Here is a 114,198-nt window from a genome sequence, read left to right on the forward strand (position 1 = left end):
GTGTGGGGGATCGACTCGTTCGACCAGTGGGGCGTCGAACTCGGCAAGACCCAGGCCACCGCCCTGCAGACGGTGCTCGCCGGCGACGAGATCCCCGAGACCGGCGACGCGTCCACCGATCACCTGATCGAGGTCTACCGCACCCTGCGCAACGGAGGGAGGTAGGACATGCCCGCGCTGAAGTTGCTCTATCTGCCGCCTCCCGTTACCGAGGAATGGGATTGGCAGATGGACGCGGCTTGTCGCGACGCAGACGGATCGTTGTTCTTCCACCCGGACAACGAGCGGGGCGACGCGAGGGAGAACCGGATGGCTTCGGCCAAGAAGGTCTGCGCTCGTTGTCCGGTGCGGGAGAAGTGCCTGCAGTACGCCCTCGATTCCGGTGAACGCTACGGGATCTGGGGTGGGCTCACAGAGGACGAACGCACCCGGGTGAGGAAGGCCCGCCGGCGCCGCACGAGCCGGTGACGTCCGCTCGCCCTCACCCGCCGGAGACGACTTTCCCGATGACCCGCGCGGCCTCCCGGAAGGCCGCCGGATTCGGTCCTGCGTAGTTGAGCCGGAGGTACTGACCGGTGGGCTCCGCCGGGAACCACTCGTCACCTGCCGCGACGAGCACCCCGGCGGCCTCGCACTCGTGCGCGACGGCCTCGGCGTCGACGTCGTCCGGGAGCCTGCCCCACAGGTTGAGCCCACCGGACGGTAGCCCGTCGACAGCCACATCCGGTGCGAGCTCACGAAGTTCGCTCACGAGAAGGTTGCGGCGCGATTCGAGCTCGCGCCGCACCGCCCGCAGATGGGTCTGCCATGCCGGCTGGGTGACGACGTCGAGCGCGACCGTCTGGAGAACGCCGCTCACATAGACGGATTCGGCCTGCACGTCGGCGAGGATGCGTTCGCGAGCCGGTCCACGCGCGACGATCGCCGCGACCCGCACCGACGGCGCGACACTCTTGGTCAGGGAGCGGACATAGACGACGTGGCCCGAATCGTCGCGGGCGAACAGCGGAACGGACGAGGCCGAGATCCCGAAGTCGTGGGCCCAGTCGTCCTCGATGACGAACGCTCCCGCATCGCGCACGACGTCGAGGACCCGCTCGCCGGTCGACGACGGCCATTGCGCCCCGGTGGGATTCGCGAAGTTCGGTTGTGCGTAGAAGGCGCGGGCCCGGGTCCGATCGAAGGCGCGGGCCAATTCGTCGGGATCGGGCCCGTTGGGTCCGCTGGAAACCGGTACGAGCTGCACGCCGGCCTTCGTGGCCGCGAGGATTGCACCCCAATAGGTCGGTGACTCCACGATGAGGGGATTACCGGCGCCGACGAGTGCGCGGAAGATCGACCCGAGCCCGCTCTGACTGCCGGGGGTGATGATCACGTCGCCCGCGGACGGCGGGGCCGTGCGCGCGTTCGTCGCTTCCGACAGCTCCGCGGCGAACCACTCCTGCAGTTCGGGAAGTCCTGCAGCAGGTGTCCGTCCTACGGCGGCATCGCTGCGGGCTGCGCGTGAATATGCTCCGCGGACAAGGCGTTCGGGAAGCAGCGTGCGGTCGGGATAGCCGGAGTGGAGCGAGACCACATCGTTGGACACGGTGCGCAGGGCGGCGGAGGCGCGAGGCAACGAGGGAGCCGTTCCGAGCGCTTCCGTCTGCCAGCTGTGATCGATCGTGTTCGACGTGCGGATCCGGCGGACGAAGGTTCCCACACCGGTGCGACTCTCCACGAGACCCCGGGTCTGGAGTGTCTTCAATGCTTTCTGCACCGTGACGGGGCTGACGCCGTACTGCGCGACGAGCGATCTCGTCGACGGCAACCGGGCGCCGGGTGCTGCGGTGGCGATCCACCGGGTCAGTTCCGCGACGAGCTGGGAACTGCTACTGTTCGACATGAGATTGAAGAGTAGCGCTATCGTGTCCGGCAGGCCAGTGCTATCGTCCGATCCTCGCGGGCTCGCCTGGGGTCTGCTCGGCGTCGCAGGCTTCTCCCTGACCGTGCCGCTCACCCGCATCGCCGTCGAGAACGGGGCGATGTCACCGCTGTTCGTCGCCGCCGGCCGCGCGGTCGTCGCGGCGGTTCTCGCCGCTCTGGCGCTCGCGCTCACGGGGCAACGACTCCCGAACACGCATCAGTGGCGCAGGATCGCCGTCGTCACAGGTGGGGTGGTGATCGGATTCCCCATGCTCACCTCGTACGCCCTGACCATGGCACCGGCGAACCACAGCGCGATCGTCATCGCGATCCTTCCGGCTGCGACCGCGGTGGTCGCGGTGTTGCGGGCCCACGAACGGCCGCCCACCCCGTTCTGGGTCGCGGCGGGTGCGGGGACGGTCGCCGTCATGGCCTTCGCGGGCCTGCGTGGCGGAGGTGCCGCGGGATTCGGTCGAGCCGATCTGCTGTTGCTCGGCGCGGTGGTCGCCGCCGCCGTCGGTTACGCAGAAGGCGGGCTGCTGGCGCGGGAGATCGGTGCGTGGCAGACGATCTCGTGGGCACTGGTGCTGGGGTCACCGTTGATGGTGACACTCACCCTGGTCTCGCTCGCCGACGGACCGCCGCAGGGTGGGGTGACGCACTGGGCGTCGTTCGCGTACCTCGGCATCGTCAGCATGTTCCTCGGGTTCTTCGCGTGGTACCGAGGTCTGGCCATCGGGCCGATGGCTCGGGTCGGGCAGGTGCAACTGACCCAGCCGATCATGACGGTCGGCTGGGCCGCCTGGCTGCTGGGAGAACCATTGACATGGGCAGTGTTTGCGGGCGGTGCCGTCGTCGTGCTGTGCGCCGGCACCGCCGTCCGCGTCCGTCGGAATTGAACGTCGGTCCTTGTCGAGGAAGAAGTCCCCAGCGCGGGTTGTCGCCGACGACGGGTTCCGTGTTTTCGCTCGGAGCCACGATCTCCTCCGTAGCCTGGACGTACCACGGGCGCGGTGGGGTGACGATGAAACAGGCAGTCCTTGTGATGGTGTTGCTGCTGGTCGCGGCCTGTTCGAACGCGGGAGAGCAGGAACAGCGGACGAACGTCCCGGCGGTCGAAGCGGACTGCGATGCCGCCGACCACCGCTTCGTCTCGTCCGTCGGCGCCGATGGCCGCCATTTCGAGGATCAATACGGTGATCCCGTCCTCGTCCGCGGCGACTCGCCGTGGTCGGGGATGGCCGACTGGTCGCCCGAGCAGGCCGAGTTGTATTTCACCGACCGCGAGATCAACGGGTTCAATGCCTCGATCATGTCGGCGATCGTCGTGCCGGTGAACGGCGGCCCGAGCTACGAAGGCGCCACCTTCGACGGCATCGAACCGTTCGTCGACGGCGACATCACGCAGTGGAACGAGGTGTACTGGTCGCGTGTCGACGACTACCTCCGGATCGCGTGCCGCCACGGGAACACGGTATTCCTGTATCCGATGGACGGGTGGAACCTCACCCACGTCTTTGCGTCGACCACGCCGGAACAGGCCTTCGAGTACGGACGGCGGTTCGCGCAGCGGTACGCGGAATTCCCGAACATCGTCTGGATGACCGGCGGGGACTACTCACCGGAGGCGGAGGATCTCGCGGCCGGTGCCGAGTCGGATCTCGTGCTGCACGCGATGCTCGACGGGATCCGTGATGCCGGCTCCGACGCACCGTTCACGATCCAACTGGGGTGGGACAAGCTGCTGTCCACGGATCACCCGTTCTGGGAACCGGTCGTGGACTGGAACTTCGTCTACACCTACGCGCCCACCTATCAGGCCGTCCTGCAGGCCTACGAGCGTGCCGACGGAACCCGCGACCCGCGACCCGCACTGTTCTCGGAGGGCAACTACGAAGGTGAGAACAACCAGGAGGACACGGCACCGACCATCGACGAGACACTCCGACGTCAGGCGTTGTGGGCACTGACCTCCGGTTCGCCCGGCGAGTTCCGGGGTTCCGACGACTGGGAGTTCCCGGACGGGTGGGAAACCCGTCTGGATACTCCCGCTGTCGCACAGCTGCGAGCGATACGTGAACTGTGGCAGTCGTGGCCGTGGTGGGAGCTCGTGCCGGATATCGACGAACCGCTCGTCGTCGCCGGTCGCGGCACCCCGTGGACGAGTGACGAGATGATCGACGTTCTCGACGACGAGTACGTCACCGCTGCCCGGACACCCGACGGTTCACTCGCCGTCGTCTACCTTCCGACGCAGCGCACGATCCGGCTCGATCCTGCGTTGGTACCGGAGGAGGCGACCCTCGAGTGGGTCGACCCCGCCGACGCGACCGGGCCTCGGCAGCCGGCGACTTCCGACGAGAACGGCGACATCCCTATACCGGGGCCGAACACGGATGGAGACGGGGATTGGCTTCTCGTGATCACCGAGCGAGAGGGATGAACTTTGCTGTTCGAGAATGCTGCTCTCGTCAGCGGGCGGCGAATCCCTGCGAGCAGAAACTCCATACCTCGTCGGCCGAGATGAGAAGGGTCGTGGTGTCGTCGCCACCGCTCGACTGGGCAATGGACATCACGGTCTGCATTGTCATGGCGGCCATTCGCTTCGCGTTCGTTCCCTCGCGAAGGCTGCCCTCGGCATCGACCTTCTCCATCAGCTCCGTGAACAGCGTGAGCATCGGTGCGTGTGCGACCTTCACCTCGGCAGGATGGGTGAGCACCAGCTGCGGCGCGAGGTCGGTGAACAGGGGGCGCGGGGCCGCCGGATCGGGTCGGGACGACTCGAACAGCAGTTCCACTGCGACGCGCAGCTGATCGAGAGGATCCTTCTCGTCGGCGGCAGCGGCACGGATCTGATCGGCAGAGCGGCTCAGAGCATCCTCGAAGAGTGCCAGCAACAGCTCGTGCTTACCGTCGAATTGTAGGTAGAAGCTGCGAAGCGACTGCTTCGACCGGTCGACAACTTCCTGAACCGTGAAGTCGGTGCTGCCCTTTTCCGCGATGATCGCCTGTGCGGCGTCGAGAAAGCGCTGAACGCGCTGCTCGGCGCGCAGCTTCGCGGTCCGGATGGAACGCTCCACCGCGCGCTGCTTCCAGGCCGGCTCTTCGCTGGCGCCCGTCACTGCCCGGATCGCCCTGTGTCGCGTGGAGTGGACATGGGGACACTGTACCGGAGGGTAGGGAGGCAACGCGGGGCCGTCCTTCCGCTTTCCGCCCCGACTCGAGACTGTTGCTATCAGAAAAAGAAACCTTGTTCTCATCCCGATACGGCTGATTCGGGGCCGGAAAGAGGCAAGTCGGAATGCGCACCCGGGACGGAATCCGCTGCCGTTCTCGCCATCCGCTGCGGCAATTCGCTGGTTGTCAGGATGGCCGTGAGACATCCTGACAACCAACGCGGGGATCGGAGCGCACCCGGCCCCCGTAGACGGGTCATTCCCCGCAAGAGGCTCGGGAGGTGGATTCTCTGCTGGAGAATGGAAGGCCGGACGCCGGACCCGTCGAAGAACGGCGCGCTCTGATCTCAGTCGAGCCGGATCGCCCTTTCGGGGCAACCCCCTGCGGCCTCCCGCACGGAGTCCTGGTGTTCGGCCGGGACCTCGGACATCAGGGTGACGGCGTATCCGCCGTCGCTCAGGTCGAAGACCTCCGGGCAGGCCGCGAGGCAGACGCCGTGTCCGCGGCAGGCGTCGTCGTCGACGACGACCTTCACTTCGACTCACCTTCCGCCGGCGTGTACTCGAGGTGCAGGGCGAGCAGGCCGCGCAGGATGAAGGTCGGCAGGTAACCGAACTTCCGGTCGTCCTCGGGGCCGTGCACTTTCTCGGAGATCCGGATCTCGCTGGTGCGCTCGAGCAGGCGCGCGATGCCCACGCGTCCTTCGGTTCGGGCGAGCGGGGCGCCAGGACACGAGTGCACGCCGCGACCGAACGCGATGTGGGTGCGTGCGTTGCGGCGATCGATGTCGAACTCGTTCGGGTCGGAGAACTGGCGCGGGTCGCGGTTGGCGGCGCCGTTGACCAGCATCATGATCGTGCCGGCCGAGACGTCGACCCCGCCGACGGTGGTGGGGGTCTTCGCGAGCCGGAAGTCGCCCTTGATCGGGCTCTCGAAACGCAGCGTCTCCTCGATGAAGTTCGGGATGCGATCGGGCTCGCTGCGCAGGGTCTTCTGGAGTTCGGGCTGCTCGGCGATGATCCGCAACGCGGAACTCAGCAGACGCACGGTGGTCTCCTGGCCGGCGGAGAACACGTTCGCGGCGATACGCAGGACGTCGTCGACGGGCGGCAGGGTGCCGTCGGGGAAGGTTGCGGTGGCGAGGCCCGTCAGCACGTCGTCGGTGGGGTTCGCGCGGCGGTCCTCGATGTACTGGCCGAACTTCTTGTACAGGAACTCGAGTGGGTTGAGCTTCAGCGTCTCACCCTCGGTGCTGCCGAGCGAGAAGCCTTTCTCCACTTGGATCTTCAGGCCCTCGATGAATTCTTGATGGTCACTCTCCGGCACGCCCAGCAGGTCGGCGATGACGAGCATCGCGAACGGAGCGGCGAAGCCGGTGATGTAGTCGCCCTCGCCTCGGGCGAGCAGATCGTCGAGGAGGCGGTCGGCGATGCGCTCGATGAAGGCCTCGTTCTCCTTGAGTCGCTTGGGCGTGATGAGCCGCATCAGCAGGCCGCGATGGTCGGTGTGCTGCGGGGGATCCATGGTGGGGAGCTGGTCGTTCATCGGCAGCGAGGGGCGGTGCTCCTCGATGAAGTCGGTGATGTCGTCGCTCTCGGGGCAGGCCGGAAGGCCGGAGAACGGACCGGTCACCGAGATACACGACGAAAAGGTCTGCTCGTCGCTCAGGACCTGGATCGCCTCTTCGTAGCCGGTGACCATCATGACGTTGTGGTGGGGTTCGCGCGTGACCGGGCATCCCTCGCGCAGGGCGTCGTAGTAGGGGTACGGGTCCTCGACGAGTTCCGGATCGGTGAAGAAGTTCTTCGTCTCGATGTCGGTCATGGTTCCTCCCGGGGCAGGCGGTGGCTGTGATGGAGTTCGGCTTCGCCACGCGGCGTCGCGCGCTCGAGTCCGTATCTCGACCGCACATCCAACCACGGGTTCGAAAGTTGGGCGCGAGAGGATCTTTCGTGCATTTCGGACTTGTGATGGATAACGTGACGACGATCGATGTGCTGTGTTCGATCTTGAAATATGTGTAACCGCAGAAGCGACAACATGCCCGTACTCGAGCCTCGGAAAGTTCGGGTACGGGCACGGGATGTGTTCGTCGTCGGAATGTCCGATGGGTGACTTCACGCCGACGATGGGTCGGTGGAGTCGACGGGAGGAAGAGCGACGCGACGACCTTTGCATCACGTTGTATCCGCGGATTAGCACCTCGCTGTCGCCGGCGATGATCACTTCCACACCGTCGCAGGGTTTTCCGACGGTCGTGGCGATCTGTTCGATGCGCACTGGGAAGCGGCCGACAAGGTGCTCTCGCGGCAAGCAGGCGCGCGGAAAATAGGGCGCAGGGGAAATCGGGACGGGTAGTTGTCACTGCAGCGCCGACCGTTTGCGCGCCTTGAAGACAGTTGCATGCCGTCCGAAGGCGTGCTTCTGTCCGCGGACCGTGCAAGCCTGCTCGTTCCGGGGTTGCGGTGATCTCCCTCTGCGGGTCCGGACGGACGTTTGGATGTGCTCCCGACGGGAAGCCTTCACAAGTCCTGCCCCTCCGACGCCGGGAGCACCTGTGCCTGCAACGACCGCGACCGTTTCGCCCACCGACGCCGCTCGGCTCCTCGGGCAGGTGGCCGTGCCGTTCGTGGCGGTGGGACCGATCGCTCGTCGGCGTTGGGCGATGAAGCTGCTCGAGAAGAACCAATCCGATGCCGGCGTGGTCCGCCTGGTCGCCGATCTACGGAAGCGGCACGGTGACGGACCGGTGGTCGTGCCGATCCCCGGCCGCACCCTCGCGATCGTCCTGACGCCCGAGGATGTGGACCGGATCCTGCGCACCGACACGGCATCGTTCACTGCGGCCAACAAGGAGAAGGTGGCCGCACTCAGCCCGTTCCAGCCCAACGGTGTGCTCATCTCCCGAGGGAACATCCGCGCCCAGCGACGCGCGTTCAACGAGTCGGTCCTCGAACCGGAACACGCCCTGCACCGTCTCGCGGCCGAATGGGTTCCCGTGATCGAGCAGGAGGCGCAGGATCTGCTCGAGCATGCGAGGTCGCGCGGTGAACTCGACGCTCCTGATTTCGTGAAGACCTGGTGGCGCCTCGTTCGGCGACTCGCGTTCGGCGACGCCGCCCGCGACGACGAGAGCATCACCGACCAGTTGTGGACGCTGCGCTCGAACGGGAACTGGTCGTTCGCGCATCCGCTCCGGCACCGCCTGCGCGATCGGTTCACCCAGAACCTGCACCGTCATGTCACGGCGGCTCCGTCCCAGAGTCTGGCCGGGGTGGTCCGGGACCTCGCAGCGCCGGCGTCCGTCGACCCGATCGGGCAGATGCCGCACTGGTTGTTCGCGTTCGACGCCGCAGGCATGGTCAGCGCCCGAACCCTGGCGGTGTTGTCGACCCATTCCGAGCAGCGTCTGCGCGTCGAGTCGGAATTGTCAGGAACCGAAGCCGGGACACCGCAGGTCTACGAGTACCTGCGGGCCTGCGTGCTGGACACGACCCGGCTGTGGCCGACCACTCCGGTGATCCTCCGGGACTCCGTGGAAGAGACCACGTGGAGCGACGGTGCGGGTGGTACCTCCACGATTCCCGCCGGTACGGGCTTCGTGATCCTGTCCTCGGCCTTCCACCGCTCCGACGACCTGCCGTTCGCCGACACCTTCGAACCCGAGATCTGGCTCGACGGCCGCGCCGAGCGCTATCCCGCGCTCGTGCCGTTCAGCGCCGGACCGACGGTGTGCCCCGGGCGCAGCATCGTGCTGTTCGCGGCGAGCACCTTCCTTGCGACTCTGCTCCGGTTCGCCGAGTTCACCGTGGTGTCGGATATGAAGCCGGATCCGGCGCGTCCGCTGCCCGCGACGTTCGACAATTTCGGTCTGCGTTTCGCGGTGCGGTAGGGCTCTCTCGGCTGGGGCCGCAATACCGCCTCGATACCCCCTCGGAGATCGTTTCCCCGTTATCCGATGGCGTGACGTCACTCACGGTTCACCCCGGTTTTGCGACCAACGCGTGAGGTCGATGGTGTCGATGTGAATCGAGTAGGGCAAATCGGGCGCTTTTTGTCCGATACCGGTCGGTTTGGAGTCAAGGCGACACGCTGAGTTCGTCAAAGGTCGAAGTACTCTGTGATGGAATCGTGACCCTTTCGTTACCGAGGGCCTGTCCCAGAGGAAACTGCTGTGATCCGAAATCCTGAATCCACCCACACCCGAGAAGCTACCGATCTGCGACGGCGCGCAACCCGCGCCGGCAGGTGGATGGCAGTCGCGGTCCTCGCGAGCGCCGTCACCGTCGGCGGAACGACGGTCGCGAACGCCGCAGGCGACCGGGTCCGCGTCGAGTCCGCCACCGCATGGACGGGCGCCGGGGAGAACCTCTCGACCGCACCGCAGGTGCTGAAGGTCGCCGGTGTCGACGCATCGCACTACACCGAGAAGCTGAACCGCGCCGCCGAGAGGGAAGCACAGCGTGTCGCCGAGGCGATCGCTGCCCAGGAGGCAGCACAGCGTGCCGAGGCCGAGCGGATCGCCCGCGAGGCCGCCGAGCAGGCCGCTCGTGAGGAGGCCGCGCGTCGCCCCGCGCTCGCCTTCCCCGCTGCAGGAACGCTGACCTCGGGCTACGGTCCGCGCTGGGGGACCAACCACAACGGTATCGACGTCGCCAACTCGATCGGCACGCCCATCCTCTCCGTCACCGACGGCGTCGTGATCGAATCCGGTCCGGCCTCGGGCTTCGGCCTGTGGGTGCGCATCGCGCAGGACGACGGCACGACCGGTGTCTACGGCCACATCGATCAGTCCTTCGTCTCGGTCGGCCAGCACGTCCGCGCCGGTGAGCAGATCGCCACGATGGGCAACCGCGGCCAGTCCACCGGCCCGCACCTGCACTACGAGGTGTGGCAGCCGGGCGGCGCCAAGGTCGACCCCATCCCGTGGTTCCACGCGCGCGGCGTTCCGGTGCCGAGCTCGCACCTCGGCTGATCCGGTAGGCGACAGCCCGAGCACGGCCCCCGAAACGAACGCCCCCGAAACGACCACTGCCCCGACGCTGTCCGCGTCGGGGCAGTGTCGTGCGTGGAGTTACCAGATGCGCACGCGCTCCGAAGGATCGAGATACAGCCTGTCGCCCTCGTCGACGCCGAACGCGTCGTAGAAAGCGTCGATGTTGCGGATCACGCCGTTGCAGCGGAACTCCGGCGGCGAGTGCGGGTCGACGGCGAGGCGTCGTGACGCCTCTTCGTCGCGAACCTTCGTACGCCACACCTGCGCCCATCCGAAGAACACGCGCTGCAGGCCGGTCAGGCCGTCGATGACCGGCGCGGGCTTGCCGTCGAGCGCGATCTCGTAGGCCTTCAACGCGATCGACAGGCCACCGAGATCACCGATGTTCTCGCCGATCGTGAAGCTGCCGTTGACACGCTGTCCGGGAAGGGCCTTCGGCTCGAACTCGTCGTACTGCGCGATGAGGGCCGCGGTGCGCTTACCGAACTCCTCGCGGTCCGAATCGGTCCACCAGTTCTCCAGATTGCCGTCGCCGTCGTACTTCGCGCCCTGATCGTCGAATCCGTGGCCGATCTCGTGCCCGATGACCGCGCCGATACCGCCGTAGTTCGCGGCGTCGTCGGCATGCAGGTCGAAGAACGGGGGCTGGAGAATCGCGGCGGGGAAGACGATCTCGTTCATCCCCGGGTTGTAGTAGGCGTTGACCGTCTGCGGGGTCATGAACCACTCGCCGCGATCGACCGGACCACCGAGCTTGCCGAGATCGCGGTCGTATTCCGCGGCGTACCCGCTGCGGTAGTTGCCCACCACGTCGTCCGGGGTGATCGTCACAGCGGAGTAGTCGCGCCAGGTGTCGGGATAGCCGACCTTGGGGGTGAACTTCTCGAGCTTGCGCAGCGCGGCCTCGCGCGTGGCCGGGCTCATCCATTCGAGGTCGGTGATGGACTGCCGGTACGCCTCGGTGAGATTGTCGACGAGCACCTGCATGCGCGTCTTCGCCTCGGCGGGGAAGTGCCGTTCGACGTAGAGCTTGCCGACGGCCTCGCCGAGCAGGTCCTGCACGAGCGACACGCCGCGCTTCCAGCGGTCGCGGATCTCCTGCGTACCGGTGAGCGTGCGGCCGTAGAACGCGAAGTTCTCGTCGACGAACGCCTCGGACAGGTACGGAGCCCGCGCGCGCAGCACCCGCCACACCGCCCAGGCCTTCCAGTCGTCGAGGTCCTCGTCGGCCCACAACGTCGCGAACGTCTCGAGGAAGCTCGGCTGACGAACGACGATCTCGGCCCACTGTTCGGTGGTCGCGCCGGTCGCGGTGATCCATCCCGTCCAGTCGAACTGCGGAAGATCGGTGCGCAGCGAGTCGAGGGTGAGCAGGTTGTAACTCAGGTCGGCGTCGCGACGCTTGACGACGTCCCAGTGCCCAGCGGCCAGCCTCGTCTCGAGCGCGACCACCTTCGCCGCGTCGTAGGGCAGGTCGGCGAGGGCGAACATCCGGCCGATGTGGGCGGTGTACTGGTCACGGATCTCGGCGTAGCGGTCCTCGCGGTAGTACGACTCGTCGGGCAGCCCGAGCCCGCCCTGCGAAACGTGCATCAGGTACCGCTCGGAGTTCTTCGAATCGGTGTCGACGTAGTGTGCGAGCGCACCCGTCACGCCGGCGCGCTGCAACCCGCCCAGTACTGCCGCGAGCGCGGCGCGGTCGGCAGCGCCGGAGACCGCCCGGAGTTCCCCGCGGATCGGATCGAGACCGGCTGCCTCGATCGTCGCGGTGTCCATGAACGAGGTGTACAGGTCGCCGATCTTCTGGGCGTCGGTGCCCGGCTCGGCGCCGGACGCCGCGGCCTCTTCGATGATGGTCCGCACGTCGACCTCGGCCTTGTCGGCGAGCGTGCGGAAGGCTCCGTCGAGCGCGCGGTCGGCGGGGATCTCGTGTTCGGCGAGCCATCGGCCGTTCACGTGTTCGAAGAGGTCGTCCTGGGGGCGGACCCGTTCGTCGACGTGTCCGAGATCGATGCCGGAGCGAATCTCCGAGTTCTGCGCGAGGGTCATGCTCCCATCCTTACACCGGAAGGACAGGTCGTGCAGTCACCCTGCGGACCGGACCGCCGCGGAAGTGGGAGAACACCCTCGGGAGCGTTTACATACTCCTACCATCGCCCTCATGACCGAAGGTTCCACGACGGAGCCGCCCGTGGCGACCCCGTCCACACAGATGCTGGTCGATCCGCGCTTCATGCCTGTCGCGGATCTCTTCTTCCGGATGTTCTACAAGCCGAGCCAGGGCGGCGGCGCTCTCGCCTGCTACCTGCACGGCGAACCCGTCCTCGACATCTGGGCGGGCTGGGCCGCGCGCGACAAGCGGTGGACCCGCGACACTGTGGTGCTGTCGTTCTCCACCGGCAAGGGGGTGGCCAGCACGGTGGTGCACCGCCTCGCCGAGCGTGGCCTGCTCGACTACGACGCAGCCGTGGCCGAGTACTGGCCGGAGTTCGCCGCGGCCGGCAAGGAGACGATCACCCTGCGACAGCTCATGTCGCATCGCGCCGGACTGCACAGGTCCCGCGGTCTCGTGCCCGGCAGGGAAGGACTGCTCGATTCAGAGGCGGTGGCCGCCGCGCTCGCCGCCTCCCCACCCGATCCACGACGTTTCCACGGGCCGGGTTATCACGCCGTCACCTACGGCAACCTCGTCGCCGAGATCGCATCGCGCGTGACCGGGGTGTCCTTCCAGGAACTCGTGCGCACCGAGATCGCCGAGCCGCTCGGCACGGACGAGTTCTGGTACCACGTGCCCGAGGACCAACGGCACCGCATCGCCCGGGTGTTCCCCAAGGTCAACTTCCTGCCGGCACCGTGGACGACGGCGTCGGTGGTGCTGTCGCACGCGCCGGGCGTGCGGGGTCTAGCCGAGGCAGGCATGGCGGAGGGCTTCGACGAGTTGATGCGCAGTCCGTCCGCGCACGACGCCGTCATGCCGGGATGGAACGGTGTGTTCACCGCTCGGGCCCTGGCCCGCATGTACGCGGCGATCGCGAACGGCGGAGCGATCGACGGTGCCCGCCTGTTGAAGGAGGACACCGTCGGCCAGTTGCTCGAAGTGCAGACCCGGCAACGCGACTACGTCCTCGGCATCCGGCCCAACTGGCGGCTGGGTTACCACCCCGGATGGGTCGCCCTGAGGCAGCAGCCGCTGCGGTCGGTTGGCCACTACGGCTTCGGCGGCTCGGGAGCGTTCGCCGACCCGGAGACCGGACTGTCGGTCGCGTTCGTCACCAACCGCATGGGCAACACCTTCACCACGATCTCCGACGGCCGGTTCCCGAGGCTCGGCGCCGCGGCGGTGACGGCCGCGCGCAGAGCAGCGTGATCAGACGTCGACACCCACGTTGACCGCGGCGAGGACCCGGTCACCCTCACGTGCGGTGACCGTCGTCCCCGTCGGGTCGGGGATCGAGTCGGTGTCGTTGCGAGTGTCGCGGCCGCTGTGCTCGGTGTACGGCTCGACCGTCCTCGTTCATGATCTCTCCTCCGTGCGTCCTCGTTCCGACCATCGTGCGTCCGGACGCTCGAGGCACGGTGCGAGAGAGCTGGGAGATTCCTGCGAATCCGTTACGCGCGGGGGAACAGCTGGACGTTGGCGTGTGCGCGCACGTAGACGGTGCCGTCGGCGGCGCACAGCGTCGTCTCGAAGGACGCGAGTCGCCGTCCGGCCCGCACCGCTTCGGATCGCAGTTCGATGACCGGCCCGGGGACGGCGGGCGAGCGGAGGTAGTCGAGGCCGATCTCCAGCACGCGATAGTCCTGATCGATGCCGGTCAGCGTCTGTGCGGCCAGGCCGGTGACGGCCTCCGCCATCGACACGAGCACACCGCCCTGCACCGAACCGATCACGTTGGCCATCCACTCGCGCGGCGACAGCCGGGCCTGCACGACGCCGCGCTCGGCGGCTGTCACCTCGAGTCCGAGCAGCCCGGCGAGCGGTCCGCGCGGAAGAGTCCCGGTGGAGATGCCCGTGACGATGTCGAGGCCGGGCAGTTCGGCCAGGATCGCCACATCGGACCACGGTTCCGGCTCGTCCCGCTCCGGCACGGCCTCCGACGCCTCGGCGCCGAGTTCCATCGGCGTGCGCCCGACGACGATGGAGCGGCCGACCAGGTGCGCGACGAGAGCACCCTGCTCGTCGCGCACGTCGGTGCCCGACACGGCGGTGGACTCGTCGAAGAACAGGCTGCTGCCGTGACCGACGAGGGCCCCCGAGGCGGGGAAGGGGTGGGCGAGCGTCGCCGTCACGTGCGACAGCACGCTCTGCGGTCGCTCACCGGTCTCCGCGAATCGCGCGATACCGGCGGGTGCGCCCGCGGCGACGTCGGTGAAGACGCCGATGGAGGCGAGCGTGGTCTGCCCGCGGTGGTCGAACAGGTGCGATCCGACGGACTGGGTGACCGAGACCGACGCGTCGTCGGCGACCTCGATGCCGACGCCCATGAAACGACCCGGACGATCGACGGTGAACTGTGCGGTCTCGATTGCCATTCCTTGCTTCTACCAGGAACAGCGCAATAAAGAGCAATCGGGGAGTGGTTCGTCCCGGTCCGCGATCACCGGTCGACCCCGCTCTGCGGTCACCCCTCGGCTCAGCTCCGTGACTGTCGGTCGCTTCAGCTCCGTGACTGTCGGTCGCTTCAGCCCCGTGGCGTCTCCGGACCGCGACGACCCTCGAGTTCCCGGATCCGCTTCGACGCCTCCTCGAGCCGCTTCTTCCGTTCGGCGGCCTCCGACTTCTTGAGCTCTTCGTAGACCTTCTCGTCGTCGTCGCTGTACTTCAGGATCAACCGCGGAACGCTGAGCGTGACGATCAGCGACGGCCACACGATCCACGCGTAGCTCCAGTCGAGAGCGATCTGCAGGACGAGGAAGGTCACGAGCGTGACGCCGATGATGATCCAGTCCAGCGTCTCGACCATGCTGCCCCGTTCGCGGAGCGAGGCCAGTTCGTCCTCCGGGGACTGGGGTGCCGTCGCAGAGGAGCTGTCGTGGCTGACCGCCGGTGCGGAGGAGTCGTGGGTCATCCGGATGTGACCGTCGACCTGTTCGAGGGGAACACCGCCGGGTAGCCCCCGGAAGGAGGGGAGCAACGCCGAAAACGTTCGCGCCGAAGATATCTCTCCGGATCGTTCGTAGAACTCGGCGCTGTCGAGCCGGCCCGCGGCGTAGTGTTCGCCGAGTGCGTTCAACGCGTGCATGCGTTCGGCGTCGCTGAGCAGCAGGTCGTCGTGATCGGAAGTGCCGGTCATTGTTTTTCCCGCGCTTTCGGAGTCGGTTGTCGAATCCTGGTGCATCCCCGATCCTAGAGCTGATGGTCGGGCATGTCCCGGGCGAGGATGGCCGCCTGGATCCGCGATTGCAGCCCGAGTTTGTGGAGCACCCGGGCGACGTGTGTCTTCGCCGTGTTCTCACCGATGCCGAGGCGGGTGGCGATCTGGCGGTTGGACAATCCCTCGCCCAGGCACGCGAAGACCTCCTGTTCGCGTGCGGTGAGGGCGTCGATATCCGGACCGTCCGGAACATCCTCCCGCCGAGTCGATTTCGAGACGAACGCGTCGATGACGGTTCGCGTGATCTGCGGTGAGAGCACGGACTCCCCGGAGTGCACCGCCCGGATCGCGTCGAGCATGGCATCCGCGGAGGCGGTCTTGAGGAGGTATCCGGCCGCTCCGGCCCGAAGACTCTCGAAGACGTACTCGTCGATCTCGAAACTCGTCAGCACCAGCACCTGGGCACTCGTCTCCTCGGTGATGGTGCGGGTCGCGGCGATCCCGTCGACGTGCGGCATGCGGATGTCCATGAGGACGACATCCGGGGCGAGGGCGCGCGTCTGCGACACCGCGACGGCACCGTCGGCGGCTTCGCCCACCACCTCGATGTCCTCGCTCGTGTGGAGCAGGAGCCGCAGGCCCGCGCGGATGGCGCTGTGGTCGTCGGCGAGCAACACCCTGATCGTCACGTCGTACTCCTGTTCGCGATCGGCAGTTGCACGTATGTCCTCCATTCGTTCCCGTCGCGACCGGAGCGGGCGTGCCCGCCCACCGCGGCGGCGCGTTCGGCGATGTTGCGCAGGCCGTGCCCGGCGCCGCGGGCCGGTGACGGGTCCGGGGTGTCCGGGTCGCCGATCGGGTTCACCACCTCGATCCCGAGGCGGCCGTCGGCGTCGTCGAAACGAAGGGTCACCGGCCGTCCGGGTGCATGCTTGACCGCGTTCGTCAGGGTCTCCTGGACGATGCGGTAGGCCGTGAGATCGACCTCCGCGTCGAGGTCTGCGGGTGGACGACCGTCGATCCGGACGGAGGTGCCGGCGGCGCGTGCGGAGGCGGTGAGCGGTTCGAGGTCGGCGAGGCGACCCGCGGTGGTGATCTCGTCGGTGTCGTCGCTGCGCAGCAGACGCACCATCGACTGCATCTCCTGCAGGGCGGCCACGCTGCCGGAGCGCACGGACTCGAGCACGGTCAGCGCTCGGTCGGGATCGGAATCGCGGAGGCGGAGCGCGGCCTCGCTCTGGATCGCGATCGACGACAGGTGCCCAGCCACGACATCGTGCAGGTCGCGGGCCAGACGCTGCCGCTCGGTGGTGATGGCGGCGCGACGGTCCAGTTCCGCGACCCGCGAGAGAGCCTCGGCGCGTGCCCGTTCGATCTCGGCGGCGTCCCGATGTGTGCGGACGGATCGGGCCCACCAGATCGGGACGACGATCACGAGCGCGGCGATCGACACGGCCCATACGGCGATGCGCAGTTCTCCGAAGTACACACCGAGCGCGACGGCGCCGACGACGATCGGGACCAACGGGGCGCGTTCGAGGAAGCGGCTGGTGCGCGCCGAGCCGAAGAGCGTTGCGGCGTACAGCAGGTCGCCGTATGCGATCCAGACCGGCAGCGAAGGGCCGACGACGAGGTCGACCAGTACCGGAACCGTGCCCAGCAGGAGTGCGAGAAGCGGTCGCGTGCGGCGCATCGTCATCGGTGCACACACGCACGCGAGCAGAACCAGCCACACCCACAGCGGCTGCGGCGGCCGGTCCTCGACGAGCACACCGAGATCCAGGGCGTACAACAGCGAGCCACCCGCGAAGTACGCGAGGGCGACGAGCAGGGAGTTGTAGCGCGGGTTCACGAATCCCACTCGAATCTCGGATTCACGGTTGTCCACGGCAACGATTCGACCACAACCGGGGGAGGATCAGGGTCGGCGTCACCCGAAGTGATGAGGCATTTGCCGCCCATCGGGCGACGCGCGCGGGGGGATGTGCGCGCGATTCTGAGGTCATGTTCAGCCACATCGCCGCTTTCATCGTCGGGTGCGAGATCGCGTTCTGGGTCGTGCTCGCGGCCGGCCTCGTGTGCCGGTATCTGCTCCGGCTCCGGAGGACGGGCACGGTGCTGCTCGCCCTGATCCCGCTGATCGACGTCGTTCTGCTCGCGGCCGTCGCGGTGGATCTGCACAACGGGGCGGAGGTCGGCTGGGTCCACCGCGCCGCGGGTATCTATCTCGGTGCGAGTGTCGCCTTCGGGCCGAGCGTCGTCCGGTGGGCCGACCGGCGGTTCGCCTATCACCTCGCGGGTGGTCCGAAACCGGAACGCGCTCCGAAGGAGGGCCCGGAGGCCTTCCGCAAGGAATGTGTGGACTTCGGGCGATGGCTGCTCGCGGCCGGGATCAGTGCGGCAGCCGTGCTCGGGCTCGGGTCGACCGTCGCGAACGGCGAACAGGCCTCGGCGCTGTACGGAATCTTCCCCACCCTCGCCACGATCACGGTGATCTGGCTGATCACGGGCCCGGTCTGGGTGCTCGGCAAGCAGTGACGACCACACCGCGCCGAGAAATCTCGGGGTGCGCGATGAGTTCTCACGGGGCGGCCGGTCTGTATCGGTGACACCCGCACCGCGTCCCGCACAGGACGGGCCGACCACAGGAGAAACCATGTCGCGCATGCTGTTCGTCAATCTCGCCGTCGAGAACATCACCGCCACCCGCGCATTCTTCGACACGCTCGGATTCACGTTCGACGAGTCGTTCTGCGACGAGAACGCCGCCTGCCTGAAGATCAACGACCAGACCTACGTGATGCTGCTCGAGAAGCAGATGTTCCGGATGTTCACCAACGACGACATCTGCGACACCACGAAGGCCCGTGAGGTGCTGATGTGCGTGTCGGCCGACAGTCGCGACGGTGTCGACGCGCTCGTCGACGGCGCGATCGCGGCCGGTGGCAGCGAATGGGTGACGACCGGCGCGCAGAAGGCGCAGGAGGAGATGGGGGACTACGCGTACCAGCGGGCGTTCCGCGACCTCGACAACCACGTCTGGGAGGTCATGTGGATGGACATGGCCGCCGCTCAGCAGGCCGATGCTACGGAAGCTGCGCCTGCCGAGGCGTGACCTTCGACGTCAGCGGGCTGCCGGGTCCTCCGGCAGCCCGAACCTGGCGAACAACCCGGCGGTGTCGTCGGAGAAGAAGACGGTGGCGTGCGCGACCCTACCGTCGACGATGTCGAGCACCTGCAGTTGGAAAGGGTGGTGGCGGTCGTCCTCCCCTCGCATGTACAGCCCGAATGCCGGCTGGCCGTTGGCCACGGTGGGAAGCAGCACCTGGTCGCCGGGGCCCTTCGCGGGGCACTGGTGCTTGATGAGGGTGACGATCGCGTCGGGGCCCTGGTACCAGCCCTCGAAGGGCGGCATCTCCCAGACGGCGTCCTGGGTGAGCATCTCGACGAGCGAATCGATGTCGTACTTCTCGAAGCCGTCGACCCAGCGCTGCAGCAACGCCTTGGTCTCGGCGCTGTCGGGTTCGGCGAGGTCGTCGTCGCGGACCTGGGCGTCCTTCAGCTGCGCACGTGCCCGTTGCAGAAGGCTGTTGACCGCCGCCGTCGACGTGTCGAGCGCGGCTGCGACCTCGGTGGCGCGCCACTGCAGGACCTCGCGGAGCAGCAGGACCGCGCGCTGACGAGCGGAGAGATGCTGCAGGGCCGCGACGAAGGCGAGGCGGACGGAATCGCGGGAGGCAGCGATGGTGGCGGGATCCGACGGATCGTCGGTGGCGTACCCCACGGGGAACGGCTCGAGCCACGGCACCTCGGGGCGGGTGACCAGATCGTCGGTGGGATCGGAGCTGGGCGCGCCGAGCCCGGTGGGCAACGGCCGGCGACTGCGGCCTTCGAGCGCCGTCAGGCACACGTTGGTGGCGATCCGGTGCAGCCACGTGCGCAGTGAGGAGCGGCCGCCGAAGTTCTCGTAACCGCGCCAGGCGCGCAGGTAGGTCTCCTGGACCAGGTCTTCCGCATCGTGCAGCGACCCGCTCATGCGATAACAGTGGGCGAGCAATTCGCGACGGAACGGCTCGGCGAGTTCCATGAAATCGGTCGACGTCGATGTCGAACCGGCAGATTCTTCGAGCAGTTGTTCGGTCATGAGCGCGATACCCCCGGCTGGTCGGACCCGAATCCGCTACCCGTCAGAGAGTAGTCGGGGGCACCGACAGAAGACAGATGATCGCCGGGTCTCGATCGGGGGGCCGGATACAGGTACCGTGCACGAAGTCGCGCCGAGGTGAGCGCGTGGTGGACGGAGTGGGGACAGGTCGTGCACGAGTACACGCTGCGCGAAGGCGTATCCGGAGCGCGGGGTCACAGCAGGCCCGAGCGCAACGGGCCCGTCGGCCCCTTCGCCGACGTCCTTCCACCCGGGGCACTGGACGTCGAGCGGCCTCCGCTCGACCGGTTCGGGCCGGCCGAGCTCGGACGGGCCGTGGTCGTCGCCGCCGTCCTGATCGCCTTCGTGGTGTGGGCGGTGTTGCGGTGGACCGTCCGGCCCCGGCAGCACAGCGTCGTCGAAGCGGCCGCGCACGGCACCGTCGACGCCTTCGAACATCTCGGGCCGACCTTCGTGAAGCTGGGCCAGCTCATCGCGTCGTCACCCGGACTGTTCCCCGCGGCCCTCGCCGACGCGTGCCTGCGCATGCTCGACGACGTGCCGACCTTCCCTTCCGAGCAGGCCCGCGCGGTGATCGAGGAGGATCTCGGACACCGCATCGACGAGATGTTCGAGTCGTTCGACGATGTGCCGCTCGCCGCGGCGTCCGTGGCCCAGGTGCACGGGTGCGTGCTGCGCGACGGCCGACGGGCCGTGGTGAAGGTGCAGCGACCGGGGATCGCGCACCGCATGCTCGTCGATCTGCGCGCCGCCTACATGGGCGCGAAGCTGCTGCAGCTCTTCGAGTTCTTCCGTATCGCGAACACTCCGGGGATCATCCGCGATCTCTACAACGCGACGATGACCGAGCTCAACGCGGCGGTCGAAGCGGATCGTCAGGATCGTTTCCGCCGCAACATCTCCGCGTTCGGCGACAACGTCTACGTCACGGTGCCCGAGGTGTACTGGCAGTGGTGCGGTCCGCGGGTGATCTGCATGGAGCGCCTGCAGGGCAAGCCCGTCGACCGGGTGGTGCCGGGCCAGGACGATCTCGACACCTCCCTGCTCGTGCGCCGCGGAGTGAAGGTGTGGATGGAGGCGGTGCTCTGTCACGGCCCGTTCCACGGCGACGTGCACGCGGGCAATCTCTGGCTGCTCGACGACGGACGTGTCGCGCTGCTCGACTTCGGCATCGTCGGCGAACTGCCCGAGAAGTGGCGCGCGCTGCTGCGGGCGTTGTTCCGCGCGGCCCTGCTCGACGGGGACTTCACGGCGGTCGCGCAGAGTGTGCGGGCGCTCGGTGTCGCCGCCGACCTCGACGTCGACGACGCGGCGGTCGGCCGGCAGGTTGCCGAGATCTTCGGTCCGCTGCTCGGTCAGGACGTGGGGGAGTTGCGGCTCAGCGAACTGATCGGTGCGCTCGTCTCGCTCGGCCGCAAGTGGAACACGTCGACGCCCGAGGAGCTCGTGTTGTTCGGGAAGCAGCTCGGATATTTCGAGCGCTACGCGACCGCGCTGGCGCCGGGCTGGGTGCTCGGCCGCGATCCCTTCGTCTTCCGGAACATCTTCCCGGACGAGGTAGCCATAAGAATCGCCGAGTCGAACGTGAGCCTGCCCGACTGAGCCACGAGCCCGTTCGGTCTTTACAGGATCCGACCGGCCCCGTAATTTGAACGATCGTTCGACCAAATTATGGTGCGAGCCACACACTGGCTACCGGAAGGACCGCGACCGCAATGGCAACTTCGCAGGACGTCGTACTGAGCACGCGCGACGGAAACGTCGTGACCTGGACGATCAACCTTCCGGAGGCGCGCAACCCGATCTCGGGTGACGACGTCATCGATCGCCTCGTCGAGCTCGCCGAGGAGGCAAACCGCGACATCGACACCCGCGTCGTCATTCTCACCGGCGCCGGATCGGCCTTCTCCGCCGGCGGCAACGTCAAGGACATGGACGAACGTCGCGGCATGTTCGGCGGCAGCCCCCACGCCCTGCGCGAGGGCTACCGTTACGGCATCCAGCGCCTGCCCCGCGCCATCTACCACTGCGAGGTCCCGATCATCGCCGCGGTCAACGGACCGGCCGTAGGCGCCGGCTGCGACCTCGCGATGATGTGCGACATGCGGATCGCCTCGTCGAAGGCGTTCTTCGCGGAGAGCTTCGTCAAGCTCGGCATCATCCCCGGCGACGGCGGCGCCTGGCTGCTTCCGCGCGCGGTCGGTGCGGCGCGCGCCGCCGAGATGGCCTTCACCGGCGACCGCGTCGACGCCGCGACGGCATTCGACTGGGGCATGGTCTCGCAGGTCGTCGAACCCGAGCAGCTCCTCGACGCCGCGAATGCGCTCGCCGCCCGCGTCGCCGTCAACCCCCCGAGCGCACTGCGCATGACGAAGAAGTTGCTGCGCGAGGGTCAGCGCGTCGATCTCGACACGCTCCTCGAACTGTCGGCCTCCTTCCAGGCGCTCTCGCACCACACCGAGGACCACCGTGAAGCCCTCTCGGCGTTCCTCGAACGACGCACCGGCGACTTCACCGGCAACTGACCTTCTCCTCTCCTTGCCCCCACACCCCGGAGGACAAGCCATGCAGCGGACGATCTTCACCGAAGAACACGAGCAGTTCCGGAAGATGGTGCGCGACTTCATCGAACGTGAGGTCGCGCCGCATCGCGAGGAATGGGACGAGATGGGTCGCCCGCCCCGCGAATTCTTCCGCCGGCTGGGCGAACTCGGCATCCTGGGGATCCAGGTCCCCGAGGAGTTCGGCGGAGGGGGCGAGTCCGGCTTCAAGTTCAACACGATCGTCTTCGAAGAGGTTGCGCGCGCCGGAGTCTCGTTCGGCTCCTACACCGTGCACGCCTGCCTGATCCTGCCCTACCTGCTCGAGTACGCGACCGAGGAGCAGAAGCAGCGCTGGCTGCCCGGCTTCGCCGACGGCTCGATCATGACCGCGATCGCGATGACCGAGCCCGGCACCGGCTCCGACCTCGCCAACATCGCGACCTCGGCGAAGCTGTCCGAGGACGGCAAGCACTACATCATCAACGGCGCGAAGACCTTCATCACCGGCGGCGTCACCGCCGACCTCATCCTCACGGTCTGCCGTACGAGTCCGTTCGATCCTGAGAACCGCCGCGGCGGCCTGTCGATCATCGCGGTGCCCACCGACACCGAGGGCTTCGCGGTAGGCCGCAAGCTCGACAAGATCGGCCTGCACCAGCAGGACACCGCCGAGCTCTCGTACACCGACGTGAAGGTGCCGGTCGAGAACCTCCTCGGTGAGGAAGGCGCGGGCTTCGGCTACCTCACTCACAACCTGCCGCAGGAGCGTCTGAGCATCGCTCTGAACCAGGTCGGCTTCGCCGAGGCCGCCATCGCCCACGCGATCGCATACACCAAGGAACGCAAGGTCTTCGGCAAGCCCGTCGCCTCGTTCCAGAACACCAAGTTCGTGCTCGCCGAGTGCTCGGCCGAGACCCAGGCCGCGCGTGTCTACGTCGACCACTGCCTCGAACTGCTCGACCGCAAGGAACTGACGGTCGCCGATGCGGCCCGCGCGAAGCTGTTCTGCACCGAGGTCTCCGGTCGCGTCATCGACAAGTGCCTGCAACTGCACGGCGGCTACGGCTACATCACCGAGTATCCGATCGCCCGGCTGTACGCCGACACCCGCGTGACCCGGATCTACGGTGGCACCAGCGAGGTCATGAAGACGATCATCTCCAAGGATCTGGGGCTGTAGGCATGTACCCGGGCCGTTACGCCGCCGTCGCCCCGGATCGGCCCGCCGTGCACGAGGCCGCGACCGGCCGGACGCTCACCTATCGGGAGCTCGAGGGCGCGTCCGTCCGGTTCGCGCACTGGCTGCGCGCACACGACGTCGGGAAGGGCGACCACATCGCGGTCGTCACCGTCAACGACGCCACTGCGTTCGAACTATACTGGGGGGCAGTTCGTTCGGGCGTCTACGTCACCTTCGTCAACACGCATCTCGCTCCCGTCGAGGCGGCCTACCTCGTCGACGACTGCGACGCGAAGGTGCTCGTCGTCTCGGCGCCGCTCGCCGATCTCGCCGAGGCGATCGTGCCGCTCACCCCGAAGGTGACGCACCGTGTCGCCTTCGGAGGGCAGGTGCCCGGACATCTCGTGTACGAGGAGGAGGTGGCGGGTCTTCCCGTCACCCCGATGCCGGACCAACCCCGCGGCAGCGACATGCTGTACTCCTCCGGCACCACCGGGCGCCCCAAAGGCATCAAGCCCGCTCTCTCCGGTGCTCAGGTCGGTGACGAGCCCGGTCCTCTGCTGCTGAAGCAGGTGCGCCGCTTCGGTTTCGACGAGAACACCGTCTACCTGTCGCCGGCACCGATCTACCACGCCGCGCCCTTGCGGTACGGCGTGTCGACGCAGGCGCTCGGTGGCACGGTCGTGCTCATGGAGCGGTTCGTCGACGAACTGCCGCGCACGCCGACGGGCAAGATGGTCAAGGGCAGGCTCGGCGAGCTGATCGCGCAGTACGCCGATACCGGAGCGTTGTCGTGAGAGTGCTGTCGCCGAAGCAGCGCGTCTTCATCGAGGCGGGCCGGAAAGAGTTCGTGCGCAACGGATACGGCTCGTCGTCGATCCGGACCATCGCGCAGGAGGCAGGCGTGAGCCTGTCCGCCCTGTACTACCACTACAAGAACAAACAGGATCTGCTGCTGGCGATCCTGCTCGACGGCGTCGACACCTACGACGCGGTCTGTGACGCCGAACTCGCCCGCGTCGGCGACGATCCGGTCGAGCAGATCCGCGCGTTCGTCAAGGGGAACGTCATCTTCCGCACGCAGTTCCCCGAGCAGGGACGCATGATCGCGACGGAGGTGCGCAATCTCGAACCCGAGGGTGCGCTGCTGTACGAGGAAGGCCGGCGCGCCGGCCGAAGGCGGATCCGCGACATCATCGATCGCGGTGTCGCACAAGGTGTCTTCACCACGAAGTATCCCGACGACTGCCGCCGATCGATTCTGGCGATGGTCTCGGCTATCGCCAACTGGTACGACCCCGCGGGTCCGGACGGCCCGGACGAGATCGCAGAACGCTACGCGGACCTGTCGCTGGCGCTGCTGTGTCCCACCATCACCGGTGGAGAAGGAGATCAACGATGAGTGCACGACTCGTACCGAGGGCGGGTACCCCCGACCCGGCACTGACGGAACTCCGTGCCGAGGTACGGGCGTTCCTGAAACAACAGATCGACGCGGGCGTGTTCACCCCAGGCATCGACACCTGGCTGACGCGATGGAACCCCGAGTTCACGCGCGCACTCGCCGCTCGCGGTTGGGTCGGCATGACGATCCCCGTCGAGTACGGCGGACACGGACGAACCTTCATGGAGCGCTTCGTCGTCACCGAGGAGCTGCTCGCGGTGGGCGCGCCGGTCGCCGCCCAGTGGGTCGCCGACCGCCAGGCCGCACCGTCGCTACTGAAGTACGGCACCGAAGAGCAGAAGCAGCGGTTCCTGCCGGGCATCGCGGCCGGTGAGATCTGCTGGGCCATCGGAATGTCCGAGCCCGACTCCGGATCCGACCTCGCGAGCGTCAAGACGAAGGCCACGCAGGTGGACGGTGGGTGGCGGATCTCCGGCACCAAGTTGTGGACGTCCGGGGCCCACCACGCCGACGCCTTCTTCGGCCTCGCGCGGTCCGCCCCGCTCGATCCCGCGCACCGCCACGACGGGCTGAGCCAGTTCATCGTGCTGCTCGACTCCCCGGGCGTGACCATCCGCCCGATCCTGTCGATGTCCGGCGACCACCACTTCAACGAGGTGCTGCTCGACGACGTCTTCGTCCCGGACGACCTGGTGCTCGGACAGATCGGCGCCGGCTGGGAACAGGTGACGAGCGAGCTCGGTTACGAGCGCAGCGGTCCCGAACGTTTCCTGTCGACCTTCGGGGTGCTCGAATCCCTCGTACACGGTGTGGCCGACGGCAGCGTCGAAGCGGACACCCGCATCGGAGCGACCATCGGGCGCATCGCGGGTCTGCACCGCATGTCCACCGCGGTCTCCGAGTCCCTCGAACGTGGCGAGAACGCCGAACTCGCGGCGTCGGTAGTGAAGGTGCTCGGCACGAAGACCGAAGGGGACCTGGCGGATCTCGCCGACGAGGTCGCGGGATACACCGCGGCCGACGCACATCTGGCCGAGCTCGTCCGGGCAGGAGTCATGCAACGACCGGGCTTCACACTGCGCGGCGGCACGAGCGAGATCCTCCGCGGGGTCATCGCACGAGGATTGGGGATGAGATGAGCGGGCAGGACGCACTGCAGTCGACGGAACTGCGCGACTTCGCACAGATGCTGTCCGAGGTGTTCACCTCGGGCGACGACCACCGCATCGGTGACGTCGTCGAACTCGATCGTGCCCTGTGGAGCACCCTCACCGAGCTCGGCCTCGATCGGCTCACCGGTTCGGAGGACAGTGGTGGAAGCGGCGCGGGATGGCTCGAAGCCGCCCTGCTGCTCGAAGCTGCCGGCAGTGCTGCTGCTGCCGTGCCGGTGGCCGAGAACGATCTGCTCGCGGGTTGGCTCCTCGAGCAGGCAGGCCTCGAGGCGGTGCCGGCCGTGCGTACCGCCGCGGTGCTCGACGCCGACGGCCGCGCACGCCACGTGCCGTGGGCCCGGTTCGCGGACTCGATCGTCGTGTTGTGGGAGTCACCGCAGGGATGGCAGGTCGCCGAGGTCGCTCGCGGCGATGTCGAGATCGTCGAGGCCGTGAACTTGGCGGCGGAGCCCCGCGACCACGTGTGCGTCGACCTGTCGGCACTGTCGGGACGTGACGTTCCGGCGGGCACCGCCGACGAGTTCCGCTACCGGGGCGCGCTCGTCCGTGCGCTGGCCACCGCGGGTGCGATGGATCGGGTTCTCGAGCTCGTCGTCGATCACACCACTGCCCGCGTGCAGTTCGGTCGTCCGCTGGCCAAGTTCCAGGCGGTGCAGGCGCTCGTCGCCGACATCGCCACCGAGGCCTCGCTCGTGCACGCCGCCGCGGATGGTGCGGTCGATGCCGTTCTCGCCGGTGGTTTCGATGACGCGTCGACCCGCTTCGCGATCGCGGCGGCCGCGTCGTGTGCCGGACATGCGGCGTCGGTCGTCGCCCGCAACGCGCATCAGGCGCTCGGTGCGATCGGCTTCACGATGGAACACGAGCTGCATCGGCACGCCAACCGGATCCTGTCGTGGCGCAGCGAATTCGGCACGGTCGCGTCGTGGGATTCCGAACTGCTCGCCGCGGCCGGTGAAGCCGGGGACGTGTGGGCGTTGATCACGGGTGGCCCGGCACGCTGACGAGCACGAGACATGTCGGTGCATGCTTCAACGCGGTCTTATCGATGTCGTTCGCAAGGGCGAGGACTGCACACCACGCGTCCCGGGATCTTCGAACCAGTAGCAGTGACAGTTCACGCCACCGGGGATCTCCCCGGCATCTCCGCAGCGTGGGACGGGGGCGAACCACTGCTGGTACCGGCCGGATTCGGATCGGATTTCGCCCGCGCAGCACCGACCGGTCGACGCAGAGCAAGGGTGACCGTCACGGCTTGCCAGAAGAGAATGCCGACCAGAATCGACAGGGCGAACGCCAACCAGGGATGGTCCTCTCGCAGCGGCAGATACACCTGGAAGTGCGTCAGGTAGATGTAGAGCGACGCGCTCGCCAGCACCCCTGCGATCCGGCTCAGCACAGGTGGGCAGGGAACGGACTCGAGCCACACCAGCAGGCCCAGCCCACCGATGACGAGAAGTTCTCGCTGGAGATCACCCGAGAAGTATCCAGGCACCGTGGCTGCGATCACTGCCGTGACGATCATTCGGTGCCACACGGTCGTCGACGTAGCGGCAGCCCAGCCCAGGGCGAACAACCAGAAGACCATCGACGCGCTCAGAATCAGATTGTTGCCGTCCCCGAGCTCGATCACGCGGTAGCGGGGGAGCAGACCCACACCCACCAAGGCCATCGCGAACCAGAACGAGTGCCTGCGCTCAACACGGTCGATGAGCGGGATGGACAACACCGCGATGACTACGAGCAGGATGTACACGATCGCTTCGATGAACCAGTACCGCCATTCGGGCGTCCACCCGTCGGGGCCGAGAATGCCGTTGAGCAACAACGCACTGGTCACGAGATAGTCCCCGGTCAGTGCGATCACGATGCCGAGCCACACCATGCTGGGTACGGCAATTCGGGCGACGCTGCCCAGGACATGTCGCACCCGTTCGGTACGGGGAGTGGCGAGATGAAAGCGTGCGAAGTTGTATCCGGCGACCCCCAGCAGCACATGCGCGCCGCCGAGAACCCCGAACAACCGGATGTGCGAACCGACGATCAGCACGATCGCAACAGCGCGGAGCAGCACGTTGGTCTCGACCGCCCGCCACCATCGTCGCCGGGGCGTAGGCACGAAATCCTTGATCGCGGTGGTGTGCCAGTTCTGGGGTAGATAGCCGAGCATGCGCTCGAGCCGCAGAGACATCTGCACATAGGACAGCGAGTCGCCGCCCAGGCTCACGAACGAGCTGTCGTCGGTGACCTGCCCACTGTGCAGCACCTCGGCATACAGGGTCCGCAGGGCGGCCGTGTCCACGACGGTGCTCTCTGCCTCGGGTGAATCGGGCGTCGCGTGGTGCACGAGCTCGGCCACTGCCCGAAGGTCGGGTTTGCCCGTGCCGGTCCGCGGAAGCTCGTCGACGAGACACACCCGCACGGCCGCGACGGGAAGACCACAGGCCCGTGCGCTCGCGGACCGGATCGCCTCGAGATCGCTCGCACCCTCGACCGCCACGATCATGTCGTCCGTCCCGCCGACACAGCATGCTGTCAGTCCCTGTTCGGCGAGGGTCGACTCGACCTGCTGCAGGTCGATCCGTAGCCCGAAGATCTTGACGAAACGGCTGCGTCGGCCCACCACCTCGTACACGCCGCCGTCGATCTGCCGCGCGAGGTCGCCGGTCCGCAGTTCACCCTCGAGGACGTCCCCGAGACCCAGATCTTCGGGCGTGTGCGCGTAGCCGAGCATCACGTTCGGCCCCGTGTAGATCAGTTCACCGGTGCCGTCCGGAGCGTCCGGTATCGGCTCGAGCCGGAAGGATCCACCGGGAACAGCTCGTCCGATCGACTGCGGATAGTCGGAGGCGAGTTCCGGAGGCAGGTACGCCATCCGTGCGGTCGCCTCCGTCTGCCCGTACATGACGAAGAAATCCCAGCCCCGCTCACGGCCCGACTGCGTATAGGCGCGGACCCGATCCGGTGAGAGTCGACCGCCGGCCTGGGTGATGTAGCGCAGGTCGGGTAGGTCCAGTTCGTCGAATCCGAACCGATCGAGCAGATCGAACGTGTAGGGCACGCCGGCGAAGCTGGTGCCGCGGTGGTCTCGGAACAGCTCCCAGAACGCCGGGTCGGTCACCGAGCGGCTCGTGAGGATCACTGCGGCTCCGCGCAGTAGGTGGCTGTGGATGACAGAGAGCCCGTAGCAGTAATGCATCGGCAGCGTCGTCACTGCCCGGTCGGTACTACGGATGTCGAGGTACTCCGCGATCGACTCTGCATTGGACTGCACGTTGCGATGGGACAGGCGGACGAGTTTCGGGGAGCCCGTCGAGCCGGAGGTGCTCAGCAGCAGCGCCAGGTCGGGGTGCAGTACATGCGCAGAACCGTCACCCCGTTCCTCGATCGTCACGGTCCCGTCGATACTGCGCACCACCACGTCGGGTCGGTATGCGGCGATCAGGCCTTCGAAGGCTGCGGGGTGGTCGCCCGGCGCCAGCAGAACCGGATGTCCGGCGAGTAGGGCTGCAAGGTAGACGACAAGAACATCGATCTCGTTGGCACCTGCGATCAACACCAGTCGGCGGGTGTTGCCCAGCCGGGCAGTTGCCCGATGGACTCGGTCGGCCAGGTCGCTGTAGGTGACGGTTTCCTGCTGGGTGATCAAGGCTGGGGCGTCACCGAAGTCTTCCAGATGGAGGACGAAACGCACGCGAGGATGTTCCTTGCGGAAGAACGGGCTGAGCACCGATAGAGTGTAAGGGCTGCCAAACCTGACAACCGAGGGCTTGAATTGGCCTTTACCACCACCTTATGGGGTTCGCCCCCCACACACACACATGTCGCCGCGGTCGTGGGTGGATCCGATGCTGCAGTCGTGTCCGAGGTGTTGCGACGCGCGCACGTGGCGGGCGCACTGCCACAGCAGTCGGTTGTACGCCGGCCGGACGCCGTCACGCGCCCCTTGCTGTGATCAGGCAGCGGGTGCTGTGCCCGCGTCGCAGGGTGCGGCATCGGCTGTGACGTCGAGGTCGGGAGCGAGGATGTCGAGCAGCATGCGCACCTGGCGTGTGGGTGCGACGACGTGGAAACGGCCGGGCCGGATGTGAACGGCATCGGCGAGCATCGAGGCGACCTCGGAGTACATGAAGGTCACCTCGGACAGATCGACGACGACGTGGTCGCCCGAGTGTGCGAGGTCGCCGAGAGTGGAGGCGAACTCCGCTCGGGCGGTCATGTCGAGATCTCCCTTCGCCCGCAGGACGCTGCAGCGACGGGAGGGCGAGTGGACGTCGAGACGGTAGCGCGGTGCTCGGGCGACCGTCTCTGCACCGACTCGTGAGAGTGCGCCGGTGTGGGTGACGATCCTGCGGGTGGTGCTCGTACGTGTGCTCATTGCGGTCTCCTGTCGGCGTGGATTTCGTGCCGTCCGGTGCGGGCTGGATCACGAGCAGACGGTCGGCCTGCTGGGGTCGTGGTGAGAACGTCGGGGTCCGGTGAGAACTCGCCTCGGGCTTGCACAGAGCCTGTCCGACGGATGTCGCTTCGCCACCACCCGTTCCATAACGGAGCGATAACGAAACATCACGGTTCTGTAACGTAGGCGTTCGGAGCTGCGAAAATATCCTATGTTCCTGGCTCCGTCGGCCCGAGCGGACGATCGGTGGCTGGAGATGGGATGCTGGATCCATGAGCGCTGTTCCTGCCGACGCTGCCGCCGACGCGGAGGCCGCGTTCGGCGGCCTCGTCGTGGAGACGGAGCTCGCCCCCATCCACCGGCTCGGCAGCGGTGCGCTGTCCGCCGTCGAACTGCAACTGCGTGGTCCGGAAGGATCATCGTTGCACGATGCGACCGCTCTGAGCGAGGCCGCCCGGGCGATGCATCAGAAGTCGGAACTGGACCGGATCAAGTGGCGCAGGGCCGGACGGCAAGCCGAGTCGGCGGTTCCGCATCTGGTGACCGTCGATCTCGATTCACTCGACGAACTCGGCGCGCTCGGGGATCGAGGGGGGTCGACCACGGTCGCTCTCATCACCGAGCAGACGCTGATCGCCGCCCCTGCCAGGACGCTGCGCACCATTGCGGCGGCGCGCACCGCCGGCATGCTCGTCGCGGTGGACGGTGTGGGAGCGCGTGCTCAGGCCCTCGCGCTGCTGCCGCTCGTCGAACCGGATGTGATCATCACGTCGCCGGCCCTGATCGCGCGTGCGGCCGACGCCTCGACGGCGAGGATCGCCCACGCCGTCGCCGCGTACATCGAATCCAGCAGCGCGGTCGTCATCGCGCAGGGCGTCGATTCGGAACTGCATCGCCGCCGCGCTCTGGGATTGGCCGCCGAATACGGAATGGGCGCGCTGTATCCGACAGTCGGATCGACCGGTGATGCCGCGCAAGCGGATTCGGATGTCGAACCGATATCGCTGCGTCCGCGACGGGCCGTTCCCGGCGGCCTCGAACTCACTCCCTTCGCTCTGGCGTCCGAAGGACGCAGACGCACAAGTAGTTTCAAGCGACTTCTGGTGTCGATGAGCAAGCTGCTCGAGACCAACGCGGTGGGAGCCGGACCGGAGACGATCGTGCTCGGCACCTTCCAGCGCGCCGAGCACTTCACTCCGACCTCCCGGGTTCGATGGGCGCAGCTCGCCGGGCAGGTCGCCTACACCGGGGTCTACGGCGTCGGAATCGATCCCTACGTCGACTCCGCGGTACACCACGCGCCGTTGGACCCGAACGATCCGATCGTCGACGAATGGAACGTCGTCGTCCTCGGTCCGCACTTCGCGTGCGTACTCGCCGCGCTCGACATGCACACCGACGCAGCGGATCTCGACCGCGAGTTCCGCTACGTGCTGTCCTACGACCGCGGCACCGTGATCCGGTGCGCCCACAGCATCCTGGCGCGTTTCGAGGGGTGACCCGAGGGAGAGCGGCTCAGGACGAGGGTGGGACCTCCAAGGGGACCGGTCGGGGACGGGACAGGGTCGCGCGCGCCGCGCGGGCGACGGCCTCCCGGTCGTAGGAGACGACGTACTCGAACTCCCGCTCGCCGCCGGCCGTTCGACGGTGCAGGTCGAGGGCAGAGAGCGCGCACGCGAACGACTCTCCCAGGAGGATGACGTTCCACTCGTCGACGAGGGGATCGTGCGGCTCGATCGGGACGAGGTCCGGGCCCGAGGTGCTCGTGCCGAACCCGACCGCGAAGACCGCGACGTGCGCGAGGGTGTCGGCCATCGACAGCCATCGTCTGCGTGCGGCCCCGGTGAAGTGGTCGTGGTGCTGGAAGGTGCCGAGGGCGATCGTGTCGGGTCCGGCCTCCCCGGCTCGCGCCTCGAGGTCGGCGCTCATGGACACGAGCAGACCCTTGCCGCTCCGCACGCGTTCCCGACCGGCAGACAGGATGCGGAAGGGCGCGGCGGTCGCGTCGTCGAGCGGCGCACTCCAGGTGGGTTCACGGAACAACCCGCCGCGCGGCGACGAAGGGCCGGCTTCACCCTCCGCAACGTGTAGTGCTGTACCGCAACCGAAATCGATACCGTGGGCGAGGGCCGCCTCGCGATGAAGGTCGGAGTCGACGCCCTCGGCGAGAACGACGGAGTTCGTGCGCTCGCAGTGGGCCCGCAACGACAGCAGGGTAGTGGCGGCCCGCAGGTCGGATGCGACGAGCGCCTCGGCCGGTACGACGACCACCTCCGGCTCGACCAGAGCCAGGACGACCGTGGCGCGGGACGCCGATTCCGCGATGCGTACCGCCACGGCGAATCCGCGCTCGCGCACAGCGGCGATCCGGTGCAGGACCGTCGGGGGATCGGCGAACACCTCGTGCTCGTCGACCAGTGCGACGGCATCGCGTCCGGCCACCGGCCTGTGCGCGAGGTCGGTCAACGGCATCACAGCCGCGACGACCGTGCCGTCCACGAGGTCGTGGATCGTGCTCGCGTGCATGACGTGCCGCCTTCCCGCATCACGCGGCGGTCCGTCCGCCGAGCATCACGCCGGACGCGCGCAGGCTCGCAGGATCCGGGGCGTCGTCCGTTGCGGACATCCTGCCAGCCGCCACGTCGGTCACGTCGACGGGATCACCGCAGATACAGGCGGACCTTGTCGATCTCGTTGCGCAGCAGGTCGATCTCCTCGGCGGTGGGATCCTCGGTCAGCGTCAGCTCGTCGGAGACCTTCAGATCCCAGCCGGTGGCGGCGCGGACCTGGTCGACGGTGACACCGCGGTGGATGCTGGTCAGTTCGAGTTCGTCGAAGGAATCTTGCCGCGACAGCACGCCCAGACTGGTGAACACCTTCGTCACCCCGCGGCCGCGGGGCATGATGCCGACGCCCGCCTCACGGGCGCGCACCGGGCTCGGGGTCGTGCAGAAGTCCAGTTCGGCGGGGAAGGCACTCGGATCGTGGCGTCGCATGATCACGAACACCTCGCCGGCGTTGGGCATGATCTCGACGGCTCCGCCGCCGCCGGGCAGGCGCACGGTGGGCTTGTCCCAGTCGCCGATGATGCTGGTGTTGAGGCTGCCGTCGCGGTCGATCTGCGCCGCCCCGAGGAACCCGACATCGACGTTGCCGCCTTGGAGCACGTACCCGAACAGCGACGCCATGGACACCACGGATTCGGCGCCGGAGACCACGACGGAGTCGGCGATGCCCTCGGCCATCGCCTCGGGGTGCGCACCGCAGACCCCGGATTCGTAGATCAGCTCGACGTCGGGGTTCGACGTGCGGGCGGCGAGGTCGACGGCGAGGGTGGGCAGACCCACCCCGGCGAAGACCCGGGCCTTGCCGGCCAGGGCCCGCGCGGCGACGGAGACGATCAGTTCGGTGGTGGAGAAGGTTTCGGTGGTGGTCACTTTCGGCTCCCGTAGTCGACGGTCCCGGAGGGGCGCGGCGCGACCTCGAGGTCGGCCCAGTACTCTTCGCCCAGTTTCTCGAGGTATTCGGCGTGATCGGCGGTGGTGAGGACCCATTCCTTCAACCAGGTGCGCAGTTGCTGGGGGTCCTTGCTGATCGCGGTCCATCGGCGGTAGAACGCGCAGTCGCGGTCGTAGTAACCCTGCGCGTAGGAGGGGTGCGCTCCGCGCGGGCTCAGCACCACCGCGTCCACCGCGTGCGAGGGGACGAGGGTGCGGCTGGGATCGGAGCGGATCACGTCGTCGTCGACGATCTCTTCGACCACCACGATGGCCTTCTTCGCAGCGTAGACCGCTTCCTGCTGCACACCGGCGATGCCCCAGATCTGGACGTTGCCGGAGCGGTCGGCGCGCTGCGCGTGGATGATCGTCACGTCCGGGTTCAGCGGAGGCACAACGTAGACGCTGCCGCCGCTGAAGGGATCCTCGACGAGCCGGATGTTCGGGTTGATCTTCGGCAGGTCGCTGCCGGCGTACGAGCGCAGCGGGAAGAAGGGCAGCCCGGCCGCGCCGGCCTGGTAGCGGCAGACCATGCCGTAGTGGCTGTACTCCTCGACCTCGAGTGCGACGGGGTCGTGGCTCTCGATGCGCCGGCGGATCTCGTACAGCGACCCGGCCGAGCCGCTGGCGAAGAAGGACGCGACGAGCTTCGAGACGCAGTCGGCGGCGATGAGCTGATCGGAGATGATGTCGGGGGTCATGCGGCACAACGTCAGGTCGCGCCTGCCCTGCCGGATGATCTCGTGCGCCGCCGCGAACGGGATGAGGTGCGAGAAACCCTCGAGGGCAACGGTCATGCCGTCCTCGACATAGGTGGCGATCGCCTCGCGCAGGGGCATGAGTTTGTCCGGCATACCGGTCGTCCTCCGTGTGGTCGGTAATTCGGTGTCGGATATCAGGAGCCCGCAGGCGCAATAATCGACGGGTGGAGATCCAGCAGGTGAAGGCGTTCCTGGCGGTGGCGGAGGAACTGCATTTCGGTCGCGCGGCGCAGCGGCTGCACATGGCCCAGCCGCCGCTCAGCCGCACGATCCGCAGGCTCGAGAAAGAACTCGGAGCCGAACTCTTCGAACGCAACACCCGCAGCGTGCGGTTGACGGAGAGCGGTCGCGCGCTCGTGGAGCCGGCCCGGAACATCCTCGACGCCTGCCGGCTCGCCGAGATGGCGGTGACCGCCGCGGGGTCGGGTCAGACCGGCAGGGTCCGTATCGGTTTCGCCGGTTCGTCCTCGCACTATCTCGTGGGCCGGTGGGCGAAGCTCGTGCGGCGCACTCATCCCGGTATCGAATTCGTGCTCGACAGTTCGGCGTACGCGAGCGAGGCGCTCAACAAGCTGGCCGCGGGCAAGCTCGACATCGGCATCGTGCGCCTGTTGTTCTTCCCACCGGGGATCGCGTCGCGCGTCGTGGCCCGAGAGAACCTCGTCGTGGCGCTGCCCAAGGAGCACCCGCTCGCCGACCGTGAGCAGGTCCGGCTCGAGGACCTCGCGCACGAGGCGTGGGTGATGCTGCCCGCCGAACCCGGATCGATGCTGCGCGAGCTGTTGCTCCGTATCGCCCACGACGTCGGATTCACGCCCAGAATCGTTCAGAGCGCCCCGGATTCGCTGTCGCTGATCGCCCTGGTCTCGGCCGGGGTGGGATGTTCGATGACGGTCTCGTCGGTCGCAGCGAACGTCATCAACCCCGAGGTCGTGTTCGTTCCTCTCGCAGATCATCCCGAGCCGCTCGACGTGCGGCTCGTGTGGCGGGAGGACGACGACAGTGCCGCGCTGCGGGAGGTTCTCCGCCTCTCCGAGGAAGCGCTGCCGACTCCGGATTGACCGGGGCCGGCCGGCGACTGCGCCGGCCGGCCCCGAGTGCGAGCGATCCGTCCTAGGCATGGACGCGATCTCGTGGGGTGTCGTCGGTTCCCGGAGTACGGCGGTCGTGCTCGGCCGCCTCCGACTGCTCGAGGGCGAGTTCGTCGGCGTCGGACTTCTCGGCGACCGAGGGTGCCTTCGGGTCGTATCCGGTGCGCTCGAGCAGTGCCAGGGTGCACACGAGGGAAACCGCTGCGTAGCAGGCCGCCGCGATGGCCACGCCGGTGACGTCACCGGACGAGTTGAGCAGGTACTGGGCGAGAACCGGGGTGCCACCACCGACGATCAGCGAGCACAGCTGGTAGGCGAGCGACAGGCCCGAGTACCGGATGTTTGCCGGGAAGGCGCGGGCCAGGATGCCGGCGATCGCGCCGTAGAACATCGAGTGCGGAATCGTCGCGAGGCACATACCGATCACGGCGACCGCGAAGGTCTCGGTGCGGATCGCGAAGAACATCGCCGGCATGAGGAACAGCTCCGGGACGATCATCAGGAGCATGGCCCTGCGCATGTCGATTTTCGACACCAGCACGGCACCGAACGGCTGCACGATGAACTGCACGACGAGGGCGATGGCGATGATCGCGAGGAAGGTGCCGCGCTCGTAACCGAGTTCGCTCGTCGCCCACGACAGCGCGAAGGTGTTCTTGAAATAGGTCACCTGGGCGAGGGGCAGTGCACCGGCGCCGAGCAGGACCAGGACCCAGTGCTTGCGCAGCACTTCCTTGATCGGGAGCTTGACGGTCTTCTTGCGTGCCAGAACGGCTTTCATCGCGTCCGATTCCTCGAGCTCGAGGCGGATCACCATGCCTATGACGACCAGCACGCCCGACAGCAGGAACGGGATGCGCCAGCCCCACATCATGAACTGCGGGGTGGGCAGCGCTGCGAGGAAGAAGAAGGCCATCGTCGACAGCAGGTTGCCGGCGGGCGAACCCTGCTGCGCGAACGCCGAATACAGGATTCCCTTGCCCTTCGGGGCGTTCTCGCTGGCGATGAGGACGGCGCCGCCCCATTCGCCGCCGACCGCGACGCCCTGCACGATGCGCAGGAAGACCAGCAGGACCGGCGCCCACATTCCGATCTGCGCGTAGGTGGGGAGCAAACCGATGCCCACCGTCGCGATGCCCATCATGACGAGCGTGATGACGAGGGTGTTCTTGCGTCCGAGGCGGTCTCCGAGATGGCCGAAGATGACGCCACCGAGTGGGCGGGCGAGGAAGCCGGCCCAGAGGGTGACGAACGCGAGGAGGGTCGCGACACCGCTCGAGAGTTCGTCCGAGAAGAAGACCTGGCCGAACACCAGCGCGGCGGCCGTGCCGTAGATGTAGAAGTCGTACCACTCGATGGTGGTGCCGATGAAGGAGGCGATACCGGCCTTGCGGGCCTTCCTCGCGATCTCCTGATCGGTGGGTGTGGACGAACTCATGCGCCCTCCGTCTGCTACGCCCCCGGACGAGGCGGGTGGAATGTGGTCTGCGTCTCAACAGAGAGTGGCAGGGCTCGGATTTCCAGTCCAATACCCAATAGGACCCGAATCGATACCGCAGAGGTATTACTGAGGAGTCCGTGTTCGTCCTGGTAGACATGCAGCGACGCCGGATGGGGGAACCGCGAACGCGAAAGGACATCAGGTGACGAGCGACCGAACCGATCGGACCGAGGTGGAGGTTTCCGCCGGCCTGCCGCTGGAGGGCATCACTGTGGTAAGCCTCGAACAGGCGGTCGCCGCGCCCCTCGCGACGCGCCATCTCGCAGACCTCGGAGCCCGTGTCGTCAAGGTCGAACGCGTCGGCGACGGCGACTTCGCGCGCGCCTACGACGGTGCCGTGCACGGCCTGGCCGCACACTTCGTCTGGCTCAACCGCGGCAAGGAATCGTTCGCGGTGGATCTCAAGGCTCCCGAGGGCATCGATGCGGTGAAGGCGCTGATCCGCGGTGCGGACGTCTTCTTGCAGAATCTCGCTCCCGGCGCGGTGGAGCGTCTCGGACTCGGTGCCGACGACCTGCGTGCCGACCACCCGGAACTGGTGGTGGTCAACATGTCCGGTTACGGCACCGACGGACCGATGCGCGACCGCAAGGCCTACGACATGCTCGTGCAGTCCGAGACGGGCCTGTGCTCGATCACCGGCACGCCCGAGACTGCGGTGAAGACGGGCATCCCCACCTCGGACATCGCCGCGGGCATGTATGCGCTCACCTCCATCCAGGCGGCGCTGTTGCGCCGGCACCGCACGGGCGTCGGCGCGACGATCGACGTGTCGATGTTCGACGCGACCGCCGAATGGCTCGGTTATCCGATGTACCTGCAGATGTATCAGGGGCGGCAGGTGCCGCGGATGGGTTTGTCGCACACGTCGATCGCGCCGTACGACAAGTACCCCACCTCGGACGGCGAGATCCTCATCGGCGTGCAGAACGATCGGGGCTGGCGCACGCTCACCGATGTGCTCGGCATGCCCGAACTGGGCGATGATCCGCGCTACGCCACCAATCTCGAGCGGGTGCGTCGCCGCGAGGACGTCGATGCGCTGGTCGGGCAGGCCACCAAGCAATTCACCAGTGCGGAGCTCGACGGCAAGCTCGCCGACGCCGGTGTGCCCGCCGCGCAGCTGCGGGATCTGCGCGGGCTCATCGAGCACCCCCAGCTCTCGACGCGCGATCGCTGGCGTGAGGTGCAGACCGAGGCGGGGACGGTGCGTGGCATCCTGCCGCCGATGAACTTCCGCGACGTCGAACTGCCGATGGGCGCGGTGCCGGGGCTCGGTCAGCACACCGACACGGTGCTCGCCGCTCTCGGGCTCACCGACGAGCAGATCGCGGGCCTGAAGAAGGCCGGCATCGTCGGCTGATCCGCCCCGCTGGTCCGCTCGGCCTCGCCCGCTCGCCAAATGTGCGGCCATAGCTTCCGGTGCTTATAGGTATCCGAAGCGACTGCCATCGTCGATTCTGATGGATCCGCGCTGCTCAAGGATTGACGATCCCCGCCGGGTACCGAAAAATGGCCGTACAAACACTCGTTCGACGAGTGCGGGTCCGCGATGACCCGATGGGCAAGGAGGCGGCGATGTACGGATCCGGCGACCGTGACTGGGTGGTCGCGGCGCGGTGCCGCGGGGTGGACACGTCGATGTTCTTCCCTCAGCCCGAGGACGGCCGTGGTGCGGTGCTCCGGGCCGAGCGGCAGGCGAAGGAGGTCTGTCGCTCCTGTCCGGTGATCGACGCGTGCCGAGTGCACGCCGTGCGCACCGGAGAGACGCACGGCGTGTGGGGCGGCATGAACTACGCCGAACGGCGAGCGTTCGAACGTGCGATGAAACTCGGTCGCCTCCAGTCGGTCTGACGCTGTCAGCCGACATTGGTGACGGGGATCAGACCACCGGTGACGGAGGCGCCCGCATCGGAGATCAGGAACTCGATGACCTTCGCGATGTCGGCCGGCTTCGACCAGCGGCTCGTGTCGGCGTCGGGCATCGCGGCGCGGTTGGCCGGGGTGTCGATGACGACGGGCAGCAGCGCGTTGACGCGGATGTGGTCGTCGCGGTACTCGAGCGCCATCGTCTCGACCAGCGCCGACACCGCAGCCTTGGAAGCGATGTAGGGGGCGCCGCCCGGGAAGGGGTTGAGCGTCGCGGCGGTGGAGATGCAGACGATCGATCCACCGCCGCGGCGGATCAGGTGGGGCAGCGCCGCCTGGCTGACGGAATAGGCAGTGCGCAGGTTGAGATCGAGCTGGGAGTCGAGGACCTCGATCGGAGTCTCGTGCACCCGAGGTCCGGAGGTGAAGCCGCCGACAAGATTGACGACGCCGAAGAGGGGAGCGTCGGGGTCGTCGCACGCCAGGTTCAGGGCGTCCTCGAGCTGTTGCTCGTCGGAGACGTCGGCCTGGACGAGTTGGAGGTTCGGATGCATGCCCACGCGCTCGAGCTCGTCACGGACCAGCCACGGCACCACGACCCGCCATCCGGTGTCGAGGAGATGTTTCGTCACGGCGCTGCCGAGGCCGCCGGTGCCACCACTGACCAATACGGTGCGAGCCATCTGCCGGTATCCCTTTCGAGCGAGCCGTCTGCCGTGCTCCAACCGTACGTCGGTGCGCGAGAGGAACGATACCGCAGATCGGAAATGATGTTCTTTTTTGGTGGGTGGGACGGACGGCCCCTGAGCTGCAGTGACGGGTGGATGTGCTGCCCGCTGAACGACTTCGTACGAAGATCATGACGAACAAACGACGCAAAGTGGAAGGACGGTCGATGACCGACATCGAGGCAGAATTCGTTCACATCGGAGGTCTGCGCGCCTATCTGGCCAGGCCGCTCGGCGGTGCCACCGGAGGAATGCTGCTGCTGCCCATGATCACCGGCATCGACGCCCAGGTCCGCGAGTACGCGCACGACATCGCCGGAACCGGTGTGACCGCGCTCGTCTGGGATCCCTGGCACGGACCGAGCGCCGACGACGCCTCGCGCGAGGAACTCGTGGAGTTGATGCGGGGCCTCGACGACGAGAAGTGCCTCGCGGAGATGGCGACCCTGCTCGACCATGCCTTCGGTGAGCTGCGCCTGGAGAAGGTCGGCGTGATCGGATGGTGCCTCGGCGGACGCCTCGCCCTGGTCCTCGGCGCCCGCGACACGCGGGTCGCGAACGTCGTGGCCTACCACCCGTCGATCGCGGTGCCGCCCGCCCCGAACCACACGATCGACGCCGTCGAACAGGCAGGTCGCGTCGCTGCACCCGTCATGGTGCTGCACGCCGGCGCCGACACGATCATGAGCGCCGAGACCTTCGCGAACCTGCAGGCGACGCTGCAACAGCGCGAGACCGGCGCGACCATCACCCACGTCTACCCGGGCGCCGAACACGGTTTCTCCTCCCGCGACCGGCACGGCAATCCCGTCAACGCCGACGCCTACGCCGTGTCGTGGCCCCAGGCGTTGAGCTTCATCGGCGACACCGTCCGCTCCTGACGCGTTCGCTACAAAGTTGGCTTTCCGCTGCGGTGATTGCCGGCAATTGCTGTAGCAGAAAGCCGATCTTGTAGCGGATGAGCAGAATTTTTCGGGAGAAACGGTTGCACATGCGCGCGTGAGGGCCACGATGGAGCGCATGGCGTCGAGCGCGAAACTCGAACAGGTCGTCATCCGCATCGCCGGCGACTCCGGCGACGGCATGCAACTCGCCGGTGACAGGTTCACCGCCGAGGCGGCGGCCTTCGGCAACGACCTTGCCACACAACCCAACTTCCCCGCCGAGATCCGCGCACCTCAGGGCACTCTTCCCGGGGTCTCGAGCTTCCAGATCCAGATCGCCGACCACGACATCCTCACCGCCGGCGACCGGCCCGACGTGCTGGTCGCGATGAACCCGGCGGCCTTCAAGGCCAACGTCGGCGACCTGCCCCGAGGCGGCACCGTCATCGTGAACAGCGACGAGTTCACCAAACGGAACCTGAGCAAAGCGGGCTACGACGCCGATCCGCTCGGTACCGACGCCGTGCAGCATCTGACCGTCCACGCCCTGCCGATGAGCACCCTCACCGCCGGAGCCGTCGAACCCGCCGGTGTGGGCAAGAAGGACGCGCAGCGCTCGAAGAACATGTTCGCGCTCGGTCTCCTGTCGTGGATGTACGGGAGGCCGATCGCGCCGGTCGAGACGTTCCTCGAGCGCAAGTTCACGTCGAAACCCGACATCGCGCACGCGAACGTCCTCGCCCTGCGCGCCGGCTGGAACTACGGCGAGACCACCGAGGCGTTCGCCGCAACCTACGAGGTGGCCCGCGCGGCACTGCCACCCGGGACGTACCGGCAGATCACCGGCAACACCGCCCTCGCCTACGGTCTCGTCGCGGCGGGTCGCGCGGCGGGGATGGACGTCTTCCTCGGCACCTACCCGATCACGCCGGCCTCCGACATCCTCCACGAACTGAGCAGACTCGGACGCTTCGGAGTGCACACCTTCCAAGCCGAGGACGAGATCGCGGGTATCGGCGCCGCGATCGGCGCGTCCTACGGTGGCGCGCTCGGGGTCACGAGCACGTCGGGTCCGGGAATCGCCCTGCAATCCGAGGCCATCGGTCTGGCGGTGATGACCGAACTGCCGCTGATCGTCGTCGACGTCCAGCGTGGTGGACCGTCCACGGGCCTTCCGACGAAGACCGAACAGGCCGACCTGATGCAGGCGATGTTCGGCCGCAACGGCGAATCGCCCGTCGCGATCGTCGCTCCGCAGTCACCCGCCGACTGCTTCGACGCCGCACTCGAAGCCGCGCGCATCGCCATCACCTACCGCACCCCGGTCATGCTGTTGTCCGACGGTGCGATCGCCAACGGATCCGAACCGTGGCGGATCCCCGACATCGACGACCTGCCCCGCATCGATCCGCGCTTCGCCGCGTCGCCGGGTGACGACGATCCCGGCTACCTGCCCTACGCCCGCCACGCCGACACCCTCGCGCGCGACTGGGCGATACCCGGCACCGCAGGTCGCGAGCATCGGATCGGCGGACTCGAGAAGGCCGACGGCACCGGCGACATCTCGTACCACCACACCAACCACGAGCTGATGACCCGACTGCGGGTCGCGCGGGTGGCCGGCATCGACGTCCCGGATCTCGACGTCGACGACCCCACCGGCGACGCCGAGGTGCTCGTGCTCGGCTGGGGTTCGTCGTACGGGCCGATCGGGGAGGCCGTGCGTCGCGCCCGGCGAGCGGGGCATGTCGTCGCCCGCGCGCACCTCCGGCACCTGGCGCCGATGCCGAAGAATCTCGGCGACGTGCTCGGCCGCTACCGGCGCGTGCTGGTCCCGGAGATGAACCTCGGTCAGCTGTCCTTCCTGCTGCGGTCGCGGTTCGATGCCGACATCCAGCCGGTGACGAAGGTATCCGGCATGGCGTTCCGCGCCGACGAACTCCACGACGCCATCGAAGCCGAGTTCGCCGGAACACTCGCCGACACCGAACGATCCCGGACGCCGGCCGCGGTCGCCTCGTCGACGAAACTCGACCCGACAGCAGAGAGGGCACGAGCATGACCGGACTCCTCGGCCACGATCTCGGACTCCGCCCGCACACCGACGCACTCGACGGTGTGCCCCGGACGGACGACCCGCAGAAGGCGAAGGACTTCACGTCCGACCAGGAAGTGCGGTGGTGTCCGGGTTGCGGCGACTACGTCATCCTCGCGACGGTCCGCAGCCTGCTGCCCGAATTGGGTGTCCGGCGTGAGAATCTCGTGTTCGTCTCCGGTATCGGATGCTCGTCGCGCTTCCCCTACTATCTCGACACCTACGGTGTGCACTCGATCCACGGACGCGCCCCGACACTCGCGACCGGTCTGGCGGTGACGCGTCCGGATCTGTCGGTGTGGGTCGTGACCGGCGACGGCGACGCCCTGTCGATCGGCGGCAACCATCTCGTCCACGCCCTGCGTCGCAGCGTGAACATGCGGATCCTGTTGTTCAACAACCGGATCTACGGCCTGACCAAGGGGCAGTACTCGCCGACCTCGGAGGTCGGCAAGGTCACCAAGTCCTCACCCGGCGGGTCGGTCGACGCGCCGTTCAACACCCTGTCGCTCGCACTCGGCGCCGAGGCGTCCTTCGTCGCACGTGCGCTCGACTCCGATCGCGCCGGGCTGACGGGGGTCCTGCGCGCGGCGGCACACCATCGCGGCGCGGCCTTCGTCGAGATCCTGCAGGACTGCCCGATCTTCAACGACGGCTCGTTCGACGTGTTGCGCAAGGACGAAGCGCCGTCGCACCTGATCCCGCTGCGACACGGCGAACCGATCATCTTCGGAGTCGACGACGAGCGGTGCGTCGTCCGAAAGGGTTTCGGTCTGCGTGTGGCGCAACGCTCCGAGGTGGACGCCGCCGACATCGTCGTGCACGACGCGCACACCGACGACCCCGAATACGCGTACGCGCTGTCGCGGCTGTCGGACCAGGACCTTCGTTACGTCGTCACGGGGATCGTGCGGCAGGTCGGGCGGACGACCTACGACGACGCGGAGCGCGCTCGGGTGCGGACCGCGCGGGAGTCCGGCACCGCCGACCTGCAGCAGTTGCTGCGGGGCGACAACACGTGGACCGTGCCCTGATGCCCGTAGCCGCTACCGTCCTGGCTATTCGCCGCCGCAATTGCTGTGGCGGATGGTCGAAGTCGTTGCGGATCGGGCATGTGTGAACAATTTGTTGACAACAACTTGCTCACGCGCCGTCCTGGGATCATGTCCGAGGAAGGTTTCACCCCACCCGATCCGCGTCGCGAACGCGCCCATCGTGAGTACGCGGGGCTGTTCCGGATCGCCGAACGGCACGGCAGCACTCCCGAACAACGGGCCAGGCAGTCGCACCCCGAGATGCTCGACCCGCTCGGCGCCATCCGTCTCGTCAAACGAGTCGACGCATAACGACGAAACCGACATTGTTCGCGATTTCCCAAACGATTTCGCGCACAACGTCGGTTTCGGCAGGGGCTGTCAGGCCATGAGTGCGGTGAACCGCCAATCCAGCACGGGCGCCGGCTCGGCACCGCCGCGGTTGCCATTCGCGGCACCGCCGCGGTTGCCATTCGCGGCACCGCCGCGGTGCGCGTAGACGACCGACCGCAGGTTCAGCACGCCACCGCCCTCGGCGAGGGGCTCGGCGGATTCGACGTGCAGGTCGCTGGTGAGGGTGTCGCCCTCCTGCACCGGACCGGTGTGGTCGCACGACTTCCAACCCAGCACCGTCACGAGATTCGGCAGCGCGCGCGTCGCCTGCGAGAAGGCCAGGCCGATGGTGTGGCCGCCGTACACGAGACGACCCGACGCGCCGACCCGCTCGTCGTGGTGCGTCGCCGCGATGTTGAGGCTCAGGCGCGCGAGTTCCGGTGCGCTCGAGACGACATCGCCGCTGGACTGCAGCACGGCACCGGCGAGGGACTTGTCGAAGTGCTCGCCCGGCACCTTCGACCGGTAGACATCCAGATCCCAGTCGGCGGGCGCGGACCACTGCGGTTCGTCCTGCGGTCCGATGGCCGAGAGGTCGTCGGAGTGCACGACGCGGTCGGGGTCGGGGTTCTCGCTCAGCGGCAGCATCGCGCAGCGGTAGAAGTCGAGGACGGTGTTGCCGTCCTGGTCGACGGTATTCATGCGCAGCGCCGCGAGTCCGGTGGGCCTGCGTCTGGGTTTGACCGAATTCTCCTTCAGCCCCACGACTTCGGTGGTGGTGTAGAGAGTGTCGCCGATGTGCGGAAAGCGGCGGAAACGCAGGCCGCGGTAGAAGAGGTTGGCCTTGACGTGGTGCGTGACGAGCGTGGACTGCCCGATCGCGATGTCGGTGACGAAACCGGCGTGCGCGACCGGCCCACCCGCGACGGCGGCCGAGAGGTGCTTGTCGAGCGGAAGGCGCAGGCGGTCACCGAGAATGCTCTGGTGCGCGGCGGCGAGGCCGTCGGTGAGCGTCACGGCGGGGGCGGTGTCGAAGACCTGACCGACGGTCAGTTCGTCGAAATAGGGTCCGCCGACGTACGAGGTGGTCATGGCTTTCAGGCTCCGATCTTCGACAGGGTGCGGCGGGCGGCGACGGCGACGGCCTCGTCGAGCATCTGCCCGTCGAGCTGGGCGGCTCCGGCGCCGCGGTTCTCGGCTTCCTCGAGCGCGGCGAGAACCTTGCGGGCGGCGTCGACCTGATCGTCGGTGGGCGTGAAGGCCGCTGCAGCAGAGGTGATCTGCGCAGGGTGGATGACCCACTTGCCGTCGAATCCGAGATCGGACACCCACTGCACCGAGTGACGGAAGGCGTCGTCGTCGGCGATGCCGAGGAACGGGCCGTCGATCGCCTGGACACCCGCGGCGCGGGCGGCGTGCAGCACGCGGTCCTGCACGTAGAGCCAGTGCTCGGGCGCGGCGGTGCGAGCGCGGCCCAGGGAGGCGCCGAGGTCGGCGTAGCCGATGATCACGCCGGCAACCCGGGGCCCGGCGACGATCTCGTCGATGCGCTGCACGCCGGCGGGGGTCTCGATGAGGGCCTGCACCGGGACGGTCGAATCGCCGAGGATGCGGTCGGCCTCGACGAGGTCGTCGGCGCTCTCGACCTTGGGGATCACGATCGAGGCGAGGGCGTCGCCGAGTGCGGCGCACGTGCGCAGGTCGTCCTCGAACCAGGGCGTGCCGCGTCCGTTGATGCGCACGGAGACGGTGCGTGCGGCGCCGTGTTCGCGGACCAGGGGAGCCACGAGTTCGCGGGCGGCGTCCTTCTGGTCGGCGGTGACGGCGTCCTCGAGGTCGAGGACGACCTCGTCGGCGGCGGAGGCGAGGGCCTTACCGGCTTTGCGTTCGTCGGAGCCGGGGGCGACGAGAACGGCGCGCCGGCGGAGGTGTTGCTCGGAAGACACGGGGACCTCGGGGAGTTCGGTCGGCAATGACGGCGCTAAATGTACGGCCATTGTTGGCGGTATGCCACCCCACGGAGAGGTGTGCTCATAGGAAGGTGCAGTCGTTCGTATCGTCGAAAACTCTGCAATCACGACGTCGAATGACGGTCCTTGCGTTGACAACGTCCGAGCTCGGTCCACAAAATGGCCGTACAAAGTTTGCCGGGTCCGTGTGGCCCGTCCCCAACGAAGGATGCCCCGTGACCTACCTGAACGACGAAGAGACTTTTCTGGTCGAGACCGTCCGCGACTTCATCGATCGGGAGGTCAAGCCGTCGGTGCAGGAGGTCGAGCACGCCAACGAGTACCCCGAGAAGTGGATCGAGCAGATGAAGCAGATCGGCATCTACGGGCTCGCCGTGCCCGAGGAGTACGGCGGCTCGCCGGTGTCGATGCCCTGCTACGTCCAGGTCACCGAGGAACTCGCCCGCGGATGGATGTCGCTGTCGGGTGCGATGGGCGGGCACACCGTCGTCGCCAAGCTGCTGACCCTGTTCGGCACCGAGGAGCAGAAGAGCAAGTATCTGCCCAAGCTCGCCACCGGTGAGATCCGGGCGACGATGGCGCTGACCGAGCCCGGCGGCGGCTCCGACCTGCAAGCGATGACGACGACCGCCAAGCGTGACGGCGACGAGCTGGTCATCAACGGTGCCAAGACGTGGATCACCAACGCGCGTCGCTCGGGGCTGATCGCGCTGCTGTGCAAGACCGACCCCACCGCGCAGCCGCGCCACAAGGGCATCTCCGTCGTGCTCGTCGAGCACGGCCCGGGTCTGACCGTCTCACGCGACCTGCCCAAGCTGGGTTACAAGGGCGTCGAGTCGTGCGAGCTGAGCTTCGATGGCTACCGCATCTCCGCCGACGCGATCCTCGGCGGCGAGCCCGGCAAGGGCTTCGCCCACATGATGAAGGGCCTCGAGACCGGCCGTCTGCAGGTCGCCTCCCGCGCCCTCGGTGTCGCGACCGCTGCACTCGAGGATTCCCTCGCCTACGCGCAGCAGCGCGAGAGCTTCGGTCAGCCGATCTGGAAGCACCAGTCCATCGGCAACTACCTGGCGGAGATGGCCACCAAGCTCACCGCGGCCCGGCAGCTGGCGCGCTACGCGGCGGAGAAGTACGACAGCGGCGAGCGCTGCGACATGGAAGCCGGTATGGCCAAGCTGTACTGCTCGGAGATCGCGATGGAGATCGCCCTGAACGCGGTGCGCATCCACGGCGGCTACGGCTACTCCACCGAGTACGACGTCGAGCGCTACTTCCGCGACGCGCCGCTGATGATCGTCGGCGAGGGCACCAACGAGATCCAGCGCAACGTCATCGCGAGCCAGCTCGTAGCACGCGGCGGACTGTGACGACCGGCCGCTAGGATCGGTCCGTCATGGACTACAAGGTGCGGGAAACGGAACCGGCCTACGCGCAACTCGCGCGCCAGCTCCGGGAGGCCGTCGAGGCGGGACGGTACAGCGACGGCACGCGGCTGCCCACCGAGGCCGAACTCGCCGAGGAACACGGCGTGAGCCGGCAGACGGTGCGTCGCGCCTTCCAGGATCTCGTGGCCGACGGCATCGTCTACCGTGTTCCCGGCCGCGGCACCTTCGCGAACGAGTCGGGCCGGCGTTATCGGCGCCAGCTCGGCTCGATCGAGGATCTGCTCGCTCTGTCGGCCGACACGGTCATGCAGATCGTCTCGCCGTTGCGGCGCGGGGTCGACATCGATGCGGCGAGCCGGCTCCGCCTCGACACCGACGTGCTGTACACCGCGGTCTTCAAGCGTCTGCACGACGGAATCCCCTTCGTACTCACCACCGTTCATCTGCCCGAACCCGTCGCCGCGCACGTACTCGACTCGCCGGAGCTCCAAGCGGGTGCGTCCAGCCGGAACACGATGATCGGCCTGCTCGAACCCCATCTCGACAGTCCCATCGTCGAAGCCGCACAGTCCATCACGGTCGCGCTCGCCACCGAACAGGTGGCGACCGAACTGAATTGTGAAGTAGGACATCCCTTGCTGCGCGTCGACCGGTTGTACTCGAACGACGATGGCGTGCCCACCGAGTTGTCGGTGAGTTACTTTCTGCCCGAGCACTACACCTATCGCGTCACCCTCAGGCGAGCCGGTCTCTGACCGTCGCCGCACATCGACAGGAGCAACAATGCGGGTTCTCAACGGAATCGACGAGGTCGAGAAGGCCGTCGGCGAGCACCTCGGCTACAGCGATTGGCTCGAGATCGACCAGAAGCGCATCGACCTGTTCGCCGAGGCCACCGGTGATCACCAGTGGATCCACGTCGACCCCGAGCGTGCGAAGGACGGCCCGTACGGCAAGACCATCGCCCACGGTTACCTGACCCTGTCGCTGCTGCCGGTGCTCGGCACCCAGATCTTCTCCCTCGAGGGCCTGAAGATGAAGGTCAACTACGGCAGCAACAAGGTTCGCTATCCCGCGCCGGTCCCCGTCGGCTCGCGGATCCGTGCCGGCGCCGAGTTCACATCGCTCGAGCGCACCGCCAAGGGTGCGAACCTCGTCGTCGGATACACCATCGAGATCGAGGGTGGAGCGCGTCCGGCACTGGTCGCCGAGACGGTGGTCGTTCTCGTCCCCTGATCGTCAGGAGATCTCGATCCGGAGGATGCGGTCGTCGTCGTCGGTCGGGCTGCCGCGACCGTCCCGATTGGACGTCGTCAGCCACAGTGAGCCGTCCGGCGCGGCGACGACGGTCCGCAATCGTCCGTACTCGCCGACGAAGAAGTCGGTCGCGGTGACTGCGGTGTCCTGCACATCAGTATCCGGGATATCGATGCGCCAGAGGCGTTCTCCGCGCAGGCCTGCCATCCACAGGCTGCCGTCGAACCATGCCAGGCCCGACGGCGACGCCTGCGAGACCGGCCAGGTGAGGACCGGATCGACGAATTCGCCGGAGCCCCCGGCCCCTTCGGTCACGGGCCAGCCGTAGTTCGCACCGGCCGTCACGAGATTCAGCTCGTCGACGTCGTTCTGCCCGAACTCCGACGCCCACAACCGTCCCCGGTCGTCGAATGCGAGTCCCTGCACGTTGCGGTGACCGAGCGAGTACACCGGCGACGCCGGATCTGGGTTGTCGGGCGCGGGTTCGCCGTCGCCGGTGATGCGAAGAATCTTGCCGCCGAGTGATTCCGGATCCTGGGCGAGTTCGCGCTCGCCCGCCTCGCCGGTCGCGACGTACAGCATCCCGTCGGGACCGAAGATCATCCGCCCGCCGTCGTGGATCCGTCCGGCCGGGATACCGTCGAGGATCACCTCCGGTTCGGCGAGCGTGGTGCCGTCGAAAACGGCTCGGAGTACCCGGTTGTCGCTGCCGGTTGTCACGTACAGGTACACGAAGCGGTCGGTGTCGAAGGTCGGCGACACCGCGATTCCCAGCAGTCCCGATTCGCCCTGCGCGAGGGTCTCTCCGACGCGACCGACCTCGCGGACCTCGCCGTCGGTGATCTCGACGATCCGGCCGGTGTTGCGCTCGGTCACCAGTGCAGAACCACCGGGAAGAAAAGCAACTCCCCACGGAGTGTCGAGACCGGACGCGACGGTGCCGGTCACGCGCGGAGTACCTGTCCCGGGCGTCGAGGGCTCGGTGACGGTACGGCTCACCCCGGCGGGACCCTCCTCGACGGACGGACTCGACGGGGACGCACATGCCCCGAGGTACACGGCTGTTGCTGCGGCGGCCAAGCCGGCGAGAAGTGTCCGCGACATGGGTCGATCCTCTCTTACCGAGGTCCGTTCCGTCGGCGAATTCCCGGCGCTCGGAGTCAGGACGAGAACGCGAGCCGGACCTGGGTCTTGCCGAGCACCCGCCGGTCGTCGACGGATACGGTGATATCGATCCGTGCGGTGCGCTCCGCCTCGTCGAGGTGGCCGACCTTCGCAGACACCGACAGGACGGCACCGTGCATCGGGTCGACCACAACGGGTCGCGTGAACCGTGTCTCGTAGGAGACGACCACGGTGGGATCGCCGAGCCGTTCCGTGAGGGTCTGCAGGGCGAGGGCTGCGGTGAGCATTCCCTGGCAGAGCACGCCGGGGAGCCCTTCGCCGGCTGCGACGACGTCGTCGTAGTGGATCGGGTTGAAGTCGCCCGAGGCACCGGCGTAGCGGACCAGATCGCTGCGGGTCACCGTCAGTTCGGTCTTCGCGATGACCGCACCGACCTCGAGTTCGTCGAATCGTATTGCGGTGCCGAGTGTCATGCGTCGTCTCCTCGGTGAAGCAGTGTCGAAGTGACTACCGCGACCAGATCGTCCGTGTCGTCCCGGATCTCGCAGATCGTGGACAGGATGTGGTTGCCGGCGCGTTCGGTGACCTCCGTGATGGTGAGCGTCGCGGTCAAATCGTCGCCGGCCACGATCGGGCGCCGGTGCTCGACCTTCTCCGACCCGTGCACCACCCGGTGCAGCTCGAGACCGGTACCCGGCGTCTCCAGAAGCTGTGTCACCGACGGACTCTGGACGACGGTGGTGAAGGTCGTAGGAGCCACGACATCAGGGAAGCCGGCGGCCCGGGCTGCCTCCGGGTCGAGATGGATCGGATGCGTCGATCGGACGGCGCGGGCGAATTCCCGGATCTTCTCCCGGCCGACGAGATAGGACGTCGGCGGAAAGATGCGTCCGGCAAGGTCGGGGTTCAGCGGCATCAACGCAGCGTAGCGACGTACGGGGAGGATCGGTGTCGTGTTCGTGACCTACACGCCGAATTCGAGGTGATCGTGTGGGGACCGTCTCGGGATCACGTGTTGCACCCTCGTGCCGCGACCTTCCATCGCTCGACTACCGCGTCGCCGGAGACCGTGATCAACTCGTCCGCGAGGTTCACGGCATTGCACACGTGGTTGGGGATCACCCGCACCCTGTCGCCGAGTTGTGGGCGGGTCGATGCCTCCGGCCACTGCACCGTCGCGTGATGCTCCGACAGTGCGGTGATGCGCGCGTCCGGTTCCCCGAGGATGCGTCCGTACCCCGTGGCCCACGCGGCTCGATCGGCGCCGAGCGCCTTGGAACCGGCATCGAGCACGATCACCTCGTCGCGAGCGGAAACGACGGTCGCCAGGGCGGTCAGCGCGATGTCGGATTCGCTCACCGCGCCGAGTTCGAGTTGCTGCGCATCACCGAAGACGTACACGCCGGGACGCAACTCGGTTGCAACCGTGGGCACGTCGAGATGTGCCGTGGGGGAGGAACCCCCACTGATCACGGTCGGCTCGATCCCCGCTGCTCGTAGCGACGCCGCTGCTGCCGCCAGTGCGTCGGCTTCCTCCCGTGCTGCGCTGTCGGGCGCGTCGGGTGCGTACGAGTGGCCGGGGAAGGTGAAGACGCCGCGCACGTCGAGGCCCGCCTCGCGGGCCGCCGACGCCACGGTTCCGGCCTGTTCGGGCAACACGCCGGTGCGGTGGTGCCCGCTGTCGATCTCGACGAGCACCCCGATCGCGGTGCCGGCGTGCTCGACGAATTGCCGGGCTCCGGTCGCGGAATCGATCCCGACCGTCAGGCGCACCCGGTCGGTCAACGCGCGCAGCCGTGCACCGCGGGCAGCGTCGACCCACAGCGGGTACGCGACGAACAGGTCGTCGAAGCCCTCGTCGGCGAAGACTTCGGCTTCGGAGACGGTCGCGACCGTCAGGCCGCGGGCTCCCGCACCGAGCTGGCGTCGTCCGATCTCGGAGCACTTGTGCGTCTTCGCGTGGGGTCGCAGCGACAGGCCTCGTGAGGCGGCGGACTGCGCCATCCGCGCGATGTTGCGGTCGAGGATGTCGCGGTCGACGAGCAGTGCCGGGGTGATGTCGAGGTCCATGGCCGAACCGTAGACCGTCGGAACCGGGAATTTAGAGAGTGCGCGGCCTCTTTTTCATGTACCCTCGCGCCATGAGTGGTGTGGATCACAATTACGGGGATTTCGATGTCATCGTCCGAGGTGGTCTCTGGTTCGACGGGACGGGCGCACCCGGCGTCGTCCGCAACCTCGGTATCCGCGACGGAGTCGTCGTCACCGCGACCTCCGACGACCTTCCTGCCGGCCCGAACACCGAGGTCGTCGACGCGCACGGCCGCTGGGTGATGCCGGGCTTCGTCGACACCCACACCCACTACGACGCCGAAGTGCTCGTGGGTCCGGGTCTGTCCGAGTCGGTGCGGCACGGCGTCACGACCGTGCTCATGGGCAACTGCTCGATCTCGACGGTCTTCGTGCCGCCGGTCGACGCTGCCGACCTGTTCAGTCGCGTCGAAGCACTCCCGCGCGAGCACGTCCTCTCAGCCCTCGAGAAGTCCAAGACGTGGAGCACGCCCCGCGAATACATCGAGGCGCTGAACAAGCTTCCGCTCGGCCCGAACGTGACGGCCTTCGTGGGACATTCGGACGTCCGCGCGTCGGTGATGGGGCTCGGACGCTCTACCGAGTCGGCGAACCGACCGACCCGGGCCGAACTCGCCGAGATCGACGCCCGCATCGAGGACGCCCTCGACGCGGGCTTCCTCGGCGTGTCGACGATGACGAACCCGTGGGACAAGATGGACGGCGACCGCTATCGCTCGCGCACCCTGCCGTCGACCCACGCGTCGTGGTCGGAATTCCGCCGCCTGCACAAGATCCTGCGCCGACGCGGTCGCACCCTGCAGGCCGTGCCGAACCTCAACACCAAGTACGACGTCGTGTTCTTCGCCCTCGCCGGCACGGGCATCGGGCGCAAGCCGATGAAGACGTCGGTGCTCGCAGCGGCCGACACGAAGGCCGAACGGTGGGTCAACCGCATCTTCGGTCCGATTGCATTCGCGGCCAACCGGATCGGCAAGGGTTCCTTCCGCTGGCAACACCTGCCCACGACCTTCGAGGTGTACTCCGACGGCATCGACCTCGTCGTCTTCGAGGAGTTCGGATCAGGCCGTGCCGCACTGCATCTGCAGGACGAACTCGTCCGCAACGACCTGCTGCGCGACGAGGCCTACCGCCGCTGGTTCCGGCAGGACTTCGAGAAGAAGTTCTCACCGCGCGTGTGGCACCGCGATTTCGACGACACCCGGATCGTCGAATGTCCCGACGCCTCGCTCGTCGGCCGGTCGATCGGCGACGTCGCGCGCGAGAGGAAGCTGCATCCTGTCGACACCTTCCTCGACCTCGTCGTCGAGTACGGCAGGAAGTTCCGGTGGCACACCGTGATCGCCAACGACCGAAGCAAGGTCGCCGACCGGCTCATCCGCACGCCCGGCGTCACCGTCGGGTTCTCGGACGCCGGCGCCCACCTGCGGAACATGGCCTTCTACAACTTCGCGATCTGCCTGCTCCGCCGCGTCCACGACGCCGAGAAGGCGGGCAGGCCGTTCCTCCCGCTGCCCGAAGCCGTCCACAAGCTCACCGGCGAACTCGGCGACTTCTACGGAATCGACGCCGGCCACCTGCGGGTGGGCGACCGCGCCGACTTCGTCGTCGTCGATCCTGCCGGACTGAACGCCGACGTCGATGCCTATCACGAGTCGCCGCTCGAGGAGTTCGGCGGAATCCGCCGCATGGTCAACCGCAATGACCGCGCGGTGACGGCGACGGCGGTCGCCGGCCGGGTGGTCTTCCGCGACGGCGAGTTCGTGCCCGGTTACGGACATACCGTCGGCACCGGCCGGTTCCTGCGCGCCGGGGTGGAGGAGCGCGGACCCGCGCCGATGCGCATCTCGGCGGGTGAGCCCGTCGCGTGAGTGCATCCGTAGTACGCCGTACCCAGCAGGAGCGCAGGGAGGAGACGATCGGCCGCATCCTCGACGCGACCATCACTGCCCTCGCCGAGCTCGGTTGTACCGGGACCACGATCGGTGAGGTGTGCCGGCGTTCGGGGGTGTCGTCGGGTGGGGTGTTCCGGCACTTCCCCACGCGACTCGACCTGATGATCGCGGCGGCCGACGCCGTCCGGGAACGCCAGTTCGCGAACTTCGAAGCGGGTCTCGCGGCGCTCGGTGACGAGCACGCGGACATCTCCGAGTCGCTGCGGGTGTGCCTCGAACTGCTGCGCACCGCCTGTCGGGCCCCGATGAACGCAGCCTGGTACGAACTGCTCGGCGCGGCGCGCACCGACCCGGCGTTGCGGGAGCATCTAACGCCGATGGCCGAGCGCTACCACGCCCAGATCGTCGATCTCGGCAGGTCGCTGCCTGTCGCGGCACGGTTCCCGGCCGACGTCTTCGACACCCTCCTGCTGTCGCTCGTGCACATGTTCGACGGCGAAGCGCTGGCGTCGACGGTGCATCCGCAGCCGGAACTCGAGGTGCGACGGATCGAACTGATGGCCCGGATGTTGGCGCTCGTCACATCTGACATAAGTTCGAATAATGAGCAATAGTGGATCTGCTCCTCAGTGGTTCGTCGACGCCCTGGCCACACCCGTCGAGACCGGGAAGGTCGAGGCAGCCGGTGCGACCATCGCCTACCGGGCGTGGGGCGAATCCGGTCTGCCGGGCATCGTGCTGGTCCACGGCGGCATGGCGCATTCGGGGTGGTGGGACCACATCGGCCCGCAGCTTGCCGCCGGACGTCGTGTCGTCGCGCTCGATCTGAGCGGTCACGGCGACAGTGACCACCGCGAGCACTACACCCTGGAAGCGTGGTCCGCGGAGGTCGTCGCTGCGGCCCGCGCCGGCGGTATCAGCGGTCCACCGGTCCTCATCGGTCACAGCATGGGCGGGATCGTCTCGTTCGCCGCCTCACATCTCCACGGCGACGAACTCGCCGGTGTGGTGATCATCGATTCGCCGATCCGCGACATGACGCCCGAGGAACTCGAGATGCGCGCGAAGGCCGTCGCGAACGCCGGACCGCCGAAGGTGTACGCCGCGGCGGAGGACGCCGTCGCCCGATTCCGCCTCGTGCCGCCGCAGGACGACGCCGAACCCTACGTGCTCGAGCACATCGCCCGCGGATCGCTGAAGCAGGTCGACGGCGGCTGGTCGTGGAAATTCGACAATCTCCGCATGGGACGTGAGGGGCGCCGTAGCCTCGAGGCGATGAGTCCGGGATGCGCCGTCGCCTACTTCCGCTGCGAACGCGGCATCATCGACGACGCGCTCTACGGGCGGATGGTCGACAATCTGGGTCCTGATGCGTTGTTGATCGATCTTCCGGCCTCGGGCCACCATCCGATGATCGATCAGCCGCTGGCCGTCGTCGCCGCCGCCCGGACGCTGCTGGCAGCCTGGGGGAGATGACCGCATGAATCCGCTCCGACCGGTCGCCGTCCGTATCGGAGCGTTGCCGTGGTTGCCGCGGTATTCACAGCCGATCATCGCGGTGGACAAGACCATCCAACGGGCCACGCGCGGCAAGGTCACCCTGCTCGCGATCGCGGGACTGCCCTCGCTCGTGCTCACCGTGAAGGGCCGCAAGAGCGGGGTGCCGCGGTCCACACCGCTGCTGTGTGTGCCGCACGACGGGGGATGGCTCGTGGTGGGGTCGAACTGGGGACACCCGAAAGCCCCGTCCTGGGCGATCAACCTGCGCGCGGCCGACCAGGCGCAGGTGCTGTACGACGGGCACGAGCACGCGGTGTCGGTGCGGATCGCGGAGGGCGACGAACGCGCGCGGCTGTGGCAGGTGCTGCTGCAGACGTGGCCGAACTACGCGCTGTACGCGAAGCGCACCGACCGGGTGCTCCCCGTCTTCGTACTGACGCCGCTCGAGTCCTGATCGCAGGTCAGAGCGGGCGGTCGGCTTCCTCGACGCTCACCGGCCTCCGCCGTTCGCGCAGCAGGTGCCGCGCCGCCCAGTCGAGCCAGAACCCGAGGAAACCGATCACGACGATCACGGCCATGACCTGGTCGTAGGCGAGCTGGTCGCGGGCGTTGAGGATCTGGTAGCCGAGACCGGACCGCACGCCGAGCATCTCGGCGGGGACGAGCACGACCCACGCGATACCGAGACCGACCCGCAGACCGGTCTGCACCTGCGCGCGGATGGCCGGCAGGACGACGGTGGTGAGCAGTTCGAGTCGCGTCGCACCGAACGAGCGGGCCACCATCAGATAGCCCTGGTCGATGCCGTGCACACCGGCCGCCGTGTTGATGACGATCGGCCAGATCGCGGCGGCGGCGATGAGGAAGAAGACGGGCTGGTGGCCGATGCCGAACAACGCCACGGCGATCGGCGCCCACGACAGCGGCGAGATCATCCGCAGGAACTGCATGATGGGCATCGTCGCGCGCTCGACCAACGGGTTGAGTCCGATCAGCAACCCGAGCGGGATGCCGAGCGTCGCGGCGATCAGCAGACCCACCAGCAACCGCCACAGGCTCGCGAGCGTGTCGGGCAGCAGGACGCCGCGTGCGAACAGGTCGACGATCGCCGGGAAGACGTACTGCGGGGCGAAGTCCCGCACGAGCGAATCCGGCGCGACGAGCACCGTCGTCACCAGCCACCACAAGGCGATCGCGATGACGATGGCGACGGCCTGGGGGACGAGGGGCAGCTGCCGGACGGTGCGGGCCGTCTCCGGCGCCGTGCCGGTCGGGGCGCTCACGAAGGATCGACCTCCTCTGTGCGGGTGAGATCGGCGGGAAGGCCGAAGGCATCGGTGCCGTCGACGCGGGTGAGGGATGTGCGGACGAAGCGGTCGTCGACGAGGTCGTCGTGCACCGTCGCAGGGTCGAGACGAGAGAGGAACCGTGTGTCGCCGTCGACGACGGTGTCGTGCATCGCCTCGATCAGTGCCGCGGTGAAGGTCGGGAAGGGGAACGGCTGGTACCCGATGCGTTGCGGCTGCCACTGCGGGTGCATCGTGCCGGCCTCGCGGTCGGGATAGGTGAGGGCCTTCGTGATCGCGGGCAACGGCTGCGGAAGGTATCCGGCGGACAACATCGCGGCCGCGGCCTGACGGTCGGCGCCGATCTGCAACTGGGCGGAGACCACCGAGTCGGTGAGGGACTGTACGGCGACGGGGTCGCGTTCGATCAGGTCCTCGTGCACGAGCAGGGCGCAGCACGCGTGGTCGCGCCACACATCACCGAGGAAACGGTGGATCCGCCCCACCCCGCGGACCTCCGCGGCGGCGTTGAACGGATCGGCGACGGTGAACGCGGCGATCGAGCCGTTCGCCAGGGCCGGGATCATGTCGGACGGACCCATCACGACGAGGCCCACGGTACGGGCGGACTTCGACGGCGCCTCCCGCACGACCGGTGTCAGTCCGTGCGCCCGCAACAGCTGTTGCAGAGCAATGTTGTGGATCGACCACCAGAACGGGATCGCCACCGTCTGGCCTGCGAGATCGCTCAGGTCGGTGATGTGCGGGGCGACCGTCAGCGCCGAGCCGTTGGTGTGGTTCCAGCCGAGGATCCGCACGGAACTACCCAGGCTGTACCGCAACTGGACCGCCATGGGCATGAGCAGGTGCACGACGTCGACGCGCCGGCTGATGAAGGCTTCGGCGAGCGACGCCCAACTGCGGAAGAGCACCGGCTTCGCGGAATCGACGACGCCGGAGGGATACAGGCTCGACCCGTGCGCGACGAGCAGCGGCGCGGCGTCGGTGATCGGCAGGTAGCCGATGCGCAGTTGCCCCGTGCGATTGGCGCGGTCGGTGGTCGCGGTGCGCGCGAGGTCGATCGTGCCGGCAATACCCCCGGCTGCCGCGAGGCCGAGCGCACCGCGCATGAGGGTGCGACGGCTGAACAGACCCGGATCGGTCATGTCGCGGACAGCGACGAATCGCGGTAGTGCGCCAGGATGGCCGGACGCAGCGCGTCGCGGTCGAGCGCCGACATGCCGCCGAGCGCCCATTCCTGCTGCACCACACCCGAACTCCCGAACAGTGCGATGCGGTCGGCGAGTTCGAGCGCCTCGTCGATGTCGTGGGTGACGAGGACCGTCGTGAAACCGAGATCGCGCGCGAGTTCGCCGAGCCACGACCGCAAATCGGAGCGGGTGGCCGGGTCGAGGGCGCTGAACGGTTCGTCGAGCAGCAGCAGTCGCGGACGCACCGCGACGGCGCGGATGACGGCGATGCGCTGGGCCTGACCACCGGACAGCTGGTCGGGGTAGTAGCCGGCGAGCGCGGAGAGGCCGAAACGCTCGAGGAGCGAATCGGCGTAGGCGGTGTCGAACCGCTCGCGGTGCGCGGCGAACCGTCCACCGAAGGCGATGTTCTCGCGCACGGTGAGCCACGGCATCAGGAAGGGCTGCTGGAAGACCATCCCGGTGTGCGGACGGTTGTCGCCCTCGGTGTCGGGCCAGTCGACGGAACCGCGATCGAGGTGATCGAGACCCGCGACGATCCGCAGCAGCGTCGACTTGCCGCTACCGCTGCTGCCGAGCACCACGAGGAATTCGCCGGTCGCGATATTCAGATCCACCCCCTGGAGAACCGGGCTACGGCGACCGGCGAAACTCTTGTATCCGTTCGCTATTCGTACTGCGACAGTTCCCACCGCAGCTGTCCTTCCGACGGCGATTGAATGGGCAGGAAGGCCGCCTCACGGAATCGGCGGTTGGTGGCGCTGGCCGTCGCGTATCCGGCACCGCCGCGCAGTGTCGCTTCGAGGCGGGTCGCGGCGACGGCGACGACCGAACCGTCGAGACGCAGGCGGATGAACTCCGCAGGAGCGATCGAGGTGGGATCGGTGGCGAAGCGGTACAGCCGTTCGCGCAGTGACTCGTACTGCGCCGAAAGCTCTTCGTACTCACCGGTGAACTGCTCGCCCAGTCCGTGCAGACGGCCGACGGCCTCAGTGAGCGATGCGCGTGCCATGCCGACGCAGAACGAGGTCTGCAGCATCATGAAGGTGGGCCGGATCGAACCGCAGAAGTTTGCGAGATCCTCGGTGAGGATGTGCGACTGCGGAATCCGCACACCATCGAGCTTCAGCGAGGTCGACGACGTGGCGCCGAGCGCGAGCAGTGCGGGTGAATCCGCGATGGTGATGCCCTCGGCGTCGGCGCGGACGACGGCGACGAGGCGATCACCGTCGGCGGTGCGGGCCGGGAAGACGATCACCGAGTCGGGAAAGACGTTGGACGCCCAGTGGATCGGGCCGGTGACGGTGATGCCGTCGTCGGTTCGTTCGGCGACGAGGGGGAGCTCGCCGAGACCGGCAAGATGCTTGAGCGCCGCGGCCATGGCGGTGACGCCGATCGTGCGGCCGGATGCGAGGTCGTCCCGGTAACGATCGCGCAGGAACTGCGGTGCGCGATCGATGTATTCGAGCGCCATGCGCTGCGCCCACAGCGAGAAGCCGACGGTGAGCGATTCGGCGGCGACCTCGTCGATGACCGCGACCATCTCGGAGAGACACTCCCCGCTCAGCCCCTTGCGGAGCAGGCCGAGCTCGCCTGTACGGGCGATGTCGGTGCGGATGTCGGTTTCTCCGCGATCGAGAGCAGCTGCGCGATCGCGTACGAACTCTGCGATCGCCGCGCGCTGTTCCTCGCTCGTCCGGTCAATGGCCGCGGTCATCGGATGCTTATCCTTCGAGGGAGTGGAGACGGTCGATGGGCGTGCTGACGACCTCGCGGGCGCGCACGACGGCGGCCTCGTCGGGGGCGTTGTAGAAGCACAGGCACTTGTCCATGTCCTCGCGGACGTAGGTGCGCAGGAAGCTCACCTCGGGGACGTCGGCGTACTTCGGTGAATTCGCCTTCTTGCGCGCGAGGTAGGTCTCCATGTCGATGGTGTCGGGGATGTCCCACTCGACGAGGTAACCGGCCTCGGGGCGGGTGGCCTTGATCTGGTCGAGCTCGGCGCCGACCAGACGGACCTCGTTCGGGCCGACGATCTCGGCGACATCGAGGGAGGCCGACTCGAGCTGGGCGGGGCGGCAGGCGTCGAACTCGGCGATCGCGAAGACGCGCGTGCCGCCAGTGGTGACCTGCGATTCGATCAGTTCGCCGCCGGCGGCGACGACAGCATCGTCGAAGGCCTTGATGGCAGCTTCGGCCTGGCCCTCGGTGGGGACGAGTTCGTAGAGATACAGCGACATGGGTCACCTTCCGGGAAAGCGGGTTGGAACTGTGACCGGTCCGGGCACGGCGGGGCGCCGTTTCGTCTTCGGACGGGGCGACTACGGCATGCGGCGCACGCAGACGAGGCCGGTCAGAGAGAGGAGCGACAACACGCAGCAGTCGACACCCGCACGAGATCCACGTGCAGGCGGCGAGTCAGAAGGCTGTGTGTCACGTGCTCCACCGTACTGTGAATAGAACGGTCTGTCTATCGCGCCCTGTCCGTTACTCTGGGTACGTGCGTACGTTCGTCGAGAGTGAATCGATCGGCACTCCGAAGGGCACGGCCGGTCCGAAGGGGAAAGCCGAGCGATCGCCGTCCAAGCCCTCACCCTCCACACGTCTGCTCGACACCGCGAGCACGCTCTTCGCCGAGCATGGCATCCGTGCGGTGGGCATCGACCGCATCCTCGCCGAGGCCGGCGTCGCCCGCGCGAGCCTCTACTCGTCGTACGGGTCGAAGGATGCACTGGTGCTCGCCTATCTGGAGGATCTCGACCAGCGCGACCGGCAGCGGTGGCACGCCGCCGCCGAACCGCTCGACGATCCGATCGCGAAGATCCTCACCTTCTTCGATCTCGCGATGCAGTCGGCGCCGAAGAAGAACTTCCGGGGATGCCAGTACGCCAACGCCGCGACGGAATTCCCCCAGGAGCCTCTCGAACCGGTGCTCGCGCACCGGGAATGGCTGAATTCGACGCTCGTCGACCTGCTGAATCTCGCCGGGGCGACCGAATCCGAGGTGGTGGCCGGGCGCGTGCAACTGATCTACGACGGTGCCTTGTCCGGCAGCAAGTTCGAGCACTCCGTCGAACCGATCCGGCTCGGCCGCGACATGGCTGCAGCGATCATCGAGACGCATCTCCCCCGCTGACCCGGGGTCCGCGTCGACCCGTGGACTCAGCCTGCCGAGTTGCTCCGCTGCTGTGTGCGGCGCTCCGTGGTCGCGGAGATTGCCGGCCGCGGCACGAGAGCGCGGAAACACACGCTGGCCAGGACGAAGGTGCCGAGCGTCCCCAGCACCGCGGCCACACCCGTCGAACCGGGACGGTCGTCGATGGTGTAGTCGGCCAGTGCGCTGTCGGCGAGCCGATGTTCCTCGACGTCCCGTGCCATGCAGTCGCCTGTGAGATCCTCGGCGAGCGAGTCGATCTCGCAGCCGCGTGAGGTGGCGACCTCGAGAGCGCCGGGGGTGTCGACGGCGAGCGGCGCGAGGATCCCAGCGACGACGAGCGAGGTGAACGCCAGGCCGATGAACAGCGTCCCGCGAGCGCGCGGACGCGGAGGCGGGGGCGGCGAGGCGGTCGCGTCGAGAGGATTGACCGGAAGCCGGGTGAGATGGACGGATTCCGGGGAGATCCGCGCAACGGCGAGCACGACGGCGGCCGTCACCAGCCCTTCGACAACCCCGACCGGAACGTGGGTCGCATACAGGAATCCGATGTTCGACACCGGCACCGTGGAGGTGCCACCGAGTGCGTATTCGACGACGAAACCCGTCACCGCCGCGAGGACCGAGACGAACCCTGCGACGAACGAGACCAGACCGAGCATGACGAACCGCCGCACCCCGTGGTGTTCGCACAGTGCGCGCAGCGCCGTCGCGGCGAGGAAACCGGCGGCGATGGCGACGAGCACCATGTTCGTGACGTTGGCGCCCAGTGCCGACAGGCCGCCGTCGGCGAAGACGAAGGCCTGCACCACGAGGACGATCGTCAATGCGACCGCACCCACGAACGGGCCGAGCAGGATCGCCGCGAGCGCGCCGCCCACGACGTGGCCGCTCACGTCCGGCAGCACCGGAACGTCGACCACCTGCAGGGCGAACAACAGGGCGCAGACCACCGCCGCAGTAGGCACCGACCTCTTGCTCAGGTCGCTGCGTGCGTACCAGGCGGCGATGCTGACCCCGATCACGGCGATGACGAAGAACCACGCGGACGCGCGGTCGGCGATCAGGCCGTCGCCCATGTGCAGGGCGAGGACGTCCGTGCCGGCGAACCCACTCGTATCGACCATCTCCGATGTCCCTCCCACCGACGGAGTGCTCTGCGGCGAAGGCTAGTACCGGCATCGGGGGAGGCGGAGCGTTTTCGAGAGCTCGGCGGGACGGGAGCCTGGGCAAAAAGTGAAACCCGTTCTATATTTGCGTCATGTACGAGTGGTCCGACACAGACCTCATGTTCCGCGATGCGCTTCGCGGTTTCATCGAGAAGGAAATCCGCCCGCACGTCGACAGTCTCGAATCGGGAGAACTGCCGCCGTACGACATCATCCGGAAGTTGTACGCGACTTTCGGCATCGACGAGATGGCCCGTGAGTCGCTCGAACGCGCCCTCGCGAAAGAGGAACGCGGAGAGAAGCCTTCGGGGTCGTCCGGTGGTACCGGCGGGTCGCCGGGGATGGCGGCGTTGCTCAATATCGAGATCGCCGGGGTGAGCCTCGGGCTCATCGCCTCGCTGGGCGTCAGCCTGGGCCTGACCGCGGGCACGATCCGCAGCCGCGGCACCCTCGCGCAGAAGAAGCGATGGCTGCCCGAGTTGGTGACCTTCGAGAAGGTCGGAGCGTGGGCGATCACCGAACCCGATTCGGGTTCGGACGCCTTCGGCGGGATGAAGACGACGGTGCGCCGCGACGGGGAGGACTACGTCCTCAACGGCCAGAAGACCTTCATCACCAACGGTCCGTACGCCGACGTGATCATCGTGTACGCGAAGCTCGACGAGGGCGACTCCTCGGTGGATCGCCGCGACCGCAAGGTGCTCGCATTCGTGCTGGACAAGGGCATGGAAGGGCTCACCCAGAGCCCGCCCTTCAAGAAGATGGGCATGAACTCCTCGCCGACGGGCGAGCTGTTCTTCGATAACGTGCGCCTGACCCGCGACCGGCTGCTGGGTGAGACCGAGGACGGCGGTCGCAGCGACGGCAAGGACAGCGCGCGCGAATCCTTCGCCACCGAACGTATCGGCATCGCCTATCTGGCCCTGGGCATCATCGAGCAGTGTCTGAAGCTGTGCACCGAGTACGCGAAGTCGCGGAAGCTGTGGGGCAAGGAGATCGCACAGTTCCAGTTGATCCAGCTCAAGCTCGCCGAGATGGAGATCGCGCGGGTGAACGTCCGCAACATGGTCTTCAGCGCGATCGAACGCACGCAGGCGGGGAAGCCGGTGAGCCTGTCGGAGGCGTCGGCGATGAAGCTGTACTCGTCGCGGGCTGCGACCGAGGTGGCGATGGAGGCCGTGCAGCTGTTCGGAGGAAACGGATACATGGCCGAATATCGCGTCGAACAACTTGCGCGTGATGCGAAATCGTTGATGATCTACGCCGGTAGTAACGAAATTCAAGTAACACATATCGCGAAGGGATTGCTCGCACAGTAAGCCCTGAATACGACCGCTCGAAATTAGCAAAAAGGACAATTTTCGGAGGGGGGATGACAATTCCCCCACTGTGTCGACTATTGTTCGCCATGAGAAAAGTTATGCCGGTCGCCGACGAGGGGAGCGACCGGTCCGGAGGGGAGTCCGAGCGGAAATCGGGGGAGCGATGTACGCGGAACGAAGGGACGGCGAAAAGCCGTCGGTCACGACGGACGGCAGGAGCGCTCGCGCAGAGCGCACCCGGCAGGCCGTCATAGAGGCTCATATCGCGCTCATCAGGGCGGGAGAGCTCAAACCCACAGGGGGGCAGATCGCCTCGCGGGCCGGGGTGTCCCTGCGATCGTTGTGGGGACACTTCGGCGACCTCGAGACATTGTTCGCCGTCACCGGCGCCGAGCTGATGCGGCGCCAGGTCGACGCCTACGAGCCGATCGATCCGTCGCTGCCGCTCGAGGAGCGGATCGACGCCTACTGCAGGCAGCGGGCGGAGATGCTCGAATACATCGCGCCGTTCGCACGGTCGTCCGAGATCCGGGTGCCGTTCTCGCGCGAGTTGCAGCGCAACCGCGTGCGTTATCTCGACCGGGCGCGATACGAGATCGGGGCGTTGTTCTCCGACCAGTTCGAGGGCGTCGACGGCACCGTCCGCACCCACATCGAGAACCTGCTGGGTGTGTCGACGACCTGGCCCACCTGGGTGTCGCTGCGGGACGTACTGCGTTTGCCGGTGCCCGAAGCCGTCGAGGTCATGAAGCGGTCGGTGTCGGCGCTGCTCGCGGAGGCATCCGGAGCCGGCCGGCAGCAGGCGGTGGCCCGTGTTGCGCAGGAGAAGGCCGCGGTCGCACCGCACCGGAGGGCGCAGCAGTCCCGGCCGGTGCCGGCGATGACACCGCGGGAACAGGTCGTCGTCCCGGCCTGAGCGCCCGGCCTGAGCATCAGAGCGTGTCGGTCGGTTTCCGACCGGCGCGTGCCGAGAGAAAGGTCTCGACCGCAGGCAGCGCGGCCGAGACCGTCTCGGCATGGTCCACCCCGCGCAGGATCGCGAGTCGCGCACCGGGGACGGTGCGCGACAACGCGCGGGTGTCCTCCACGCGCAGGCGATCGTCCGACCCGACGACGGCGAGCACGGGCACGTCGATGTCGGCGAGCATCTCGTCGTCGATCCCCGGTTCCCGATCCGACCGGCGGAAATAGGCGGCGAGAGCCTGCGCGTCGTTCTTCAGGAAGGCCGAGCGCGTCGCGGGATCGACCGGCGTGCGACGCCGCTCCTCCCAGGCACGGACGAAACCGTCCATGCCCTCGCGCTCGAGCACGTCGACGGTGCCGGGGAAGAACATCGCGTCCATCGATCCCGCCTGGGGGCGTGCGCTCCCGCCGAGCAGCGTCAGACTCGACAGTCTGTCCGGAGCGTCGACGGCGAGCGCGAGTCCCGCACGGGCGCCGAACGAATAGCCGACGTAGTGCACCCGGTCGACCCCGGCCGCATCCAGGACGGCCAGCAGGTCCCCGACGATCGCGTCCATCGCGTAGGCGTCCTCGTCGTGAGGGGTGTCGCTGCGGCCGTGCCCACGCAGGTCGGGCATGACCAGCCGGAAATCCCCGCTGAGTGCCTTCACGTAGCCGAAGGCCCGCCACACCGCCGACGACAGGGCACTGCCGTGGACCAGCAGCACGACCGGTGCCCCCTCGGGACCTGCCGTGGTGAACCGGATCCGGGTGCCGTCGGCGGGATTCGTCGCGTGGCTCATCCCAGCAGTATCGCCGAACGGCTCACCGCCCGAGCTCGACCGACCGATCCACCTCCACCTCCTCCAGGAATCGTTCGTCGTGCGAGACCACCACGAGCGCACCGCTGTAGGCACGCAGGGCCTGGGTCAAGTGCGCGAGACCGGCCAGGTCGAGGTTGTTGGTGGGCTCGTCCAGCAGCAACAACTGCGGAGCGGGATCGGCCGCGAGCACGATCGCGAGCGCGGCCCGCAGTCGTTCCCCACCCGACAGTGCCCCCACGGCGACCTCGGCGTGCCGGCCGCGGAACAGGAAGCGCGCCAGACGTGCCCGCACCTGCTGCGGAGTCAGGTGCGGCGCACGATCCTCGGCGTTCTCCGCGACCGAACGATCGTCGTCGAAGATGTCGAGCCGCTGCGGGAGCAACGCGAAGGGAACGTGGGGTTCCGCCTCGACGATGCGGTGCAGCAGGGTCGTCTTCCCCGACCCGTTGGGGCCGCGCAGCGCGATCCGTTCCGGCCCGACGATCTCGAGCGGTGCGTCCGCCACACGCCGGCCGGGTGGAACCGCGGTTCCGGGCAGATCGATGCGGATCTCCGGATCGTCGCGCACGGCGTCCTTCGCGCGATCGAGGTTCTCCCGTGCAGTGGTCAGATCCTCCTCGTGCTCACGGCGGAATCGCCCGGCGGATTCCTGCGCCTGCCGTTTGCGCGCGCCCATGACGATCTTGGGTTCGCGCTTCTGCTCGTACATCTTCTGCCCGTAGCGTTGCCGCCGGGCGAGCGTGACGTGCGCCGCCGCCAATTCGCGTGCCTGGCGCCGCACGTCGTTACGGGCGTCCCGCACTGCGGCCCGTGCCGCCTCCTGCTCCTCCGCGACGATCCGTTCGTACTCGCCGAATCCGCCGCCGAACAGGCGCAGAGCCCCGTTGCGCAGTTCGGCGATCGAGTCCATGCGGTCGAGCAGTTCCCGGTCGTGCCCGGCGACGAGCACCGTGCCGGGGAACCGGTCGAGCGCATCCTGCAGGCGCGCACGTCCGTCGGCGTCGAGATTGTTCGTCGGCTCGTCGAGCAACAGCGCGTCCGGCTCGTCGAGCAGGCGTGCGGTGAAGGCGAGCAGCACCGTCTCCCCGCCGGAGAGCTGACCGACGGTGCGGTCGAAATCCCCGACGTCGTGCAGGATCCGGTCGAGGCCGACGCGATGCATGAGCGCAAGAGCGCGGTCCTCGATGTCCCACCGATCGGCTACGACCTCGAAGTCCCGATCGTCGAACGATCCTGATTCGATGCGGCGCAGGGACTTTCGGATATCTCCGATGCCGAGGACGGAATCGACCGGCACCGTCGGATCGAGGGTCACGTCCTGAGGGAGGTAGGCGACCCGTCCCCGCACCGTCGACGAACCGGAGGTCGGGCGGAGTTCACCCGCGATCAACCGGAGCAGGGTGGTCTTCCCGCTTCCGTTGCGTCCCACCAGGCCGATCCGCCCCGCCGGGACGACGGCGTCGAGATCCTGCACGGCGACGGTGCCGTCCGGATGGGCGTAGGAGAGTGCGGACAGCGTGATACCGGATGAAGACATGATGGCTCCCGAAGGGTGAGGGTCGATTGCGCGAGTGCGCGGGGGACGGGACCTCTCACAGGAGCAACGGACTTCTCCGATCGACGGGTACGGGATGCGAACACCATGGTGAGCCCGCACCGTCCGGGATGCAACCGAATATTTCACCCCGACTCCTACCTGCGATAACAGGCACGGGCTCGAAAGTGCAGGCATGATCGGGACCGTGTGGATCCGACTGATCGGTATGGGAGTCGCGACAGTCACGATGCTGTCGCTGTCGGCGTGTGCCCTCGGCCCCGATCAGCCCGAGACGATCGCGGAAGAGTTCGCTGCCGCTCTCGACGCCGGCGACGTCTCCGGAGCGGCAGCGCTGACCACCGATCCGGTGGCCGCGGAGTCCGCGATCGATGTCCTCTTCGCCGGCCTCGGCCACGACGACCCGACCGTGAGTGTCGCGGGGACGGGCGACGGCGACACCTTCGACCTCGACGTGACGTGGAACTTCGGGGAGGGCCGCGACTGGTCGTACCGCACCACCGGCAGCGCGACGGAGGACCCCGAGGCCGACGCGTGGCGGGTCCGCTGGGACCCCACGGTGCTGTCACCGGAACTGGCGGGCGGCGCGTCGCTGGAGTATCTGACCACCGTCGGCGCCCCGCCGACGATCTTCGACCGGGCCGGGCGGCCGCTCATGGGGGAGCAGGTCGTCACCGTCGTGAACCTGGATGCCACCGCCGATCCCGCCGCGGTCGCTCCCGTGCTGGCCACGGTCGTCCCGACGATCACGGCGGAGAGTCTCGCCGAGCAGGTCGCGGTGGCCGCCGGCGGCGCTGCGGGAGTGATCACACTGCGTGAGGAGGACCTCGCACCGATCGAGGATCGCCTCGCCGCGCTGCCCGGCGTGACGCTCGTGCCGCAGACCCGTCTGCTCACCACCGAGCGCGACCTCGCCTCGCCCGTGTGGTCCGGCCTCGCCGAACTGTGGCAGGAGGGGCAGGACGCCTCGGCCGGCTGGGTGATCCGGCGGGTCGCGGCGGACGGCACGACGAGCCAGGTCGCCGGCGAAGCCGGACCGGAGGCACCCGACCTGACCAGCACGATCGACCTCGACCTGCAGCGACGGGCCGAGGAGGTCCTCGCGGGTTTCGACACGCCCGCGGTGATCGTCGGGATCGAACCCTCGACGGGCGCGATCCGCACGATGGCCCAGAACGACGCGGCCGACGCCGAGGGGCCGATCGCCGCGACCGGCCTCTATCCGCCGGGGTCGACGTTCAAGGTGGTGACGACGGCGGCGGCGCTCGATGCCGGGCTCGCCGAACCCGACACCGTGCTGCCGTGCCCGGGCATCGCCTCGGTCGGCTCACGAACGATCCCGAACGACGAGAACTTCGATCTCGGCCCCGTGCCGCTGCACACCGCGTTCGCGTTCTCGTGCAATACGACCATGGGGCAGCTCGCTCTGGACCTGCCGCCCGACGCCCTGCGCGCCACCGCGGAACGCTTCGGTCTCGGCATCGATTACGTCACGCCCGGTCTCGTCACGGTCACGGGTAACGTGCCGGTCGCAGACACCGATGCTGCCCGCGTGGAGGCAGCGATCGGACAGGGTCGGGTGACGGCGTCGCCTTTCGGGATGGCGCTGGTCGCAGCCTCGGCGGCGAACGGCCGCACGCCGGTTCCGACGATCGTGGAGGGGCAGCCGGCGACCGCGGATCGGGAGGCCGAACCGATGCCCGAGAACGTGCTGACGGCACTGCGAGAGATGATGCGCGAGACTGTGATCGAGGGTACAGCCGGCGCGTTGCGCGACATTCCCGATCTGACGGGGAAGACGGGGACGGCGGAGTACGGTGACAACGTCGGGGCGCACGGCTGGTTTATCGGATCACAGGATAATCTTGCCTTTGCGGTGTTCGTGTCGGGGGCGGACGGCTCCGCCCCTGCCGTCGAGGCGGCGGGTCGATGGCTGAGGGGGTAGGACGCGTGGCGCAATTGTGATGTGTTCGTGCACAACGCGTGCTGGTATCTCGTGTGACTGAAGTGAAGGTTGTTACATATGAGATTTCGTGATTGGCGGGGGAAGCGGGGGCGCATCGTCGCGCTGGCCGTGTGCCTCGTCGTGGCTGTCGTCGCTCTGACGACGGTTGTGTTCTCGGATTCTCGAAGCGAGGCGCAACGCCTCGTCGACGACTTCGTTGCCGCCCTCGACGATCGTGATGCGGGCGCAGCGGCGGCCCTGACCTCCTACCCGAACGCGGCGGAGGAAACGATCTCGCAGATGTACGACGGTCTGTCCGACGGCACCGTCGACTACGACGTCACCCAGCTGGTCGAACTCAACGACGACTCGGGATACTTCACGCTCTCCGCCGGCTGGAATTTCGGTGAGGGCAAGGACTGGTCGTATCAGGTCACCGGTTCGGTGCGGAAGCTCGCCGTCGGCTGGCGTGTGTCCTGGGACCCGGAGGTCGTCGTCCCCGACCTGTCCGGCGGACGCACCGTCCACCACGTGCGCACCGACGCCGCGCCGCCGAAGATCTTCGACCGCACGGGCCGCCTCCTCATGGAGGAACAGACCATCAACGCCGTGGTGCTCGACCCGGCGGCGATGCCCGACCCCGTCGACACCACCACTCGTCTCGCGGCGGTTCTCGAGCCGGTCGCACCCGTCATCACCGCCCAGCTGATGCAGGAGCGGATGGCGGAGAACCCCGGAAACCGGATCACCGCGGTCAAGCTCCGCGACCAGGACTACCAGTTCCTCGAGGGCGGCATCGTGTCGATCCCCGGGGTCGAGGTGCTCACGACACCCACCCTGATCAGCGCCGATCGGCGGATCTCCACGCCGCTGCTCGACTCGCTGCGCTCGGCCTGGCAGCTCGAACGCGACCGGACGGCAGGCTGGGCGGTCACCCTCGAGGATCCCGAGGAGGGCCCGATCCAGGTGGCGGGCTTCCAGGGCCCGCCGCCTCCGGACCTGCAGGCGACCGTCGACTCCCAGGTGCAGCTCGCCGCGAAGGAAGCGGTCGTCACCGCAGGTACCCCGGCCGCGGTGGTCGCCATCCAGCCCTCGACCGGTGGCATCCTCGCCGCCGACGTCAACAACTGGGCCATGGAACTCGGTCCCGTCATCACCCACGGTCTCTACCCGGCCGGCGGCGTTCTCGATCCGGTCCGGCTCGCGGCCGGCCTCGAGCGCGGCGTCGATCCGAACGACGTGGGATCCGATGACGTCGCCTCGACCGCCCGTCGCCTCGGCCTCGGCGTCGACTACGACGTGCCGGGCTTCGAGTTCGAGACCTCGCAGATCGGGCACAGCCGCTCCGGAGTTGTCCAGTTCGCCGGATCGGATTCCGACGAGAACCTGATCACGCCGCTCGGCGCCGCGGTGCTGGCCGCCTCGGTCGCACGGGGCAGCGTCGCTGCCCCGACGATCGTGCAGGGCCAGGAGACGGTCGTCCACGACGCCCCCGAGGCGCTGCCCGGTTCTGTGATCGACGCCCTGCGCGGCATGATGATCGACAACGTGCAGAACGGTCCGGCGTCCTTCCTCCGTGGACACGCCGGTCTCGCGGGTATCGCCGCGGCGAGCGGTGAGGACCGCTGGTTCTTCGGCTACACCGGCGGCGACCTGGCCTTCGCGGTCTTCGTCGCCGATGCCGACGGCGGCGACCGCGCGATCAAGATGGCCGACACCTTCCTGCGCAAGCTCGGAGAACCCCTGCTCGGGGAGTGATCGGCCGGAGGCCGGTCCATGGTGCGCTGATCGGCCGGAGGCCGGTCCATGGTGCGCTGATCCGCCGGAGGCCGGTCCATGGTGCGCTGATCCGCCGGAGGCCGGTCCGCGGCGTACAGGTACGTTGAGCGACCGTGACCGTCCTCGACCTGGCACTGCTCGTGGTTGCCGGATTCTTCGCGGGTGTCGTCGGGTTCGTCACCGGCCTGGCGTCGATCGTCTCGTATCCGGCGTTGCTCGCCGTCGGCCTCCCGCCGGTCGCGGCGAACGTCACCAACACCGTCGCGATGGTCGGTGTGGGTGTCGGGGCGCTGACCAATTCGGCGCGGGAGGTCGTCGACACCGGCCCCCGCGTGTGGTGGTGGACGCTCTACGCCGCGCTCGGCGGCGTGGTCGGCGCGGCTGTCCTGCTCGTCGCGCCGCCCGACTCGTTCGAGGCGATCGTTCCGGGTTTCGTCGCGCTCGCCGCTCTCGCGCTGCTGCTCCAACCACGCATCCGCACCCTGGCCGGCGGTCGCGACCTGCCGCGGGTGTTCTCCGTGGCGGTCTTCGTCGTCGCGGTCTACGGCGGATACTTCGGTGCCGGCGCCGGCGTCGTCTTCTACGCGCTGGTGCTTATCTGCACGTCCGAGCAGATTTGGCGCGCGAGCATCCTCAAGAGCTACCTGCTCGGCGTCGCCAACCTGGTCGCGGCGATCGGGTTCGCAGTCTTCGGACCCGTGCACTGGGGTGCGGCGGCCGCCATGGCTGTCGGCGCGTTCGCGGGTGGCTACTGCGGTCCGCCGCTCGTGCGGCGCATGCCCCCGAACCTGCTGCGCGTGGGTGTCGCGCTCGCAGGGTTCGGGTTGGCGGTATGGCTCGCTCTCCGCTGAGCAGCGTCCTGTGCAGTGGTGCTACTGCACGCCGTGCATGAGCTTTTTGATGTGCGGCGCGAAGAGGGCCAGCACGATGCCCACTGCGATCGACGCTCCGCCGATCCACAGGTAGTACGGCACCTCGTTGTTCTCGTCGTAGAACCCCGCGAGGGTGCCGGCCATGGCCGTACCGCATGCGACGGACAGGTAGAACAACGCGACCATCTGTGTGTGGAAGTTCTTCGGCGCGAGCTTCGTCGACAGCGACAGTCCGACGGGGGACAGGAACAGCTCGGCGAAGGTGAACAGCAGCAGGATGAAGACCAGTCCGAGCAGCGGAGCGCTGTTGGGGCCGCCACCGGCCATGGGGATGAAGCACAGGAAGGCGATGCCCATGATGATCGTGCCTGCGGCGAACTTGATGGGCGACGAGGGCTGACGCGGTCCGAGTTTGGTCCACACGGCGGCGAAGACACCCGCGAACAGGATGATGAAGACCGGGTTGATCGACTGCACCCAGGACGGCGGGAACTCCCACCCGAACAGATTACGGTCCAGGCGTGTGTCGGCGTAGACGGCGACCATCGTGAACTGTTGCTGGAAGAGCGACCAGAACACTGCGCTCGCGATGAACATCGGGATGAACGACAGCACCCGGCTGCGCTCGACCGGCGTGATCTGCTTGCTCGACAGCATGAGGACGAAGTAGGTGATCGTCGCGATGATGGTCAGGGCGACGACGATGTCGGACATGTTGCTCGTCGTGACGAGGCCGGTCAGCGCGGCGACCGCGATGAGGACCACGGCGACCAGACCGATCCCGGCGGCTTTCGTGCGCGTCTCGGCGGGAAGCGGATGGGGTGGCACCTTGCCGATGTCGCCGAGATGCTTGCGGTAGATCGTGTACTGCAGCAGGCCGAGGAACATGCCGACCGCGGCGAGACCGAAGCCCCAGTGGAAGCCGTAACGCGTCTGTAGGAAGCCGGTGAGCAGCGGGCCGACGAGCGCGCCGATGTTCACGCCCATGTAGAAGATGGAGAAACCGGCGTCGCGTCGCGGGTCCTGCTCGTCGTAGAGATCGCCGACGATCGACGTCGCCGTGGCCTTCAGACCACCGCTACCGAACGCGACCAGCACCAGGCCGATACCCACCCCGACGAAACCGGGCAGCACCGCGAGCGCGATGTGGCCGAACATGATGAGCACGGCGCTGTAGAACAGGGTCCGTTCGGAACCCAGCAGCCGGTCGGCGATCCACGCCCCGAGAATCGTCGACAGGTAGACCGTGCCGCCGTAGGCGCCGACGATGGAGGTCGCAGCCCCCTGGCTGATCCCCAGCCCGCCCTCGGATGCCGAGTAGTACAGGTAGTAGATCAGGATGCCCTGCATGCCGTAGAAGGAGAATCGCTCCCACATCTCGACACCGAACAGGTTGGCCAGGGGTAGTGGCTGACCGAAGAACCGATGGTCGGATCGCGACCCGGTCAGAGTAGGTGGTTCCAGCGTGGACATGATCTCCACTGTTCCACCGCACGGGGCGCGAGCGCGAAAAATTCGCGTATCCCGCGGTCGCAGATCACACTTCGCGTGCGAGTGCGAGAGCTGCGACCGGAGGGTCGGTACTGGTCGACCTCGGCGAGGTCAGTGAGCGTCGACCTTGCGGTGCTGGAGCAGTCCGACGACCACGCGCCAGCCCACCAGGAACAGGCCCAAGAAGATCGTCGCGACGATGATGAAGGCGGTTGCGGTGCCCTGACCGGTGACGGCCCGCAGCAGCATCCCCACGACGAGGGTGCTCACCCACACGAGCAGTCCGGTGGGAACGGCCGCGAAGGCGTCGAACTTGTCGCGGTAGAGCCACGCGGTGAAGAACCATCCGACGGTGAGGCCGCCGAGGAACGGCCACGCCGTTCCTGCGAGCCCCACGAGATCGAGCACTTCGTCGTGACTGGAACGACCGAGCACGGCGAATACGACGACGAGAACGACGTCGATCGCCAACGCCGGGATGTACTTCTTCACGGGTCCAGAGTAGCGGCGGCGCGGGGCGCGTCGGAATCTCCGGCGCGTGCTCTCGAGCACGATCCGGACCGGTAGAGCGGGTGGAACGTGGCAGCGCCCCTGCCGGAGCAGGGGCGCTGTCTGTGCGAGAGGGGTCAGGCCTGCAGGCCGGCCTCGATCTCGAGGGTGATGGTGATCTTGTCGCCGACGACGGCTCCGCCGCCTTCGAGCGGCATTTCGATGCTGATGCCGAAATCCTTGCGGTTGATGACGGTGGTGGCCTCGAAGCCGGCGACCGGGCCCTGGCCCATGCCGGGGTTGACGCCGTTGAACTCGAGCTTCAGGTCGACCGGGCGGGTGACGCCGTGGAGCGTGAAGTCGCCCGTGACGATGTAGTTATCACCGTCGGCACGCACGTCGGTCGAGGTGAAGGTGGCGACGGGGAACTGCTCGGCGTCGAAGAAGTCGGCGGAGCGGATGTGCGCGTCGCGGTCGGCGTTCTTGGTGTTGATCGACTTGACGTCGATCTCGGCGTTCACCGATGCGGTGCCGTCCTCGGCGACGGTGATGGCGCCGGAGAAGTTCTCGAAGGTGCCGCGAACCTTGCTGACGACGAGGTGCCGGACGGTGAAGCCCACGTTCGAGTGGACGGGATCGATGGCCCAGGTGCCGGTGGTCAGGCCGGGGAAGGTGGTGGTGGCGGTCGTCATGGTGGTCCTCCTCGATGGTCAAACTTTCAACTGCTTGTCGACAACCATGCCACCAAATAGTTGCATGCGCAACTACATCGTGAGGTGGATCACGCCGGCTCGGGATTCTCGACCGGACGACGCCGCCGCTCCAGGGCGCTGCGCTCGTGTTCTGCGCGCTCGGCGATCGGATCGATCTCGTCGGGTCCGTTGCCCCGGTACATCGCGGCGACGGTGGCCCAGCCCGCCAGGGCCACGAACGCGAAGCTCACCATCCGATACACGAAGACCGCTGCCAGCGACTGCGACGCGCTCAGCCCGGCAGCGGTGAGCGTCGCGATGAGGGTGCCGTCCACGAATCCGAGGCCGCCCGGTGCGAGCGGCACGCTGCCCACGGCCTTCGCCGCCGCGAACGCGATGAACAACCCCGCCACCGACGGGGAGCCGCCGACAGCCCAGCACGCCAGTCCGAGGCACGCGACATCGGCTGCACGGTGCACGGCCGACCACGCCACCGCGGCCACACCGTCGCGACGCGCGAGTTCGACGGACTCGAGCTGCGCGAGGGTGCGTTCGAAGACGTCGAAGCCGGTGTCCCTCGGCTTCCTCGTGATGCGGTTGACCCGACGGAGCACCCACGTGCCCGCCGCCTCGATCGACGTGGGGTTCTTCGCGACGTACCGCAGGCCGAAGATCAACGCGATCGCGCCCGCGAGCGACAACACGAGAGTGACGGGGCTGATCCGGCTGCCGACCGCGAACGCACCGATCATGCCCACCGACGCCAGGGTCACGGCCGCGATGACGCCGGAAACCGCGAGTTGCCACGAGGCGACCACGGGGGTCGCACCCCACTTGCGGGTCTGCTTGTAGGTGAAGGCCGTGGAGAAGACCGGACCTGCGGGCAGGGTCACCGCCATCGCCGTGCTGCCGTAGATCACCGACGCCGAACGCCAGTGCCCGACGCGCACCCCGCCGGCGCGGAGCAGTCGCTGCTGCACTCCCGCGAAGCCGCTGAGGGAGATCATCTGCGCCAGCACGGCCGCCGCGAACCAGCCCCAGTGCATCTCCGTGACCGCGCGCCACGAGTCGCTCATCGTCGGCCACAGGTAGATCGCCTCGACCGTCAGCAGAGCCACGAGGGCGATCGCCGACACCCACTTGATCCACCGGAACGAGCCCCGACGCGGCGTGGCGTCGGGGCATGGAGGATCGTCGTGCGGCTGCGCCACGCTGTTCACCGTAACCGACCGTCGGGTCACGAAGAGGGCGCTGTGGCCGTTCCGCGTCGTTCGCGGGTGTCGCGGGACGGACCGTCACTCGTCCGTCGAAGTGTCCGTCCCGTTCGCTTCTCCGGGGGCTCCGGGATAGCGAACCGGCCATGCGAGATGGGTCATCCGCCGCCGGCCGCGAAGCTGCACCTCGTCGCCGAGTTCCCAGTGGCTGCGCTCCTCGTCGTCCGCGAAGTACAACGCGCTCGACGACGCGAGAACCCTACTCGGACGCAGTTTCGCCAGCTCGGTCAGGCGCGAGGCCTCGTTGACCGGGTCGCCGATCACCGTGTACTCGAAGCGCTCCGCCGCGCCGATGTTGCCGGCCACCGCGAGTCCCGCCGACACGCCGATCCCGACATCGAGTCCGGTGATCTCGTCCAGAGCGAAACGCAGTTCGCGGGCCGCCGCGAGCGCCGCCGTGGGGGCGTCCGGCCGGTCGAGGGGAGCGCCGAAGATCACCAATGCCGCGTCGCCCATGAACTTGTTGACGAAGCCGTGATGATGGTCGACCACCTCGACGACGACACGGAAGAACTCGTTGAGCAGTTCGACGACCTCGCTCGGTGGGCGCTCGGCGGCCGTCGCCGTCGAACCCACCATGTCGACGAACAGCACCGCGACGTAGCGCGTCTCACCACCGAGCTCGGTGCCGTACTGCAGGGCCCGGCGCGCGACGTCCTCACCGACGTGCTGACCGAACAACTCCCGTAGACGCCGGCGTTCGTCGGACTCGGCCATCATGCGGTTGAAGCCGACCTGTAGGCGTCCGATCTCACTGCCGTCGAACACCTCGACCTGCACTCCCGAGGCGCCGCGTTGCACGCGTTCGATCGCCCAGCGCAACTGCTTGATCGGGTCGGAGATCTGCGCCGACGTCAGCAGCGACAACACGAGCGCGAGACCGATCGACGTCACCGCGAGAGCGAGCACGGACAGGGCGAGCGCGTCGGCGTCGAAGTCGGTGTTGGCGCTCAACTGCGTCACGCACAGCAGCACGATCCCGGCGACCGGCATGAGCGTGCCCAGGCCCCAGGTCATGGCCAGGCGCGTGCCGACGCCGGGAGCCATCGTCCGGTCGAAGTTTCCCTCGCTCAGCGCCCGCGCGGCGACCGGCCGCAGGATGCGTTCACCGAGCATGTAGGTGAAACCGAAGGTGCTGGTCGCGGCCATTGCGACGGTGACCGAGACCGCCACCGCGAGCGACGGCATCTCCTCGGCGGTGAGGAAGACGAAGAGCACGCCGCCGAGCAGCCACAGACCGAGGTGCACGATCGCCTGTCGCAGCGGGGCGTGCAGGGCCGCCATCTGTTCGGCCCGGGTGGGCGGGCCGCCGCGGAGCTGCCACCGGACGACAGAGCGCAGCGTGATCGCTGCGGCGCCGAGGCTCACGATGCCGGCGAAGACCAGGTACACCGCGAAGACCGCGAAGTTGCGGACCCGATCCGCGATGATGGCGTCGGTCTCGGCGATGGGGATGCCGTACCGGACGAAGGCGAACACGAGCATCGCACCGAACAGGTTCGACGCGCCCATGGAGACCATGTAGAGCGGCCAACGACTCCGCAAGGTGGCGGCGACAGCTCGGTACGACCTCAGCACGACTTCAAATCAAACCACTGTGCGGACGGTCACAGGATGGGGCGGTCACTGTTGGAGGCGCGGAGTGGTTGGATTCACTCGCCCCACCTACTGTGACGAAAGGTGCGAAACGTACACATGAGGCTCGTCTCGGCGGTGTTGCTCTCCCGCGAGGCACGACTGCGCCGCACGGTCACCGTGGTGGACCAGATCCTCGCCGTCGCGTTGATGGCGGCGACCCGGCTGGTCGCCGACCACGACTGGTACAGCAACCACCAGACCATGCCCACCACGCTGTGGGTCGCCAACGCCGTGCTGTCGGCCGCGATCCTCGGCGGTCCGCTCACGGGCATCGGCTCGGCGCTGCTGATGTCCGTCGTCAGCGCGGTGGTGCGCGACCAGATCAACCTCGACCTGTGGCGCGACGCGACGGCGCCGGTGCTCGTCGCGTGCGGTGTGGCAATGGGTTTCGCCACCACCACCGCGCGCAGTGCGCACCGGCAACTCGAGCAGGCCGTGCGCGTGGCAGCGGCCACCGAGGAACGGGACCGGCTCGCCCGGCAGGTGCACGACGGCGTGCTGCAGGTGCTCGCGCTCGTGCAGCGGCGCGGACTCGAGCTGGGCGGTGATGCGACGGAACTCGCCGAGTTGGCCCGCGAACAGGAGACCGCGCTGCGGCAGCTGATCTCCGAACAGGACACCGACGTCGACCGCGGCGGTGAGCATGCCGACCTCACCGCCCTCGTCCGGGCCAGGGCCGGGACCGGTGCGACGGTGTCCGCGCCCGCCGGCCCGATCATGATCCCGCGGGATCGAGCGGAGGAACTCGCGGCGCTCACGACAGCGGCGCTGTCGAACACGCAACTGCACGCCGGCGCCGGTGCCGCCGCCTACATCCTCCTCGAGGATCTCGGCGACGAGATCGTACTCAGCATCCGGGACGACGGCGTCGGGATCGAACCGGGCAGACTCGACGAAGCTCGCGAACAGGGACGCATGGGGGTGTCCAAGTCGATCGTCGGGCGAGCGGAATGGCTCGGCGGCGTCGCACTGCTCGACAGCGATGTAGGCGAAGGAACCGAATGGGAGATCCGGGTACCGAAGGGGAATGAGTGGCCGAGATCAGCGCGGAAACACACGAGAACAGCACAGAGGAACGCAGCACCGTCAGCGTGATGGTGGTCGACGACCACCCGATCTGGCGCAACGCCATCGGACGTGACCTCGAGGAGGCCGGGTTCACCGTCGTCGCCGAGGCCGACGGTGTCGCGAGCGCCGCGCGCCGTGCCGCCGTCGTCCGCCCCGACGTCGTGCTCATGGACATGGCGATGCCCGACGGCACCGGCACCGAGGCGACCCGCGCGGTCCTCGAGGTCTCCCCGGACAGCCGGGTGCTGGTCCTGTCGGCGTCCTCCGAACGCGACGACGTCCTCGGCGCGGTCAAGGCGGGCGCGTCCGGCTATCTCGTGAAGAGCGCCTCGGTGCACGAACTCGTCGACGCCGTCCTCGCGACCGCGCGGGGACAGGCCGTCTTCACCCCCGGACTGGCCGGGCTCGTGCTCGGCGAGTACCGCCGGATGTCGAACGACGTCGCCGACCGGAGACCCCCACCGACCCTGACCGGCCGGGAGACCGAAGTGTTGCGTCTCGTCGCGAAAGGGTTGTCGGCGAAACAGATCGCAGCGCGACTGACGCTCAGCCACCGCACGGTGGAGAACCACGTCCAAGCGGCGCTACGCAAACTGCAGCTCGCCAACCGCGTCGAACTCACCCGCTACGTCATCGAACAGGGCCTCGAATAGCGCCCCGCACAGTGGCTCCGACGACTTCGGAGGCATACCGTTCGTCCCGTTAAGCTCAAGGCATGGAACCGAAGGATCTGCGGGTGTCGGACGCCGAGCGCGAGCACGTCGGCGAACTTCTGCAGCGGGCGGTCGGGCAGGGAATGCTCTCGCTCGGGGAGTTCACCGAACGGATGGACACCGTCCTCGCGGCCAAGACCCGAGGCGACCTGAACCAGGTGCTCGTCGACCTGCCCGGTATCCAGATCCGGCCCGAGTTCCAGGAGCAGAATCTGCCGGGCATGTCGCAGGCGCACTATCCGGCGCCGAGTGCGGCCGGCTACCCCGCGCCGAGTGCAGCTGCTTTCCCCGCGACCGGCCAGGGCGCTCCTCTCGTGATCAAGGGCCGCGTCTCCGGCATCGAACGCAAGGGTCGCTGGCACGTGCCGCCCGCCGTCGTTCTCGACACCGTCGCGTCCTCCGTGACCCTCGATTTCACCGAAGCGGTGATGCAGACGCAGGTCGTGCGGATCGACGTGAGCGACTACCTCAGCTCGATCAACATCGTGCTCCCCGCCGAGGCCACGGCCGACGTCAACGGCGTCGAGAACGTCGCGTCGAGCGTGTCGTCGAAGGTGCGCGGCGGAGCGCCGTACGGACCGCTGCACGTCGTGGTGACAGGCAAGGTCCGCGGCGGGAGCTTCAACGTCACCCATCCGCTGTCCACGCGGCTGCGGAAGTTCTTCAACGGCAGCTGACCCCGGAAACACCCGAGGCGACCCGCTCTGCGGGTCGCCTCGAGTTCGTTCGTCAGATCAGTCGCGACGCTGCCGGGCGATCAGCTCACTGACGCTGATCGAACGGCCGCTGTCGGGACCGTGGCGTCCACGCCTCCGCGACTCCGCGTCGTTCTGCTCCGGCTGCGATTCGTCCGCTCGCGCTTCCGGCCGCTCGCCGGCCGGGCGGGGCGGCTGCTCCGGACCACGGGACCGGGAGGGCAGAGGCGGACGGGGACCGTTCTGTGTCGGCGGCTGCATGCCCTGCGTCGGCGGCTGCTGAGTGCCCGGCACGGGCGGTCGGGCAGGTCCCTGCGCCGGAGGTCGCTGGGCCTCCGATGTCGGGGGACGTTGCGAGTCCGGCGCCGAGGGGCGCGGTGCGTCGGAAGTGGGCCTCGGTCGCTGGGCCGAAGACTCCCCGCCGGGCGACGTACGGCGCAACTGCGACAGCCAGTTCTCGATCGCCTGCGGATCCCGTCCACGACCGGTGCCGGGTTCGCTCGGACGCGGAGCCGGGGCACCGGGCAGAGCTTCCGCATCGCCCGGGACAGCGGGCGGTCGGATGAAGGACTGCGGCAGCGGCGGCGGAACCTCCCCGCGCTGACGGCGGGGGAGCGGAGGCACCGACGACGGCGACGACGGGTCGGACGCACCGCGCTGTGTGGCATCGAGCGCACCGCGCTGTGTCTGATCGAGCGCACCGCGCTGCGTGACATCGCGCTGCGGCATCTCGGAGGCACGACGTTCGGGCTTCTCCGGGACACCCTTCTCCGGGCCTCCGAGCCCCGGAAGAGCCGAGCCGTTGCGCTCGTCCACCGGCGGCCGACCCTCCGGGCGACGACGCGGCTCCGGGATCGGACGCGACGGACGCCCCGGACCCGTACCGGGCTGCACCGGACGGCTCGCCGGCATCGGACGCCCGGCTGCGGGCGGCACCCGTTCGCCGTTCCGCGGAGCAGCAGGGGGACGACCGGACGCGGGCGCGGCCGGACGGACCGGGGGGCGGCCCGGGGCCTGCCGTCGCACCGGCGGCGGCGTGAGATCGCGGAGCTTGCGCTGTTCGGCGGCCGGCCTCGGCGGAGCGATCTTGGGCAGCGGCTGCGTGAGGTCGGAGCCGCCCTCGAAGGCACCTGCCGGGAAGCGGTGCGCGCCCGTGGCCGCGACCGTCGCCGGCCCGAACATGCCGACGGTGATGAGCTCGGGAACGTCCTCGGGCATCAGTTCGTCGGCGAGGATCGGCTCGCCCAAGCCGATCTTCTCCTGGATCCGCTTCATCCACGCCGGAGCCCACCAGCAGTCGTCGCCGAGCAGCTTCATCACGGCGGGCACGAGGAACATGCGGATGACGGTCGCGTCGATGATCAGCGCGGCGATCATGCCGAACGCGATGTACTTCATCATCACCAGCTCCGAGAACCCGAAGGCACCGGTGACGACGATAAGGATCAGGGCGGCCGCGGTGATGATGCGACCGGTGTGGGCGGTACCGATACGGATCGACTCGGTGGTGCTCGCCCCCATCGATCTCGCCTCGACCATTCTGGAGAGCAGGAACACCTCGTAGTCGGTCGACAGGCCGTACACGATCGCGATGATCAGCACGAGCACCGGCGACATGATCGGCCCTGGGGTGAAGTTGAGCAGGTCGGCGCCGTTGCCGTCGATGAAGATCCAGGTGAGGATGCCCAGCGTCGAGCCGAGACCCAGGGCGCTCATCAACACGGCCTTGACCGGCAGCACGAGCGAGCCGAACGCCAGGAACATCAGCAACGTCGTCAACAGCACGACGACCGCGACCATCAGCGGCAGGGTCTCGAGCAGGGCCCCGATGGAGTCCTGCTCGATCGCCGGGGTGCCGCCGACGAGCACTTCGACACCCTCGGGCCATTCGGCTGCGTGCAGGTACTCGACGGTGTCGGCGGACTCGTTGCGGTCGGTCAGACCGGCCTTGAGCACACGGACGCCGTCCTTCGCGGGGCCGGTGATCTGGAACTTCTCGACGAGGCCGGGAGCTTCGCTGGCCGTCGTGATGATCTTGTTGAGGTCGCCGCCCTCGGCGCCGCGGACCACGAGCTTGACCGGCTCGGCGCGCTGGCCGGGGAACAGTTCGTCGAAGGTCTCCTGCGCGACGCGCGTGGGGTGCTCGGGCGGCAGGTAGGTCTCGTTGATGCCGCCGAACTTGATGCCGGTCAGCGGCATGATGAGCAGCAGCAGGCCGATGACCGTCGGGATGGTCACCTTCATCGGGTTGACCATCACCCAGCGGCACAGGCGGCCGAGGAAACTGTTCTCGACCTGCTCGTTCGACTGGATCTGCCCGAAGCGTTTCATGCCGAACTTGTCGATGCGCCTGCCGAGGATGCTCAGGATGGCGGGCAGGATCGTGATCGACAGCAGGGCAGCCAGTGAGACCGCCGAGATCGCGCCGTAGGCGACCGACTTGAGGAAGCCCTGCGGGAACAGCACGAGACCACCGAGGCTGGTGACGACCATCGTCGCCGAGAACACCACCGTGCGACCTGCGGTGACGACGGTGCGTCGCACCGCCGCCGGGGTGTCGTAACCCTCGGCGAGTTCCTCACGGAACCGCGACACCATGAACAGGCCGTAGTCGATCGCCAGGCCCAGGCCGATCAGTGAGACGACCGGTGCGACGAACGAGTTGACCTCGGTGAAGTTGGTGATCAACCGGACGATGCCGTTCGCCGCGACGATCGTGAGACCACCGGTGATCAGCGGGAGAGCGGCCGCGACGACGCCACCGAAGACGAAGAACAACAGGATGCCGACGGCCGGGATCGCGAGGATCTCCATGCGCTTGATGTCGTTGGCCATCGTGTCGTTCAGTGCGCCGGAGATCGGCTGCAGACCGGCGAGCTGCACGTCGACGCCGTCGATGTAGAAGGCGTCCTTGATCTCGCGGAAGTTGCCGGTCAGCTCCGTGTCGTCCTCGCCGGCGATCGCGACCGACGCGATCGCGTGCTGACGCGACGGATCGGCCAGCGACGGCAGCGACGGCGCGTCGTCGGTGGGCCAGTACGCACCGTTGATCTTGAGGATTTCGTCGGGATGCTCGGCGACCAGCGAGTTCAGGCTGTCGGTGACCTTCGCCGCGAACTCGGGATCGTCGACCGTGCTGCCCTCGGGTGCCGTGTACAGCACCAGCACGTCGCCCGCGGTGTCGCGGCCGAAGGTGCCGTCGGCGAGCTTGGCAGCGGCGACGGACTCCGAACCGGGATCGTCCCAGCCGCTCTGGCTGAGGTGATCGTTCAGGCTCAGCCCGTACCCGGCGAGCGCGAGCAACCCCGCGACCATCACCGCAATGACGGTGAAGCGCGCGCGGTAGACGAGCTCTCCCCAACGGTCGAACACGTAAGTCTCCTATTCGGCGACGCTCTTGCGCCCCACCAGGAGAGCAGAAAGCGGTCGGAACGGCTGCAGCCAGGCACCCTCGTCGGGCAGCGATTCCAGGCTGACGCGGGGCAGCGGTTCGCGGAACACACCGGGAATGTCCTCGAGATCGAGGAACTGGATGATCTCGGAGGTCACCGCCCAGCTGGCGTGCTCGCGGAAACCGAGCACCTGGGTCGCGATGCCCTCCTGTGCGAGCCGCTCGAGGGGTTCACGGAACGCCTGCCCGTCGGCGGAGGCCACCATGACACCCGCGAGACCTTCCCGGTGCCTCAGCTCGATGTGGTCCAGCATGTCGGAGTCGACATCGCTGTCCTCGTCGATCTTCGGCTTGGCGAACACCGCGAAGCCCACATTACGCAAGGCCTCGACCCAGGGGCGGACGACGTCCGCGCTGCCGGGGGCGATATTGGTGAACACCGTGGCTTCGGGTTCGAGGGTCGCGGAGTGCAGACGCGACAGTTCGGCGGTGCGTCCGAGCAGCCACCGGCCGAGAGCGTCGAAGCGCGGGCGGTAGGCCGCGGTGGGCCGGCCGCCGAGGATCGCGCCGAGGCCCATGTCGAGGTTGGGTGCGTCCCAGACGAGCAGGACCTTTCGGACCGGCTCGACACCGTCGATCGCGGAGGGGTCGGTCACGCCGGGAAGCTCTTCATGGACACTCATGCTCCGATCTTCCCCCAGACGAACTCGTTGATAGCGCTACCCACCTGGTGTGCCTTGTCCTCGAACTTGGTGACGGGGCGTTCGAGGCTGATCGGGGAGGTGCCGGTGAAGCGGGCGAGGCGCGGTTCGGCATCGCCCACCTCGGCGATGGCCTCGGCGTAATCGGCGTGGTCGGTGGCCACGTGCAGCACTCCACCGGGCTTCAATCGGTCGGCGATCAGGGCGAACGTCGGGGCCTGCAGGAGTCGGCGCTTGTGGTGGCGGGCCTTGGGCCACGGATCCGGGAAGAACACCCGCACGCCGGTGAGTGACGCGGTGGTCAGCATCTTCTCGAGCACCTCGACGGCGTCGCCGCGCAGGATCCGCAGGTTCCGGATCGGCGCGTCGGTGTTGCAGCTGCGTTCGATGTTCTGCAGTGTCTGGGCGATGCCGGGCTTGTAGACCTCCACGGCGATGAGGTTCACCTCGGGCTCGGCTTGGGCCATAGCGACCGCGGCGGTTCCTGTTCCGGATCCGATCTCGAGGACGAGGGGCGCGGAGCGACCGAACCAGGCGTCGACGTCGAGCGGTTCGTCGCCGACTTCCTTGCCGAGTTCGGGCCAACGACGGTCCCAGCACTGCTGCTGGGGGTCGGTCAGCGATCCACGGCGGGACCGGAAACTCGTCACCCTGGGGTATAGGCGGTTCCCGCGGGTCGGGCGCTCCTCGAGCGTCTCGGTGGTGTGCTGATCGGCTTCGTTCACCGGTCCATTGTCGCGTATTCCGAGAGTGTGTGGCGGGAGTGACCTGAGTGGCCACAGTGTTTTCTCAGGGAAGCATTCGTTCGGCTGCCTGTCAGCGATCTCTCTGCGACAATTTCCGCCGACGATCGGGGGATCATGACGGGGGAGTTGTGGCACCACCTCGCTGCGCAGGTCGAACAACTGGATGCGCAGGCAGGGCGGTTGATTCGCAGGGCGCTGACCGAGCATACGGCCGCGCTGCGGGTGCAGGTCGCGGGGCGGGCCGGGACCGGCCGGGAGAGCGTCGAGACGCAGGTGCGCGAACTGCTGCTCCGCAGGGTCGATATCGAGGGTGGGCGAGTAGACGCGGCCGTGGGCGGAGTGGCAGTGGACACGCCGGACGGTCCCGACCCGGTCCTCGACGGTGACGTCGTCGTCTACGTCGTGCCGCGTCGTCTCGACCCGGCCGTCGCCCATCCGGCCGACCGCGCCGCGCTGACGGCCGTGGATCCTTGTCGCCTCGTCCTCGTGGTGACGGGTGGGACGGATGACAGCGAGTGCGCTCTCGTCGCGCGTGCGACGGGGGTGCCGCCGGATCAGGTGGTCGCGGTCCGCGATGAGGAACTGCTCGGGGAACGGCTCGCCGCGCGTGCGGTCGTGGCGCGCCGCCTACGTGACGAGGAGCTCGCCCGGGTCGTGGCGGGTGTCCCGGCGGCACCGCAGGTGCGCGAACTCGTCGAACAGACACTCGACCTGGTCGGGCTGGACCCGATGGAGTCCGTCGCCGCGGGACTACGGTGACACCGCCGAGCGGACTCGTGGATCCGGCCGACGACGTCCTGCGCCGATGGAACCCGCGCGGATGGATGGGACTGCACCGGCCGGCCGCGACCGGCGTGCGGGTCGTCGGAGTGCCCGGTTCCGGCGCCGGCACGCTGGCAGCGGAGCTACGACCTCTGGGCGGGCTGGACATCACGGACGACGGCCGCGCCGTCACCCTCGTGGTGTTCGACCCGTCGGCGACGATCGGCCGCACCGAACTCGACCTCGTCCGCTCGGCGGCAGCCGAGTCGATCGAGGTCGTCTGCGCACTGACGGGCATCGACCGCTTTCCCGACTGGCGTGCGGTCCGCGACGCCGACGTCGAGATCCTGCAGCGGCACGCATCCTGGCTGCCGAGGGTCGTGGTCCTGCCCGTGAGCGCCGCGGCCGCTCGGCGGGCACGCGAACTCGAGGACGACGCGAGCGAGGCGGTCCGGCAGACCCTGCTCACCGCGTCCGGACTCGTCGAACTGCGGGACGTCCTGGCCGCCACGGTCCGGTCGTCACACGACCCGCGACGAGCACGCGCCGCGGTCGTCGCCGCCACCCGGCCGATGATCGAGGAGGAGATCGGACGACTGAGCGCGGAGGACGAGGAAGGGGGCCTGCGTGCGGAGCGCTCCCGCCTCACAGCCGCAGCACCACCCGCGACCTCCGGCCCCGACCTGCGCCGGCTGCAGGTGACGCTGTTGCAGGAGGTCGCGATGCGCGTGCGGGCGGCGTCCACCGCCGCGGGCGAGGTGCTCGAGACCGCGGACGCGGATGCGGTGGTCACGACGATCGACACCCACGTCGACGACCTGTGTGCGCGGCTCACCGACGAGACGGCCCGGATCGCGCCGGGCACTCCGGCGCCGGAACCCACGCGCACGGCCCGCCCACCGCAGACCGCGCGGTCGATGGAGGACACGCTGACGGTGGTCTTCGGTGCGTCGGCAGGCGCGGGTCTCGGCAGACTGCTCCTCACCCCGTTCGGGGACCTGCCGGGCTGGATGTCGCTGGTGGTCGCGATCGCGTGCGCGGTTCCGGCCGCCGGATGGCTGATGCGGATCCGTAGGCGAATCGCCTACCGCGACCGGATGCGGCGGTGGATCGCCGACGAGCTCGCGACCGTACGGGCGGAACTCGACACCTGGATCCGCACCCGCATCCACGAGACGGAACTGCAGTCCACCGCGCTCGCGGTCGCTGCGCGCGACCGGCACGCGACCCGCGTGCGGGAACGCGTCGCCGCGATCGACGCGGAGATCGCCCGTCGCCGGGGCGAGCGGCGTGCCCGCACCGCCGCGTGCGAACGCGACCTGGCGGCACTCGGACACATCCCGGAACCGCAAGGTGCCGGGGTGCGTCCAACCGGATAGGAGCGATCCGGCGCGTGCCGGGTCGGAAAGGGGAGACGATGGCCGAATTCGCCGGCTCGGGTGGCACACCCCAGCCGTTCACCGATCCCTTCGATCCGTCCGGGTTCGATCCGTCCGAGTTGGCCGCCTGGGCCGACGAGCTCGCCCCGACGACCGACCTCGACGGTGACGGCGCCGCCGAGACGGTCGTCGCCGATACCGAGCACTGGGGAGTCGGTGGCGACTGGGGCGACGGTCTGGTGGTGGCTACCGACACCGATCTCGACGGCAGCAGCGATCGCCTCTCGGTGATCGCGGACGACGGCCGTTACGGCGTGTGGGAATACTGTCGCGAGCTCGACGGATCGGGTCGGTGGAGTCGACTGGACACAGGTAGCCTTGAATACGACGTACACCACGGAGAAGAGTCGAAGTGATTCATATCCGGCTGCGCAGCAGGGGGAGGGGACGGTATTGTGCGCAAGTTCTGAATCGTTTCTGTGAGATTTCCGACCGGCCCCGAGTGACGCCGGTCGACATTCCGACGTTAACCTCTATGAAAAGGACATCCGGCGCCTACTTCGCCTGTTCGGCCACGGACGAAGTAGGTGGTACCCCTGCCGAGAGGGGCAAGCCCGGGTCTGCCCTCGTCCGCACAGAAGAACGTGCAGGTCGGAGGTGGGATCCCGGTTCCGGGCACACCCCAGGAGAGTTTTGATGACCTCAGCGACCATTCCCGGTTTGAACGGTACCGACGACAAGCTCCCGACCCAGCATGCCGAGTTGCTTGCCTGGGTCCAGGAGATTGCCGAGCTCACCCAGCCCGATCGTGTCGTATGGGCCGACGGATCCGATGAGGAATGGGACCGTCTGACCTCTCAGCTGGTCGAGGCAGGCACCTTCACGCGTCTGAACGACGAGAAGAAGCCGAACTCGTTCCTGGCCAATTCCGATCCGTCGGACGTCGCACGCGTCGAGTCGCGCACCTTCATCTGCTCGAAGAACGAGATCGACGCGGGCCCGACCAACAACTGGGTCGACCCCGACGAGATGCGTGCCACGATGACCGAGCTGTACCGCGGCAGCATGCGCGGACGCACCCTCTTCGTCGTGCCCTTCTGCATGGGCCCGCTCGGAGCCGAGGACCCGAAGCTCGGCGTCGAGCTGACCGACTCGGAGTACGTCGTCGTCTCGATGCGCATCATGACCCGCATGGGCAGCGCGGCTCTCGAGAAGCTCGGCACCGACCGTCCGTTCGTCAAGGCGCTGCACTCCGTGGGTGCGCCGCTCGAGGCCGGTCAGCAGGATGTCCCGTGGCCGTGCAACGACACGAAGTACATCACCCACTTCCCCGAGACCCGTGAGATCTGGAGCTTCGGCTCCGGCTACGGCGGCAACGCCCTGCTCGGCAAGAAGTGCTACTCGCTGCGCATCGCGTCGGCCATGGCGCACGACGAGGGCTGGCTGGCCGAGCACATGCTGATCCTCAAGCTGATCTCGCCCGAGGAAAAGGCCTACTACATCGCTGCGGCGTTCCCGTCGGCCTGTGGCAAGACCAACCTCGCGATGATCCAGCCGACCATTCCGGGCTGGCGTGCCGAGACCCTCGGCGACGACATCGCGTGGATGCGTTTCGGCAAGGACGGCCGCCTCTACGCCGTGAACCCCGAGTTCGGCTTCTTCGGCGTCGCGCCGGGCACCAGCGCCGACTCGAACCCGAACGCGATGGCGACCATCGAGGCCGGCAACACCATCTACACCAACGTCGCGAAGACCGACGACGGCGACATCTGGTGGGAGGGCATCGGCGGCGAGACCCCGGCGCACCTCACCGACTGGCTGGGCAACGACTGGACCCCCGAGTCCGGCACCAACGCCGCGCACCCGAACTCGCGTTACTGCACCCCGATGTCGCAGTGCCCGATCCTCGCCCCCGAGTGGGACGACCCGCAGGGTGTGCCGATCTCCGCGATCCTGTTCGGTGGCCGCCGCAAGACGACGGTGCCCCTCGTCAGCGAGTCCTTCGACTGGCAGCACGGCACCTTCCTCGGCGCGACCCTGTCGTCCGAGCAGACCGCCGCGGCAGAGGGCAAGGTCGGTAGCGTCCGTCGCGACCCGATGGCGATGCTGCCCTTCCTCGGCTACAACGCCGGCGACTACCTGAACCACTGGATCACGCTCGGCAAGAACGCCGACGAGGACAAGCTGCCGAAGATCTTCTACGTCAACTGGTTCCGTCGCGGCGACGACGGCCGCTTCCTGTGGCCCGGCTTCGGCGAGAACTCGCGCGTGCTCAAGTGGATCGTCGACCGCATCGAGCACAAGGCCGGCGCGCAGTCCACGCCGATCGGCTACGTGCCCAGCGCCGCCGACCTCACGCTCGACGGTCTCGATGTCGATCCCGCCGACGTCGACGAGGCCCTGAAGGTCGACGTCGAGGAGTGGAAGTCCGAGATCGACGGCATCGCCGAGTGGTTCGAGTTCCTCGGTGAGAAGGTGCCCTCGGGCATCCGCGACGAGTTCGAGGCCCTCAAGCAGCGCCTCGGCTGAGTCCGTACACGACGACGAATGCCGTTCCCGGTTTCCCGGGGGCGGCATTCGCCGTCCGTGGGGTGAAATCCGGGAAATCGTTCACAGCGGATATCTCGGTTGTGCCACGCCGACCGGTGACGTAGTTCGACGATGCACGGCAACTACTTCCGTCGGCGAGCGGGTGGTCTCGTGCGTGGTTCGAGTCGTATCGGTCGGAAGTGTGCGGCACTGGTGGGGGCATTGCCGGGCGACGGCGCAGTCCGTGCGCTGTCGCCTTCCCTTGACGAAATAGCCCAGGGCCATCACGCCGTCGTCGAATCGCTTCTGCGCACCGCTCTTGTCGAACACTGATCCCCCCGGCTCTCGTACGGAACATCCGGGAGGAAGATCCTAGTCAGCGTGCACCGAAGGGTGCTCCGTGGGCAACTGCTTTACACCTCACGCGTTCTGCGTTGCCGCCCACTCGTCGAGCCGTCGCTTCGCTTCCTCCGCGGGCACGTTCTCGACCCGCGTCATCACGGCCCACCGATGACCGAACGGATCGAGGATCGACGCGAACCGGTCGCCGGTGACGAAGGTCGACGGTTCCTCGAACACCCGGGCACCGAGGGCGACGGCCCGCGCGAACACGGCGTCGGCGTCCGCGCAGTACAGCACGTACGAATGGTCGACGTCGTTCGTTCCGCTCGGCGCGTGCAGGCCGATGCAGGGATGGGGATCGCTCAATTGCAGTCGGCCGTTGTCGAAGTCGAGCTCTGCGTGCATCACCGTCCCGTCGGGGCCGTCCATCCGCTCGACGACGGTCGCTCCGAACGCGTCGCAGTAGAAGTCGATCGCGTGGGAGGCACCGTCGACGACGAGGAAGGGGGTGAGGGAGGTGTATCCCTCGGGGATGGGGTTCACCGAATTCGTCATGGCGCCAGTGTCGGACGCCGACCGTGCGCTCGTATTGAAGAAATCCGACCGGTGACGACCTAGGGGCGGAAGACCGCGCGCAGGCAGTCGTCCTCCTTGTTCTTGAACATCTCGTAGCCGCGTACCGCGTCGGTGAGCGGAAGGTCGTGCGTCATGAGCCAACTCGGGTCCAACCTGCTCTCGAGGACGTGTTCGAACAGGGTGGGCACGTACCGCTGGCCGTGTTGCTGCGCCGTCCGCAGGGTCAAGCTCTTGTTCGTCAGCACCGCCATCGGGAACTTGTCGGTGACACCGTAGATGCCGAGCACCGACACGACTCCGCCCTTGCCGCAGGACAGGATCGCCTCGCGCAGGGAGGTCGCGCGGTCGCTCTCCATCCGCAGCGCCTGCTTGACCTTGTCGTAGGCCTGCATGACGCCGGTTCCGTGACCCTCCATGCCCACAGCGTCTATGCAGGCGTCCGGTCCGCGTCCGCCGGTGCTCTCGCGGAGCGTCTCGTAGACGCTGTCGACCTCGGCGTAGTCCACGGTTTCGGCGCCGACCTTCTTCGCGGCGCGGTCGAGGCGGTCTCGGAAACGGTCGATCACGATCACCCTGTCGGCGCCCATGATCTTCGCGCTTGCCGCGGCCATGAGACCGACGGCGCCGGCGCCCCAGACCGCCACGGTGTCGCCCGGGGTGATGTCGCAGAAGTCGGCGCCCATGTAGCCCGTCGGTACCGCGTCCGACAGGAACAGGGCCTGTTCGTCGCCGACACCGTCGGGGATCTGGAAGCAGTTGACGTCGCCGAAGGGCACGCGGATGTACTCGGCGTGCGAACCTTGGTACCCGCCGAAGGGATGGGTGTAGCCGTAGATTCCGCCGGTGGGATAGCCCAGCACGGGTTGCTGCATCGCGGCGTTCGGGTTGGTGGTGTCGCACACCGCGTGCAGGCCGTCGGCGCAGTACGGGCACTTCCCGCATCCGATGAACGACGGCACGACCACCCGGTCGCCGACCCGCACGTTCGTCACCTCCGGGCCGGTGTCGACGATCTCGCCCATGAACTCGTGGCCGATCACGTCGCCCTCCCGCATCCCAGGCAGGTACCCGCCGAGGAAGTGCAGATCGGACCCGCAGGTCGTGGTGAGGCGGACCGCCACGATCACGTCGTGCGGGTTGACCAGGCCGGGATCGTCGACCGTCTCCACCGACAACTCGTTCACCCCTATCCAGCACAGGGCTCGCATCACGCGTCTCCTTCCGATGCACGGGCACTCGGACTGCCCTGCAGGGTGGGGATCTCACCGGTCTGCATGAGAGCCCGCGCACGGTAGAGCGCAGTGAAGGTCAGGGCGCCGGTGACGAGATCGGGGACGGGAACCTCGGCGCGCAGGGTCATCTCGGTGCCGCCCCGGGGCGCGTCGGACACCGCGAGCACTACGCGAGGACCCGGGGTGTCCGCGTCGTCCTCGCCGACGAACGCGAGTCCTTCCGAGGTGACGTCGACGCGGGTGTCCCAGGTCGTCGTTCCGCCGGGGCTCTCCCAGGTCCAGCGCAGCCGGTTCGCTTCGACCGTCTCCACCCGGACGTGGTCGCCGAAGACTCTGCTCAGGTTCTCGGGATCGCGCCAGAACTGCATGACCTGTGCGCGCGGAGCCGCGACGGTCACCGTCTGCGGTTTCCGAGCGTCGACGGGCCGGTCGACGGCGCGCCGGACGAATCCGCCCACCGAGCGACCGGCGTCGTCGATCGCCCTGTTCGCGTTCTCCACGACTCGGCTCGCGTTCTGCACGACTCTGTTGAAGTCGACCACGGTCGTCTCCTTGCTCGGATGCTCGGATGCTCGGATGCTCGGATGCTCGGGTCGGTGTTCGGTGTTCGGTGTTCGGTCTAGTCAGGGTCTTCCGCGTTTCGGCGTCTGTTCGGCGACACCGTGCCGTAGCGGGGGTGATCGTCCACTGTCCTTCGTCGAGTGCACGGATCCTCGGCGCGAGCGTGCCCGGCGCCAGTTCGTCGTAATCGGGGACGGGAAGATCGTGACGACTCATATGGTCGGCTACCCGTGCTCGGTGGCCGGGCAAACCCGGTCGAGCCGGTCCGAAATCTCGCGGGGCACGAACCCGTCGAGGCCGGGCCGGGCGACGACACGCCGACTCGCCGGGGAATAACGACGGCGTACGGATACGTTCGTACATCGATGGGCCCGCCGAGTCGTCCGATGACGGCGAAATGGTGCAATAGACCGAGACCGCGACCCGAGCCGCCGTGTGTGGCCATGAGGAGGATCGAGCATGAGCAGGATCTACGACAACGTCACCGAGCTGGTCGGACGGACCCCGATCGTCAAGCTCAACCGTCTGACCGAGGGAGCCGGCGCCACCGTCGCCGCGAAGCTCGAGTTCTACAACCCGGCCAACAGCGTCAAGGACCGCATCGGTGTCGCGATCGTCGACGCCGCCGAGAAGTCCGGTGAGCTGAAGCCCGGCGGCACCATCGTCGAGGGCACCTCCGGCAACACCGGTATCGCGCTCGCCATGGTCGGCGCTGCGCGCGGCTACAAGGTCATCCTCACGATGCCCGAGACGATGTCGACCGAGCGTCGCGTGATGCTCCGCGCCTACGGCGCCGAGATCGTCCTCACCCCCGGCTCCGAGGGCATGAAGGGTGCCGTCGCGAAGGCCGAGGAGATCGTCGCGAACACCGAGAACGCGATCCTCGCCCGCCAGTTCGGCAACCCCGCGAACCCGGAGATCCACTACAACACCACCGGTGAGGAGATCTGGAAGGACACCGCCGGTGAGGTCGACATCTTCGTGGCCGGCATCGGTACGGGCGGCACCATCACGGGCGCGGGCCGCAGGCTCAAGGAGTACAAGCCGGACGTGAAGGTCGTCGGTGTCGAGCCGGTCGACTCGCCGATCCTCAACGGTGGCGAGCCCGGACCGCACAAGATCCAGGGCATCGGCGCCAACTTCGTGCCCGACGTGCTCGACCGCGAGGTCTACGACGAGATCGTCGACGTGTCGTTCGAGGATTCGATTCGTATCGCGCGCGATCTGGGCACCCAGGAAGGCATTCTCGGCGGCATCTCGTCGGGTGCGATCGTCTGGGCGGCCCTCGAGCTGGCGAAGCGTCCCGAGAACGCCGGCAAGCTGATCGTCGCCGTCGTCTGCGACTTCGGTGAGCGGTACATCTCCACCCCGCTCTTCGAGCACATCCGGGACTGATCGCCGTCGTGGGTATCCTGCACACTCTCCGGGAGGATCTGCAGTCTGCGCGCGGCCACGATCCGGCCGCGCGCAGCGACGCGGAGAACGCCATCGTCTATTCGGGGCTGCACGCGATCTGGTCGCACCGCATCGCGCACCGGATGTGGCAGGTGCCCGCCCTGAAGGGACCTGCGCGGATCCTCGCGCAGTTCACCCGGTTCCTCACCGGCATCGAGATCCACCCCGGTGCGACCATCGGCCGGCGCTTCTTCATCGACCACGGCATGGGCGTGGTCATCGGTGAGACGGCCGAGATCGGCGACGACGTGATGCTCTACCACGGCGTGACGCTCGGCGGCCGGTCGCTGGCGAAGGAGAAGCGTCATCCGACGCTGGGCAACCGGGTCACCGTCGGGGCGGGGGCGAAGGTCCTCGGCCCGGTGGTGATCGGGGACGACAGCGCGATCGGCGCCAACGCCGTGGTCACCCACGACGTGCCGGCGGATTCGATCGCAACGGGTATCCCCGCGACCGTCCGGTCCCGCAAGAAGCACGAACCGCTCGTGGATCCGACGACGTACATCGATCCCGCGATGTACATCTGAGGTCGCGTCCTCCCGAAACACGAAAGAGGGGAGGATATGTGCGAGTTCTCCGTCGAGAACGTACATATCCTCCCCTTTTTCCGGGATCAGCCCTCGTAACCGAGCGGGTACAGCACCGACTTGGTTTCGCAGTACGCCTCGACGCCCTCGGGACCGTTCTCGCGGCCGATGCCGGAGTTCTTGTAGCCGCCGAACGGTGAACCCGGATCGAATGCGTACCAGTTGATTCCGTACGTGCCGGTGCGCACGCGCGAGGCGATCTCGAGGCCCTTCTCGACGTCGGTGGTGTACACCGAACCGGCCAGGCCGTAGTCGGAATCGTTGGCGATCTTCACGGCCTCGTCGACGCTGTCGTAGGGAATCACGCAGATGACGGGTCCGAAGATCTCCTCGCGGGCGATGGTCATGGAGTTGTCGACGTCGGCGAAGATCGTCGGTTCGACGAAGTAGCCCGTCTCGATGCCCTCGGGGCGACCACCGCCGAGCACGAGACGCGCGCCTTCCTCCTTGCCCTTGGCGATGTAGGACTCGACGCGATCGCGCTGCTTCGCGGAGATCAGCGGACCGAGTTGTGCGCCTTCGGTATCGGGCAGTCCGACGGGGAAGAAGGCCGCGGTCGCGGTCATCTTCTCGATCACCTCGTCGTAGCGCGACCGCGGCGCGAGGACGCGGGTCTGCCCGACGCAGGCCTGACCGGTGTTCATCAGGCCGGACATCACCAGCATCGGCATCGTCGAGTCGAGGTCGGCGTCCTCGAGGATGATCGCTGCCGATTTGCCGCCGAGTTCGAGTGAGCAGCGCTTGAGTCCGCGCGCGGCGATCTCCCCGATGTGACGACCCACGGCCGTCGAACCGGTGAAGGTGATCTTGTCGACGTCGGGGTGCGAGACCAGGTACTCGCCGGTCTCGGCGCCGCCGGGCACGAGTGAGAGGACGCCCTCGGGAAGTCCTGCCTCCGTGAAGATCTCGGCGAGGACGTTCGTCGTCAGCGGCGATTCGGGAGCGGGCTTGAGGACCACCGTGCATCCGGCGAGCAGGGCGGGTCCGAGTTTGTTGAGCATCAGGAACAGCGGCACGTTCCACGCGATGACGGCGGCGACGACGCCGACGGGTTCGCGGCTGACGCGGCTGCGACCGAACAGGCCGGTGCGCTCCTCGGTCCATGGGAACGAATCGGCAAGCCCCGCATAGTAGTCGAGTGTGGCCAGGCCCGACGTCAGCTGCATCATCTCGACCGAGGCCGGCGGCTGGCCCATCTCCGCGGTGAGCGAGGCGCCGATCTCCGCACGACGCTCCTCGATGAGCTTTGCTGCCTTGCCGAGGATCTCGGCGCGCTCGCTCGGGGTGGTGCGCGACCACGGGCCTTCGTCGAAGGCCGTGCGGGCGGCGGACACCGCGGCATCGATGTCCTGCGGTCCCGCGACGGGCACGGAACCGACGCGCTCTTCCGTGGCGGGGGAGAACACCTCGAGTCTCTCGTCGGTCGACGGTGCCACCCATCGGCCGCCGATGAACAACTTGTCGTAGTCGGTCATGTCGCTTCCTCACCTGGCTGTGCTCGTGTATCGGCCGCATTCGTGTGACCTCGAACACTAGAACGCGTTACAACTATTGACCAGGGGGTGACCAGACCGGACGGGATGGGAAGGCTCGATCCCCGAGATGGCAGCGACGGTGCAGGAGCCGAATCTCCTGCTCGAACTCGGGAACGGGCCCGTCGACGACGGCCTCCGGCACGACCTCGCGGATCGGCAGCGGACGTACCGGTGCCGGCGGCACGCCCATCTCGCCGAGCCACCGGACCAGTTGCTCGGAGGACGCCGCGTAGACGATCCGCCCCAGGCCCACCCAGCCGTGCGCGGCCGCGCACATCGGGCAGTGCTCACCGGAGGTGTAGACGGTGGCGGCGGCACGCCGGTCGGGTTCGAGATGTTCGGCCGCCCACCGCGCGAGCGCGAACTCGGGATGCCGGGTGCGGTCGCCGCCGGCGATGCGGTTGCGGTCCTCGGCCAGGACCGTGCCGTCCGCGTCGACGAGCACCGACCCGAACGGCTCGTCACCTGCCGCGACCGCCTCCTCCGCGAGTTCGACGCACCGCCGCAGATGCTGCAGATCCGTGTCGTTCACCATGGACGTCTCCTTCCTCCCTCGACTGCACCGTAGGGCGGGGGAGGAGCCGGGTGGCGCGAATCGGCGACCGTCACCACACTGGAGGGTGCCCAACGGTCAGGAGACATGTCATGGCGGAGAACAATCCGTTCGGGTTCGACCCCGAAGATCTCGACCGCGTGGTGCGGGAAGCCGGTGAGGAACTGCGGGAACTGAAGGACCGTATCTTCTCCTTCCTCGAACCGCCGGTGGCGCCGACGCGCACGCAGCCGCGGCCCGAGACCACCGGTGAGAAGGGCGACGGCGTCTGGGTCGTCTACACCACCGAGGACGACGGCGTGGCCCGCGTCGACCAGGTCCATCGCACCGAACTCGACGCGCTGCGCACGCTCAAGGGCAACACCGACCCGCGACGCTCGGTGCGGTTCCTGCCCTACGGGATGAGCGTGAGCATCCTCGATCGCCCGAGCGCCACCGAGGGCGGTGCCGCAGAGGAGAGTGCCACCGGCGACACCGCTCCCGACGACGCCGCGACCGGCGAGAACTGATCAGTTCTAGCCACCATCGTGGATGTAGGAGGCGAGCTGGTCGCGTTCGGTCTGTAGTTCGTCGATGCGGCTCTTGACCACGTCGCCGATACTGACGATCCCCACCAGCCGAGCGTCCACCACGACCGGTAGGTGCCGGATCCGTTGTTCGGTCATGGTCTCGGCGAGACTGTCGACCGAATCGGTGGGCAGGCAGGTCGTCACCGTCCGCGACATCAGTTCGTGTGCCGGGGCGGCGAGGATCGACGGTCCGCGTTCGTGCAGGGCGCGTACGACGTCGCGTTCGGTGACGATCCCGGCGACGGTCTTGCCCTCGCACACCACCATCGCGCCGATGTTGAACCGCGCGAAGTCGCCGATGAGCTCGCACACCGTGGTGTCGGGCTCGACCGTGTGCACCGCCGAGCCCTTGTTCCGCACAATGTCAGCAATCCGCATCCGGTACCGCCGATCTGCTCGCAGAGCATCCCGGCGGCCCCTCACCGGTTTCCGCCGGGACTCCGATGTGGTCCTCAGGGTAGGCCGGAAAACCGGGTGTGCCCGATCAGGTTATCCAGTCGTGACCTGCGGCGACGATCGATGCGCCGGTGAGGGTGCCCAGTGCGCCGAGTTCGGCGGGGACGATCTGCAGGTCCTGCACGAACCGTAGGCGGGCGTGCCGGGCCGCCGACGCGAGCATCGGCCGCCACAGGTGCCCGCCCGATTGCGCGAAGCCGCCGCCGACGACCACGCGTCCCACATCCGTCAGTGCCGCTGCCGACGCGATGACCTGGCCCAGTGCCGTCCCGGCCCGTTCGAGGGCCGCGGCGGCGACGCCGACCCCGGCCTCGGCGTCCGTGGCCAGCGCGACACCGTCGGGGCCTTCCCAGCCGTGGGCACGGGCCCAGCGCACCGCCGACGGGCCGCTCGCCACGGTCTCGATGCAGCCGACGCCTCCGCACGCGCACACCGTCGTGCCGTAGGGCGAGACGACGTGCCCGATGTGGCCGGCGTTTCCGGTGCGGCCGCGCACGATCCGGCCGCCGAGCACGAGACCGCCGCCGATGCCGGTGCCGAGCACGACCCCGAGCAGGTCGGCGACATCGCGTCCGGCACCGAAGCGCTGTTCGGCGAGGGTCGCGGCCGCGCCGTCCATCACCGGATCGACGCGGGCGTCGGGGAACACCGAACGCACGGCGTCGACGAGTGCGAAGCCGGAGCTCCACTCGGAGATGTTGATCGGGCCGATCGTCCCGGCGTTCGTGTCGACCGGTCCTGCCGCAGCGATACCCACGGCGGTCACCGGTCCCTCGCCGATCTCCGCGACCTCCCGCAACAGTCCCGCGCACGCGCCCCACACGTCCTTCCGGGGGACCGGCACGGATCGGGCTTCGAGCGGGGTGCCGTCGTCGGCGGCGACGGCCGCGGCGAGCTTGGTGCCGCCGACGTCCAGGGCCAATGCGGTCATGGCGACGACACTAAGCGACGGGTCAGCGTCGGCGCAGGACCAGTACGAGGTTGCTGGCGAGGAACTCCCGGACGCCGGGCACGTCCACGAGCCACCACGCCCAACTCGGGTGGTAGCGGGGGAAGGCCGCGAGCAGTTCGCCATCGGGTGTCGAACGTGCCCAGCGCAGACCGTCGCTCGCGCCCACGTCGAACAGCGACACCCCGTACCGGTTCTTCGGCTCCCTGCCGTGCTTGCGCGCGTAGCGCCGGGCCGCGTACTCGCCGCCGAAGGCGTGCCACGGACCGGTCTCGTGCCCGCCGAACGGTCCCCACCACAGGGTGTACGACAGCACCATCAGTCCGCCGGGCCGCGTGACGCGCAGCATCTCGTCGGCCATCACCCACGGCGTCGCGACGTGTTCGGCGACGTTCGACGAGAAGCACACGTCCACCGACCCGGTGCGCAACGGCAGCGCCAGGCCGGAGCCGCGGATCGCGCCGCCCACCTGCAGGCCGGCGGCGTGCATCTCCGACGGGTCGGGCTCGATCGGCACGTAGCGCGAACCCACCTCGGTGAACACGTCGGCGAAGTAGCCCGGTCCGCCGCCGACGTCGACGACCGTGGTGCCCGTCAGATCGGCGCCGGTCAGACCCGTGTAGAGATCGCCGATGAGGTCGACGGTGTCGCGCGCGAGACCGCCGTAGAACTTCTCGGGTGCTGTCTGCTCGAACCGGAAGCTGCCGAGCAACCCCACGGAGCGGCGCAGTGTGGCGCGGCGGGCGAACAGCCGGGTCACGTCGGTGCGGGGTCGGGTCGTCGATGGCACGTCCAGTCACCTTAGTGCGGGCCTCACACTCGTCCCTCACCTGTTGCCGCCCGGCACCCGCTACTGTGTCCCTGTCATCGTCCGAGTCACATCTGCCCGGCCGGGTGGTCGAGTCGACATACAGGGGGTCACCGCGTGCGGGAGGTTCTGCTGCTTTGCTGGCGCGATAGCGGACATCCGCAGGGTGGTGGCAGCGAGCGGTATCTCGAACAGGTCGGGGCGCAGCTCGCGGCGCGCGGCGTCCGCGTCGTCCTGCGGACTGCCTCCTATCCGGGAGCCGCCGAGCGAGACCGGATCGACGGCATCACCGTCAGCCGCGGCGGGGGACGGCTCACCGTCTATCCGCGCGCGCTCGCCGCGATCCTCGCAGGCAGATTCGGTGTCGGCCCCCTCGCCGGTATCCGTCCCGACGCCGTCATCGACACCCAGAACGGCATTCCGTTCTTCGCCCGGCTCGTCGCCGGTGCGCCCGTCACGGTGCTCGTGCACCACTGCCACCGCGAACAGTGGCCGGTCGCGGGCAGGCTGATGGCCAAGCTCGGCTGGTGGATCGAGTCGTCGCTCTCGCCGCGCGTGCACCACCGCAACCAGTACCTCACCGTCTCCCTTCCGTCCGCCGACGAACTGCGCGCTCTCGGGGTCGACCGGGAGCGGATCGCGGTGGTCCGCAACGGTGTCGACGCCGTTCCCGCCGGTGTCGCGGTGGGTGGCGACGACACGCGCACGGCCCACCCGAGCGTGTGTGTGCTCTCGAGGCTGGTGCCGCACAAGCAGATCGAGGACGCCCTCGCCGCGGTCGCGGCGCTGCGCGGCACCGTCCCGGGTCTGCATCTCGACGTCATCGGCGGCGGCTGGTGGGAGCAGAACCTCCGCGATGCGGCCGCCGAACTCGGCATCGGCGACGCCGTCACCTTCCACGGCCATGTCGACGAGCAGCGCAAGCACGAATTGCTCTCCCGCACCTGGATTCACGTGATGCCCTCGCGCAAGGAGGGGTGGGGACTGGCGGTGGTCGAGGCCGCCCAGCACGGTGTGCCCACCATCGGTTACCGCAGCTCCAAGGGATTGACCGACTCGATCATCGACGGCGTGACCGGTGTGCTCGTGGACTCGCCCGCCGAACTGACCGCCGCCGTCGCCGATCTGATCGCCGACGCCGACCGTCGTCGTCAGCTCGGCACCAAGGCCCGCATCCGCGCGGGCGAGTTCTCGTGGGAGGCCACGGGAGAGGGCGTGCACGAGGTCCTGTCCGTCACGACCTTCGGGCACACCGTCTCAGGACTGTTCCCGCGCGCCGACGAGCCGTCGACGCTCGCCGACCCGCTGCCCGAGCGCGCAGCCAACGCCGCCGGCCAGTACCAGTAGCCACACGACGTGCGCCCCGATCGCCAGGGCGCGATGGGGTGACGGGGTCGAAGTGACTCCCTCCACCCGGTACAGGCTCAGATCCTCGTCCTGATAAGCGGTCTCGAGGGCTCCGAGCGTGCTCTGCGCGTCACCGAGTTCGCCCGGCGTGCCGTGCTCGACGAGCACCCAGCCCACCCCGCGGGCGGCGAGCGCACTCGGATCCGCGCCGGACAGCAGCAGGGCTTCGACGTCCTCCGCGCGACGACCCTCCCCGGCGACACTGCCCTCGGCGACGATCAGGGTTCCGGTCTGCAGGACGTCGGCGCGCAGCATGCGCGGGGACGGATCGAGCACCGGTACGGGCCCGGAGAAGTCGAAGACCCGGAACATGCCCACGGGCAGCACCGCCACGTCGCCGTCGTCGGCCGTGGCGATCTGCGACACCTTCTCCCAGCCCAACGGATAGCGCACGGGCTGCAGTTGCCCGCCCACACCCCACACCAGGTCGGGCAGCGCGACCAGCACGGCGGCGATCGCGGCCGCCGCCCACACCGGTTCGGGCGCCACGAAGCGCCGGGCGAGGACGGTCGTGCCGGCCGCCGCGGCGAGCGCGTAGGCGGGCATCGCCCACGCGACCCACTTCTGGGTGTCGCGCAGCAGTCCCGCGCCGGGCACGTTCACCATCGCCCATTCGCCGACGGCGAGTCCCGGGCCGGTCGCGGCGAGGGCGATGACGAGCACCGCAAGGACGGCAGGCACCGCGACCGCGACGATCACGGAGTTCCTACGTCGCCGCCACAGTGCCGGCACCCCGCACGCCACCACCGTGAGCAGCAGCAGGGTGCCCATCAGCGCCCATGCGGTAGTGCGCGAGGTGGGGACGGATTCGGCGTTCCAGATCCCGCCGAGCCCTGCCACCGAACCGATCGTGCCGAGCAGTGGTTCGGCCCGGGCGGCGAAGGCGCGCACACCGGCCGGGTCCGCTTCGGTGCCGCCACCGGCGAGCGCCGTCGCGATCAGCCACGGCAACGACACCGCGACACCCAGCGCGAGTGCGCCGCCCACGCGCGGCAGCACCCGCGTCCGCCCACCGGGCGCGACGAGGACGGCGCAGGCCGTCACGATCGCCAGCAGGGCACCGGTCGGGGTCAGCCCCGCAGCGGCCAGGCAGACCGCCAGCGACGCCCAGCCGCCGCGTCTCCGTCGCCGGATCGCGACGACCGCACAGATCGTCCACGGCAGCGCGGCGTACCCGGCGAGCAGACTCCAGTGGCCCTGCAACAGCCGCTCGGCGACATAGGGATTCCAGATCGCGACCGTCGCCGCGACGAGCCGGGCGCCGGTTCCGCTCGTCGGCAGCACCACCGCGACCAGCCGTGCCGCACCCCATCCCGCCGCCCACAACGACGCGACGAGCAGCGCCGTGACCGCGACACCACCGTCGACGACGGTGCTCACCCACGCCAGCAGGGCGTCCTGCGGCACCGCGCGGGCGGCGGCGTCGGACAGACCGAGCGCAGAATCGGTGAGGAACGATCGGGGAGTGCTCACCGCGTCGCGGAAGAGCAGGTAGCCGGGGGAGACGAGGAACGGACCGAGCACCGCGACCGTCAGGACGAGGGACCAGACCGCCGGGAGAGCCGCCGTCGTGGACATGCGGGACGACTCCGGGCGGGACATGGCGGCAGAATACGGTGTCGTTCCGGATGGGAGGATGAGCGGATGCCGCGAACACCCCGACCCGCGTCGGAGGGAACCGAGACCACTCGTGGTTCGACGACGGGAACCGCCGTCACCGGCATGACACTGGTGACGGTCGGCGCGATGACCGCGAACCTCGCGTCCTATCTGTTGCACCTGCCGGCGGGACGCTGGCTCGGGCCCGCCGGATACGGCGAGTTCGCGAGCCTGCTCGCCGCGCAGCTCGTCCTCGCCGTGCCGGCACTGGCGTTGCAGACGGTCGTCGCCCGGGAGGCCGTGCACGGCACCGGCGCCGCGGCGCTGCGTCGTCTCGGTTACCGCTGCGCCGTGCTCGCCATCGTCGTCGCGATGCTCCTCGTGCCCGTCGTGGCGTGGGCGCTCGACACGAGTGTCGGCGGGGCGTTCGGGTCGCTCGTCACCGCGCCGCTGCTCGTCCTCCTCGCCGCCGAACAGGGCCTGCTGCAGGGCCGGGGCAGGTTCGCAGCGCTCAGCGTCGTCCTGTCCGCCGCGGGCGTCGCGAAGGTGGTGCCGGCCGTGGCGGTGCTCGCCGTCGGAGGCGGCCCCGGTGCCGCGCTGTTCGCCGGGGCGCTCGGCACGGGTGCGGTCGCGCTGGCCGCGAGTGTGCTCGTGGGCCGGACGTCGGGTGGACGGACGGAACCGGTCCCGACCGCCGGGGCGGTGCTGCGTGCCTCCCAGGTGCAGCTGGCCCTCATCGCGCTCACGTCGCTCGACCTGCTGCTCGCCCGCATGCTGCTCGATCCCGATTCCGCCGGGTTGTACGCGCTGGGGGCGGTGGCGACGAAGGTCGCCTTCTGGTTGCCGCAGGCGGTCGGTGTGGTGCTCTATCCGCGGATGGCGAATCCCGCCCAGTCGGCGGCCGCGGTGCGGTCGGCGCTCACCGTCCTCGTCGCGATCGGCGCGGTGCTCGTCGCCGGCGCGGCGATCTGCGCACCGATCGTCCCGATGCTGGTCGGCGACGCCTACGGGCCGGTGCAGTCGCTGCTGTGGCTGTTCGCACTGCAGGGCGCGTGTCTGGCCGTCCTGCAGGGCGCGCTGCTGTCGGCGATCGCCGGGGAACGTACCCATCTCGCGCTCGTCGCGTGGGTGGGCCTCGCCCTCGAGGCGGTGCTGATGTTCACGGTGGCGTCGACCCTGCGGCAGTTCATCGCCGTCGCTGTCGGTGTGGCCGCCGCGACGGCCGCGGTGGTCGCGGTGCTCGCTCTGCGCGGTGCTGCAGTGGCCCGGTCGTCCACGGACGACGCGGTGACCCCGTCCACCGACGAGTCACCCGCGAACGACACCGCCCCCCACCGGGATCGGTGAGGGGCGGCTCGGTTCGTCTACCGGACGATCACTCCTGCGTCGGAGGCTTCCGCAGATCGGTGCGCGGGATCTCCTGCGTTCGATCCGTCGTCCAATCACGCTGCTGCGCGTTCGGATCGGTCTGGCGCGGGATGACCTCGGTGCGGTCCTCGGTGTGATCGCGCTGCGCGCCGCCCGAATGCGCCGGGCCGACCGTGGTCGTGGCCGGACCTGCCGGGGCGGGACCGCCGGTCGCGGTGGCCGGACGACGGTTGCCGCCACCGCGGATGCCGAGCACGAAGCCGACGATCAGCAGGATGACGCCGAGGATGCCGAGGATGATCGGCAGGGTGCGGCCGAACAGCGAGATGGTGTCCTGGCCGTCCTTGGCCTGGCCGATCTGGTACTCGATCGTCTCCTCGTCGAACGGCAGCGTCACGTTGAGGACCGTCACCTCGGGCTTGTCGGCCTCGCGGGCGTAGTACTGGTCCTGCTGCTCCTGGCCCTTGACGACGACACCGGTGACCGGGTCGACCCACAGGTCGCGGATGTTGTTGTACCAGCGGGTCATCGTGATCGGCTCGTCGCCCTCACCGACACCCCAGGTGGAGGCGGGCAGGCTGAGCTTGTAGGTCGGGACCTCGGGGTCGGCCTTCGAGAGGTCGACCGGCCCGATCTCCTGGCTGAAGTGGTAGACCTTCATGCCGTTGATCTCCTCCTCACCGACGAAGTCGATGGGGAAGTTCTCGCGAGCGTTGATGTCGTAGTACGGGTACGACTCCTGCTGGACGTCGAACGGGAACTTGTACTGCAGTCCGGCGCGGTTGTCGATCTCCACCGGCGGCTTGTCGGCGCTCACCTGGATCGTGCTCACGCGCTCCGGGAACTCCTCCTCCGAGACGGGCATGGAGGTCTTCCGGTCGATCGTGAGACGGTCGACGACGGCCGAGACCAGGCCCGTGTCCCCTTGCATGTCGAGTCGTCGCACGGTCTGGCCTGCCTGCAGCGTCATGACCTCGGCGTTCGAGGGATCCTCGACGGTGACGAAGCGCTGCGCGACGATCGGCACGTCGCGATCGACCTGCGCGTTGCCGGCGAGCAGCTGACGGGAATTGAGGATGTCGCCCGTGCCTTCGGCGACCGTGGTCACCTCGAGATCGAGCGGTGTCGTTCTCAGCTTCCCGAGCGTGTACGTCGGCACGAGAATCGCGATCACCAGGAGGAAGGCCCCCAGGCCCACCAGAATCATTGCCAGTATCCGGCCGGAGCTCGAACGCTCAGCCATGCTTTCTCCTCACTCAACGGTCGTCATCGAGTACCCCCACCGGCAGCAGCAGGGCTGCACGGATCGCCTGGCATCCGGCCCGCGAACACCACGTGAGCTCAGACACTAACAGCCCGGTATGGCAATATGCGCGCCCGCTCGCCGCTGGGATGGATCGGTAGTCGATCTTCGTCGCTGCCGGGATCGTCCCGTTCCGGGTGATCCTGCTCTGTCCACCGCTCCCGCGACACGGCACACTGGTGCCCGATGACCACTACCACCGACCGGAACCGCAGCATGAGCGGATTCCTTCCGGCACTCGAAGGAATGCGCGGTTTCGCCGCAGTGGGCGTGTTGATCACCCACGTCGCGTTCCAGACCGGCGCGGTGCACGACTCAGTGATCGGCCTGGTGTGGGCGCGGTTCGACCTCGCCGTCGCCCTGTTCTTCGCCCTGTCCGGTTTCCTGCTGTGGCGACCGCACGCCGCCGCGGCCCGCGCGCTCGGTCCGTCCCCCTCGACGACCCGCTACTTCCTCTCCCGCGCGACCCGCATCCTCCCCGCCTACTGGACCGTCGTGATCCTGGTGCTGTGGTTGCTGCCCGGCGCGGGCGGCGGCGCGACGGTGTGGTGGTCGAATCTCGCGCTCGTGCAAGTGTTCGTCCCACTGACCCTCACCGAGGGCCTCACCCAGATGTGGAGTCTGTCGGTGGAGGTGGCCTTCTATCTCGTGCTGCCGCTGCTGGCGCTGGCGGTGAGCGGGCTGCGCGGGGACGCCGCCCGTTACCGCGTCCCGCTGCTGCTCGCCGTGAGCGCACTGTCGCTGCTGTGGGCGTGGCTACCGGTCGGCACCCCCGACCACATCAACCACACCAACTGGCTGCCCGGCTACCTGCCCTGGTTCGCGGCGGGAATGATCCTCGCCGAACTCGTCACCGGCCCCGAGACGTGGATGCACCGCTTCGCGGCGCGGCGCACGGTGATGGGAGCGATCGCCGTCGCCGCCTTCGCTGCCGCCACCACCCCGCTGGCCGGACCGGAGACGCTCACCGATCTCGCACCCACCGAATATCTCGCCAAGATCGCCCTGGGCGCGATCATGAGCTTCGCCCTGCTCGCCCCGCTGACCCTCGCACCGCGCCGGCAGCACCGCGTCCTGGCGAGCCCGGCCGCACTGGCCGTCGGACGCTGGTCGTACGGCGTGTTCATCTGGCATCTCGCGGTGCTGTCGATCGTCTTCCCCGTCTTCGGGATCCCGGCTTTTGCGGGGCACTTCTGGTTCGTCCTGACGGTGACGGTCGTGCTGAGTCTGGCCGTCGCGTCCGTCAGCTACGCCCTCGTCGAGGAGCCGGCGCGGGCCGCCTTCCACCGCTGGGACAAGGCCCGGCGCGGTACCGCCGCCAGGCCCACCGCGACCACGCCGACGAGCGCCGCGAACTGAATCAGGAACGAGTGCCCGACATATCCGTCGGGTGATCGCCACGGCCCGGTGGACAGCAGCGCCATCGCCAGCATCGTCGCGCCACCCGCGGTGCCTACGAGCACACGCGACGCCAGGACGGGGCCGTGGCGCACCGCGAGCGCACCGATCCCCACCGCGCCGGCGACCGCGACGGCGGCACCGGCCCATCCCGCGAGGAGCGTCGCGGCGACCAGCACACCGGTCAGCGCGAGAACCGACGAACCCCAGGTGCGCGGCATCGGACCCGGATCCTCGACCCGCCGCCGCGGCCACACGGCCGCCGCGAACAACGGGACGAGCAACAGCAACCCGCCGAAGATCCCGAGCCGGTACCAGCGGTCGGTCGCGAACTCGAGTGTCAGCGTCTGCTCCGGCCCGGCCGGCACGATCCAGCCCTGCTGCCAGCCGTCCACGACGACCGGCGTCGCCACGGCACCGTCCGGGGTGCGCGCCACCCAGCCGACGTTGGTGCTCTCGGGCACCACCACGAGCCGGTCCTCGTCGCCCGCCGGAACCGTCACTTCGCGCAGGTTCTCCGTCCAGCGGCCCTTGTCGAGTTCCGTCGGCTCCGCGACGGGCGCGTCGGGACCGGGGACGTCGAGCCGAAGGCCCGAGACGACGAAGGCCGCACCGGGATCGACGTCGATGTCGACCCGGCCCGGGTTCATGCCGACGACGTCGGTGCCGCACAGTGTCGCGGGGACCTCCACGCCCGCCGCGAGATCGGCGACCCGCGCGGTGAGCGACGTGCGGTAGCTGCGTCCGTCGATCTCCACGACGGGTCCGCGCTCGCAGTCGACGGTCACCGTCTCGTCGTAGACGGATCCCTGTGCCCCGATCGGCCCGTCGTCGCCGAGCACCGACACCTCGGCGAGCCCGGGCGGGGTGAGTTTCGAGAAACCCAGCACTGTGCGATCGAGGGTGTCGCGCCAGTGCACCACGGTGAGTTCGATCCGGTCCGTGAGGTGCGGGGTCAGATCGACGATCGTGTCGTCACCGTCGAGTTCGCGCACCTGCGGTCCGTTGCCGAGATTCACCGCGACCCGCGACGGCGCGACCGGCAGCGCTCCCAGCGCCGTCCTGATCTCCAATCCCGTGACGCGTTGTTCCTCAGGAAGCTCCAGCGTGAGCGACGGCCGCGGCGCACCCGCTTCGAGCGAGCTCTCCTCCGCGGTCCACGACGTCCGCGGGTCGCCGTCGGTGAGGGCGAACGCCGAGCCATGCAGGTCGACGACGTCGGCGTCACCGCGCGCGACGACCCGATCCGAACGGTCCGCGAGGTCCTCGAGCGCCGGCCCGGGGCGCGCGCGCAGGAGCAGTTCCGGGCGGACCCAGGTCTCCTGCGGCACGTCCAGGGTGCGGGTGAACATGCCGGGTTCCTCGGCGGAGGTGGCGAGTCCCCGCGCGCAACGGACACGGTCGTCGGTGTCGACGCAGCTGCCGCGGCCGGGGAATTCCTGGCCGAGCTGCCATCCGCGTACCGCGGCGTCCTCGACCGGGCCCGGCACCACGATGCGGCGACGGATGTCGATCGGGCGTGGTTCGTTCCGGTCGGTGAAGTCCTCGACGACCACCTCGGTGAGACCGAACTGGTTGCCGACCGTGCCGCGTTCGGTGTGCACGGACGTGATGCGGATCCACGAGGTGGTGCCCAGCGGCAGCGCGACCGTCTGTTCGCGTCCCGGTTCGTCGACGCGCACCGCCGTGCTGCCCCGGTCGGTGGACACCTCGAGCCACTTGACGGGATCGCCGAGAGCACCGGAGCTGGTCGTCAGGTGCAGCAGACCCGCTTCGATCGGCCGGTCGAGGTCGAGCTGCAGCCACTGGCCGATCGCCGATTCGAGTCCGTTGCTGTGCCAGCCGGTCGTCGGATCGCCGTCGACCACCGCGGCCGGGCTGCTTGCGACCGACGTGCCACCGAGCTGGGTGGCATCCGACGCCGCGCTGGACACGCTGATGCGGGCGCCTTCCCATTCGGCCCGGACGAGTTCGGTGTCGGGCACCGGATAGTCGGGGACGGCGTTGTGGGTGCGACGCGGGTCGTCGGCGGTCCGGATCGTCGACGAATGATGGTCGACCTGCCCGTAGTCCGTCTCGCGGTCCGTCGGGGTGTCGGTGACCGTCACCTCGTCGACGGGCAGACCCGCGCGGGCCGCGTCGGCGGCGAGGAGCGTGGGACCGACGAACTCGGGCTGCGCGGTGTTGCGGCGCAGCAGCGCTTCGGGGCCGCCCTGCACGACCGGCACGTCGGCGATGTCCACGACGTAGGGACCGACGGGTGCCGCGGCGGGTTCGGCGACGCGGTAGATCTCCACGGCCGGATAGGCAGGTCGCAGGTCGGCGTCGGTGACGAAGTCGTCGGGGTTGTCGAAGACGATGTCGTCACCGAACTCGGCGACCCGCTCGATGCCCGGCGAACCGTCGAGCGCGCGATGCACGAGTGCCGGTCGCGCGGCGGGAGAGGTGTCGGGATCGAGGTCGTTGCGCACCACCAGGAAGCCGATGCCCTGACCGCGCAGGGTCGCGGCGAGACCGTCGGACGGGCGGCCCTCGGCGATGTCGCGTTGCACGGCGTCGAGGGCACGGATGGCGCCGGGTGGCACGAGCGGGACGGCGTCGCGCACCGCCCACGGCGTCGATGCGAGTGCCTGCAGCGGTTCGTCGCGGGTGAGCCCCCACATCTGGCTGCCGAACGGCGCGCCGGGAACGATGAGGGCGCGTTCGCCGCGCTCGCTCGTGTTGTCCTCGAGCCAGGCCGCCGTGGCGTGCCAGTGCTCGGGGACCTCGTCGAAAGCGCCGCGCGGAGCGAGCCGCCCGGTCCACGCGAGTGAGGTCGCGAGCGTCATCGCGACGAGGATCAGCGTCGTCACCGCGACCATCGGATTGCGTTCGGGATGCGCGAAGGCGTTCCGGGCACGCGTCCACGGCACCGATCCGGGCAGAGGAACGGCGCGCAGTAGGTGCGCGATCCCGAGCACGATCGGCAGTCGCACGAGCGGCTCGAGCTTGTGGACGTTGCGCAGCGGCGCACCGGCGGTGTCGAGGAACAACCGGACCTGCTCGGCGAACGGCGAGTCGAGCTGGCCGACGTAACCGACGCCCATGCCGACGAGACCCACCACGAGGATCAGGGTGAAACGACCGCGCGCGGGCATCGACCGCATCGCGAGACCGGCGAGACCGACCGCGGCCAGGGCGCCGGTGACGAGGACCGCGGCCGGTTGCGTGACGAGCACGGCGCCCGCGATGCGTTCGGGGGAGACGAAGGGCGTCCAGCTGCTGGTGCCGCGCAGCACCTCGGCGAGCGACGTCCATTCGGTGGTGACACCGGACGATTCGATGAAGTCGAGGAAGGGCGGACTGACGCGACCGAGCAGCAGCAGCGGCACCATCCACCAGGTCACCGCGACGACGCACAGCGGCAGCCACCACAGGGTGAAGCGCCACCAGCGCCGGTTCGGACGGTGCGCGGCCCACCACAGCGCCGCGACGAGACAGGCCGCGGCGGTCGCGACCGCGTTGATCGCGCCCATGAGCGCCACCGCCACGGCGGACTGCGCGGCGAGCCGGCGGGCCGAGCCCGGATTCTGCGTGTTCAGATACCGCACCAGCGGCAGCAGCACCCACGGCGCCAACATCATCGGATGTGCTTCCGACGAGATGGAACCGAGCGTCGTGAGGACGCGCGGGGACAGCACGAACACCGTCGCCGCGATCAGACGGGAGCTACGGCTCCCGATACCGAGGGCTTCGGCGAGGCGGACGAGACCCCAGAATCCGGCGACGAGCAGCAGCACCCACCACACCCGCTGGGTGATCCACGGGGGGATGTGCAGCAGTTGACCCGCGGCGAAGAACGAGCCGTGCGGGAAGAAGTAGCCGTACGCCTGGTTCTGCACCTGCCCGAGCGGCGCCACACTGCTCCACTGGTGAGCGGCGCGCGTGAGGAATCCGATCGGGTTCTGCGTCAGGTCGTACTTGGTGTCGGCGACGACCAGGCCCGGAACCTGGGCGAAGGACAGGACCACCGCCACCGCGGTGACTGCGTACAGCCACCGGCGGGACAGCGGTTCGGCGGACGGGAGCTCCGTCTCGCCTCGGTACGTGCGTGAACTCGAAGCGTTGCCGGCGCCGTCAGCGGCTGCCGTACTCAACCTGGTTCAGGAGGGACGAATCGGCGTTGCCACTGCGATCGATCTGAGGGCGCGAATTCTCCTGCACAGCGGCCGTTACGCCGAAGACCGCCACGGCGCCGAGTACGGCACCGACGACCACGCTACCCAGGCCCGGTCCCAGGAACTTCCCCATTCCGTCTCCCCATCTCCAGTGACGCAGGCAGTCATCGCCGGCCGCCACGCTGTCTATCGGTCCGCGCCAAACTATCACCCCGGAAGGCGGTGGTGGACGGTGCGAGCCTCCGAGTCGATCTTTACCGTCGCCGCGGTGCGCTAGACGCCCAGTGCGCCGAGCAGTGTGCGCAGTTTCGCGGTGGTCTCGTCGAGTTCGGCGAGGGGGTCGGAGTCGGCCACGATGCCGCCTCCTGCCCAGGCCACGGCGCGTCGGCCGTCGGAACTGAGCTCCGCGCACCGGATGGCGACGAACCAGTCGCCGTCGCCTTGTTCGTCGCACCAGCCCACCGCGCCGCCGTAGAAGCGCCGGTCGCCCTCGACCCGGGAGATGACGTCCAGCGCGGCCTCGGTGGGGGTGCCCGCCACGGCCGGGGTGGGGTGCAGAACGTGGGCGAGGGTGAGCGCGTCGGTGTCGGGGTCGCGGAGGGTGCCGGTGACCGGCGTGGCGAGATGCCAGACATCGGGTGTCGCGGTGAGCTCGGGCTTGTCGGGGATGTCGAGGTCGCTGCACAGCGGGGCCAGTCGCGTGCGGATCCAGTCGACGACGTAACCGTGCTCGGTGAGGTTCTTGTCCGAGGTCAGCAGATCCTCACCGGCGCGGCGGTCCTCGTCCGGATCGGCCCGGCGCGCGGCGGTCCCGGCGAGGGGACGGCACGTGACGGTCTCGCCACGGCGGCTCACGAGCAGTTCGGGCGTCGCCCCGACCAGCGTGTGACCCCAATAGCGTTCGCCCGCCGCGCTCAGATCCAGCGCGTACGTCGCCGCGTCGGGATGGCGTTCGATCATGCGGGCCGCGAGAGCGAGCGGGTCGAGCGGTGCGTCGGCCTCGAGGGCGACCCGCCGGGCGGCGACGACCTTCTCCATCTCCCCGAGGGACATCTGCTCCACGAGCCGGCGCACCCGCTCGACGTGCACGCGGGGCAGTGGCAGTTCGGCGGAGATCCGCACCGGCGGCAGGTCCGACAGGTCGGGCGGGGCCTGCCACGGGCCGTCGAGGATCTCGACGTCGTCGGGCTGCGCGAGGGCCACCGGACGGTGCCGCGAGAACGGCAGTGCACCGACGACGATCGTCGCCTTACCGCTGCGGAGTGCCTGCGTGGCGGAGTGGACGTCGTCGAAGAACCGGCGGGTGCCGGTGGCGTGCACCGAGCGTTCGGTGCGCGAGAGCAGGAATCCGTCCATGGTGGATCGACAATATCCCTGCCCGCACCCGGCGCCGGTGACCCGGTGCGGGGCGTCAGCGACCCGGCGGCACGATCAGGACCGGCCGGTGACTGTGCCGGAGCACGTGATCGGCCACCGACGACTGCAACAGGGACCGCAGACCGGTGGTGCCGCGGGTGCCGGTGACGATGATGTCGACGTCCAGCTCGTCGGCGGCCTCGATGATCGCCGACCACACCGCGTTGACGACCTCGACGGTGCGGCCCTCGGCGTGCAGACCCACCGAGCGGGCCATCTCGAGCCCCTCGTCGTTGGTGATGCGCGCGTCGGAGAGGGCGACGTCCTCGCTGTCCTCGTCGGGCACCCAGTCGGGTTGCATGACACCGGACAGGCCGGACATGCGGGCGGCCTGCCGGACCATCGGCTCCCAGGCGGTGACGACGACGGCACGGCACGACTCGAGGAAACGACCCGCATACTGCACGGCACGCTTCGAGTTCTCGGAACCGTCGTAGGCGATGAGGATCAGATCTGCGCCCACCGCGTACCCCCTGGGTCGGATTCGGATGCTCGGGTGCACCTTAACCCGCCGGAGCGTCCCCGGGGGAGGTTCGAGCTGTGGATCCGCGAGGTTCGTCCGCTACCGTCGGCACCATGCGGATCCGTCACACTGTCGCCGCCGTTCTCGCGGTCGCCCTCACCACCGCGGGATGCGGTTCGTCCGATTCGGGCGGCGACGACCCGGTCGAGACGACGTCCGACACCGCGCCCGCCTCGTCCACCACAGCGACCGCCACGACCACCGAGGCGACCGCGGCCGCGACGTCGGCGACCTGCGGCGACGATCTGCTCGCCCGGTTGACGCTGCGGCAGAAGCTCGCCCAGTTGCTCAACGTCGGGGTCACCGGAGCCGCCGACGCGCAGGCCGTCGTCGAATCCGAGCAGATCGGTGGCATCTTCATCGGCAGCTGGACCGACGCGTCGATGCTCACCGACCGTCTCGTGCCGCAGGTGGCCGCGCGGAGCGCATTGCCGCTCATGGTCACGATCGACGAGGAGGGCGGCCGCGTGTCGCGCGTGGGCGACCTGTTCGGGCCCGATCCGTCCGCGCGGGTGACGGCGCAGACGATGACGGTCGACGAGACCTACCGAATGGCGTTCGAACGTGGACAGGAACTGAAGTCGCTGGGCATCACGGTCGACTTCGCGCCGGACGTCGACGTGAGCAGCCAGCCCGACGACTCCGTCATCGGCGACCGCTCGTTCTCCGACGATCCCGAGGTCGTCACGCAGTACGCCGGCGCCTATGCGCGGGGACTGATCGACGCGGGCATCATGCCGGTGCTCAAGCACTTCCCGGGACACGGCTCGGCCTCCGGTGATTCGCACACCGGTGCCGTGACCACCCCACCGATCGAGCAACTGCAGCAGAGCGATCTCGTGCCGTACCGCAGCCTGGTCTCGCCCGAGGTGGGCGTCATGCTCGGCCACCTCGACGTGCCGGGTCTGACCGGCGGGCTGCCCGCGAGCATCAGCCCGGCAGCGGTGGACCTGCTCCGCTCGGGTGCCTACGGCGGCCCCGCCTTCGGTGGCGTGATCTTCACCGACGATCTGTCGGGGATGCGCGCGATCACCGACACCTACGGCATCACCGAGGCCGTCGAGGCCGCGATGGTGGCGGGCGTGAACCAGGCACTGTGGCTGACCACCGACGAGGTGCCCGCCGTGCTCGACCATCTCGAGCAGGTCGTCGCGGAGGGCACGCTCTCACCGGAATGGGTCGACGAGTCGGTACGGACCGTGACACGCGCGAAGGGCGCTCTGGACTGCTGAAATGTCGCAGGTTGCTTCGACCACAGGCTTCCTACCGTAGAGTAAGAACTTCATTCGAGGAGTCCGGGAGGAGTCATGGCGGGCGGAACCAAGCGACTGCCGCGTGCGGTCCGCGAGCAACAGATGCTGGACGCCGCCGTCGAAGTGTTCTCCGAGCACGGTTTCCACAACACATCCATGGACGCCATCGCGGCGCGGGCGTCGATCTCCAAGCCGATGCTCTACCTGTACTACGGGTCGAAGGACGAGTTGTTCGCGGCGTGTATCGCCCGCGAAGGGCAGCGGTTCGTCGAGGCACTCACACCGGCGGGCGACCCCACCCTCGCCCCGCGTGAACAACTGCGGGTCGCGCTCGAGTCGTTCCTCGGCTTCGTCGACGAGCACCGGCCGTCGTGGATGGTCCTCTATCGTCAGGCGCTGTCGCAGCAGGCCTTCGCGCCCCAGGTGCAGGGCAGCCGCGACCGGCTGATCGAACTCACCGCGCACTTGCTCGAATCGAGCACGCGCGATCCGGAACCCGACACGAACTTCACGATCATGGCCGTCGCGCTCGTCGGTGCCGGTGAGGCCGTCGCCGACCGCATCGCCGGCGGTGAGATCGATGTGCAGCAGGCAGCGGATCTGCTCGAGAACCTCGCATGGCGCGGTCTCGCGGGACGCAAGCGCTCCGATCAGATGCACTGATCCGTCCCGCCGGGAACACCTCGGCCACAAGGATATTCACCGCACGAGGGTTCGGGCGGGGCGGGACGCCCCCATCGCGTCCCGCCCCGCCCGAAATCTCGGTGATTCCCCGCCCTACCGCAGGGTGGCGGTCAGGTGCGGGTACTGCTTCTTCGGATGCCGCAGTGCGAGATCCCATCCGTCGGCGACGTGCTGCGCGTACAGGCTCAGCGACGACGGCAGCAGGACCGGCTTCCCGAATCGCACCGCGTAGGTCACCTTGCCGGGGATCCGTCCCTCGACGGCCGAGAGGGTGGCCGCCGCGCTCCACATGCCGTGGGCGATGGTCTTCGGGAATCCGAAGGCCTTGGCGCCCAGGGTCGACACGTGGATCGGGTTGCGGTCACCGGAGACCGCCGCATAGCGGTCGATGACCTTCTGGTCGACCCGCAGTGTGGAGGTGGGGACCGGGGGGATCTCCTCCTCCTTCGGCTCCGGCTTGGGCTGACCCGACAGCGACGTGCGCTGCTGGTGCAGGAAGGTCGACGTCTGCCGCCACACCAACTCGCGTCCGACGTTGACCTCGCTGACGAGATCGACGAGCAGGCC

The 114,198-nt window shown here is 68.3% G+C and carries 106 protein-coding genes and 1 pseudogene (1 of these 107 only partly in view); 52 read left to right on the top strand and 55 right to left on the bottom strand.

The window, feature by feature from the left end; genetic code table 11:
• The coding region (locus K3M35_RS13810) for a hypothetical protein (protein WP_220666617.1) at positions 1 to 165 on the top strand (165 nt) is incomplete at its 5' end.
• Between the two features lie 3 nt (positions 166 to 168).
• Positions 169 to 468 carry a WhiB family transcriptional regulator gene (locus tag K3M35_RS13815; protein WP_006553755.1) on the top strand — a complete coding sequence of 100 codons (300 nt, stop codon included), beginning with the start codon at positions 169 to 171 and terminating at the stop codon, positions 466 to 468.
• A gap of 13 nt (positions 469 to 481) precedes the next feature.
• Here the strand turns inward: K3M35_RS13815 and K3M35_RS13820 are convergent, their stop codons facing one another.
• A complete protein-coding gene (locus tag K3M35_RS13820) occupies positions 482 to 1,885 on the bottom strand; it encodes a PLP-dependent aminotransferase family protein (RefSeq protein WP_006553754.1) in 1,404 nt (467 codons plus the stop codon).
• A 37-nt stretch (positions 1,886 to 1,922) separates the two neighbouring features.
• On the opposite strand from K3M35_RS13820, the gene K3M35_RS13825 reads away from it, so the two are divergent.
• Together K3M35_RS13825 and K3M35_RS13830 are read left to right on the top strand one after the other, a co-directional pair.
• Positions 1,923 to 2,804, top strand: a complete 882-nt coding sequence (locus tag K3M35_RS13825) for a DMT family transporter (protein WP_006553753.1) — start codon at positions 1,923 to 1,925, stop codon at positions 2,802 to 2,804.
• 125 nt (positions 2,805 to 2,929) lie between these two features.
• Positions 2,930 to 4,348: a DUF4038 domain-containing protein gene (locus tag K3M35_RS13830; RefSeq protein WP_220666562.1), complete on the top strand. Its 1,419-nt coding sequence runs from the start codon at positions 2,930 to 2,932 to the stop codon at positions 4,346 to 4,348.
• Positions 4,349 to 4,376: 28 nt separating this feature from the next.
• Here the strand turns inward: K3M35_RS13830 and K3M35_RS13835 are convergent, their stop codons facing one another.
• The 3 genes from K3M35_RS13835 to K3M35_RS13845 form a co-directional block, all read right to left on the bottom strand.
• On the bottom strand, positions 4,377 to 5,027 hold the full coding sequence (locus K3M35_RS13835; RefSeq protein ID WP_019290814.1) for a TetR/AcrR family transcriptional regulator: 651 nt from the start codon (positions 5,025 to 5,027) through the stop codon (positions 4,377 to 4,379).
• Between the two features lie 401 nt (positions 5,028 to 5,428).
• Positions 5,429 to 5,617 (bottom strand): ferredoxin, encoded by a 189-nt coding sequence (locus tag K3M35_RS13840; protein ID WP_006553751.1) that lies wholly within the window; start codon positions 5,615 to 5,617, stop codon positions 5,429 to 5,431.
• The gene (locus K3M35_RS13845) at positions 5,614 to 6,906 is read right to left on the bottom strand and encodes a cytochrome P450 (RefSeq protein WP_006553750.1); all 1,293 of its coding nucleotides are present in this window, start codon (positions 6,904 to 6,906) and stop codon (positions 5,614 to 5,616) included. The genes K3M35_RS13840 and K3M35_RS13845 overlap by 4 nt, the downstream gene beginning before the upstream one ends.
• Positions 6,907 to 7,639: 733 nt before the next feature.
• Here K3M35_RS13845 and K3M35_RS13850 point away from each other — a divergent pair.
• A complete protein-coding gene (locus K3M35_RS13850; protein ID WP_217579451.1) occupies positions 7,640 to 8,974 on the top strand; it encodes a cytochrome P450 in 1,335 nt (444 codons plus the stop codon).
• 360 nt (positions 8,975 to 9,334) lie between these two features.
• Positions 9,335 to 10,057 carry a M23 family metallopeptidase gene (locus tag K3M35_RS13855; RefSeq protein ID WP_220666618.1) on the top strand — a complete coding sequence of 241 codons (723 nt, stop codon included), beginning with the start codon at positions 9,335 to 9,337 and terminating at the stop codon, positions 10,055 to 10,057.
• 99 nt (positions 10,058 to 10,156) lie between these two features.
• On the opposite strand, the gene K3M35_RS13860 is transcribed toward K3M35_RS13855, so the two are convergent.
• Positions 10,157 to 12,127, bottom strand: a complete 1,971-nt coding sequence (locus K3M35_RS13860; RefSeq protein WP_033096342.1) for a M13 family metallopeptidase — start codon at positions 12,125 to 12,127, stop codon at positions 10,157 to 10,159.
• A gap of 112 nt (positions 12,128 to 12,239) precedes the next feature.
• On the opposite strand from K3M35_RS13860, the gene K3M35_RS13865 reads away from it, so the two are divergent.
• Positions 12,240 to 13,445: a serine hydrolase domain-containing protein gene (locus tag K3M35_RS13865; protein ID WP_217579453.1), complete on the top strand. Its 1,206-nt coding sequence runs from the start codon at positions 12,240 to 12,242 to the stop codon at positions 13,443 to 13,445.
• A 242-nt stretch (positions 13,446 to 13,687) separates the two neighbouring features.
• On the opposite strand, the gene K3M35_RS13870 is transcribed toward K3M35_RS13865, so the two are convergent.
• From K3M35_RS13870 to K3M35_RS13885, 4 genes are all read right to left on the bottom strand, one after another.
• On the bottom strand, positions 13,688 to 14,611 hold the full coding sequence (locus tag K3M35_RS13870) for a PaaI family thioesterase (RefSeq protein WP_019290818.1): 924 nt from the start codon (positions 14,609 to 14,611) through the stop codon (positions 13,688 to 13,690).
• A 149-nt stretch (positions 14,612 to 14,760) separates the two neighbouring features.
• Positions 14,761 to 15,372 (bottom strand): DUF1707 domain-containing protein, encoded by a 612-nt coding sequence (locus K3M35_RS13875; RefSeq protein WP_217579454.1) that lies wholly within the window; start codon positions 15,370 to 15,372, stop codon positions 14,761 to 14,763.
• Between the two features lie 53 nt (positions 15,373 to 15,425).
• Entirely contained in the window at positions 15,426 to 16,082 is a 657-nt protein-coding gene (locus K3M35_RS13880; RefSeq protein ID WP_064060480.1) for a response regulator transcription factor, read from the bottom strand.
• Positions 16,079 to 17,281: a sensor histidine kinase gene (locus K3M35_RS13885; RefSeq protein ID WP_064060481.1), complete on the bottom strand. Its 1,203-nt coding sequence runs from the start codon at positions 17,279 to 17,281 to the stop codon at positions 16,079 to 16,081. The genes K3M35_RS13880 and K3M35_RS13885 overlap by 4 nt, the downstream gene beginning before the upstream one ends.
• 116 nt (positions 17,282 to 17,397) lie before the next feature.
• On the opposite strand from K3M35_RS13885, the gene K3M35_RS13890 reads away from it, so the two are divergent.
• Positions 17,398 to 17,931 carry a hypothetical protein gene (locus K3M35_RS13890; protein WP_039585044.1) on the top strand — a complete coding sequence of 178 codons (534 nt, stop codon included), beginning with the start codon at positions 17,398 to 17,400 and terminating at the stop codon, positions 17,929 to 17,931.
• A gap of 118 nt (positions 17,932 to 18,049) precedes the next feature.
• A complete protein-coding gene (locus K3M35_RS13895; protein WP_064060482.1) occupies positions 18,050 to 18,508 on the top strand; it encodes a VOC family protein in 459 nt (152 codons plus the stop codon).
• Positions 18,509 to 18,517: 9 nt separating this feature from the next.
• On the opposite strand, the gene K3M35_RS13900 is transcribed toward K3M35_RS13895, so the two are convergent.
• Positions 18,518 to 19,537 (bottom strand): sigma-70 family RNA polymerase sigma factor, encoded by a 1,020-nt coding sequence (locus K3M35_RS13900; protein ID WP_064060483.1) that lies wholly within the window; start codon positions 19,535 to 19,537, stop codon positions 18,518 to 18,520.
• A gap of 186 nt (positions 19,538 to 19,723) precedes the next feature.
• Here K3M35_RS13900 and K3M35_RS13905 point away from each other — a divergent pair, with 186 nt between their 5' ends.
• From K3M35_RS13905 to K3M35_RS13935, 7 genes and pseudogenes are all read left to right on the top strand, one after another.
• On the top strand, positions 19,724 to 21,160 hold the full coding sequence (locus tag K3M35_RS13905; protein WP_051121662.1) for an AarF/ABC1/UbiB kinase family protein: 1,437 nt from the start codon (positions 19,724 to 19,726) through the stop codon (positions 21,158 to 21,160).
• Positions 21,161 to 21,273: 113 nt separating this feature from the next.
• Positions 21,274 to 22,083: a crotonase/enoyl-CoA hydratase family protein gene (locus K3M35_RS13910; protein ID WP_033096334.1), complete on the top strand. Its 810-nt coding sequence runs from the start codon at positions 21,274 to 21,276 to the stop codon at positions 22,081 to 22,083.
• Positions 22,084 to 22,123: 40 nt separating this feature from the next.
• Positions 22,124 to 23,281, top strand: coding sequence for an acyl-CoA dehydrogenase family protein (locus K3M35_RS13915; RefSeq protein WP_006553733.1), 1,158 nt, complete (start codon positions 22,124 to 22,126; stop codon positions 23,279 to 23,281).
• A gap of 2 nt (positions 23,282 to 23,283) precedes the next feature.
• Positions 23,284 to 23,982 (top strand): annotated as a pseudogene (locus tag K3M35_RS13920) (AMP-binding protein); the annotation flags it as partial.
• Positions 23,983 to 24,074: 92 nt separating this feature from the next.
• Positions 24,075 to 24,683 (top strand): TetR/AcrR family transcriptional regulator, encoded by a 609-nt coding sequence (locus K3M35_RS13925; RefSeq protein ID WP_232333390.1) that lies wholly within the window; start codon positions 24,075 to 24,077, stop codon positions 24,681 to 24,683.
• Positions 24,680 to 25,825 carry an acyl-CoA dehydrogenase family protein gene (locus tag K3M35_RS13930; RefSeq protein ID WP_064060486.1) on the top strand — a complete coding sequence of 382 codons (1,146 nt, stop codon included), beginning with the start codon at positions 24,680 to 24,682 and terminating at the stop codon, positions 25,823 to 25,825. Before K3M35_RS13925 ends, K3M35_RS13930 begins: the two co-directional genes overlap by 4 nt.
• Positions 25,822 to 26,862 (top strand): acyl-CoA dehydrogenase family protein, encoded by a 1,041-nt coding sequence (locus K3M35_RS13935; protein WP_019290827.1) that lies wholly within the window; start codon positions 25,822 to 25,824, stop codon positions 26,860 to 26,862. Before K3M35_RS13930 ends, K3M35_RS13935 begins: the two co-directional genes overlap by 4 nt.
• Positions 26,863 to 26,975: 113 nt before the next feature.
• Here K3M35_RS13935 and K3M35_RS13940 read toward each other — a convergent pair whose 3' ends face one another.
• Together K3M35_RS13940 and K3M35_RS13945 are read right to left on the bottom strand one after the other, a co-directional pair.
• The gene (locus K3M35_RS13940; RefSeq protein ID WP_371850708.1) at positions 26,976 to 29,588 is read right to left on the bottom strand and encodes an AMP-binding protein; all 2,613 of its coding nucleotides are present in this window, start codon (positions 29,586 to 29,588) and stop codon (positions 26,976 to 26,978) included.
• Between the two features lie 225 nt (positions 29,589 to 29,813).
• The gene (locus tag K3M35_RS13945; protein ID WP_052039944.1) at positions 29,814 to 30,236 is read right to left on the bottom strand and encodes an STAS domain-containing protein; all 423 of its coding nucleotides are present in this window, start codon (positions 30,234 to 30,236) and stop codon (positions 29,814 to 29,816) included.
• A 293-nt stretch (positions 30,237 to 30,529) separates the two neighbouring features.
• On the opposite strand from K3M35_RS13945, the gene K3M35_RS13950 reads away from it, so the two are divergent.
• Positions 30,530 to 31,756 (top strand): EAL domain-containing protein, encoded by a 1,227-nt coding sequence (locus K3M35_RS13950; protein ID WP_064060488.1) that lies wholly within the window; start codon positions 30,530 to 30,532, stop codon positions 31,754 to 31,756.
• Positions 31,757 to 31,772: 16 nt separating this feature from the next.
• Here the strand turns inward: K3M35_RS13950 and K3M35_RS13955 are convergent, their stop codons facing one another.
• From K3M35_RS13955 to K3M35_RS13965, 3 genes are all read right to left on the bottom strand, one after another.
• Positions 31,773 to 32,783: a DICT sensory domain-containing protein gene (locus K3M35_RS13955; protein ID WP_006553724.1), complete on the bottom strand. Its 1,011-nt coding sequence runs from the start codon at positions 32,781 to 32,783 to the stop codon at positions 31,773 to 31,775.
• Between the two features lie 134 nt (positions 32,784 to 32,917).
• Complete coding sequence (locus K3M35_RS13960; RefSeq protein WP_006553723.1) at positions 32,918 to 33,694, bottom strand: 3-oxoadipate--succinyl-CoA transferase subunit B; 777 nt, start codon at positions 33,692 to 33,694, stop codon at positions 32,918 to 32,920.
• Positions 33,691 to 34,608 (bottom strand): CoA transferase subunit A, encoded by a 918-nt coding sequence (locus K3M35_RS13965; RefSeq protein ID WP_200358757.1) that lies wholly within the window; start codon positions 34,606 to 34,608, stop codon positions 33,691 to 33,693. The genes K3M35_RS13960 and K3M35_RS13965 overlap by 4 nt, the downstream gene beginning before the upstream one ends.
• Before the next feature lie 71 nt (positions 34,609 to 34,679).
• Here K3M35_RS13965 and K3M35_RS13970 point away from each other — a divergent pair, with 71 nt between their 5' ends.
• Positions 34,680 to 35,576, top strand: coding sequence for a LysR family transcriptional regulator (locus K3M35_RS13970; protein ID WP_024102093.1), 897 nt, complete (start codon positions 34,680 to 34,682; stop codon positions 35,574 to 35,576).
• 52 nt (positions 35,577 to 35,628) lie between these two features.
• On the opposite strand, the gene K3M35_RS13975 is transcribed toward K3M35_RS13970, so the two are convergent.
• The gene (locus K3M35_RS13975; protein ID WP_039585038.1) at positions 35,629 to 37,044 is read right to left on the bottom strand and encodes an MFS transporter; all 1,416 of its coding nucleotides are present in this window, start codon (positions 37,042 to 37,044) and stop codon (positions 35,629 to 35,631) included.
• 205 nt (positions 37,045 to 37,249) lie between these two features.
• Between K3M35_RS13975 and K3M35_RS13980 the strand changes: the two genes are divergently transcribed.
• Both K3M35_RS13980 and K3M35_RS13985 read left to right on the top strand, forming a co-directional pair.
• On the top strand, positions 37,250 to 38,470 hold the full coding sequence (locus K3M35_RS13980) for a CaiB/BaiF CoA-transferase family protein (protein ID WP_019290835.1): 1,221 nt from the start codon (positions 37,250 to 37,252) through the stop codon (positions 38,468 to 38,470).
• Between the two features lie 215 nt (positions 38,471 to 38,685).
• Entirely contained in the window at positions 38,686 to 38,961 is a 276-nt protein-coding gene (locus K3M35_RS13985) for a WhiB family transcriptional regulator (protein WP_033096410.1), read from the top strand.
• A 5-nt stretch (positions 38,962 to 38,966) separates the two neighbouring features.
• Here the strand turns inward: K3M35_RS13985 and K3M35_RS13990 are convergent, their stop codons facing one another.
• Positions 38,967 to 39,659, bottom strand: coding sequence for an SDR family NAD(P)-dependent oxidoreductase (locus tag K3M35_RS13990; protein ID WP_006553717.1), 693 nt, complete (start codon positions 39,657 to 39,659; stop codon positions 38,967 to 38,969).
• Between the two features lie 212 nt (positions 39,660 to 39,871).
• On the opposite strand from K3M35_RS13990, the gene K3M35_RS13995 reads away from it, so the two are divergent.
• The 4 genes from K3M35_RS13995 to K3M35_RS14010 all read left to right on the top strand — a co-directional run bounded on the left by K3M35_RS13995 (position 39,872) and on the right by K3M35_RS14010 (position 44,029).
• Positions 39,872 to 40,585: a dienelactone hydrolase family protein gene (locus tag K3M35_RS13995; protein ID WP_094981007.1), complete on the top strand. Its 714-nt coding sequence runs from the start codon at positions 39,872 to 39,874 to the stop codon at positions 40,583 to 40,585.
• A gap of 130 nt (positions 40,586 to 40,715) precedes the next feature.
• Positions 40,716 to 42,650: a 2-oxoacid:acceptor oxidoreductase subunit alpha gene (locus tag K3M35_RS14000; protein ID WP_033096329.1), complete on the top strand. Its 1,935-nt coding sequence runs from the start codon at positions 40,716 to 40,718 to the stop codon at positions 42,648 to 42,650.
• On the top strand, positions 42,647 to 43,717 hold the full coding sequence (locus K3M35_RS14005) for a 2-oxoacid:ferredoxin oxidoreductase subunit beta (RefSeq protein WP_217579458.1): 1,071 nt from the start codon (positions 42,647 to 42,649) through the stop codon (positions 43,715 to 43,717). The genes K3M35_RS14000 and K3M35_RS14005 overlap by 4 nt, the downstream gene beginning before the upstream one ends.
• Before the next feature lie 129 nt (positions 43,718 to 43,846).
• Positions 43,847 to 44,029: a hypothetical protein gene (locus tag K3M35_RS14010; protein ID WP_019290838.1), complete on the top strand. Its 183-nt coding sequence runs from the start codon at positions 43,847 to 43,849 to the stop codon at positions 44,027 to 44,029.
• Positions 44,030 to 44,098: 69 nt separating this feature from the next.
• On the opposite strand, the gene K3M35_RS14015 is transcribed toward K3M35_RS14010, so the two are convergent.
• Complete coding sequence (locus K3M35_RS14015; RefSeq protein ID WP_039585032.1) at positions 44,099 to 45,142, bottom strand: MaoC family dehydratase; 1,044 nt, start codon at positions 45,140 to 45,142, stop codon at positions 44,099 to 44,101.
• 5 nt (positions 45,143 to 45,147) lie between these two features.
• A complete protein-coding gene (locus tag K3M35_RS14020) occupies positions 45,148 to 46,023 on the bottom strand; it encodes a CoA ester lyase (RefSeq protein WP_052227260.1) in 876 nt (291 codons plus the stop codon).
• 212 nt (positions 46,024 to 46,235) lie between these two features.
• Between K3M35_RS14020 and K3M35_RS14025 the strand changes: the two genes are divergently transcribed.
• Genes K3M35_RS14025 through K3M35_RS14035 form a run of 3 tightly spaced genes read left to right on the top strand, consistent with a single transcriptional unit; the run spans position 46,236 to position 48,641 of the window.
• Positions 46,236 to 47,387, top strand: a complete 1,152-nt coding sequence (locus K3M35_RS14025; protein WP_019290840.1) for an acyl-CoA dehydrogenase family protein — start codon at positions 46,236 to 46,238, stop codon at positions 47,385 to 47,387.
• Between the two features lie 26 nt (positions 47,388 to 47,413).
• Positions 47,414 to 48,160, top strand: coding sequence for a GntR family transcriptional regulator (locus K3M35_RS14030; RefSeq protein ID WP_019290841.1), 747 nt, complete (start codon positions 47,414 to 47,416; stop codon positions 48,158 to 48,160).
• Between the two features lie 28 nt (positions 48,161 to 48,188).
• Positions 48,189 to 48,641, top strand: coding sequence for a MaoC family dehydratase (locus K3M35_RS14035; RefSeq protein WP_019290842.1), 453 nt, complete (start codon positions 48,189 to 48,191; stop codon positions 48,639 to 48,641).
• A 3-nt stretch (positions 48,642 to 48,644) separates the two neighbouring features.
• Here K3M35_RS14035 and K3M35_RS14040 read toward each other — a convergent pair whose 3' ends face one another.
• From K3M35_RS14040 to K3M35_RS14055, 4 genes are all read right to left on the bottom strand, one after another.
• Complete coding sequence (locus K3M35_RS14040; RefSeq protein WP_033096327.1) at positions 48,645 to 49,766, bottom strand: sorbosone dehydrogenase family protein; 1,122 nt, start codon at positions 49,764 to 49,766, stop codon at positions 48,645 to 48,647.
• 56 nt (positions 49,767 to 49,822) lie between these two features.
• Positions 49,823 to 50,260, bottom strand: coding sequence for a MaoC/PaaZ C-terminal domain-containing protein (locus K3M35_RS14045; protein ID WP_019290844.1), 438 nt, complete (start codon positions 50,258 to 50,260; stop codon positions 49,823 to 49,825).
• On the bottom strand, positions 50,257 to 50,703 hold the full coding sequence (locus K3M35_RS14050) for a MaoC family dehydratase N-terminal domain-containing protein (RefSeq protein WP_019290845.1): 447 nt from the start codon (positions 50,701 to 50,703) through the stop codon (positions 50,257 to 50,259). The genes K3M35_RS14045 and K3M35_RS14050 overlap by 4 nt, the downstream gene beginning before the upstream one ends.
• A 92-nt stretch (positions 50,704 to 50,795) precedes the next feature.
• A complete protein-coding gene (locus K3M35_RS14055; RefSeq protein WP_039585027.1) occupies positions 50,796 to 51,857 on the bottom strand; it encodes an alanine racemase in 1,062 nt (353 codons plus the stop codon).
• Between the two features lie 71 nt (positions 51,858 to 51,928).
• On the opposite strand from K3M35_RS14055, the gene K3M35_RS14060 reads away from it, so the two are divergent.
• From K3M35_RS14060 to K3M35_RS14075, 4 genes are read left to right on the top strand one after another with little or no spacing between them, the layout of a single operon-like run.
• Positions 51,929 to 53,749, top strand: a complete 1,821-nt coding sequence (locus K3M35_RS14060) for an amidohydrolase family protein (protein ID WP_220666563.1) — start codon at positions 51,929 to 51,931, stop codon at positions 53,747 to 53,749.
• Complete coding sequence (locus K3M35_RS14065) at positions 53,746 to 54,387, top strand: TetR/AcrR family transcriptional regulator (RefSeq protein WP_220666564.1); 642 nt, start codon at positions 53,746 to 53,748, stop codon at positions 54,385 to 54,387. The genes K3M35_RS14060 and K3M35_RS14065 overlap by 4 nt, the downstream gene beginning before the upstream one ends.
• On the top strand, positions 54,377 to 55,249 hold the full coding sequence (locus tag K3M35_RS14070; protein ID WP_019290848.1) for an alpha/beta fold hydrolase: 873 nt from the start codon (positions 54,377 to 54,379) through the stop codon (positions 55,247 to 55,249). Before K3M35_RS14065 ends, K3M35_RS14070 begins: the two co-directional genes overlap by 11 nt.
• Before the next feature lie 4 nt (positions 55,250 to 55,253).
• On the top strand, positions 55,254 to 55,727 hold the full coding sequence (locus K3M35_RS14075) for a nitroreductase family deazaflavin-dependent oxidoreductase (protein WP_039585025.1): 474 nt from the start codon (positions 55,254 to 55,256) through the stop codon (positions 55,725 to 55,727).
• A 7-nt stretch (positions 55,728 to 55,734) separates the two neighbouring features.
• Here the strand turns inward: K3M35_RS14075 and K3M35_RS14080 are convergent, their stop codons facing one another.
• The 6 genes from K3M35_RS14080 to K3M35_RS26890 form a co-directional block, all read right to left on the bottom strand.
• Complete coding sequence (locus K3M35_RS14080; protein ID WP_202399481.1) at positions 55,735 to 56,505, bottom strand: ABC transporter permease; 771 nt, start codon at positions 56,503 to 56,505, stop codon at positions 55,735 to 55,737.
• Between the two features lie 47 nt (positions 56,506 to 56,552).
• Positions 56,553 to 57,725 carry an ABC transporter substrate-binding protein gene (locus K3M35_RS14085; RefSeq protein WP_006553698.1) on the bottom strand — a complete coding sequence of 391 codons (1,173 nt, stop codon included), beginning with the start codon at positions 57,723 to 57,725 and terminating at the stop codon, positions 56,553 to 56,555.
• Positions 57,722 to 58,462, bottom strand: coding sequence for an ABC transporter ATP-binding protein (locus K3M35_RS14090; protein ID WP_220666565.1), 741 nt, complete (start codon positions 58,460 to 58,462; stop codon positions 57,722 to 57,724). The genes K3M35_RS14085 and K3M35_RS14090 overlap by 4 nt, the downstream gene beginning before the upstream one ends.
• Positions 58,438 to 59,487 carry an acyl-CoA dehydrogenase family protein gene (locus K3M35_RS14095; protein ID WP_220666566.1) on the bottom strand — a complete coding sequence of 350 codons (1,050 nt, stop codon included), beginning with the start codon at positions 59,485 to 59,487 and terminating at the stop codon, positions 58,438 to 58,440. Before K3M35_RS14095 ends, K3M35_RS14090 begins: the two co-directional genes overlap by 25 nt.
• Positions 59,488 to 59,494: 7 nt before the next feature.
• Positions 59,495 to 60,010, bottom strand: a complete 516-nt coding sequence (locus tag K3M35_RS14100; RefSeq protein WP_016694511.1) for a DUF4242 domain-containing protein — start codon at positions 60,008 to 60,010, stop codon at positions 59,495 to 59,497.
• A gap of 113 nt (positions 60,011 to 60,123) precedes the next feature.
• Entirely contained in the window at positions 60,124 to 60,216 is a 93-nt protein-coding gene (locus tag K3M35_RS26890; protein ID WP_363890111.1) for a putative leader peptide, read from the bottom strand.
• Positions 60,217 to 60,270: 54 nt separating this feature from the next.
• Here K3M35_RS26890 and K3M35_RS14105 point away from each other — a divergent pair, with 54 nt between their 5' ends.
• Positions 60,271 to 60,906, top strand: a complete 636-nt coding sequence (locus K3M35_RS14105) for a TetR/AcrR family transcriptional regulator (protein WP_039585023.1) — start codon at positions 60,271 to 60,273, stop codon at positions 60,904 to 60,906.
• Between the two features lie 26 nt (positions 60,907 to 60,932).
• On the opposite strand, the gene K3M35_RS14110 is transcribed toward K3M35_RS14105, so the two are convergent.
• Positions 60,933 to 62,051 carry an energy-coupling factor ABC transporter permease gene (locus tag K3M35_RS14110; RefSeq protein ID WP_220666567.1) on the bottom strand — a complete coding sequence of 373 codons (1,119 nt, stop codon included), beginning with the start codon at positions 62,049 to 62,051 and terminating at the stop codon, positions 60,933 to 60,935.
• Between the two features lie 134 nt (positions 62,052 to 62,185).
• Here K3M35_RS14110 and K3M35_RS14115 point away from each other — a divergent pair, with 134 nt between their 5' ends.
• Both K3M35_RS14115 and K3M35_RS14120 read left to right on the top strand, forming a co-directional pair.
• The gene (locus K3M35_RS14115; RefSeq protein ID WP_033096324.1) at positions 62,186 to 63,412 is read left to right on the top strand and encodes an acyl-CoA dehydrogenase family protein; all 1,227 of its coding nucleotides are present in this window, start codon (positions 62,186 to 62,188) and stop codon (positions 63,410 to 63,412) included.
• A 328-nt stretch (positions 63,413 to 63,740) separates the two neighbouring features.
• Positions 63,741 to 64,331 (top strand): hypothetical protein, encoded by a 591-nt coding sequence (locus tag K3M35_RS14120; RefSeq protein ID WP_041803855.1) that lies wholly within the window; start codon positions 63,741 to 63,743, stop codon positions 64,329 to 64,331.
• Between the two features lie 16 nt (positions 64,332 to 64,347).
• Here K3M35_RS14120 and K3M35_RS14125 read toward each other — a convergent pair whose 3' ends face one another.
• Both K3M35_RS14125 and K3M35_RS14130 read right to left on the bottom strand, forming a co-directional pair.
• Complete coding sequence (locus tag K3M35_RS14125; RefSeq protein WP_064060499.1) at positions 64,348 to 65,160, bottom strand: alpha/beta fold hydrolase; 813 nt, start codon at positions 65,158 to 65,160, stop codon at positions 64,348 to 64,350.
• A 22-nt stretch (positions 65,161 to 65,182) separates the two neighbouring features.
• A complete protein-coding gene (locus K3M35_RS14130) occupies positions 65,183 to 66,718 on the bottom strand; it encodes an ABC-F family ATP-binding cassette domain-containing protein (protein ID WP_039585018.1) in 1,536 nt (511 codons plus the stop codon).
• 193 nt (positions 66,719 to 66,911) lie between these two features.
• On the opposite strand from K3M35_RS14130, the gene K3M35_RS14135 reads away from it, so the two are divergent.
• From K3M35_RS14135 to K3M35_RS14145, 3 genes are all read left to right on the top strand, one after another.
• A complete protein-coding gene (locus tag K3M35_RS14135) occupies positions 66,912 to 68,681 on the top strand; it encodes a penicillin-binding transpeptidase domain-containing protein (RefSeq protein ID WP_220666568.1) in 1,770 nt (589 codons plus the stop codon).
• 78 nt (positions 68,682 to 68,759) lie between these two features.
• The gene (locus K3M35_RS14140) at positions 68,760 to 70,439 is read left to right on the top strand and encodes an NTF2-like N-terminal transpeptidase domain-containing protein (RefSeq protein WP_259444029.1); all 1,680 of its coding nucleotides are present in this window, start codon (positions 68,760 to 68,762) and stop codon (positions 70,437 to 70,439) included.
• A gap of 134 nt (positions 70,440 to 70,573) precedes the next feature.
• A complete protein-coding gene (locus K3M35_RS14145) occupies positions 70,574 to 71,311 on the top strand; it encodes a sulfite exporter TauE/SafE family protein (protein WP_220666569.1) in 738 nt (245 codons plus the stop codon).
• Between the two features lie 21 nt (positions 71,312 to 71,332).
• Here the strand turns inward: K3M35_RS14145 and K3M35_RS14150 are convergent, their stop codons facing one another.
• The 5 genes from K3M35_RS14150 to K3M35_RS14170 form a co-directional block, all read right to left on the bottom strand.
• Positions 71,333 to 72,805, bottom strand: a complete 1,473-nt coding sequence (locus tag K3M35_RS14150) for a peptide MFS transporter (RefSeq protein ID WP_033096407.1) — start codon at positions 72,803 to 72,805, stop codon at positions 71,333 to 71,335.
• Positions 72,806 to 72,934: 129 nt separating this feature from the next.
• Positions 72,935 to 73,315: a DUF3054 domain-containing protein gene (locus K3M35_RS14155; protein WP_006552707.1), complete on the bottom strand. Its 381-nt coding sequence runs from the start codon at positions 73,313 to 73,315 to the stop codon at positions 72,935 to 72,937.
• A gap of 134 nt (positions 73,316 to 73,449) precedes the next feature.
• Entirely contained in the window at positions 73,450 to 74,004 is a 555-nt protein-coding gene (locus K3M35_RS14160) for a YceI family protein (protein WP_019290865.1), read from the bottom strand.
• A gap of 89 nt (positions 74,005 to 74,093) precedes the next feature.
• A complete protein-coding gene (locus K3M35_RS14165; protein ID WP_228044692.1) occupies positions 74,094 to 75,215 on the bottom strand; it encodes a YbhN family protein in 1,122 nt (373 codons plus the stop codon).
• A gap of 84 nt (positions 75,216 to 75,299) precedes the next feature.
• Entirely contained in the window at positions 75,300 to 76,799 is a 1,500-nt protein-coding gene (locus tag K3M35_RS14170; RefSeq protein ID WP_039585012.1) for an adenylate/guanylate cyclase domain-containing protein, read from the bottom strand.
• Between the two features lie 174 nt (positions 76,800 to 76,973).
• Between K3M35_RS14170 and macS the strand changes: the two genes are divergently transcribed.
• The 3 genes from macS to K3M35_RS14185 all read left to right on the top strand — a co-directional run bounded on the left by macS (position 76,974) and on the right by K3M35_RS14185 (position 79,374).
• Entirely contained in the window at positions 76,974 to 78,011 is a 1,038-nt protein-coding gene (macS, locus tag K3M35_RS14175) for a MacS family sensor histidine kinase (RefSeq protein ID WP_259444030.1), read from the top strand.
• Positions 78,011 to 78,637, top strand: coding sequence for a response regulator transcription factor (locus tag K3M35_RS14180; RefSeq protein ID WP_220666570.1), 627 nt, complete (start codon positions 78,011 to 78,013; stop codon positions 78,635 to 78,637). The genes macS and K3M35_RS14180 overlap by 1 nt, the downstream gene beginning before the upstream one ends.
• Before the next feature lie 62 nt (positions 78,638 to 78,699).
• Positions 78,700 to 79,374 (top strand): DUF1707 domain-containing protein, encoded by a 675-nt coding sequence (locus K3M35_RS14185; RefSeq protein ID WP_006552701.1) that lies wholly within the window; start codon positions 78,700 to 78,702, stop codon positions 79,372 to 79,374.
• Positions 79,375 to 79,431: 57 nt separating this feature from the next.
• Here K3M35_RS14185 and K3M35_RS14190 read toward each other — a convergent pair whose 3' ends face one another.
• The 3 genes from K3M35_RS14190 to trmB are packed head-to-tail and all read right to left on the bottom strand — an operon-like array spanning position 79,432 to position 84,209.
• Positions 79,432 to 82,764 carry an MMPL family transporter gene (locus tag K3M35_RS14190; protein WP_220666571.1) on the bottom strand — a complete coding sequence of 1,111 codons (3,333 nt, stop codon included), beginning with the start codon at positions 82,762 to 82,764 and terminating at the stop codon, positions 79,432 to 79,434.
• 9 nt (positions 82,765 to 82,773) lie between these two features.
• Entirely contained in the window at positions 82,774 to 83,466 is a 693-nt protein-coding gene (locus K3M35_RS14195; protein WP_006552699.1) for an NYN domain-containing protein, read from the bottom strand.
• A complete protein-coding gene (gene trmB, locus K3M35_RS14200; protein WP_006552698.1) occupies positions 83,463 to 84,209 on the bottom strand; it encodes a tRNA (guanosine(46)-N7)-methyltransferase TrmB in 747 nt (248 codons plus the stop codon). The genes K3M35_RS14195 and trmB overlap by 4 nt, the downstream gene beginning before the upstream one ends.
• 135 nt (positions 84,210 to 84,344) lie before the next feature.
• Between trmB and K3M35_RS14205 the strand changes: the two genes are divergently transcribed.
• From K3M35_RS14205 to K3M35_RS14220, 4 genes are all read left to right on the top strand, one after another.
• Entirely contained in the window at positions 84,345 to 84,989 is a 645-nt protein-coding gene (locus K3M35_RS14205; protein ID WP_039585086.1) for a hypothetical protein, read from the top strand.
• Positions 84,986 to 86,371: a hypothetical protein gene (locus K3M35_RS14210; protein ID WP_220666572.1), complete on the top strand. Its 1,386-nt coding sequence runs from the start codon at positions 84,986 to 84,988 to the stop codon at positions 86,369 to 86,371. Before K3M35_RS14205 ends, K3M35_RS14210 begins: the two co-directional genes overlap by 4 nt.
• 38 nt (positions 86,372 to 86,409) lie before the next feature.
• The gene (locus tag K3M35_RS14215) at positions 86,410 to 86,787 is read left to right on the top strand and encodes a DUF6802 family protein (RefSeq protein WP_006552695.1); all 378 of its coding nucleotides are present in this window, start codon (positions 86,410 to 86,412) and stop codon (positions 86,785 to 86,787) included.
• Positions 86,788 to 87,067: 280 nt separating this feature from the next.
• A complete protein-coding gene (locus tag K3M35_RS14220) occupies positions 87,068 to 88,900 on the top strand; it encodes a phosphoenolpyruvate carboxykinase (GTP) (protein WP_006552694.1) in 1,833 nt (610 codons plus the stop codon).
• Positions 88,901 to 89,320: 420 nt separating this feature from the next.
• Here the strand turns inward: K3M35_RS14220 and K3M35_RS14225 are convergent, their stop codons facing one another.
• The 3 genes from K3M35_RS14225 to K3M35_RS14235 are packed head-to-tail and all read right to left on the bottom strand — an operon-like array spanning position 89,321 to position 91,592.
• Positions 89,321 to 89,797, bottom strand: coding sequence for a glyoxalase/bleomycin resistance/extradiol dioxygenase family protein (locus tag K3M35_RS14225; protein WP_220666573.1), 477 nt, complete (start codon positions 89,795 to 89,797; stop codon positions 89,321 to 89,323).
• A gap of 59 nt (positions 89,798 to 89,856) precedes the next feature.
• Positions 89,857 to 91,026, bottom strand: a complete 1,170-nt coding sequence (locus tag K3M35_RS14230; RefSeq protein ID WP_039585081.1) for a zinc-dependent alcohol dehydrogenase — start codon at positions 91,024 to 91,026, stop codon at positions 89,857 to 89,859.
• On the bottom strand, positions 91,026 to 91,592 hold the full coding sequence (locus K3M35_RS14235; protein ID WP_006552689.1) for an SRPBCC family protein: 567 nt from the start codon (positions 91,590 to 91,592) through the stop codon (positions 91,026 to 91,028). Before K3M35_RS14235 ends, K3M35_RS14230 begins: the two co-directional genes overlap by 1 nt.
• Positions 91,593 to 92,070: 478 nt before the next feature.
• Between K3M35_RS14235 and cysK the strand changes: the two genes are divergently transcribed.
• Entirely contained in the window at positions 92,071 to 93,006 is a 936-nt protein-coding gene (gene cysK / locus K3M35_RS14240) for a cysteine synthase A (protein ID WP_033096318.1), read from the top strand.
• Positions 93,007 to 93,014: 8 nt separating this feature from the next.
• Complete coding sequence (gene epsC / locus K3M35_RS14245; protein ID WP_006552687.1) at positions 93,015 to 93,593, top strand: serine O-acetyltransferase EpsC; 579 nt, start codon at positions 93,015 to 93,017, stop codon at positions 93,591 to 93,593.
• Between the two features lie 86 nt (positions 93,594 to 93,679).
• Here epsC and K3M35_RS14250 read toward each other — a convergent pair whose 3' ends face one another.
• Both K3M35_RS14250 and K3M35_RS14255 read right to left on the bottom strand, forming a co-directional pair.
• Positions 93,680 to 95,128, bottom strand: a complete 1,449-nt coding sequence (locus K3M35_RS14250; protein ID WP_006552686.1) for an aldehyde dehydrogenase — start codon at positions 95,126 to 95,128, stop codon at positions 93,680 to 93,682.
• Between the two features lie 73 nt (positions 95,129 to 95,201).
• Positions 95,202 to 95,723, bottom strand: coding sequence for a nucleoside deaminase (locus K3M35_RS14255; RefSeq protein ID WP_033096317.1), 522 nt, complete (start codon positions 95,721 to 95,723; stop codon positions 95,202 to 95,204).
• Positions 95,724 to 95,833: 110 nt separating this feature from the next.
• Between K3M35_RS14255 and K3M35_RS14260 the strand changes: the two genes are divergently transcribed.
• Positions 95,834 to 96,250 (top strand): hypothetical protein, encoded by a 417-nt coding sequence (locus K3M35_RS14260; protein WP_006552684.1) that lies wholly within the window; start codon positions 95,834 to 95,836, stop codon positions 96,248 to 96,250.
• A 6-nt stretch (positions 96,251 to 96,256) separates the two neighbouring features.
• Here the strand turns inward: K3M35_RS14260 and K3M35_RS14265 are convergent, their stop codons facing one another.
• The 3 genes from K3M35_RS14265 to K3M35_RS14275 form a co-directional block, all read right to left on the bottom strand.
• Complete coding sequence (locus tag K3M35_RS14265; protein ID WP_024102052.1) at positions 96,257 to 96,688, bottom strand: CBS domain-containing protein; 432 nt, start codon at positions 96,686 to 96,688, stop codon at positions 96,257 to 96,259.
• Between the two features lie 106 nt (positions 96,689 to 96,794).
• Positions 96,795 to 97,697 (bottom strand): ROK family protein, encoded by a 903-nt coding sequence (locus K3M35_RS14270; RefSeq protein WP_006552682.1) that lies wholly within the window; start codon positions 97,695 to 97,697, stop codon positions 96,795 to 96,797.
• A gap of 22 nt (positions 97,698 to 97,719) precedes the next feature.
• Positions 97,720 to 98,475, bottom strand: coding sequence for a class I SAM-dependent methyltransferase (locus K3M35_RS14275; protein ID WP_006552681.1), 756 nt, complete (start codon positions 98,473 to 98,475; stop codon positions 97,720 to 97,722).
• Positions 98,476 to 98,640: 165 nt separating this feature from the next.
• Between K3M35_RS14275 and K3M35_RS14280 the strand changes: the two genes are divergently transcribed.
• The gene (locus K3M35_RS14280; protein WP_220666574.1) at positions 98,641 to 99,870 is read left to right on the top strand and encodes a glycosyltransferase family 4 protein; all 1,230 of its coding nucleotides are present in this window, start codon (positions 98,641 to 98,643) and stop codon (positions 99,868 to 99,870) included.
• Here K3M35_RS14280 and K3M35_RS14285 read toward each other — a convergent pair.
• A complete protein-coding gene (locus K3M35_RS14285) occupies positions 99,781 to 101,532 on the bottom strand; it encodes a hypothetical protein (RefSeq protein ID WP_220666575.1) in 1,752 nt (583 codons plus the stop codon). The genes K3M35_RS14280 and K3M35_RS14285 overlap by 90 nt on opposite strands.
• A 42-nt stretch (positions 101,533 to 101,574) precedes the next feature.
• On the opposite strand from K3M35_RS14285, the gene K3M35_RS14290 reads away from it, so the two are divergent.
• The gene (locus K3M35_RS14290) at positions 101,575 to 102,876 is read left to right on the top strand and encodes a lipopolysaccharide biosynthesis protein (RefSeq protein ID WP_019290885.1); all 1,302 of its coding nucleotides are present in this window, start codon (positions 101,575 to 101,577) and stop codon (positions 102,874 to 102,876) included.
• Between the two features lie 28 nt (positions 102,877 to 102,904).
• Here the strand turns inward: K3M35_RS14290 and K3M35_RS14295 are convergent, their stop codons facing one another.
• A complete protein-coding gene (locus K3M35_RS14295) occupies positions 102,905 to 104,140 on the bottom strand; it encodes a DUF3068 domain-containing protein (RefSeq protein ID WP_072740554.1) in 1,236 nt (411 codons plus the stop codon).
• 246 nt (positions 104,141 to 104,386) lie between these two features.
• Between K3M35_RS14295 and K3M35_RS14300 the strand changes: the two genes are divergently transcribed.
• Positions 104,387 to 105,559, top strand: a complete 1,173-nt coding sequence (locus K3M35_RS14300) for an acyltransferase (RefSeq protein ID WP_033096313.1) — start codon at positions 104,387 to 104,389, stop codon at positions 105,557 to 105,559.
• Here K3M35_RS14300 and K3M35_RS14305 read toward each other — a convergent pair.
• From K3M35_RS14305 to K3M35_RS14320, 4 genes are all read right to left on the bottom strand, one after another.
• Positions 105,448 to 109,734 carry an alpha-(1->3)-arabinofuranosyltransferase gene (locus K3M35_RS14305; RefSeq protein ID WP_220666576.1) on the bottom strand — a complete coding sequence of 1,429 codons (4,287 nt, stop codon included), beginning with the start codon at positions 109,732 to 109,734 and terminating at the stop codon, positions 105,448 to 105,450. The two genes, K3M35_RS14300 and K3M35_RS14305, sit on opposite strands and share 112 nt — an antisense overlap.
• On the bottom strand, positions 109,715 to 109,888 hold the full coding sequence (locus tag K3M35_RS14310) for a DUF2613 domain-containing protein (protein ID WP_006552672.1): 174 nt from the start codon (positions 109,886 to 109,888) through the stop codon (positions 109,715 to 109,717). The genes K3M35_RS14305 and K3M35_RS14310 overlap by 20 nt, the downstream gene beginning before the upstream one ends.
• Before the next feature lie 140 nt (positions 109,889 to 110,028).
• Positions 110,029 to 111,111: an isochorismate synthase MenF gene (locus K3M35_RS14315; protein ID WP_064061924.1), complete on the bottom strand. Its 1,083-nt coding sequence runs from the start codon at positions 111,109 to 111,111 to the stop codon at positions 110,029 to 110,031.
• A gap of 55 nt (positions 111,112 to 111,166) precedes the next feature.
• Positions 111,167 to 111,634, bottom strand: coding sequence for a universal stress protein (locus K3M35_RS14320; RefSeq protein ID WP_019290888.1), 468 nt, complete (start codon positions 111,632 to 111,634; stop codon positions 111,167 to 111,169).
• A 113-nt stretch (positions 111,635 to 111,747) separates the two neighbouring features.
• Here K3M35_RS14320 and K3M35_RS14325 point away from each other — a divergent pair, with 113 nt between their 5' ends.
• Both K3M35_RS14325 and K3M35_RS14330 read left to right on the top strand, forming a co-directional pair.
• On the top strand, positions 111,748 to 112,926 hold the full coding sequence (locus tag K3M35_RS14325; protein ID WP_024102046.1) for a glycoside hydrolase family 3 N-terminal domain-containing protein: 1,179 nt from the start codon (positions 111,748 to 111,750) through the stop codon (positions 112,924 to 112,926).
• A gap of 75 nt (positions 112,927 to 113,001) precedes the next feature.
• Complete coding sequence (locus tag K3M35_RS14330; protein WP_006552668.1) at positions 113,002 to 113,610, top strand: TetR/AcrR family transcriptional regulator; 609 nt, start codon at positions 113,002 to 113,004, stop codon at positions 113,608 to 113,610.
• A gap of 114 nt (positions 113,611 to 113,724) precedes the next feature.
• On the opposite strand, the gene K3M35_RS14335 is transcribed toward K3M35_RS14330, so the two are convergent.
• Positions 113,725 to 114,198, bottom strand: partial view of a MaoC/PaaZ C-terminal domain-containing protein gene (locus K3M35_RS14335; RefSeq protein ID WP_006552667.1) — the 3' portion only. The gene runs 384 nt beyond the window's last position; the window shows 474 of its 858 coding nt (coding positions 385-858); its start codon lies beyond the right edge, outside the window; it ends in the stop codon at positions 113,725 to 113,727.

Origin of the sequence: Rhodococcus sp. DMU2021 (genome assembly GCF_019641445.1) — a bacterium.
GTDB lineage: Bacteria > Actinomycetota > Actinomycetes > Mycobacteriales > Mycobacteriaceae > Rhodococcus > Rhodococcus pyridinivorans.

Excerpts from the sequence above, each read along its gene's own strand:
- K3M35_RS13815 (WP_006553755.1), top strand. The coding sequence starts at position 169 with ATGCCCGCGCTGAAGTTGCTCTATCTGCCGCCTCCCGTTACCGAGGAA.
- K3M35_RS13820 (WP_006553754.1), bottom strand. The coding sequence starts at position 1,885 with ATGTCGAACAGTAGCAGTTCCCAGCTCGTCGCGGAACTGACCCGGTGG.
- K3M35_RS13830 (WP_220666562.1), top strand. The coding sequence starts at position 2,930 with ATGAAACAGGCAGTCCTTGTGATGGTGTTGCTGCTGGTCGCGGCCTGT.
- K3M35_RS13845 (WP_006553750.1), bottom strand. The coding sequence starts at position 6,906 with ATGACCGACATCGAGACGAAGAACTTCTTCACCGATCCGGAACTCGTC.
- K3M35_RS13855 (WP_220666618.1), top strand. The coding sequence starts at position 9,335 with ATGGCAGTCGCGGTCCTCGCGAGCGCCGTCACCGTCGGCGGAACGACG.
- K3M35_RS13860 (WP_033096342.1), bottom strand. The coding sequence starts at position 12,127 with ATGACCCTCGCGCAGAACTCGGAGATTCGCTCCGGCATCGATCTCGGA.
- K3M35_RS13865 (WP_217579453.1), top strand. The coding sequence starts at position 12,240 with ATGACCGAAGGTTCCACGACGGAGCCGCCCGTGGCGACCCCGTCCACA.
- K3M35_RS13870 (WP_019290818.1), bottom strand. The coding sequence starts at position 14,611 with ATGGCAATCGAGACCGCACAGTTCACCGTCGATCGTCCGGGTCGTTTC.
- K3M35_RS13875 (WP_217579454.1), bottom strand. The coding sequence starts at position 15,372 with ATGACCGGCACTTCCGATCACGACGACCTGCTGCTCAGCGACGCCGAA.
- K3M35_RS13890 (WP_039585044.1), top strand. The coding sequence starts at position 17,398 with ATGTTCAGCCACATCGCCGCTTTCATCGTCGGGTGCGAGATCGCGTTC.
- K3M35_RS13895 (WP_064060482.1), top strand. The coding sequence starts at position 18,050 with ATGTCGCGCATGCTGTTCGTCAATCTCGCCGTCGAGAACATCACCGCC.
- K3M35_RS13900 (WP_064060483.1), bottom strand. The coding sequence starts at position 19,537 with ATGACCGAACAACTGCTCGAAGAATCTGCCGGTTCGACATCGACGTCG.
- K3M35_RS13910 (WP_033096334.1), top strand. The coding sequence starts at position 21,274 with ATGGCAACTTCGCAGGACGTCGTACTGAGCACGCGCGACGGAAACGTC.
- K3M35_RS13915 (WP_006553733.1), top strand. The coding sequence starts at position 22,124 with ATGCAGCGGACGATCTTCACCGAAGAACACGAGCAGTTCCGGAAGATG.
- K3M35_RS13930 (WP_064060486.1), top strand. The coding sequence starts at position 24,680 with ATGAGTGCACGACTCGTACCGAGGGCGGGTACCCCCGACCCGGCACTG.
- K3M35_RS13935 (WP_019290827.1), top strand. The coding sequence starts at position 25,822 with ATGAGCGGGCAGGACGCACTGCAGTCGACGGAACTGCGCGACTTCGCA.
- K3M35_RS13945 (WP_052039944.1), bottom strand. The coding sequence starts at position 30,236 with ATGAGCACACGTACGAGCACCACCCGCAGGATCGTCACCCACACCGGC.
- K3M35_RS13950 (WP_064060488.1), top strand. The coding sequence starts at position 30,530 with ATGAGCGCTGTTCCTGCCGACGCTGCCGCCGACGCGGAGGCCGCGTTC.
- K3M35_RS13955 (WP_006553724.1), bottom strand. The coding sequence starts at position 32,783 with ATGCACGCGAGCACGATCCACGACCTCGTGGACGGCACGGTCGTCGCG.
- K3M35_RS13965 (WP_200358757.1), bottom strand. The coding sequence starts at position 34,608 with ATGCCGGACAAACTCATGCCCCTGCGCGAGGCGATCGCCACCTATGTC.
- K3M35_RS13975 (WP_039585038.1), bottom strand. The coding sequence starts at position 37,044 with ATGAGTTCGTCCACACCCACCGATCAGGAGATCGCGAGGAAGGCCCGC.
- K3M35_RS13985 (WP_033096410.1), top strand. The coding sequence starts at position 38,686 with ATGTACGGATCCGGCGACCGTGACTGGGTGGTCGCGGCGCGGTGCCGC.
- K3M35_RS13990 (WP_006553717.1), bottom strand. The coding sequence starts at position 39,659 with ATGGCTCGCACCGTATTGGTCAGTGGTGGCACCGGCGGCCTCGGCAGC.
- K3M35_RS13995 (WP_094981007.1), top strand. The coding sequence starts at position 39,872 with ATGACCGACATCGAGGCAGAATTCGTTCACATCGGAGGTCTGCGCGCC.
- K3M35_RS14000 (WP_033096329.1), top strand. The coding sequence starts at position 40,716 with ATGGAGCGCATGGCGTCGAGCGCGAAACTCGAACAGGTCGTCATCCGC.
- K3M35_RS14005 (WP_217579458.1), top strand. The coding sequence starts at position 42,647 with ATGACCGGACTCCTCGGCCACGATCTCGGACTCCGCCCGCACACCGAC.
- K3M35_RS14010 (WP_019290838.1), top strand. The coding sequence starts at position 43,847 with ATGTCCGAGGAAGGTTTCACCCCACCCGATCCGCGTCGCGAACGCGCC.
- K3M35_RS14015 (WP_039585032.1), bottom strand. The coding sequence starts at position 45,142 with ATGACCACCTCGTACGTCGGCGGACCCTATTTCGACGAACTGACCGTC.
- K3M35_RS14030 (WP_019290841.1), top strand. The coding sequence starts at position 47,414 with ATGGACTACAAGGTGCGGGAAACGGAACCGGCCTACGCGCAACTCGCG.
- K3M35_RS14035 (WP_019290842.1), top strand. The coding sequence starts at position 48,189 with ATGCGGGTTCTCAACGGAATCGACGAGGTCGAGAAGGCCGTCGGCGAG.
- K3M35_RS14040 (WP_033096327.1), bottom strand. The coding sequence starts at position 49,766 with ATGTCGCGGACACTTCTCGCCGGCTTGGCCGCCGCAGCAACAGCCGTG.
- K3M35_RS14045 (WP_019290844.1), bottom strand. The coding sequence starts at position 50,260 with ATGACACTCGGCACCGCAATACGATTCGACGAACTCGAGGTCGGTGCG.
- K3M35_RS14050 (WP_019290845.1), bottom strand. The coding sequence starts at position 50,703 with ATGCCGCTGAACCCCGACCTTGCCGGACGCATCTTTCCGCCGACGTCC.
- K3M35_RS14055 (WP_039585027.1), bottom strand. The coding sequence starts at position 51,857 with ATGGACCTCGACATCACCCCGGCACTGCTCGTCGACCGCGACATCCTC.
- K3M35_RS14060 (WP_220666563.1), top strand. The coding sequence starts at position 51,929 with ATGAGTGGTGTGGATCACAATTACGGGGATTTCGATGTCATCGTCCGA.
- K3M35_RS14070 (WP_019290848.1), top strand. The coding sequence starts at position 54,377 with ATGAGCAATAGTGGATCTGCTCCTCAGTGGTTCGTCGACGCCCTGGCC.
- K3M35_RS14075 (WP_039585025.1), top strand. The coding sequence starts at position 55,254 with ATGAATCCGCTCCGACCGGTCGCCGTCCGTATCGGAGCGTTGCCGTGG.
- K3M35_RS14085 (WP_006553698.1), bottom strand. The coding sequence starts at position 57,725 with ATGACCGATCCGGGTCTGTTCAGCCGTCGCACCCTCATGCGCGGTGCG.
- K3M35_RS14095 (WP_220666566.1), bottom strand. The coding sequence starts at position 59,487 with ATGACCGCGGCCATTGACCGGACGAGCGAGGAACAGCGCGCGGCGATC.
- K3M35_RS14100 (WP_016694511.1), bottom strand. The coding sequence starts at position 60,010 with ATGTCGCTGTATCTCTACGAACTCGTCCCCACCGAGGGCCAGGCCGAA.
- K3M35_RS14110 (WP_220666567.1), bottom strand. The coding sequence starts at position 62,051 with ATGGTCGATACGAGTGGGTTCGCCGGCACGGACGTCCTCGCCCTGCAC.
- K3M35_RS14115 (WP_033096324.1), top strand. The coding sequence starts at position 62,186 with ATGTACGAGTGGTCCGACACAGACCTCATGTTCCGCGATGCGCTTCGC.
- K3M35_RS14125 (WP_064060499.1), bottom strand. The coding sequence starts at position 65,160 with ATGAGCCACGCGACGAATCCCGCCGACGGCACCCGGATCCGGTTCACC.
- K3M35_RS14130 (WP_039585018.1), bottom strand. The coding sequence starts at position 66,718 with ATGTCTTCATCCGGTATCACGCTGTCCGCACTCTCCTACGCCCATCCG.
- K3M35_RS14135 (WP_220666568.1), top strand. The coding sequence starts at position 66,912 with ATGATCGGGACCGTGTGGATCCGACTGATCGGTATGGGAGTCGCGACA.
- K3M35_RS14140 (WP_259444029.1), top strand. The coding sequence starts at position 68,760 with ATGAGATTTCGTGATTGGCGGGGGAAGCGGGGGCGCATCGTCGCGCTG.
- K3M35_RS14150 (WP_033096407.1), bottom strand. The coding sequence starts at position 72,805 with ATGTCCACGCTGGAACCACCTACTCTGACCGGGTCGCGATCCGACCAT.
- K3M35_RS14160 (WP_019290865.1), bottom strand. The coding sequence starts at position 74,004 with ATGACGACCGCCACCACCACCTTCCCCGGCCTGACCACCGGCACCTGG.
- K3M35_RS14170 (WP_039585012.1), bottom strand. The coding sequence starts at position 76,799 with ATGGTCTCCATGGGCGCGTCGAACCTGTTCGGTGCGATGCTCGTGTTC.
- macS (WP_259444030.1), top strand. The coding sequence starts at position 76,974 with ATGAGGCTCGTCTCGGCGGTGTTGCTCTCCCGCGAGGCACGACTGCGC.
- K3M35_RS14180 (WP_220666570.1), top strand. The coding sequence starts at position 78,011 with ATGGTGGTCGACGACCACCCGATCTGGCGCAACGCCATCGGACGTGAC.
- K3M35_RS14185 (WP_006552701.1), top strand. The coding sequence starts at position 78,700 with ATGGAACCGAAGGATCTGCGGGTGTCGGACGCCGAGCGCGAGCACGTC.
- K3M35_RS14195 (WP_006552699.1), bottom strand. The coding sequence starts at position 83,466 with ATGAGTGTCCATGAAGAGCTTCCCGGCGTGACCGACCCCTCCGCGATC.
- K3M35_RS14205 (WP_039585086.1), top strand. The coding sequence starts at position 84,345 with ATGACGGGGGAGTTGTGGCACCACCTCGCTGCGCAGGTCGAACAACTG.
- K3M35_RS14215 (WP_006552695.1), top strand. The coding sequence starts at position 86,410 with ATGGCCGAATTCGCCGGCTCGGGTGGCACACCCCAGCCGTTCACCGAT.
- K3M35_RS14220 (WP_006552694.1), top strand. The coding sequence starts at position 87,068 with ATGACCTCAGCGACCATTCCCGGTTTGAACGGTACCGACGACAAGCTC.
- K3M35_RS14225 (WP_220666573.1), bottom strand. The coding sequence starts at position 89,797 with ATGACGAATTCGGTGAACCCCATCCCCGAGGGATACACCTCCCTCACC.
- K3M35_RS14230 (WP_039585081.1), bottom strand. The coding sequence starts at position 91,026 with ATGCGAGCCCTGTGCTGGATAGGGGTGAACGAGTTGTCGGTGGAGACG.
- cysK (WP_033096318.1), top strand. The coding sequence starts at position 92,071 with ATGAGCAGGATCTACGACAACGTCACCGAGCTGGTCGGACGGACCCCG.
- K3M35_RS14250 (WP_006552686.1), bottom strand. The coding sequence starts at position 95,128 with ATGACCGACTACGACAAGTTGTTCATCGGCGGCCGATGGGTGGCACCG.
- K3M35_RS14255 (WP_033096317.1), bottom strand. The coding sequence starts at position 95,723 with ATGGTGAACGACACGGATCTGCAGCATCTGCGGCGGTGCGTCGAACTC.
- K3M35_RS14260 (WP_006552684.1), top strand. The coding sequence starts at position 95,834 with ATGGCGGAGAACAATCCGTTCGGGTTCGACCCCGAAGATCTCGACCGC.
- K3M35_RS14265 (WP_024102052.1), bottom strand. The coding sequence starts at position 96,688 with ATGCGGATTGCTGACATTGTGCGGAACAAGGGCTCGGCGGTGCACACG.
- K3M35_RS14270 (WP_006552682.1), bottom strand. The coding sequence starts at position 97,697 with ATGACCGCATTGGCCCTGGACGTCGGCGGCACCAAGCTCGCCGCGGCC.
- K3M35_RS14285 (WP_220666575.1), bottom strand. The coding sequence starts at position 101,532 with ATGTCCCGCCCGGAGTCGTCCCGCATGTCCACGACGGCGGCTCTCCCG.
- K3M35_RS14290 (WP_019290885.1), top strand. The coding sequence starts at position 101,575 with ATGCCGCGAACACCCCGACCCGCGTCGGAGGGAACCGAGACCACTCGT.
- K3M35_RS14295 (WP_072740554.1), bottom strand. The coding sequence starts at position 104,140 with ATGGCTGAGCGTTCGAGCTCCGGCCGGATACTGGCAATGATTCTGGTG.
- K3M35_RS14300 (WP_033096313.1), top strand. The coding sequence starts at position 104,387 with ATGACCACTACCACCGACCGGAACCGCAGCATGAGCGGATTCCTTCCG.
- K3M35_RS14310 (WP_006552672.1), bottom strand. The coding sequence starts at position 109,888 with ATGGGGAAGTTCCTGGGACCGGGCCTGGGTAGCGTGGTCGTCGGTGCC.
- K3M35_RS14315 (WP_064061924.1), bottom strand. The coding sequence starts at position 111,111 with ATGGACGGATTCCTGCTCTCGCGCACCGAACGCTCGGTGCACGCCACC.
- K3M35_RS14325 (WP_024102046.1), top strand. The coding sequence starts at position 111,748 with ATGCGGATCCGTCACACTGTCGCCGCCGTTCTCGCGGTCGCCCTCACC.
- K3M35_RS14330 (WP_006552668.1), top strand. The coding sequence starts at position 113,002 with ATGGCGGGCGGAACCAAGCGACTGCCGCGTGCGGTCCGCGAGCAACAG.